At 67.0% G+C, this 114,230-nt stretch carries 103 protein-coding genes and 1 tRNA gene (2 of these 104 cut by a window edge); 69 read left to right on the top strand and 35 right to left on the bottom strand.

The annotated features are described in order from the left end of the window. Window positions 1-1,301 carry the 3' portion of a phosphoglucosamine mutase gene (glmM, locus tag ABRP34_RS07180; RefSeq protein WP_353712717.1) on the top strand. Its footprint begins 58 nt before the window's first position, so 1,301 of the gene's 1,359 nt are visible here — the last part of the coding sequence; its start codon lies beyond the left edge, outside the window; its stop codon occupies window positions 1,299-1,301. A 130-nt stretch (window positions 1,302-1,431) separates the two neighbouring features. Here the strand turns inward: glmM and mscL are convergent, their stop codons facing one another. From mscL to coaA, 3 genes are all read right to left on the bottom strand, one after another. Beyond that, window positions 1,432-1,833, bottom strand: a complete 402-nt coding sequence (mscL, locus tag ABRP34_RS07175; protein WP_353712716.1) for a large conductance mechanosensitive channel protein MscL — start codon at window positions 1,831-1,833, stop codon at window positions 1,432-1,434. An 85-nt stretch (window positions 1,834-1,918) separates the two neighbouring features. Then, entirely contained in the window at window positions 1,919-2,905 is a 987-nt protein-coding gene (locus tag ABRP34_RS07170; protein ID WP_353712715.1) for a M15 family metallopeptidase, read from the bottom strand. Between the two features lie 5 nt (window positions 2,906-2,910). Continuing rightward, on the bottom strand, window positions 2,911-3,876 hold the full coding sequence (coaA, locus tag ABRP34_RS07165; protein ID WP_003805342.1) for a type I pantothenate kinase: 966 nt from the start codon (window positions 3,874-3,876) through the stop codon (window positions 2,911-2,913). 139 nt (window positions 3,877-4,015) lie between these two features. Between coaA and ABRP34_RS07160 the strand changes: the two genes are divergently transcribed. From ABRP34_RS07160 to ABRP34_RS07120, 9 genes are all read left to right on the top strand, one after another. After that, window positions 4,016-4,639 (top strand): signal peptidase I, encoded by a 624-nt coding sequence (locus ABRP34_RS07160; RefSeq protein WP_353712714.1) that lies wholly within the window; start codon window positions 4,016-4,018, stop codon window positions 4,637-4,639. Window positions 4,640-4,732: 93 nt separating this feature from the next. Further along, window positions 4,733-6,625, top strand: a complete 1,893-nt coding sequence (gene glmS, locus ABRP34_RS07155) for a glutamine--fructose-6-phosphate transaminase (isomerizing) (RefSeq protein WP_353712713.1) — start codon at window positions 4,733-4,735, stop codon at window positions 6,623-6,625. A gap of 4 nt (window positions 6,626-6,629) precedes the next feature. Beyond that, window positions 6,630-6,977, top strand: coding sequence for a holo-ACP synthase (locus ABRP34_RS07150; protein WP_003805338.1), 348 nt, complete (start codon window positions 6,630-6,632; stop codon window positions 6,975-6,977). A 20-nt stretch (window positions 6,978-6,997) separates the two neighbouring features. Beyond that, window positions 6,998-8,527: an NAD(P)H-hydrate epimerase gene (locus ABRP34_RS07145; protein ID WP_353712712.1), complete on the top strand. Its 1,530-nt coding sequence runs from the start codon at window positions 6,998-7,000 to the stop codon at window positions 8,525-8,527. Window positions 8,528-8,636: 109 nt separating this feature from the next. Further along, window positions 8,637-11,045, top strand: a complete 2,409-nt coding sequence (glgX, locus tag ABRP34_RS07140) for a glycogen debranching protein GlgX (protein WP_353712711.1) — start codon at window positions 8,637-8,639, stop codon at window positions 11,043-11,045. Beyond that, window positions 11,042-13,369 (top strand): malto-oligosyltrehalose synthase, encoded by a 2,328-nt coding sequence (treY, locus tag ABRP34_RS07135; protein ID WP_353712710.1) that lies wholly within the window; start codon window positions 11,042-11,044, stop codon window positions 13,367-13,369. Before glgX ends, treY begins: the two co-directional genes overlap by 4 nt. Next, entirely contained in the window at window positions 13,366-15,171 is a 1,806-nt protein-coding gene (gene treZ, locus ABRP34_RS07130) for a malto-oligosyltrehalose trehalohydrolase (RefSeq protein ID WP_353712709.1), read from the top strand. The genes treY and treZ overlap by 4 nt, the downstream gene beginning before the upstream one ends. 87 nt (window positions 15,172-15,258) lie before the next feature. Further along, window positions 15,259-16,299: an L-glyceraldehyde 3-phosphate reductase gene (mgrA, locus tag ABRP34_RS07125; RefSeq protein ID WP_353712708.1), complete on the top strand. Its 1,041-nt coding sequence runs from the start codon at window positions 15,259-15,261 to the stop codon at window positions 16,297-16,299. A 178-nt stretch (window positions 16,300-16,477) separates the two neighbouring features. Continuing rightward, window positions 16,478-17,563, top strand: a complete 1,086-nt coding sequence (locus ABRP34_RS07120; protein ID WP_003805329.1) for an inositol-3-phosphate synthase — start codon at window positions 16,478-16,480, stop codon at window positions 17,561-17,563. Between the two features lie 103 nt (window positions 17,564-17,666). Here the strand turns inward: ABRP34_RS07120 and ABRP34_RS07115 are convergent, their stop codons facing one another. Next, window positions 17,667-18,290 (bottom strand): MerR family transcriptional regulator, encoded by a 624-nt coding sequence (locus tag ABRP34_RS07115; RefSeq protein WP_353712707.1) that lies wholly within the window; start codon window positions 18,288-18,290, stop codon window positions 17,667-17,669. A gap of 99 nt (window positions 18,291-18,389) precedes the next feature. Here ABRP34_RS07115 and ABRP34_RS07110 point away from each other — a divergent pair, with 99 nt between their 5' ends. Both ABRP34_RS07110 and ABRP34_RS07105 read left to right on the top strand, forming a co-directional pair. Next, on the top strand, window positions 18,390-18,926 hold the full coding sequence (locus tag ABRP34_RS07110) for a DUF2306 domain-containing protein (RefSeq protein WP_353712706.1): 537 nt from the start codon (window positions 18,390-18,392) through the stop codon (window positions 18,924-18,926). A 161-nt stretch (window positions 18,927-19,087) separates the two neighbouring features. Continuing rightward, window positions 19,088-20,038, top strand: coding sequence for a hypothetical protein (locus tag ABRP34_RS07105; RefSeq protein WP_353712705.1), 951 nt, complete (start codon window positions 19,088-19,090; stop codon window positions 20,036-20,038). A gap of 327 nt (window positions 20,039-20,365) precedes the next feature. Here the strand turns inward: ABRP34_RS07105 and ABRP34_RS07100 are convergent, their stop codons facing one another. The 3 genes from ABRP34_RS07100 to ABRP34_RS07090 all read right to left on the bottom strand — a co-directional run bounded on the left by ABRP34_RS07100 (window position 20,366) and on the right by ABRP34_RS07090 (window position 25,137). Then, window positions 20,366-22,078: a formate--tetrahydrofolate ligase gene (locus ABRP34_RS07100; protein WP_353713326.1), complete on the bottom strand. Its 1,713-nt coding sequence runs from the start codon at window positions 22,076-22,078 to the stop codon at window positions 20,366-20,368. Between the two features lie 22 nt (window positions 22,079-22,100). Beyond that, entirely contained in the window at window positions 22,101-23,378 is a 1,278-nt protein-coding gene (gene mshA / locus ABRP34_RS07095; RefSeq protein ID WP_003805317.1) for a D-inositol-3-phosphate glycosyltransferase, read from the bottom strand. 187 nt (window positions 23,379-23,565) lie between these two features. Next, entirely contained in the window at window positions 23,566-25,137 is a 1,572-nt protein-coding gene (locus ABRP34_RS07090) for a 6-phospho-beta-glucosidase (protein ID WP_353712704.1), read from the bottom strand. A 126-nt stretch (window positions 25,138-25,263) separates the two neighbouring features. Between ABRP34_RS07090 and ABRP34_RS07085 the strand changes: the two genes are divergently transcribed. From ABRP34_RS07085 to tsaD, 6 genes are all read left to right on the top strand, one after another. Further along, a complete protein-coding gene (locus ABRP34_RS07085; RefSeq protein WP_003805313.1) occupies window positions 25,264-26,355 on the top strand; it encodes a carbohydrate kinase family protein in 1,092 nt (363 codons plus the stop codon). Window positions 26,356-26,458: 103 nt separating this feature from the next. Continuing rightward, window positions 26,459-27,703, top strand: a complete 1,245-nt coding sequence (alr, locus tag ABRP34_RS07080; protein ID WP_353713325.1) for an alanine racemase — start codon at window positions 26,459-26,461, stop codon at window positions 27,701-27,703. Further along, window positions 27,700-28,344 carry a tRNA (adenosine(37)-N6)-threonylcarbamoyltransferase complex ATPase subunit type 1 TsaE gene (tsaE, locus tag ABRP34_RS07075; RefSeq protein ID WP_353712703.1) on the top strand — a complete coding sequence of 215 codons (645 nt, stop codon included), beginning with the start codon at window positions 27,700-27,702 and terminating at the stop codon, window positions 28,342-28,344. The genes alr and tsaE overlap by 4 nt, the downstream gene beginning before the upstream one ends. Then, window positions 28,344-29,015, top strand: a complete 672-nt coding sequence (gene tsaB, locus ABRP34_RS07070) for a tRNA (adenosine(37)-N6)-threonylcarbamoyltransferase complex dimerization subunit type 1 TsaB (RefSeq protein WP_003805307.1) — start codon at window positions 28,344-28,346, stop codon at window positions 29,013-29,015. The genes tsaE and tsaB overlap by 1 nt, the downstream gene beginning before the upstream one ends. A gap of 119 nt (window positions 29,016-29,134) precedes the next feature. Further along, entirely contained in the window at window positions 29,135-29,686 is a 552-nt protein-coding gene (gene rimI, locus ABRP34_RS07065; protein ID WP_353713324.1) for a ribosomal protein S18-alanine N-acetyltransferase, read from the top strand. Beyond that, window positions 29,683-30,858, top strand: a complete 1,176-nt coding sequence (gene tsaD / locus ABRP34_RS07060) for a tRNA (adenosine(37)-N6)-threonylcarbamoyltransferase complex transferase subunit TsaD (protein WP_353712702.1) — start codon at window positions 29,683-29,685, stop codon at window positions 30,856-30,858. Before rimI ends, tsaD begins: the two co-directional genes overlap by 4 nt. A 27-nt stretch (window positions 30,859-30,885) precedes the next feature. On the opposite strand, the gene ABRP34_RS07055 is transcribed toward tsaD, so the two are convergent. Then, the gene (locus tag ABRP34_RS07055; RefSeq protein WP_353712701.1) at window positions 30,886-32,037 is read right to left on the bottom strand and encodes a glutamate--cysteine ligase; all 1,152 of its coding nucleotides are present in this window, start codon (window positions 32,035-32,037) and stop codon (window positions 30,886-30,888) included. 463 nt (window positions 32,038-32,500) lie between these two features. Here ABRP34_RS07055 and ABRP34_RS07050 point away from each other — a divergent pair, with 463 nt between their 5' ends. Next, a complete protein-coding gene (locus ABRP34_RS07050) occupies window positions 32,501-33,955 on the top strand; it encodes a glycoside hydrolase family 3 N-terminal domain-containing protein (protein ID WP_353713323.1) in 1,455 nt (484 codons plus the stop codon). A gap of 84 nt (window positions 33,956-34,039) precedes the next feature. Continuing rightward, window positions 34,040-34,846 carry a shikimate 5-dehydrogenase gene (locus ABRP34_RS07045; protein WP_353712700.1) on the top strand — a complete coding sequence of 269 codons (807 nt, stop codon included), beginning with the start codon at window positions 34,040-34,042 and terminating at the stop codon, window positions 34,844-34,846. Between the two features lie 27 nt (window positions 34,847-34,873). Here the strand turns inward: ABRP34_RS07045 and ABRP34_RS07040 are convergent, their stop codons facing one another. Further along, window positions 34,874-36,115, bottom strand: coding sequence for a class I SAM-dependent methyltransferase (locus ABRP34_RS07040; protein ID WP_003805293.1), 1,242 nt, complete (start codon window positions 36,113-36,115; stop codon window positions 34,874-34,876). A 55-nt stretch (window positions 36,116-36,170) separates the two neighbouring features. Here ABRP34_RS07040 and ABRP34_RS07035 point away from each other — a divergent pair, with 55 nt between their 5' ends. From ABRP34_RS07035 to groL, 3 genes are all read left to right on the top strand, one after another. Further along, window positions 36,171-36,572, top strand: coding sequence for a hypothetical protein (locus ABRP34_RS07035; protein ID WP_353712699.1), 402 nt, complete (start codon window positions 36,171-36,173; stop codon window positions 36,570-36,572). A 217-nt stretch (window positions 36,573-36,789) separates the two neighbouring features. Further along, on the top strand, window positions 36,790-37,083 hold the full coding sequence (groES, locus tag ABRP34_RS07030; RefSeq protein WP_003805290.1) for a co-chaperone GroES: 294 nt from the start codon (window positions 36,790-36,792) through the stop codon (window positions 37,081-37,083). An 85-nt stretch (window positions 37,084-37,168) separates the two neighbouring features. Then, window positions 37,169-38,779 carry a chaperonin GroEL gene (groL, locus tag ABRP34_RS07025; RefSeq protein WP_003805287.1) on the top strand — a complete coding sequence of 537 codons (1,611 nt, stop codon included), beginning with the start codon at window positions 37,169-37,171 and terminating at the stop codon, window positions 38,777-38,779. 96 nt (window positions 38,780-38,875) lie between these two features. Here the strand turns inward: groL and ABRP34_RS07020 are convergent, their stop codons facing one another. Next, the gene (locus ABRP34_RS07020; RefSeq protein ID WP_353712698.1) at window positions 38,876-39,901 is read right to left on the bottom strand and encodes a DUF389 domain-containing protein; all 1,026 of its coding nucleotides are present in this window, start codon (window positions 39,899-39,901) and stop codon (window positions 38,876-38,878) included. Between the two features lie 149 nt (window positions 39,902-40,050). On the opposite strand from ABRP34_RS07020, the gene ABRP34_RS07015 reads away from it, so the two are divergent. The 4 genes from ABRP34_RS07015 (at window position 40,051) to ABRP34_RS07000 (ending at window position 46,458) form a co-directional block, all read left to right on the top strand. Continuing rightward, window positions 40,051-42,120 carry an acyltransferase family protein gene (locus tag ABRP34_RS07015; protein ID WP_353712697.1) on the top strand — a complete coding sequence of 690 codons (2,070 nt, stop codon included), beginning with the start codon at window positions 40,051-40,053 and terminating at the stop codon, window positions 42,118-42,120. A gap of 201 nt (window positions 42,121-42,321) precedes the next feature. Next, window positions 42,322-43,833 (top strand): IMP dehydrogenase, encoded by a 1,512-nt coding sequence (guaB, locus tag ABRP34_RS07010; protein WP_353712696.1) that lies wholly within the window; start codon window positions 42,322-42,324, stop codon window positions 43,831-43,833. 245 nt (window positions 43,834-44,078) lie between these two features. Beyond that, a complete protein-coding gene (locus ABRP34_RS07005) occupies window positions 44,079-44,453 on the top strand; it encodes a hypothetical protein (RefSeq protein ID WP_245531560.1) in 375 nt (124 codons plus the stop codon). Between the two features lie 37 nt (window positions 44,454-44,490). Beyond that, window positions 44,491-46,458 (top strand): ABC transporter ATP-binding protein, encoded by a 1,968-nt coding sequence (locus ABRP34_RS07000; protein ID WP_353712695.1) that lies wholly within the window; start codon window positions 44,491-44,493, stop codon window positions 46,456-46,458. Here the strand turns inward: ABRP34_RS07000 and ABRP34_RS06995 are convergent. Further along, window positions 46,455-47,063 carry a hypothetical protein gene (locus ABRP34_RS06995; protein WP_353712694.1) on the bottom strand — a complete coding sequence of 203 codons (609 nt, stop codon included), beginning with the start codon at window positions 47,061-47,063 and terminating at the stop codon, window positions 46,455-46,457. The genes ABRP34_RS07000 and ABRP34_RS06995 overlap by 4 nt on opposite strands. A 91-nt stretch (window positions 47,064-47,154) precedes the next feature. Between ABRP34_RS06995 and ABRP34_RS06990 the strand changes: the two genes are divergently transcribed. From ABRP34_RS06990 to ABRP34_RS06955, 8 genes are all read left to right on the top strand, one after another. Next, entirely contained in the window at window positions 47,155-48,291 is a 1,137-nt protein-coding gene (locus tag ABRP34_RS06990) for a GuaB3 family IMP dehydrogenase-related protein (RefSeq protein ID WP_003805272.1), read from the top strand. 89 nt (window positions 48,292-48,380) lie between these two features. Further along, a complete protein-coding gene (locus ABRP34_RS06985; RefSeq protein WP_353712693.1) occupies window positions 48,381-50,132 on the top strand; it encodes a glycerol-3-phosphate dehydrogenase/oxidase in 1,752 nt (583 codons plus the stop codon). Window positions 50,133-50,182: 50 nt separating this feature from the next. Then, window positions 50,183-50,671, top strand: coding sequence for a PTS sugar transporter subunit IIA (locus ABRP34_RS06980; protein ID WP_003805268.1), 489 nt, complete (start codon window positions 50,183-50,185; stop codon window positions 50,669-50,671). Window positions 50,672-50,797: 126 nt separating this feature from the next. Further along, a complete protein-coding gene (locus tag ABRP34_RS06975) occupies window positions 50,798-51,652 on the top strand; it encodes an SURF1 family protein (protein ID WP_353712692.1) in 855 nt (284 codons plus the stop codon). Then, the gene (locus ABRP34_RS06970; protein WP_003805264.1) at window positions 51,649-52,149 is read left to right on the top strand and encodes a DUF3817 domain-containing protein; all 501 of its coding nucleotides are present in this window, start codon (window positions 51,649-51,651) and stop codon (window positions 52,147-52,149) included. The genes ABRP34_RS06975 and ABRP34_RS06970 overlap by 4 nt, the downstream gene beginning before the upstream one ends. Before the next feature lie 87 nt (window positions 52,150-52,236). Continuing rightward, the gene (guaA, locus tag ABRP34_RS06965) at window positions 52,237-53,826 is read left to right on the top strand and encodes a glutamine-hydrolyzing GMP synthase (RefSeq protein ID WP_307104190.1); all 1,590 of its coding nucleotides are present in this window, start codon (window positions 52,237-52,239) and stop codon (window positions 53,824-53,826) included. 159 nt (window positions 53,827-53,985) lie between these two features. Further along, window positions 53,986-58,272 (top strand): AAA family ATPase, encoded by a 4,287-nt coding sequence (locus tag ABRP34_RS06960; protein ID WP_353712691.1) that lies wholly within the window; start codon window positions 53,986-53,988, stop codon window positions 58,270-58,272. Then, on the top strand, window positions 58,269-58,520 hold the full coding sequence (locus ABRP34_RS06955) for a hypothetical protein (protein ID WP_353712690.1): 252 nt from the start codon (window positions 58,269-58,271) through the stop codon (window positions 58,518-58,520). Before ABRP34_RS06960 ends, ABRP34_RS06955 begins: the two co-directional genes overlap by 4 nt. Before the next feature lie 93 nt (window positions 58,521-58,613). On the opposite strand, the gene cpaB is transcribed toward ABRP34_RS06955, so the two are convergent. The 3 genes from cpaB to ABRP34_RS06940 form a co-directional block, all read right to left on the bottom strand. Beyond that, window positions 58,614-59,213: a Flp pilus assembly protein CpaB gene (gene cpaB, locus ABRP34_RS06950; RefSeq protein ID WP_353712689.1), complete on the bottom strand. Its 600-nt coding sequence runs from the start codon at window positions 59,211-59,213 to the stop codon at window positions 58,614-58,616. 347 nt (window positions 59,214-59,560) lie between these two features. Beyond that, the gene (locus ABRP34_RS06945; RefSeq protein WP_307104183.1) at window positions 59,561-59,848 is read right to left on the bottom strand and encodes an FmdB family zinc ribbon protein; all 288 of its coding nucleotides are present in this window, start codon (window positions 59,846-59,848) and stop codon (window positions 59,561-59,563) included. Window positions 59,849-59,995: 147 nt separating this feature from the next. Then, entirely contained in the window at window positions 59,996-60,607 is a 612-nt protein-coding gene (locus tag ABRP34_RS06940) for a 5-formyltetrahydrofolate cyclo-ligase (protein ID WP_003805250.1), read from the bottom strand. 88 nt (window positions 60,608-60,695) lie between these two features. On the opposite strand from ABRP34_RS06940, the gene galU reads away from it, so the two are divergent. The 5 genes from galU (at window position 60,696) to ABRP34_RS06915 (ending at window position 64,280) form a co-directional block, all read left to right on the top strand. Continuing rightward, entirely contained in the window at window positions 60,696-61,601 is a 906-nt protein-coding gene (galU, locus tag ABRP34_RS06935; protein WP_003805248.1) for a UTP--glucose-1-phosphate uridylyltransferase GalU, read from the top strand. A 6-nt stretch (window positions 61,602-61,607) separates the two neighbouring features. Beyond that, on the top strand, window positions 61,608-62,228 hold the full coding sequence (locus ABRP34_RS06930; RefSeq protein WP_353712688.1) for a GNAT family protein: 621 nt from the start codon (window positions 61,608-61,610) through the stop codon (window positions 62,226-62,228). Between the two features lie 126 nt (window positions 62,229-62,354). After that, window positions 62,355-63,329 (top strand): hypothetical protein, encoded by a 975-nt coding sequence (locus ABRP34_RS06925; protein WP_353712687.1) that lies wholly within the window; start codon window positions 62,355-62,357, stop codon window positions 63,327-63,329. A 33-nt stretch (window positions 63,330-63,362) separates the two neighbouring features. Further along, window positions 63,363-64,163 (top strand): NAD(P)H-binding protein, encoded by an 801-nt coding sequence (locus ABRP34_RS06920; protein ID WP_353712686.1) that lies wholly within the window; start codon window positions 63,363-63,365, stop codon window positions 64,161-64,163. Window positions 64,164-64,207: 44 nt separating this feature from the next. After that, a tRNA-Ala gene (locus ABRP34_RS06915) sits at window positions 64,208-64,280 on the top strand. A gap of 685 nt (window positions 64,281-64,965) precedes the next feature. On the opposite strand, the gene ABRP34_RS06910 is transcribed toward ABRP34_RS06915, so the two are convergent. The 6 genes from ABRP34_RS06910 to ABRP34_RS06885 all read right to left on the bottom strand — a co-directional run bounded on the left by ABRP34_RS06910 (window position 64,966) and on the right by ABRP34_RS06885 (window position 68,758). Beyond that, the gene (locus ABRP34_RS06910; protein WP_353712685.1) at window positions 64,966-65,370 is read right to left on the bottom strand and encodes a hypothetical protein; all 405 of its coding nucleotides are present in this window, start codon (window positions 65,368-65,370) and stop codon (window positions 64,966-64,968) included. Between the two features lie 476 nt (window positions 65,371-65,846). Continuing rightward, a complete protein-coding gene (locus ABRP34_RS06905) occupies window positions 65,847-66,188 on the bottom strand; it encodes a hypothetical protein (RefSeq protein ID WP_003805240.1) in 342 nt (113 codons plus the stop codon). A gap of 75 nt (window positions 66,189-66,263) precedes the next feature. Next, window positions 66,264-66,770 carry an AFG1/ZapE family ATPase gene (gene zapE, locus ABRP34_RS06900; RefSeq protein ID WP_353712684.1) on the bottom strand — a complete coding sequence of 169 codons (507 nt, stop codon included), beginning with the start codon at window positions 66,768-66,770 and terminating at the stop codon, window positions 66,264-66,266. Then, complete coding sequence (gene corA, locus ABRP34_RS06895; RefSeq protein WP_003805236.1) at window positions 66,770-67,765, bottom strand: magnesium/cobalt transporter CorA; 996 nt, start codon at window positions 67,763-67,765, stop codon at window positions 66,770-66,772. The genes zapE and corA overlap by 1 nt, the downstream gene beginning before the upstream one ends. A gap of 39 nt (window positions 67,766-67,804) precedes the next feature. Beyond that, window positions 67,805-68,230, bottom strand: coding sequence for a DUF1761 domain-containing protein (locus ABRP34_RS06890; protein WP_003805235.1), 426 nt, complete (start codon window positions 68,228-68,230; stop codon window positions 67,805-67,807). A 9-nt stretch (window positions 68,231-68,239) separates the two neighbouring features. After that, window positions 68,240-68,758, bottom strand: a complete 519-nt coding sequence (locus tag ABRP34_RS06885; protein ID WP_353712683.1) for an Lrp/AsnC family transcriptional regulator — start codon at window positions 68,756-68,758, stop codon at window positions 68,240-68,242. Window positions 68,759-68,913: 155 nt separating this feature from the next. On the opposite strand from ABRP34_RS06885, the gene ABRP34_RS06880 reads away from it, so the two are divergent. The 3 genes from ABRP34_RS06880 (at window position 68,914) to ABRP34_RS06870 (ending at window position 71,243) form a co-directional block, all read left to right on the top strand. After that, on the top strand, window positions 68,914-70,149 hold the full coding sequence (locus ABRP34_RS06880) for an MFS transporter (protein ID WP_353712682.1): 1,236 nt from the start codon (window positions 68,914-68,916) through the stop codon (window positions 70,147-70,149). Between the two features lie 141 nt (window positions 70,150-70,290). After that, window positions 70,291-71,010 carry a helix-turn-helix domain-containing protein gene (locus ABRP34_RS06875; protein WP_353712681.1) on the top strand — a complete coding sequence of 240 codons (720 nt, stop codon included), beginning with the start codon at window positions 70,291-70,293 and terminating at the stop codon, window positions 71,008-71,010. Then, window positions 71,007-71,243 (top strand): hypothetical protein, encoded by a 237-nt coding sequence (locus tag ABRP34_RS06870; protein WP_003805228.1) that lies wholly within the window; start codon window positions 71,007-71,009, stop codon window positions 71,241-71,243. Before ABRP34_RS06875 ends, ABRP34_RS06870 begins: the two co-directional genes overlap by 4 nt. A gap of 37 nt (window positions 71,244-71,280) precedes the next feature. Here ABRP34_RS06870 and ABRP34_RS06865 read toward each other — a convergent pair whose 3' ends face one another. Then, the gene (locus ABRP34_RS06865; protein WP_003805226.1) at window positions 71,281-71,790 is read right to left on the bottom strand and encodes an Lrp/AsnC family transcriptional regulator; all 510 of its coding nucleotides are present in this window, start codon (window positions 71,788-71,790) and stop codon (window positions 71,281-71,283) included. A 118-nt stretch (window positions 71,791-71,908) separates the two neighbouring features. Next, the gene (locus ABRP34_RS06860) at window positions 71,909-73,162 is read right to left on the bottom strand and encodes an MFS transporter (RefSeq protein ID WP_353713322.1); all 1,254 of its coding nucleotides are present in this window, start codon (window positions 73,160-73,162) and stop codon (window positions 71,909-71,911) included. A 161-nt stretch (window positions 73,163-73,323) separates the two neighbouring features. Between ABRP34_RS06860 and ABRP34_RS06855 the strand changes: the two genes are divergently transcribed. Continuing rightward, a complete protein-coding gene (locus tag ABRP34_RS06855; protein ID WP_353712680.1) occupies window positions 73,324-74,310 on the top strand; it encodes a LysR substrate-binding domain-containing protein in 987 nt (328 codons plus the stop codon). 33 nt (window positions 74,311-74,343) lie between these two features. On the opposite strand, the gene ABRP34_RS06850 is transcribed toward ABRP34_RS06855, so the two are convergent. Then, window positions 74,344-75,375, bottom strand: coding sequence for a nitronate monooxygenase (locus ABRP34_RS06850; RefSeq protein ID WP_353712679.1), 1,032 nt, complete (start codon window positions 75,373-75,375; stop codon window positions 74,344-74,346). Window positions 75,376-75,411: 36 nt separating this feature from the next. Between ABRP34_RS06850 and ABRP34_RS06845 the strand changes: the two genes are divergently transcribed. The 9 genes from ABRP34_RS06845 to ABRP34_RS06805 all read left to right on the top strand — a co-directional run bounded on the left by ABRP34_RS06845 (window position 75,412) and on the right by ABRP34_RS06805 (window position 84,333). Beyond that, a complete protein-coding gene (locus tag ABRP34_RS06845; protein ID WP_353712678.1) occupies window positions 75,412-76,383 on the top strand; it encodes a BadF/BadG/BcrA/BcrD ATPase family protein in 972 nt (323 codons plus the stop codon). A 55-nt stretch (window positions 76,384-76,438) separates the two neighbouring features. Then, window positions 76,439-76,891, top strand: a complete 453-nt coding sequence (locus ABRP34_RS06840; protein ID WP_353712677.1) for an NUDIX hydrolase — start codon at window positions 76,439-76,441, stop codon at window positions 76,889-76,891. A 364-nt stretch (window positions 76,892-77,255) separates the two neighbouring features. Beyond that, entirely contained in the window at window positions 77,256-78,317 is a 1,062-nt protein-coding gene (gene rsgA / locus ABRP34_RS06835) for a ribosome small subunit-dependent GTPase A (protein WP_353712676.1), read from the top strand. A 268-nt stretch (window positions 78,318-78,585) separates the two neighbouring features. Further along, a complete protein-coding gene (locus ABRP34_RS06830) occupies window positions 78,586-79,674 on the top strand; it encodes an ABC transporter ATP-binding protein (protein ID WP_353712675.1) in 1,089 nt (362 codons plus the stop codon). After that, window positions 79,674-80,387 (top strand): ABC transporter permease, encoded by a 714-nt coding sequence (locus ABRP34_RS06825; protein ID WP_353712674.1) that lies wholly within the window; start codon window positions 79,674-79,676, stop codon window positions 80,385-80,387. Before ABRP34_RS06830 ends, ABRP34_RS06825 begins: the two co-directional genes overlap by 1 nt. Next, window positions 80,384-81,127, top strand: a complete 744-nt coding sequence (locus tag ABRP34_RS06820) for an ABC transporter permease (RefSeq protein WP_353712673.1) — start codon at window positions 80,384-80,386, stop codon at window positions 81,125-81,127. Before ABRP34_RS06825 ends, ABRP34_RS06820 begins: the two co-directional genes overlap by 4 nt. After that, window positions 81,124-82,083, top strand: coding sequence for an ABC transporter substrate-binding protein (locus tag ABRP34_RS06815; protein WP_353712672.1), 960 nt, complete (start codon window positions 81,124-81,126; stop codon window positions 82,081-82,083). The genes ABRP34_RS06820 and ABRP34_RS06815 overlap by 4 nt, the downstream gene beginning before the upstream one ends. A gap of 139 nt (window positions 82,084-82,222) precedes the next feature. Then, on the top strand, window positions 82,223-83,443 hold the full coding sequence (locus ABRP34_RS06810) for a pyridoxal phosphate-dependent aminotransferase (RefSeq protein WP_003805210.1): 1,221 nt from the start codon (window positions 82,223-82,225) through the stop codon (window positions 83,441-83,443). Window positions 83,444-83,478: 35 nt separating this feature from the next. Continuing rightward, window positions 83,479-84,333 (top strand): polyphosphate kinase 2 family protein, encoded by an 855-nt coding sequence (locus ABRP34_RS06805; protein ID WP_353712671.1) that lies wholly within the window; start codon window positions 83,479-83,481, stop codon window positions 84,331-84,333. Window positions 84,334-84,368: 35 nt separating this feature from the next. Here the strand turns inward: ABRP34_RS06805 and ABRP34_RS06800 are convergent, their stop codons facing one another. Together ABRP34_RS06800 and xseA are read right to left on the bottom strand one after the other, a co-directional pair. After that, window positions 84,369-84,557: an exodeoxyribonuclease VII small subunit gene (locus tag ABRP34_RS06800; RefSeq protein ID WP_043419692.1), complete on the bottom strand. Its 189-nt coding sequence runs from the start codon at window positions 84,555-84,557 to the stop codon at window positions 84,369-84,371. A gap of 164 nt (window positions 84,558-84,721) precedes the next feature. After that, complete coding sequence (gene xseA / locus ABRP34_RS06795) at window positions 84,722-86,005, bottom strand: exodeoxyribonuclease VII large subunit (protein WP_003805205.1); 1,284 nt, start codon at window positions 86,003-86,005, stop codon at window positions 84,722-84,724. 298 nt (window positions 86,006-86,303) lie between these two features. On the opposite strand from xseA, the gene ABRP34_RS06790 reads away from it, so the two are divergent. Together ABRP34_RS06790 and ABRP34_RS06785 are read left to right on the top strand one after the other, a co-directional pair. Further along, entirely contained in the window at window positions 86,304-87,152 is an 849-nt protein-coding gene (locus tag ABRP34_RS06790; RefSeq protein WP_353712670.1) for a hypothetical protein, read from the top strand. Between the two features lie 40 nt (window positions 87,153-87,192). After that, window positions 87,193-88,269 (top strand): 4-hydroxy-3-methylbut-2-enyl diphosphate reductase, encoded by a 1,077-nt coding sequence (locus ABRP34_RS06785; protein ID WP_003805200.1) that lies wholly within the window; start codon window positions 87,193-87,195, stop codon window positions 88,267-88,269. Window positions 88,270-88,306: 37 nt separating this feature from the next. Here the strand turns inward: ABRP34_RS06785 and ABRP34_RS06780 are convergent, their stop codons facing one another. Then, window positions 88,307-89,617: a DNA recombination protein RmuC gene (locus ABRP34_RS06780; protein ID WP_353712669.1), complete on the bottom strand. Its 1,311-nt coding sequence runs from the start codon at window positions 89,615-89,617 to the stop codon at window positions 88,307-88,309. Between the two features lie 91 nt (window positions 89,618-89,708). Here ABRP34_RS06780 and ychF point away from each other — a divergent pair, with 91 nt between their 5' ends. The 4 genes from ychF to ABRP34_RS06760 all read left to right on the top strand — a co-directional run bounded on the left by ychF (window position 89,709) and on the right by ABRP34_RS06760 (window position 95,748). Continuing rightward, on the top strand, window positions 89,709-90,794 hold the full coding sequence (gene ychF, locus ABRP34_RS06775; RefSeq protein WP_111905334.1) for a redox-regulated ATPase YchF: 1,086 nt from the start codon (window positions 89,709-89,711) through the stop codon (window positions 90,792-90,794). A 326-nt stretch (window positions 90,795-91,120) separates the two neighbouring features. After that, window positions 91,121-92,899, top strand: a complete 1,779-nt coding sequence (locus tag ABRP34_RS06770; protein WP_353712668.1) for an ABC transporter family substrate-binding protein — start codon at window positions 91,121-91,123, stop codon at window positions 92,897-92,899. A 177-nt stretch (window positions 92,900-93,076) separates the two neighbouring features. Then, complete coding sequence (locus ABRP34_RS06765) at window positions 93,077-94,618, top strand: ABC transporter permease (RefSeq protein ID WP_353712667.1); 1,542 nt, start codon at window positions 93,077-93,079, stop codon at window positions 94,616-94,618. A 26-nt stretch (window positions 94,619-94,644) separates the two neighbouring features. Then, entirely contained in the window at window positions 94,645-95,748 is a 1,104-nt protein-coding gene (locus ABRP34_RS06760; RefSeq protein ID WP_353713321.1) for an ABC transporter permease, read from the top strand. Window positions 95,749-95,791: 43 nt separating this feature from the next. Here the strand turns inward: ABRP34_RS06760 and ABRP34_RS06755 are convergent, their stop codons facing one another. After that, window positions 95,792-96,421, bottom strand: a complete 630-nt coding sequence (locus ABRP34_RS06755) for a PH domain-containing protein (protein WP_353712666.1) — start codon at window positions 96,419-96,421, stop codon at window positions 95,792-95,794. Between the two features lie 79 nt (window positions 96,422-96,500). Between ABRP34_RS06755 and ABRP34_RS06750 the strand changes: the two genes are divergently transcribed. Then, window positions 96,501-98,375 carry an ABC transporter ATP-binding protein gene (locus tag ABRP34_RS06750; RefSeq protein ID WP_353712665.1) on the top strand — a complete coding sequence of 625 codons (1,875 nt, stop codon included), beginning with the start codon at window positions 96,501-96,503 and terminating at the stop codon, window positions 98,373-98,375. Window positions 98,376-98,445: 70 nt separating this feature from the next. On the opposite strand, the gene ABRP34_RS06745 is transcribed toward ABRP34_RS06750, so the two are convergent. Further along, window positions 98,446-99,288, bottom strand: coding sequence for an SGNH/GDSL hydrolase family protein (locus tag ABRP34_RS06745; RefSeq protein WP_353712664.1), 843 nt, complete (start codon window positions 99,286-99,288; stop codon window positions 98,446-98,448). Between the two features lie 272 nt (window positions 99,289-99,560). Between ABRP34_RS06745 and typA the strand changes: the two genes are divergently transcribed. Then, a complete protein-coding gene (gene typA / locus ABRP34_RS06740; RefSeq protein ID WP_003805173.1) occupies window positions 99,561-101,489 on the top strand; it encodes a translational GTPase TypA in 1,929 nt (642 codons plus the stop codon). Window positions 101,490-101,517: 28 nt separating this feature from the next. Further along, a complete protein-coding gene (locus ABRP34_RS06735) occupies window positions 101,518-101,928 on the top strand; it encodes a hypothetical protein (RefSeq protein ID WP_353712663.1) in 411 nt (136 codons plus the stop codon). On the opposite strand, the gene ABRP34_RS06730 is transcribed toward ABRP34_RS06735, so the two are convergent. After that, window positions 101,925-102,434, bottom strand: coding sequence for a helix-turn-helix domain-containing protein (locus ABRP34_RS06730; RefSeq protein WP_003805169.1), 510 nt, complete (start codon window positions 102,432-102,434; stop codon window positions 101,925-101,927). The two genes, ABRP34_RS06735 and ABRP34_RS06730, sit on opposite strands and share 4 nt — an antisense overlap. Window positions 102,435-102,497: 63 nt before the next feature. Between ABRP34_RS06730 and ABRP34_RS06725 the strand changes: the two genes are divergently transcribed. After that, a complete protein-coding gene (locus ABRP34_RS06725) occupies window positions 102,498-103,796 on the top strand; it encodes an MFS transporter (protein ID WP_353712662.1) in 1,299 nt (432 codons plus the stop codon). 12 nt (window positions 103,797-103,808) lie between these two features. Here ABRP34_RS06725 and ABRP34_RS06720 read toward each other — a convergent pair whose 3' ends face one another. Then, complete coding sequence (locus tag ABRP34_RS06720) at window positions 103,809-104,066, bottom strand: hypothetical protein (protein WP_175305022.1); 258 nt, start codon at window positions 104,064-104,066, stop codon at window positions 103,809-103,811. A gap of 153 nt (window positions 104,067-104,219) precedes the next feature. Between ABRP34_RS06720 and fdxA the strand changes: the two genes are divergently transcribed. From fdxA to ABRP34_RS06695, 5 genes are all read left to right on the top strand, one after another. Further along, window positions 104,220-104,546: a ferredoxin gene (gene fdxA / locus ABRP34_RS06715; protein ID WP_026265673.1), complete on the top strand. Its 327-nt coding sequence runs from the start codon at window positions 104,220-104,222 to the stop codon at window positions 104,544-104,546. Between the two features lie 13 nt (window positions 104,547-104,559). Beyond that, window positions 104,560-105,699, top strand: a complete 1,140-nt coding sequence (dapC, locus tag ABRP34_RS06710) for a succinyldiaminopimelate transaminase (protein WP_353712661.1) — start codon at window positions 104,560-104,562, stop codon at window positions 105,697-105,699. Window positions 105,700-106,004: 305 nt separating this feature from the next. Next, window positions 106,005-107,288: a citrate synthase gene (locus ABRP34_RS06705; RefSeq protein ID WP_003805162.1), complete on the top strand. Its 1,284-nt coding sequence runs from the start codon at window positions 106,005-106,007 to the stop codon at window positions 107,286-107,288. A gap of 133 nt (window positions 107,289-107,421) precedes the next feature. After that, window positions 107,422-108,066 carry a TetR family transcriptional regulator C-terminal domain-containing protein gene (locus tag ABRP34_RS06700; protein ID WP_353712660.1) on the top strand — a complete coding sequence of 215 codons (645 nt, stop codon included), beginning with the start codon at window positions 107,422-107,424 and terminating at the stop codon, window positions 108,064-108,066. Window positions 108,067-108,155: 89 nt separating this feature from the next. Continuing rightward, entirely contained in the window at window positions 108,156-108,767 is a 612-nt protein-coding gene (locus ABRP34_RS06695; RefSeq protein WP_353712659.1) for a hypothetical protein, read from the top strand. Window positions 108,768-108,807: 40 nt separating this feature from the next. On the opposite strand, the gene ABRP34_RS06690 is transcribed toward ABRP34_RS06695, so the two are convergent. Both ABRP34_RS06690 and dapD read right to left on the bottom strand, forming a co-directional pair. Continuing rightward, window positions 108,808-109,659 carry a hypothetical protein gene (locus ABRP34_RS06690; RefSeq protein ID WP_003805155.1) on the bottom strand — a complete coding sequence of 284 codons (852 nt, stop codon included), beginning with the start codon at window positions 109,657-109,659 and terminating at the stop codon, window positions 108,808-108,810. A gap of 63 nt (window positions 109,660-109,722) precedes the next feature. Next, complete coding sequence (dapD, locus tag ABRP34_RS06685) at window positions 109,723-110,751, bottom strand: 2,3,4,5-tetrahydropyridine-2,6-dicarboxylate N-succinyltransferase (RefSeq protein WP_353712658.1); 1,029 nt, start codon at window positions 110,749-110,751, stop codon at window positions 109,723-109,725. 159 nt (window positions 110,752-110,910) lie between these two features. Between dapD and dapE the strand changes: the two genes are divergently transcribed. Further along, window positions 110,911-112,035 (top strand): succinyl-diaminopimelate desuccinylase, encoded by a 1,125-nt coding sequence (dapE, locus tag ABRP34_RS06680; RefSeq protein WP_353712657.1) that lies wholly within the window; start codon window positions 110,911-110,913, stop codon window positions 112,033-112,035. An 84-nt stretch (window positions 112,036-112,119) separates the two neighbouring features. On the opposite strand, the gene ABRP34_RS06675 is transcribed toward dapE, so the two are convergent. The 3 genes from ABRP34_RS06675 to ABRP34_RS06665 all read right to left on the bottom strand — a co-directional run. Further along, on the bottom strand, window positions 112,120-112,959 hold the full coding sequence (locus ABRP34_RS06675) for an amino acid ABC transporter permease (protein ID WP_003805148.1): 840 nt from the start codon (window positions 112,957-112,959) through the stop codon (window positions 112,120-112,122). Next, a complete protein-coding gene (locus ABRP34_RS06670; RefSeq protein WP_003805145.1) occupies window positions 112,956-113,606 on the bottom strand; it encodes an amino acid ABC transporter permease in 651 nt (216 codons plus the stop codon). The genes ABRP34_RS06675 and ABRP34_RS06670 overlap by 4 nt, the downstream gene beginning before the upstream one ends. Before the next feature lie 93 nt (window positions 113,607-113,699). After that, on the bottom strand, window positions 113,700-114,230 hold the 3' portion of the coding sequence (locus ABRP34_RS06665) for a glutamate ABC transporter substrate-binding protein (protein ID WP_003805144.1). It continues 357 nt past the right edge of the window; the window shows 531 of its 888 coding nt (coding positions 358-888); the start codon falls outside the window, past its right edge; the stop codon is at window positions 113,700-113,702.

Here is a 114,230-nt window from a genome sequence, read left to right as displayed (position 1 = left end):
CCGAGCTCGCAATGCAGCTGGCCCAGGCCGCCGCCGTCGTGCTTGGCCATGAACGCACCAGCGAAGGTGCGCGCCCGCGTGCCGTCGTGGCGAGGGATCCCCGCGCAAGCGGTGAGTTCATCGCCGCAGCCGTGGAAGCCGGGCTCTCCAGCTCCGGCATCGACGTCTACGACGCCGGCGTCCTGCCCACTCCGGCCGCCGCCTACCTCGTGGCAGACCTGAACGCTGACTTCGGCGTCATGATCTCCGCCTCGCACAACCCGGCTCCCGACAACGGGATCAAATTCTTCGCCCGGGGCGGCCAGAAGCTCCCCGACGAGGTGGAGGACGCCATCGAGGCCCAGATGGGCAAGGAACCCTTCCGCCCGGTGGGCGGCGAGGTGGGCCGCATCCAGCGATTCTCCGACGCCGAGGACCGCTACATCGTCCACCTCCTGGGAACCCTCCCGCACAACCTCAACGGCCTCAAGGTGGTCCTCGACTGCGCGCACGGTGCCGCCAGCGGCTGTTCCCCCCAGGTCTTCAAGGACGCCGGCGCTGACGTCGTCGTCATTGGCGCCGAACCGGACGGCCTGAACATCAACGAGGGCGTGGGCTCCACGCACCTCGGCCCGCTCAAGGCGGCCGTGGTGGAGCACGGCGCCGACCTCGGCATTGCCCACGACGGCGACGCCGACCGCTGCCTGGCCGTGGACCACGAAGGCAACGAGGTGGACGGCGACCAGATCATGGCCATCCTGGCCGTTGCCCTGAAGAAGGCCGACAAGCTCACGGACAACGTCCTTGTGGCCACCGTGATGAGCAACCTCGGCCTCAAGATCGCGCTCCGCGACGCGGGCATCGCCATCCGCGAGACGGGCGTGGGGGACCGCTACGTGCTGGAGCAAATGCGCGACGGCGGCTACAACCTGGGCGGCGAACAGTCCGGGCACGTGATCCTCGCCGACTACGCCACCACCGGCGACGGCGTGCTGACCGGCCTGCAGCTGGCTGCACAGGTGGCCCTGACGGGCCGCCCGCTCAAGGAGCTCGCCACGATCATGACCAAGCTGCCCCAGGTCCTCATCAACGTGAAGGACGTGGACCGGAGCCGGGTCAAGGGCGACGAGACGCTGGCTGCAGCCGTCAAGGCAGCCGAAGCCGAACTGGGTGAGACCGGCCGCGTGCTCCTGCGCCCCTCCGGCACCGAGCCCGTTGTGCGCGTCATGGTGGAGGCCGGCGACCAGCAGACCGCCCAGGTCATCGCCGAACGCCTCGCCCAGGTCGTGAAGACCCAGCTGGCGCTGCAACTCGTCGACTGAGTTTCGCACCGTACTGCAAAAGCAGCCCGCCTCCGTGACGGAGGCGGGCTGCTTTTTTGCTGGCCCTGGGGGGCCGTTCGCTGGCCGCTGTGGTTCCCTGGCCTTCAGGGCCGGGCGTCTCCGGCCGGCGCTATTTGGCCGCCTGGTTCTGGTCCTGCAGGGCGTCGCGGATTTCCTTCAGCAGGGCTATCTGCGGATCCTCGGCCGCTTCCTTCTTGGTGTCCTGCCCGATGCCCAGCTTGCGGTTACGGTGCTCGATCAGCCGGTTCATCGGGGCGACGATGACGAAGTAGAGCGCGGAGGCAACCAGCAGGAAGTTGACCACGGCGGTAAGCAGCACACCGAACCGGACGTCGCCGAACGCCAGGAAATCATCAAAGTTCGGCTCTCCGACCAGCAGCGAGATCAGCGGCATCAGGACACTCTTGACCAGCGCATCCACCACGGCGCTGAACGCTGAACCGATGACCACCGCCACGGCCAGGTCAATGACGTTTCCCTTGAGAACGAACTTTTTGAATCCACTAAGCATGCCAACCAAACTACCGCACCCTGTTTACGGGACGGTTCACCGGACGTTGACCGGCCAGCGGCGCGCAGGCAACAGCGCCCCAGCGTCAGCGGTAGCCGGGAGCGGCCGCCAGGCCGAAATACTGCTCCAGGGTGGCGATGCCGCGCTTCCGCATGTCCGTGGCCGCCGCCACACCGATGTATCGCAGATGCCACGATTCGTGAAAGTATCCGGTGATGGCGTGCTGCATCCACGGATACCGCACCACGAAGCCGAAACGGTGCGCGTTCGCCTTGGCCCAGACGGCTGCGGGCTGCTCGGCGAAGCAGGGCTGGAAGCTGCAGGCGCCGCCGCCGTCGCCGATGTCGAACGACCATCCTGTCTGGTGTTCGGAAAAGCCCGGCCGGGCCGAGGCGGTGTCCGCTGCGGCACGTCCCTGGGAGCTCACCCAGCCGTTGTACGTGACGGTCTGGGTCGCGTAGGACCGGTAGCCGCTCGCCAGAGTCATGGTGACGCCATCCGCCGCTGCCGCGGCGAACATCCGTTCTGCGGCAGCCGCCGTCGTGCGGTTCAGCTGGGCCGCCTCGCCGGAGACGGCGAGGGCCACTCGAGGCTGGACCAGATCGGCCGGAACGTAGTTGGCCGGCTTGAGCGGGCGGTGCTTGTTGACGATCACCCAGGGGCTGGCGGGGGCGGTCAGCGAGTACTGCTTGGCCAGGCGTGAAGCGGCCGACGGCGGGGCTGCCGCCGTCGTCGTCGTCGCCGTCGCGGACGGCGACTTTGCGGACGCGCTGGCCGACGACGAAGCGGAGGGCGCCGGGGAAGCCGTGACGGATGACTTGGCAGAGCTGCCGGCGGACGCGGAGCCGGACCCCGGGGTGGACGCGGCCGGCGAGGCCGTGCCGGAAGTACTCGAGGTTGTGCCCGAGGCGGTCGAACCGGTTCCCGGAGCGTCCGGTGCAGGGCCGGGGGTGCAGGCCGCGAGGGCCGACATGCCGGCGCCGGTCATGAGCAGCCGCGCCACTGCGCGGCGCGTGGGGCGTGGTCCGGGCTGGGCATCGGCGGAAGGCTCCGGAGGGCAGTTGCAGCACATGCGTGCTAGACCTTCCTCAGCAGCATTCTGCGGACGGAGTGGTCCGCTTCCTTGGTGAGTACAAGCTGCGCCCGTCCCCGGGTGGGCAGCACGTTCTCTTCCAGGTTGGGCTCGTTGATGCGCTTCCAGATGTCGCGGGCCGTCGCTTCGGCTTCGGAGTCGGACAGCGTGGCGTAGCGGTGGAAGTACGATTCCGGCTGCGCGAAGGCGGTGGAACGGAGTTTGCGGAACCGGTCCACGTACCATTCCTCGATATATGACGTCTTGGCGTCAACATAGATGGAGAAGTCGAAGAAGTCGCTCAGCGCCAGCCCCTGGCGGCCGTCGTGCCGCGGCCGCGCGGGAGCGAGCACGTTCAGGCCCTCGACAATGAGGACGTCCGGACGCCGGACCACCACTTCCTTGCCGGGGACGATGTCATAAGTGACGTGCGAGTACCAGGGTGCCCGGACCTCCTCGGCGCCGCCCTTGATCTCGCTCACGAAACGCAGCAGCGCGCGGCGGTCGTACGACTCCGGGAAACCCTTGCGGTCCAGCAGCTGCCGCCGCTTGAGTTCGGCCAGGGGATACAGGAAACCGTCGGTGGTGATGAGCTCGACGTTCGGCGTGCCCGGCCAGCGCCGCAGCATCTCTCGGAGGACACGCGCGATGGTGGACTTGCCCACGGCCACGGAGCCGGCAACGCCGATCACGAACGGTGTGCGCTGAGTCTGCTCGCCAAGGAATGTTGTGGTGGCCGCATGCAGCTGGCCGGCAGCCTCCACGTACAGATGCAGCAGCCGTGACAGGGGGAGGTAGACCTCGCGCACCTCGCTGATGTCCAAGGGGTCACCAAGGCCCCGAAGGCGCAGCACATCCTCTTCATTAAGGGGCTGCTCCATCTGGGCCGAAAGGCGGGACCAGGTCTGCCGGTCCAGCTCCACGAACGGGGAAACACCCTCTCCGTTCGCTTCGTTGCGTTGCAAAGTCACCCTAGAGATTCTGCCCCTCCCGGCGCCGAGAGCGAAATGCGGCCTGTCTTGAGTGATTCTTGACCCTTTGCATTACTGATTCCTGAGCCTGCTGCGGGACTGTTCAGTGAATAAGGCAGAACTCTTGAAGGGTCTCAACATGGGAAAGGCAGTCACACCGGAGGCGCCGCAGCGGACTGGCCGCGACTTTGGCGGCAGACGGGGCGGGGGAGCAGCCACCCGGATCCTCGAAATACGGCGCCGGAAACGGTTTGCCGCGGCCGGGCGCTGGGCCAACTTTGCGGTCCTCATGATCCTCCTCTTCGCTGCCCTGGGCCTCGTCATCATCCCCCAGGCCACCGGATCCCGGACCTACACCGTGCACACAAACTCCATGGCGCCGACATATTCCGCCGGCACGTTCCTCGTGGTGAGGCCCACCACCTTGAGCCAGCTGAAATACGGCGACATCGTCACCTACCAGCCCGCCCCGGGCAGCCGCGAGGTCCGCACTCACCGGATTGTGGGCTTCGGCGCCATGCAGGACGGTGAGAGAACCCTGATCACCAGGGGCGACAACACCAACGCCAACGACCCCGCGCCCGTCCGCGCCCGCCAGATTAAAGGGATGCCCCTCTATGCAATCCCGCTGGTTGGCTACCTCACCAGTGCACTCGGCGACGCGGACCGCGACCTCTGGATGACGCTGGCGGCGGCGGGCCTCGTTGGCCCGTGCGTGCTGCTCATCGTCCTGGGCGTTCGCAGGCGGCGGCGGGCAGGATGACGCGACTGGCGGGCTGACGAAGCACATCGGACTGAGACGCCGGTGGAGGTCATCCGACGTCGGTTCTCCGCAAAGCCGGTTAGGCTTATACCCATGTGTGGAATCGTGGGTTATGTTGGCCGTTCGTCGGGTCGGGCTGATGCCGGGCACGGCGCGTTGGATGTTGTTCTTGAGGGTTTGCGCCGCCTGGAGTACCGGGGTTATGACTCGGCCGGTGTTGCGGTGGTGGCTAACGGGGAAATTTCCTCGCGGAAGAAGTCCGGAAAGCTGAGCAACCTGCTCGCCGAGCTGGAGGAGCGGCCGTTGCCGGAGTCGCTGACCGGTATCGGGCACACGCGGTGGGCCACGCATGGTGGCCCGACGGATCAGAACGCTCACCCGCATCTGTCTGATGGCGGGAAGCTTGCGGTGATCCACAACGGCATTATTGAAAACTTTGCTGAGCTGAAGCAGGAGCTGCTGGCCAAGGGTGTTGTCTTCGCGTCTGAGACGGACACCGAGGTGGCCGCGGCGCTGCTGGGTGACATTTTCCGGAACAAGCTGGGCGGGGACGTCTCGGACGGCGGCCTGACCCGGGCGATGGAGCTGGCCTGCCAGCGGCTGGAGGGTGCGTTCACGCTGCTCGCGGTGCACGCTGACCAGCCTGACGTGGTGGTCGCGGCGCGCCGGAACTCCCCGCTGGTTGTCGGCCTGGGTGAGGGTGAGAACTTCCTGGGTTCGGACGTGTCCGGGTTCATCGATTACACCCGCCGTGCGGTGGAGCTGGGCCAGGACCAGATCGTGACGATCACCGCTGACACGGTGGAGATCACGGACTTCTTCGGCGCCCCGGCACAGGGCAAGGAGTACCACGTGGACTGGGACCCGGCCTCCGCGGAGAAGGGCGGCTTCTCCTCGTTCATGGAGAAGGAAATCCATGACCAGCCCGACGCCGTGGCGCAGACCCTGCTGGGCCGTTCGGACCTGAACGGCAAGCTGACCCTGGATGAGCTGCGGATCGATCCGGCGCTGCTGAAGCAGGTGGACAAGATCATCGTCCTGGCCTGCGGCACGGCCGCGTACGCGGGCATGGTGGCGAAGTACGCGATCGAGAACTGGTGCCGGATCCCCACCGAGGTGGAGCTCGCGCACGAGTTCCGGTACCGGGACCCGATCGTGGATGCGAACACCCTGGTGGTCTCGATCAGCCAGTCCGGCGAGACGATGGATACGCTGATGGCCGTCCGGTACGCCCGTGAACAGGGCGCCAAGACCATCTCGATCTGCAACACCAACGGTTCGACGATTCCGCGTGAGTCCGACGCCGTGCTGTACACGCACGCCGGCCCGGAAATCGCCGTCGCGTCCACCAAGGCGTTCCTGGCCCAGATCACCGCCGCGTACCTGCTGGGCCTGTACCTGGCGCAGCTGCGCGGGAACATCTTCTCCGGCCAGATCAAGGACGTCCTCGCGGACCTGGGCAAGATCCCGGCCAAGATCCAGAAGATCCTGGACAACGCGGGCCCCTTGCGTGAGCTGGCGCGGAGCATGAAGGACGAGAAGTCCGTGCTGTTCCTGGGCCGCCACGTGGGCTTCCCGGTGGCCCTTGAGGGTGCGTTGAAGCTGAAGGAAATCGCGTACATCCACGCGGAGGGCTTCGCTGCCGGTGAGCTCAAGCACGGCCCGATCGCGCTGATCGACGAGGGCCAGCCGGTGTTCGTGGTGGTCCCGTCCCCGCGCGGCCGGGACTCGCTGCACTCCAAGGTGGTCTCCAACATCCAGGAAGTCCGGGCCCGCGGTGCCCGAACCCTGGTCATCGCCGAGGAAGGCGACGAGTCGGTCCGGGATTACGCAGAGCACGTGTTCTACGTCCCGGAGACCCCGACGCTGCTGATGCCGCTGCTCACCACGGTTCCGCTGCAGATTTTTGCTGCCGAACTGGCCGGCGCCAAGGGCTACGACGTGGACCAGCCGCGCAACCTCGCCAAGAGCGTCACAGTAGAGTAAGCCCATGATTGTTGGCATCGGCGTAGACGTAGTGGACATCGAGCGCTTCGGACGGCAGTTGGAGCGCACCCCCGGGCTTCGGGACCGGCTCTTTGTGCCGGCCGAACGGGACCTGAACACCCGATCCCTGGCGGCGCGGTTTGCCGCCAAGGAGGCCGTGGCCAAGGTCCTCGGCGCGCCGGCCGGCATGAACTGGCAGGACTGCTGGATCGGGCTTGACCAGAACGGGCCCACCGTCCAGGTCAAGGGAACGGTGCTCGCTGTGGCCGAAGCCAAGGGCGTCAAACGGTGGCACCTCTCCATGAGCCACGACGGCGGCATTGCCACGGCCACCGTCCTGGCAGAAGGCTGACCCCCGGACGGACCGACCACATGATCAGCGCCTATACCGGAACCCAGATCAGAGAGGCTGAAAAGCCCCTGTTGGATTCAGGTATGGGCGCTGTTCTCATGCAGCGGGCGGCCCGCGGCATGGCTGGCGCCGCAATCGCGGAGCTGCGCAGCCGCGGACACCGCCTGTACGGCTCCAGCGTTGCCGTCCTGGCTGGCAAGGGCAACAACGGCGGCGACGGCCTCTTCGCCGCCGCGCACCTAGCCGGACGGGGAATGCGGACGACGGCGGTCCTCGCCTCTGACACGGCCCACCCGGACGGTCTGGCCGCCTTTCGGCGCGCCGGCGGCCGGGTGGTCACGCTGACTGACGCGAACGCCAGCGAGCTGGCAGCGCTGGCCGGCAGGGCCGACGTCGTTATTGACGCGCTGCTCGGAACCGGTGCCCAGGGCGGACTCCGGGGAGCTACTGCGGACCTCGTGTCCCGGCTGGCGGCAGGGTCCCATGGCATCGTGGTGGCGTGCGACGTGCCCAGCGGCGTTGATGCGGACACCGGCGAGGCCGGCGGCCCCGTGCTGCCCGCCGACGTCACCGTCACGTTCGGCGGGGCCAAGGCCGGTCTGCTGGCGGACCCGGGAGCGGATTTCGCCGGCCGGGTGGTGGTGGTCCCGATCGGCATTGAGGACGCACTCCCGTGGCCCGCCCTGCGCCGCCTGGAGGCCGCCGACCTGGCCGCCCTCCTCCCGCGCCCTGCACGGCGCGCCCACAAGTATTCGCGGGGCGTCCTCGGAGTGGTGGCCGGATCCCCGGCCTACCCCGGCGCCGCCGTGCTCGCCTGCCGCGGGGCGCTTGCCGCGGGCGTCGGCATGGTCCGCTACGTCGGGCCACCGGAGGTCGCCGACCTTATCCGCCACAGCTGCCCCGAGGTGGTCTGCAGCACCGGCACCGTGGCAGAAACCCACGTCCAGGCCTGGCTGGTCGGTTCCGGGATGGACGGCAAGGACGAAGACGAGATGCAGCGCGTCCGCGACGCCGTCGACTCCGGCCTGCCCATCGTGGCCGACGCCGGCGCCCTGCCCGTGCTGCCCGACGTGCTGGCCCCGCAGGTGGTGCTGACGCCGCACGCCGGCGAGCTGGCCACCCTGCTGCAGCGCCTCGGCGCCGACCTGGACCGGAAAGCCGTTGAGGCCGCCACCCTCGCTGCCGTGCGCCGCGCCGCCGGCCTGACCGAGGCCACCGTGCTGCTGAAGGGCGCCAGCACGCTGGTGGCGTCGCCGTACCAGGATTTCTACAGCCAGGCCGAGGGAACGCCCTGGCTGGCCAGCGCCGGAAGCGGCGATGTGCTGGCCGGAATCATCGGTGCGCTGCTCGCCCAGGTGGGCTCCGACGTCGGCCGCTTCCGGGCGAAGGGCATCGATCCGGACGAACGCTGGGCGGCCATTGCCGCCATGGGGGCGAGCCTGCACGGCCTCGCCGGAGCGGCAGCTTCAGCTGGCGGCCCGCTGACGGCGGGGCGAATTTGCGAGGCCCTACCCGAAATATGGGGTAAAGTCAGCACGCTTAGTAATTAATGGTGGGTCGGTAATAGTCCGGCCCACCCGTTACGGTAAGACCAAGTTCCGTGCAGGTGGTGCGTGATGACCTGCCGGACGCAGTGTTGGACGAGGTATAGGAGCAGGAATGGAAGTCTGGCCCGGATCGGCTTACCCGCTGGGAGCCACGTTTGACGGCACCGGAACCAATTTCGCATTGTTCAGCGAGCACGCCGACAAGGTGGAACTTTGCCTCTTCGACGACGAGGGGACCGAAACCCGGGTAACCCTCCGCGAGGTGGACGGTTATGTGTGGCACTGCTACCTGCCGCAGATCCAGCCCGGACAGAAGTACGGGTACCGGGTCCACGGACCCTATGACCCCGCCAAAGGTCAGCGCTTCAACGCCAACAAGCTGCTCCTTGACCCCTACGCCAAGGCAGTCTCCGGCCAGATCGACTGGGATCCGGCCCTGTTCTCGTACAACATGGGCGATCCCTCATCCAAGAACGACGCCGACTCTGCGCCGCACATGATGATGGGCGTGGTCATCAACCCGTTCTTCGACTGGGACAACGACCAGAACCTGCGCATCCCGTACCACAAGTCGGTCATCTACGAGGCGCACGTCAAGGGGCTCACCGAGCTGCACCCGGAGATTCCCGAGGAGCAGCGCGGCACATACGCCGGCGTGGCGCACCCTGCCGTGATCTCGCACCTGCAAAAGCTGGGCGTCACCGCTATCGAGCTCATGCCCGTGCACCAGTTCGTCAACGACGGCACCTTGCAGGAGAAGGGCCTGAGCAACTACTGGGGCTACAACACCATCGGGTTCTTCGCGCCGCAGAACACCTACAGCTCCACCGGCGACACCGGCCAGCAGGTCCAGGACTTCAAGGCGATGGTCCGCTCGCTGCACCGGGCAGGCATTGAGGTCATCCTCGACGTCGTCTACAACCACACCGCCGAAGGCAACCACCTCGGCCCCACCCTGAGTTTCAAGGGCATCGACAACGAGGCCTACTACCGCCTGGTGGAGGACGACAAGCAGTACTACATGGACTACACGGGCACCGGCAACACCCTGAACGTCCGCCAGCCGCACTCCCTGCAGCTGCTCATGGACTCGCTGCGATACTGGGTTACCGAGATGCACGTGGACGGGTTCCGCTTCGACCTCGCCGCCGCGCTGGCCCGGGAATTTTACGACGTCGACCGGCTCTCCACGTTCTTCGAACTCATCCAGCAGGACCCGGTGGTGTCCCAGGTCAAGCTCATCGCCGAGCCGTGGGACGTCGGGCCCGGCGGGTACCAGGTGGGCAACTTCCCGCCGCAGTGGACCGAATGGAACGGCAAGTACCGCGACACCGTGCGCGACTTTTGGCGCGGCGAACCTGCCACGCTGGGCGAGTTCGCCTCCCGCATCACCGGCTCGGCGGATCTCTACGAGCACTCCGGCCGCCGCCCGGTGGCATCCATTAACTTCGTCACCGCACACGACGGCTTCACGCTGCGGGACCTGGTGTCCTACAACGAGAAGCACAACGACGCCAACGGCGAGGACAACAAGGACGGCGAATCGCACAACCGGTCCTGGAACTGCGGGGCAGAGGGCCCCTCGGATGATCCCAAGGTCCTGGGGCTCCGGGCCCGGCAGCAGCGCAACTTCATCGCCACCATGCTGCTCTCCCAAGGCGTGCCCATGATCCTGCACGGCGACGAGCTCGGCCGGACCCAGCAGGGCAACAACAACGGGTACTGTCAGGACTCCGAACTGACCTGGGTCAACTGGGACAGCGTGGACCAGCCGCTCATCGAATTCACCGCAGCGGTCAACTCGCTGCGCGCCAAGCACCCCACTTTCCGGCGGAGCCGCTTCTTCGACGGCCGGCCCGTGCGGCGCGGCGAAGGCGAACGGCTGCCGGACATCGTCTGGCTCGACCCCGACGGCAACCTCATGCAGCCGGAGGACTGGGACAGCGGCTTCGGCCGTTCCGTGGGCATGTTCCTCAACGGCGACGGGATCCAGGGCCACGACAGCCGTGGCCGCCGGATCACCGACGTGAACTTCCTGCTGTACTTCAACGCACACGACGGCGACGTTGAGTTCACGCTGCCGCCGGACGAATACGCACCGGCCTGGGACGTCATCATCGACACCGCGGGAGAAGGGGCTGACTCCCAGCCGGCGAACGCGGGCAGCATGCTGTCTGTCGCAGCCAAGTCCCTGGTGGTGCTGCGCGCCCACAGCGCACCTGAAGAGGAGCCGGACCATTCCGTGGCCGCCTCGCTCGCGGCGCTGACCCAGACCGCTACCACTGAGACCGCGGCCCTTACCGCCCCCGCCGTTCCGGAGCCGGCCAGGACGAAAAAGCCCGCTGACCCGGTTGCGGAGCCGGCAGATGCACCCGAGGCTGAGCCTGCCGCGGACCCGGCCCCGGATGCAGCGCCTGCGAAGGCCGCGGCGGAGCAGCCGGCCAAAAAGCCGGCCACCAAGCCTGCTGGAAAGCGCGGCGGCCACTTGAAGGCAGTTAAACCCGTAGGGGAGGACGCATGAAAACCCCCGTCTCCACGTACCGGCTGCAGATCCGGCAGGGGTTCACTCTGTTCGACGCCGCCGAAACCGTGCCGTACCTGCACTCGCTCGGCGTCGACTGGATTTACCTGTCACCGGTCCTGACCGCGGAGCAGGGCTCTGATCACGGGTACGACGTCACCGACCCCTCCGCCGTCGACCCCGAACGCGGCGGCCCGGAGGGCCTGGCCGCCGTCTCCAAGGCGGCCCGCGCCGCCGGCATGGGCGTGCTGATCGACATCGTGCCCAACCACGTCGGCGTAGCCACGCCGGCGCAGAATCCCTGGTGGTGGTCGCTGCTCAAGGAAGGGCGCAAGTCCCGCTACGCGGAGGCGTTCGACGTCGACTGGGAACTCGCCGGAGGACGCATCCGGCTCCCGATCCTCGGCAGCGACGACGATCTGGACCAGCTCGAAATCAAGGACGGGGAGCTGCGGTATTACGACCACCGCTTCCCGCTGGCCGACGGCAGCTACACGGAGGGCGATTCCCCGCGTGACGTCCACGCCCGGCAGCACTACGAACTCATGGGCTGGCGGCGCGCGGACAACGAGCTGAACTACCGCCGCTTCTTCGCGGTGAACACGCTGGCCGGTGTCCGCGTGGAGATCCCCGCCGTCTTCGACGAAGCCCATGAGGAAGTGGTGCGCTGGTTCCGTGAGGGGCTCGCGGACGGGCTGCGGATTGACCACCCGGACGGCCTGGCGGACCCCGAGGGGTACCTGAAGCGGCTCCGGGAAGCCACGGGCGGCGCCTACCTGCTGATCGAAAAGATCCTTGAGCCGGGGGAGCAGCTGCCGGCCAGCTTCGAGTGCGAGGGCACCACAGGCTACGACGCCCTGGCGGACGTAGACCGGGTTCTCGTGGATCCGCGCGGCCAGGAACCGCTGGACCGGCTGGACGCCTCGCTGCGCGGCGGGGAGCCTGCCGACTACGAGGACATGATCCGGGGGACCAAGCGCCGGATCACCGACGGCATCCTCCACTCGGAGATCCTGCGGCTGGCCCGGCTGGTTCCGGCCGACGCCGGACTCCCCGCCGATGCCACGGCGGACGCCATCGCGGAGATCATCGCCGCCTTCCCGGTCTACCGCACGTACCTGCCGGAGGGCGCGGAGGTCCTGAAGGAGGCCTGCGAGCTTGCCGCGCGCAGGCGGCCGGAACTCGACCAGGCCATCCAGGCCTTGCAGCCGCTGCTGCTGGACACGGATCTGGAGGTTGCCCGGCGTTTCCAGCAGACCTCGGGAATGGTCATGGCCAAAGGCGTGGAGGACACCGCGTTCTTCCGTTACAACCGGCTCGGCACCCTCACGGAGGTGGGCGCCGACCCCACCGAGTTCTCCGTGGAGCCGGATGAGTTCCATGCCCGGATGGCCCGCCGGCAGGCAGAGCTTCCGCTGTCCATGACGACGCTCAGCACGCACGACACCAAACGCAGCGAGGACACCCGGGCACGGATCTCGGTCATCTCCGAGGTTGCCGGCGAATGGGAGAGGGCCTTGAACCGGCTGCGCGAACTGGCGCCGTTGCCGGACGGCCCGCTGTCCGCTCTGCTGTGGCAGGCCATCGCCGGCGCCTGGCCCGCCAGCCGGGAGCGCCTGCAGTACTACGCGCTGAAGGCCGCACGCGAAGCCGGGAACTCGACCAACTGGACCGATCCCGATCCGGCGTTCGAGGAGAAGCTGGCCGCCGCCGTCGACGCCGCGTTCGACAACCCCGCGGTGCGGGCTGAAGTCGAGTCGCTCGTGGAACTCCTGGAGCCGCACGGCGCCTCCAACTCCCTGGCGGCCAAGCTCGTGCAGCTGACCATGCCCGGCGTCCCGGACGTGTACCAGGGCACGGAGTTCTGGGACAGGTCGCTGACGGACCCGGACAACCGGCGCCCGTTCAGCTTCGATGACCGGCGCGCGGCGCTGGAACAGCTCGATGCCGGCGACCTGCCCCCGTCATTTACGGATGAGCGGACTAAGCTGCTTGTGACCTCGCGCGCCCTGCGGTTGCGCCGGAACCGGCCCCAGCTGTTCACTGGTTACCGGCCGGTCAATGCCACTGGCCCCGCCGCCAGGCACCTGCTCGCCTTCGACCGCGGCACCCCGGCAGCGCCGGGTGCGCTGACCCTGGCCACCCGGCTGCCCTACGGACTGGAACAGTCAGGCGGGTGGCGGGACACCGCCGTCGATCTTGTTACCGCCATGAAGGATGAACTGACCGGTGCCGGCTTCGGACCGGGGACCGTGAAGATCGCCGACATCTTCCGGACCTTCCCCGTCGCGCTGCTGGTGCCGCAGACAGAAGGAAAATCATGACGCACGCAGGCCAGGCTTATCCCCCTGAGGCAGCGAAACCCGTACAGGGCGCGGAGCGCTTCGACGTCTGGGCGCCGCTGGCTAAGTCCGTGACGCTGCTGGCCGGCGGGGAGCGCTATGCCATGCAGCGCCGGCCCGGCACCGGACCGGAAGATGACGGCTGGTGGAGCGCCCCCGACGCACCCGCAGCGGGCGAGGTTGACTACGGGTACCTCCTGGACGGCGACGAAACTCCGCTTCCGGATCCGCGGACCCGGCGCCAGCCCGACGGCGTCCACTCGCTGTCCCGAACGTTCGACCCCGGCGCGCACACCTGGCAGGAGGACGGCTGGCAGGGCAGGGAACTGCAGGGGGCGGTCATCTATGAGCTCCACCTGGGCACCTTCACACCCGAAGGGACGCTGGACGCGGCCGCCGGCAAGCTGGACTACCTGGCCGGCCTGGGCGTGGACTTCATCGAGCTGCTGCCCGTGAACGCATTCAACGGCACGCACAACTGGGGCTACGACGGCGTGCAGTGGTTCGCCGTCCACGAGGCGTACGGCGGCCCGGAGGCATACCAGCGGTTCGTGGACGCCGCCCACGCGGCCGGTCTCGGCGTGATCCAGGATGTGGTCTACAACCACCTCGGCCCCAGCGGGAACTACCTGCCGCGGTTCGGGCCTTACCTCAAGCAGGGCGAGGGCAACACGTGGGGCGACTCTGTGAACCTGGACGGGCCGGGCTCCGACCATGTGCGCCGGTTCATCCTGGACAATGTGGCCATGTGGCTGCGCGACTACCGCGTGGACGGCCTCCGGCTGGACGCCGTCCACGCACTGAAGGACGAGCGGGCTGTCCACATCCTGGAGGACTTCGGGGCGCTGGCCAACCAGATCTCTGCCGAAGTGGGACGGCCCCTGACGCTCATTGCCGAATCCGACCTCAACAACCCGCGGCTGCTGTATCCGCGGGACGTCAACGGTTACGGGCTGGAGGGGCAGTGGAGCGACGACTTCCACCACGCCGTCCACGTCAACATCACCGGCGAAACCACAGGCTACTACGGTGACTTCGACTCGCTCGCGGCCCTGGCCAAGGTGCTCCGGGACGGCTTCTTCCATGACGGCAGCTACTCCAGCTTCCGGGAACGCCATCACGGCAGGCCGATCAACTCCGGCACCGTGCATCCGTCCGCCCTGGTGGTCTGCTCACAGAACCATGACCAGATCGGCAACCGCGCCACGGGGGACCGGCTTTCGCAGACGCTGCCTTACGGGAGCCTGGCGCTCGCCGCGGTGCTGACCCTGACCGGACCCTTCACTCCCATGCTGTTCATGGGCGAGGAATACGGCGCCACCACGCCGTGGCAGTTCTTCACCTCCCACCCTGAGCCGGAACTCGGCAAGGCCACCGCCGAAGGCCGGATCAAGGAGTTCGAGCGCATGGGGTGGGACCCCGCCGTCGTGCCCGATCCCCAGGATCCCGAGACGTTCCGACGGTCCAAGCTGGACTGGGCGGAAACCTCCTCCGGTCACCATGCGCGGCTGCTCGAACTGTACCGTTCGCTCACCGCCCTGCGCCGCTCCACGCCGGACCTCACCAAGCTGGGCTTTGAGGAAACGCAGGTGGAGTTCGACGAGGACGCCCGCTGGCTGCGGTTCCGGCGCGGCGGCGTGCAGGTGCTGCTCAACTTCTCGGAGCAGCCGGTGAGCCTCGGGGGCGCGGGGACGGCCCTGCTGCTGGCCACCGACGACGCCATCCGGTTGGATGGTGAGCGTGCGGAGCTCGGGCCGCTGAGCGCCGCCGTCGTCAGTGACTGAGTGAACTGGCAGGGGCGGCGTCCACCCCAGTGACCGGATGGTGGACGCCGGCCCCGCAGCCTTGGCGCGGCTGGCAGGATGGAACATATGACTTATGTGGCCTCGGACACCCGCTATGACACCATGCCGTACCGCCGCGTCGGACGCAGCGGCCTGAAACTGCCGGCCATCTCGCTGGGCCTGTGGCACAACTTCGGCGACGACAAGCGATTCGATGAACAGCGCGCCATATTGCGCCGCGCCTTCGACCTCGGCGTCAACCACTTCGACCTCGCCAACAACTACGGGCCGCCGGACGGCTCCGCGGAGACCAACTTCGGCCGGCACCTGCAGGACGACTTCAAGCCATACCGCGACGAGCTGGTCATCTCCACCAAGGCCGGCTACTACATGTGGCCCGGTCCGTACGGCGAGTGGGGCTCCCGGAAGTATTTGATTTCCAGCCTGGACCAGTCGCTGCAGCGGATGGGCCTGGACTACGTGGACATCTTCTACAGCCACCGCCCGGACCCGGAGACGCCGCTGGAGGAGACCATGGGCGCGCTGGACTACGCGGTCCGCTCGGGCAAGGCCCTCTACGCGGGCATCTCCTCCTACACCCCGGAACAGACGCTCGAGGCCGCCCGCATCCTGAAGGAACTCGGCACGCCGCTGCTCATCCACCAGCCCAGCTACTCCATGCTGAACCGCTGGACCGAGAACGGGACCCCCAACCTTTACGAGGCGCTGGACCAGGTGGGCGCCGGCTCCATCGCGTTCTCGCCGCTGGCCCAGGGCATGCTGACTGACCGCTACCTCAACGGCGTCCCGGCCGACTCGCGTGCGGCCAAGGCGAGGTTCCTCTCCGAATCGGCCCTTACCGACGAGAAACTGGACAGGGTCCGGGGACTGAACGCCATTGCCGGCGGCCGTGGGCAGTCGCTGGCGCAGATGGCCATCGCCTGGATCCTGCGCGACCAGCCCAAGGGCTCCCCGGTGACTTCCGCGCTCGTCGGGGCGTCCAGCGTCAGGCAACTCGAGGACACCCTTGCCGCCATCAACAACCTTGAGTTCAGCGGCGAGGAACTGACGGCGATCGACGAGTTCGCCGTCGAATCCGACATTAACCTCTGGGCGCAGCGGGTCTGAACCACCGCTTCACAACTGACACGTAATCAAGCGGCCGGGGACGGCGGGAACAAAGCCGGCCCCGGCGGCGTTTGGTTAGACTGATAAGCGCGCCGTGTGGCGCGGTGCCCGTCAGACGCCGTCGTACAGCAAGGTACAGACGCGCAGGGCACATGAAGTTTGTTCTCAAAGGAGTTCCGTGTCTTCAAATCCGATTCGTGTAGCAATCGTCGGCGTCGGTAACTGTGCCGCTTCGCTGGTTCAGGGTGTCCATTACTACCGGGATGCCGACCCCCAGGCCACGATTCCGGGTCTGATGCACGTTGAGTTCGGCAAGTACCACGTCAACGACGTCCAGTTCGTGGCCGCGTTCGACGTGGACGGCAAGAAGGTCGGCATCGACCTGGCCGATGCGATACTGGCCAGCGAAAACAACACGATCAAGCTTGCCGAGGTCCCGCCAACCGGCGTGACCGTCCAGCGCGGCCACACCCTGGACGGCCTGGGCCGGTACTACCTGGAGACCATCGAACAGTCCACCGAGGAGCCGGTCGACGTCGTCCAGGCCCTGAAGGACGCCAAGGTCGATGTCATGGTCTGCTACCTGCCGGTCGGATCGCAGGAAGCTGCGGAGTTCTACGCCCAGGCCGCGATCGACGCCGGGGTGGCGTTCGTGAACGCGCTGCCGGTGTTCATCGCGGGCACGAAGGAATGGGCGGACAAGTTCACCGCCGCCGGCGTGCCGATCGTGGGCGATGACATCAAGAGCCAGATCGGCGCCACCATCACGCACCGCGTCATGGCGAAGCTCTTCGAGGACCGCGGCGTCACGCTGGACCGCACGTACCAGCTGAACGTGGGCGGCAACATGGACTTCAAGAACATGCTGGAGCGCGACCGCCTCGAGTCGAAGAAGATCTCCAAGACCCAGGCCGTGACTTCCAATGTCGAGGCCGAGCTGGCTGCGAAGGACGTTCACATCGGCCCGTCCGACTACGTGCAGTGGCTGGATGACCGCAAGTGGGCTTTCGTGCGCCTGGAAGGCCGCAACTTCGGCGACGCCCCGGTGTCCCTGGAATACAAGCTCGAGGTGTGGGACTCGCCCAACTCGGCCGGTGTGATCATCGACGCGATCCGTGCGGCGAAGATCGGCCTGGACCGCGGCATCGGCGGCCCGCTGCTCTCCGCATCGAGCTACTTCATGAAGTCCCCGCCGGAGCAGTTCAACGACGACCTCGCCCGCGACAAGGTCGAGGCCTTCATCCGCGGCGACCTCGACCGCTAACCCGGACCCTTCCTCACGTCCTGCAGGTTCTGACGGGACCCTTCCTCAGTTTTTGCGGGTTTGACGCGACGCTTCCTCACCTTTGGGTGGGGAAGCTCGTTGTTTAAATACCCTTTTCGTAGCGCCGGATGGCGTGGCTCGCATGCGCGAGGGCGAGCAGCTTCAGGACAAGTTGGCCATGCAGATGCATCCCGACGGCCGCCGTCATGATCAGCTGGTTGACGTCGTCCGGCGCGGTTGTGGCCGAAATATTCATTGCCGCAATGGCATCCACCGCCTGGCTGTAGGCGTCGAGCAGCTCGGCTGTGACAGGTACGCCGAGGCTTTCCATCCGGGCCAGTTGGGCATTGAGGGCGTTCCTGGCGTCGCTCGGGACGTCCGGCCAGTTCCGGAAACGCACGACGGCGTCACCCGCCGGAGTGCGCAGCTCGCCGTGCTCCGTGCCCACCTCGTCAAGGCCCAGCACCGTGCGCTGGATCGCGGCCAAAAGCTCAAGGCGGGGTGCGCCGCCGTCGGCCATTTTGAGCAGGGAGCCGATCTGGGCGATGTTCAGCCCGACCACACGGCGCAGCGCCTGGATCAGTTCCAGCCGGCTCGCGTGATGCTCTGAATACTCCGCCCGGGTGGCGTGAACGGTACGGCCCGCGGGCAGCAGGCCTTCGCGGAGGTAGAACTTGATGCTGGCGGGGGAGACTCCCGTCCGCTCGCTAAGCTCCTTTAGCTGCATGCCCGCTCCGTTCCTCGGCGGATGGCAGCTCTTTGGATAGCTGCTGCCGCGCTGGCTATCTTGGTGTACACCACAGGATAGTGCTCCTATCCTAGGTGCATGGAGCCTTGGAATGTACTGCTTGCCAGCCACGTCATTGCCGCCCTCTTTGTCCTTGCCATCGGACCGGTCCAGATCCTTCGGCGCCGCCGCGACCGCATCCACCGCAGCATGGGACACCTGTGGGTCGCGGCCATGTACTACGTCTGTTTCAGCAGCTTCTGGATCGTAGGTGACGGGCACTTCAGCTGGCTTCACGGGCTCTCGGCGTTCACGATCGTGACCGTCACTCTGGGGCTCATCAGCGCGGTGCGCCGGAACATCCCAGCGCACCGGGGGAACATGATCGGCAGCTACATCGGCATCGCTGTGGCGTTCGGCTTCGCCATCTCGGTGCCGGGCCGTGCCATTCCCAGCCTCTTGGCCGAGGACCTGCCGACCGCCCTGTTCGTTGCCGCTCTGGTGGCGGTCAGCGTCGCCGTCGTCTTCATTTCCCTGCGGCGCGGCGAGGGCCGGCGAATCCAGCCCGCGGGGCGGCGCGTGGACCAGGCTGCGGCAGCCGCATCTGCAGCAGGGGCCGTGGCGGGCCCAAAATAAGCCCGCACCGCCAAACGCTTCCTCACCTTTGGTCGCTTGAACCGGAACGCTTCCTCATCTTTCGTCGCTTGAACTAAAACGCTTCCTCAGGTGTTGTTCGGCGCAAGCCCCGCCTGTGGATAACTTCTGCGAGTCTGGTCGGTTTCGAGTAACAATGCCGTATGCAAAAACGTACCGATCTTCCTGTCAGCCTGGTATCTGCTCCCTTCACGCTGGGATCTGCCAAAGCGTCCGGAGTTCCACCCAACAGACTCCGACGGGCCGACGTCGCGCATGTCAGTCGTGAACTGTACCGCCCGACCGGCTGGAGCTTCGAGCTTAAGGCCGCGGCACGAGCACTGTCTGCGGCCTCACCCGGCGCCTGGATATCGCATGTCACGGCGGCACGGATTCGAAGCCAAATCCTGCCGGCATGGTTGGCAGATTCGACCGAACTGCATTTGAGCAAACCCCGTTCCCTGCCGGAGGTGCGGCGAAGAGGCGTAATCGGGCACTCGGTGTTGGCCTCCGAGGACGAGATCGAATTCGTCGACGGCATTCGAATAAGCAGCAGGTCCCGCACCTGGCTCGATATGGCGACAAAGCTGTCGGAGAGCGAACTGGTCTGCATGGGCGATGAACTGATTCGCATTCCCAGGGCGGAATTCGAAGACCGCACCAAGCCATTCGACACGCTTGACGGACTGCGTTCACTCGTCGCCCGCCATCCGAATCTTCAAGGTGTGATTCGGGCGCGCGCCGCGCTCGAACGGATGCGCGTCGGAGCGGATTCCGCCCCCGAGTCCCTACTCCGCCTCGCCATGGGGGATGCCGGTCTTCCGGAGCCTGAGCTGCAGGTGCCACTGCGAGAGGACAAGACAACCGGGCCGACTGCCGATCTCGGCTACAGGCATCGGCGACTGGCCATACAGTACGACGGCGGCCATCACCTTCTCGAGCCCCAGATTTTCAGTGACAGGCGGCGTGACAAAGCATTCGAGGCTGCTGGGTGGACCGTTGTTGTGTTTGGCAAAAAGGATTTGGCTGACGGCTTCGATCGGGCCATCCGCCTGATCAAGCGAGCGTTACGAACCAGCCGGCTGGACCATCCTCAGGCGTCCGGATTTGCCTAGGAAGCGTCGCGGTTGAAGCGACGTGAGGTGTGGAAGGGTTTTGGTTGAAGCGGCGGGAGGTGAGGAAGGGTTTTGGTTGAAGCGGCGGGAGGTGAGGAAGGGTTTTGGTTGAAGCGGCGGGAGGTGAGGAAGGGTTTTGGTTGAAGCGGCGGGAGGTGAGGAAGGGTTTTGGTTGAAGCGGCGGGAGGTGAGGAAGGGTTTTGGTTGAAGCGGCGGGAGGTGTGGAAGGGTTTTGGTTGAAGCGGCGGGAGGTGAGGAAGGGTTTTGGTTGAAGCGGCGGGAGGTGAGGAAGGGTTGGGATTCAAGCGGCGGGAGGTGAGGAAGGGTCTAGAAGAGGCCGACAGGGTTGCCGGCGTCGTCCACGTCCATTCGCATTGCGGCGGGAACGGCCGGAAGGCCGGGCATGGTCATCACCGCTCCGGTCAGGGCCACGATGAAGCCCGCGCCGGTCTTGGGGATGAGGTCGCGCACATGGATGGTGAAGCCCTTGGGTGCCCCCAGCCGCGAGGCGTCATCCGTAAACGAGTACTGGGTTTTCGCCATGCAGACAGGTAGTCCGGACCAGCCGTTCTTCTCGATCTCCGCAAGCCGGCGCAGTGCAGGGACTGAAAAGTCCACGCCGTCGGCGCCGTAGATTTCCTGGACGATGGTGCGGATCTTGTCCTCCACGGACATGTCCAGCGGGTAGAGATGCCGGAACGACGACGGCCCGTTCACCGCGGCGGCGACCTTGGCAGCCAGCTCATCGCCGCCGTCGCCGCCCCCGCCCCGACCCCAGATGTCCGCCACCGATGCCTGGATGCCCTCACCCGAGCACCAGCCGAGCAGCCAGTCGAGCTCCTCCTGGGTATCGGCGGGGAACCTGTTGATCGCCACCACCGGCGTCACGCCGAACCGCTCCACATTCCGGACATGGCGGCGGAGGTTCGCCACACCCGCCGCCACAGCCTCCACGTTCGGCTCGTTCAGCCGGTCCCTGGGAACGCCGCCTTGCATCTTGAGTGCGCGGACGGTCGCCACCACCACGACGGCGGACGGTGCCACATCAGCGATCCGCGCCTTGATGTCCATGAACTTTTCCGCGCCGAGGTCGGCCCCGAATCCCGCCTCCGTCACCACGATGTCGGCCAGCCGCCGGGCGGTCTGCGTGGCGATCAGCGAGTTGCAGCCGTGGGCAATGTTCGCGAACGGCCCGCCATGAACCAGTGCCGGCGTCCCGGCGATGGTCTGGACGAGGTTGGGCTTGATCGCTTCCTTGAGCAGCAGCGTCAGGGCACCCTGCACGCCGAGGTCCGCCACCGTCACCGGCGCCCGGTCGTAGGTGTAGCCGAATGTGATGCGGCCCAGCCTGTCCCGCAGGTCGGCCAGGTCGGTGGCAAGGCAAAAGACCGCCATGATCTCTGATGCGACGGTGATGTCGAAGCCGTCCTGGCGCGGTACGCCCTGCGCAGGCCCGCCGAGTCCAATGACCACCTCGCGAAGGGAGCGGTCGTTCATGTCCAGGACCCGCTTGAACGTCATGCGGCGCGGGTCGATGCTCAGTTCGTTGCCCTGGTAGATGTGGTTGTCCACGAGGGCCATGAGGGCATTGTTGGCGGACGTGACGGCATGGAAGTCGCCGGTGAAATGCAGATTGATCTCGTCCATCGGCAGAACCTGGGACAGCCCGCCGCCCGTGGCCCCGCCCTTCATACCGAGGATGGGGCCCAGCGAGGGCTCCCGCAGCGCGACCATCACCTTGTGGCCCGCACGTGCCAGCGAATCCGCCAGTCCCACAGTCGTGGTTGATTTTCCTTCACCGGCCGGCGTGGGCGACATCGCCGAAACCAGAACCACCTTTCCTGCCGGCGCGGGGGCTGACAGCTTCGAGGGGTCGATCTTGGCTTTGTAGCGGCCATAGTGCTCCACTGCCCCGGCATCGATGCCCGCCGATGCGGCGATTTCCTCGATCGGCCGCAGCACTGCCCTGCGGGCAATATCCAGGTCGCTCAGGGGAGTGCTGCTCTGGCCGGTACCGCTCAGGGGAGTGCTGTCAGACATCATTGTCCTTTCCGGAAGGGTTTTAGCCGGTGAGCCGTGACCCGTAGACGGCGGCCATGGGGTGGCTGGAGGCAAATTCGTCGACGGCGGCGTGGTAGCTGTCGAGGGTGATGGCGGCGGTGCGCTGCCAGCCGGAGTTTGCGGCGTGGATGGCGGCAGCGGTGCCCATGTTGTGGCGGGTGGTGGGGTCGTCGTGGAGGGCCTCGAGGGCATCGGCCCAGTCGGCGGCGTGGTGGCCGTCCACGAGCAGGCCGGTGCGGCCGTGGCTGACTGCGCGGGTGAGTCCGCCGACGCGGGTGGCGACGACGGGGGTGCCGCAGGCCTGGGCCTCAAGCGCGACCAGGCCGAAGGATTCGCTGTACGAGGGCATGACGACGACGTCGGCGGCCCGGAACCAGCCGGCAAGTTCGGGTGCGCTGACGGGCGGGTGGTGGGTGACGACGTCGTCCAGTCCGGCGGCGCTGACGAGGGTTTTGAGGTTGAAGTCCTTGGCGCCGCTGAGCGCGCCGAGGATGGTGAGTTTGAGGTCGATGTCGGGGCGGCGGCGGCGCAGCAAGGCGGCGGCCTTGAGCAGGATCTGCGGGCCTTTGAGCCGTTGGATCCGGCCGGCGAAGAGCAGGTGGAAAGTTGCGGCGTCGATGCCGTGGTCGGTCCGGGACTGGGCACGGAACGCGGGGGTGAACACGGAGAGGTCCACGCCGGGGGGTGCGACGTCGATGTGGTCGAAGTCGGCGCCGTAGTGGGAAACGAGTTCGGCGGCTTCGGCGGTGGTGTTGGCGATCAGGCGGGTGGCGCCGTCGACAATGCGGTGTTCGCCGTCCTCGCGGCGCCGGGGTTCGGGCTGTTCGCCGGAGTGCAGGAGGAGGTTTTTGACCTTCGCCATGGTGTGCATGGTGTGCACCAGGGGGACGTTCCACAGTTGGGAGAGTTCCAGGCCGGCGACGCCGGAGACCCAGTAGTGGGAGTGGATGAGGTCGTAGCGGCCGTGGGGCTGTTGGCCGCGGATGCGTTCGATTTCGGCGACCATGCTGTGCAGCAGCTCGGGGAGTTCCTCTTTGGGCAGCTTGCGGGGCGGGCCGGCAAGGACGTTGTGGACGCAGACGCCGGGGTCGGGGTGTTCGACGGCGGGCTGCCCGGCGGCGGTGGATCGGGTGAAGATCTCCACTTCGATGCCGGTTTCGGCCAGGGCGGAGGCGAGGCCGCGGATGTAGACGTTCATGCCGCCGGCGTCCCCGGAACCGGGCTGTTCCATGGGGGAGGTGTGCAGCGACAGGAAAGCCACACGCTTGATCACGGACATGGGCCTCCCTCCTCTCCGGACTGCTGGAACTGCATCGGATAAAACACTACTCCTGAACCGTCAGCGCAACGGTGGCGTTGCCAGTGCTGCCAACGTGGCGTTTCACACGCCAACCACGCCGGCCAGCGGTTGTAGCACGGCCCTGCTAAATCAGCCCGCGTGCCTCAATGAGCCCTGCGGAGCCCCGTCACCGGCGCCACAACCCGGCCAACTCCGGAAACGCGCCTTCGTAGCCGGTGAGCAGCGCGGTGGCGAGCTCAGCCGAGCCGACCAGCGGGTGCTCGGCGAAGGCTTCCAGCGCCGCGTCGCGGTCGCCGGCAGAGGCCGCACGGACGGTGAGCAGTTCCACTTTCTTGACCTGTTGCAGAAGGCCGAGTTGCGGTTCGGCGGGCCCGTCCTGCTGTATCGGCACCGCCCCTTCCGGCGTGACCGAGCAGGGAACTTCGACGACGGCGTCCGGCGGCAGCCCGGGAACAGCGGGCCGGGCGCCGCCCGCCCCGGCGAAGGACTGTCCCCCGGCGGAGAACTGAACCGCATCGGAGGACTGTCCCTCGTCGGAGGACTGTCCAGGGGAGTTCGGAATATTGAGGATCAGCTCGGTGGCAGCGCCACGGCCGCCCCCAACGTCGGCGCCCCCAAGGTCCCCGGTGCCATCGTCGGCCACGCCATCGGCGGCGGCACCTCCAGCCAGCGCCAGCATCACGGCCAGGGCCACCTGCTCATACCCGCCGCCGGCAAGATCCTCGGGGTTCCGTGCCTCGCCGCCGGTCCTGGACTCGGCCAGATATCCCTCCTCGCGCGACCGCCGAGCCGCTTCCCACAAGCCGTACGCTTCGTCCCCGGCGGCGGCCAGCCGCGGATAGAGCTCCGCCTGCTGACCGTGGATCGACTCACCCCGCGTCCTGGCCATGGCACGGATGCCCGCCATCGCGCGCGCCGCTTCGTAGTAATAGAACAGGTACTCGTTCGGCAGCAGCCCCAGATCGCGCAGGAAAGACTGCGGAAACAGCCGGCCCTCCTCGAAGCTGGCCAGGGCTTCCCGGTCGGCCAGCAGGCCTGGAAGGAGGTCCCGGCCGCCGCTCTCCAGCCGGTACAGCCAGCCAAGATGGTTCAGCCCGTAGTAGCCCACGCCGTCGAGCTTTCCGGCCGGCAGCGGCACCCCGGCCGCCCGGGCCGCGCGGTGCACCACGGCACTCGCGGAATCACAGATGCCGATCACCTTCCGGCCCAGCACGGGAACCAGCGCCTGGGTGACCATCCCTGCCGGATTGGTGAAGTTGATCAGCCAGGCGTCCGGGCAGTGCGTCCGCATGTTCGCGGCCAGCTCCAGCATCGCCGGGATGGACCGCAGGGCGTAGGAGATGCCGCCTGCGCCGGTGGTTTCCTGGCCCAGCAGCCCGAGGTCCTGGGCCACCCGCTCGTCGGCAACCCGGCCGGCCGTTCCGCCCGGGCGGATGGCGGCGAACACGATGTCCGTCCCGTTGAGGGCGCGGGGGAGGGACGTCGTGGACGTCACCGCGGGCGGGCGGCGGGAGGAACGTCCGACGCCGGAACTTCCGTCCGCCGCGCGGCTCACCTCCGAAGACCGGCTGAACTCCAAAGACATGGACCGTAGGACAGCCTCGATGGCGGCCAGGCGGCCGCCGTCGACGTCGAACAGCACCACCTCGCTGACCAGGCCGGCATAGCGCCCGGAACACAGGGCACGGTAAACGAGGGGAACCCGGAATCCGCCGCCGCCGGCGATCATGAGCCGCATGGCAGGAGTCTATGCGCAGCAGCCAGCAACGCGGCCGGGCCCGCAGCGCCGGAGGCCACCCAGACGCGTCCCCACCCCCACATCGCGGGGTTTCAACGCCAAGGTACACAGCGTAATGTGCCGAACATGGAGGCGAATCCCACGCGCCGTTTCGACCCGCTCGCGGCCGTCCGTACCCAGGCGGCCGGAGAGTTCGACCTGCTGCTGGCCGGGACCGTTTTTCAGGACATCATCTTCACCGGGCTGCCGCACGCGCCCGAGCCCGGCACCGAAATCTGGAGCGAGGGGATGGGCAGCTGCCCGGGTGGCGTGGCCAACCAGGCCATCGCCGCCGCGCGCCTCGGCCTGCGCACCGGGCTGGCTGCGGCCTTCGGCGACGACGGCTACGGCGACTACAACTGGAAAGTCCTGGACCGGCAGGAGCACGTGGACCTGTCCCTGTCCCGCCGGGTCCCGGGCTGGCACTCGCCGGTGACCGTGTCACTCAGCGTGGACCACGACCGCTCGATGGTCACGCACGGGCACCCGGCACCGGTGACCTCCTCCGAGCTGATCGGCAAGCCGCCCCGCGCGCTGGCTGCTGTGGCGGACCTCGGCCATGAACTGGAGCCGTGGGCGCTCGCGGCGCACAAGGAGGGCGTGAAACTGTTCGGCGACGTCGGCTGGGATCCTACCGGTGAATGGGCCCACGCTCGGCTTGCCAACCTGCAGTACTTCCATGCCTTCATGCCCAACCAGCGCGAGGCCATGGCCTTCACCGGCAAAAACGATCCCTGGGCGGCGCTGTACTCCCTGGCGGACCGGGTGCCGGTGGCCGTGGTGACCCTGGGGGCGCAGGGGGCCGTGGCGGTGGACTCGGAAACCGGCGAGGAGGAGTGGGTGCCCTCACTGCCGGTGGCCGCCTACGATCCGACCGGTGCCGGGGACTGCTTCGGGGCCGCGTTCATCGTCGGGAGCCTGGCGGGGTGGCCCCTCAGCGACCGGCTTCGGTTCGCCAATCTCTGCGCCGCACTCGCAGTCCAGGAAGTGGGCGGTTCCCTCGCGGCGCCCGGCTGGGGAGACATCGCCGACTGGTGGAAGCGCGCCAACGCCCGGCCGGAACGCCGTGGCAGCCAGTGGCTGCGCCGCTACTCCTTCCTCGCCGACATCGTCCGGGACGTTCCGCAGGAGGCCCAGCGGCGGGCGGCCGCCACCATCGCGCACCTCTCGGACGCCTGAGCAGGCACCGGCACGCCCCTTCCCCGGCAATTATTCGGCCCGAAGCGCCAGCACTAGAATCAATAGCGTGATTTATCCAGCAGCAACAGGAGACCGCCCGGCAGTGGCGGGCCCGGCCGGGACATCCCACGGCTACGCCCGGCCGGCCCACGAACGTTCCGCAGTGATCGACCTTGAGGCCATCCGGCACAACGTCCGCCGGCTCGCCGCGGCCGCCGAACCGGCCAAGGTCATGGCGGTCGTCAAGGCCGACGCCTACGGGCACGGCGCCGTGCCGGTGGCCCGCGCGGCCCTCGAGGCAGGCGCAAGCTGGCTGGGTGTCGCGCACATCTCCGAAGCCCTGGCGCTGCGCGCCGCGGGGATCGAAGCGCCCCTGCTCGCCTGGCTGCACACCCCGGAAAGCAACTTCGGCGCGGCAGTGGCCGCCGGCGTCGACATCGGGTGCTCCGGCTGGGAGCTGGAACAGATTGTGGCCGCCGCCCGGGAACAGGAACGGCCGGCACGCGTCCACCTCAAAGTCGACACCGGACTTGGCCGCAACGGCGCCACCGTCGAGGTGTGGGACCGGCTGGTGGGCGAAGCCGTGGAGTACCAGGACCAGGGGCTGCTGCGCGTGGTGGGCATCTTCTCCCACCTAGCCGTGGCCGACGAACCCGAGCGCCCGGAAACCGATGACCAGCTCGCAGCGTTCCGCGAGGTCCTGGCCATCGCCGAAGACGCCGGCGTGGACCCCGAAGTCCGCCACCTGGCCAACACCCCGGCCACCCTGTCCCGGCCGGACACGCACTTCGACCTGGTCCGCGCGGGCCTGGGAATCTACGGCCTCTCGCCCTTCGAAGGGCAGACCTCCGCGGAACTGGGCCTCCGCCCCGCGATGACCTTGCGCACCGTCGTGTCCCACTGCAAGGACGTGCACTCGGGCCAGGGCGTCTCCTATGGCTTCAACTACCACACCGCCGGCGAGAGCACGCTGGGGCTCATCCCGCTCGGCTATGCCGACGGCGTTCCCCGCGTCGCCACCGGCGGGCCCGTCCGTGTGGAAGGCATCACCTACCCCGTGGTGGGACGGATAGCGATGGACCAGATGGTAATCGACCTCGGCCCCCTCGACGTTTCCCGGGGCGGGCACAGCGTCCTCGGAGCAGAGGCGGTCCTCTTCGGAGACGGCGCCGACGGCGGGCCCACGGCCGATGACTGGGCCCGCGCCGCCGGCACCAACAACTACGAGATCGTCACCCGCATCAGCCCCCGCGTGCCCCGCACGTACATCAACGAGTCGCCCCTCAGCGGTGCGCCCGGCGAAATGCCCGCCACCGGAGCGACCGCGACTGAAACGCCGGCGCCGTGAACATTCCCGAAACCGGCAACGCTCCGCTGTGGGTGCAGACCCTGACGGTCACGACGGCGGACCAGACCCACGTGCTCGGCGCGGCTCTGGCGGAGGTGCTCCGGGCGGGGGACCTCCTGGTGCTCACAGGCGAACTGGGCGCCGGCAAGACCACCTTCACGCAGGGCCTCGGTGAGGGCCTGGGCGTCCGCGAGGGCATCATTTCCCCGACCTTCGTGCTGGTACGCATCCACCCGAACCTCCCCGACGGACCGCGCCCGGGCGGGCCGGACCTGGTGCACGTGGACGCCTACCGGCTGGGATCGGCGTCGGAAATCGACGACATTGACCTGGAGAACACACTGGACTCTGCCGTGACCGTGGTGGAGTGGGGCCGGGACCGCGTGGAGCACCTGACCGAGAGCCGGCTCGAGGTGGAACTGCACCGCCAGCTGGGCGGCGCCGCTCCCGCACACCTTCACGCCGCTGGGGAATCAACCGGACCCGGCACTGCGGCGCCAGGCCCTGGCGCGCCCAGTCCCGACGTGCCTGTCCTGGACTTCGAGTCGGAGGACGACGACGAGCCCCGCACCATCATCATCCGCGGCTTCGGGCCGCGCTGGGCAGAACAGCCCGTTCTGGCCGCGGAAGGAATTTCCTGATGCTCATTCTCGCCATTGACACCTCGGCCGTGGCCAGCGCCGCGCTGGTGTCCGACGACGCCCTCGAAGGCGTGGTGGGCAACTTCTCCACCGAGGACACCAAGAGCCACGCCGAGGTCCTCGCGCCCGGAATCGAGCGGCTGCTGGCAGACGCCGGAGTAACCGGCGCAGACATTGACGCGATCGTTGTGGGCGTCGGTCCCGGTCCGTTCACCGGGCTCCGGTCCGGCATCGCGACGGCGCGCACCCTGGCCTTCGTCTGGAACACGCCGCTGCACGGCATGATGAGCCTCGACGCCGTCGCCCTCGAAGTGGCCGAATCCACCGAGGCGCCGGCCGAGTTCCTTGTGGCCACCGACGCCCGGCGCAAAGAGGTCTACTGGGCGCGCTACACCCTGGCCGCGGGCCAGCTGCCAAAGCTCACCGACGGGCCGCACGTAGGGTTCGCCGCAGACCTTCCCGACCTGCCGGCGTACGGCGCGGGCGCAGGGCTCTACCCCGACGACGTGCGCGCGGATCCGGACTTCAGCACCGAACAGCCGGACGCGCTCTACCTGGGCCAGTTCGCGCTGGCAAGGCTGGCAGCGGGCGGGCAGCTGCTGGACTCCACGCCCCTCTACCTGCGGGAATCCGACGCCCAGGTCCCCGGCCCCCGGAAGCGTGCCCTGTGAACCTGCTGCCCGAACCATCCGGTAACCCGGCCCCCGGGATTCCCACGCCCGGCGATCCGGAACCCGGCACCGCGCCCGTCCTGCCGCGCCGGCTGGCCTCGGGCGTGACCATCCGCGACATGCTTCCCGCCGACATCCCTGCCGTCCACGAACTGGAGGTCCGGCTGTTCCCGGTGGACGCGTGGCCGCTGCAGATGTTCACGGACGAACTGATGCAGCCGGAGACCCGCAGGTACCTTGTGGCAGAAGGGCCGGAGGGCATCGTTGGCTATGCGGGACTCATGTGCGTCGAACCGATCGCCGACGTCCAGACGATCGCCGTCGTCCCCGAATATGAGGGCAGGGGCATCGGTACCGCACTCCTCACCGACCTGATCGCCGAGGGGCGGCGCCGCGGTGCAGCCGACATCCTGCTCGAGGTCCGCGCCGACAATCCGCGCGCCCAGCAGCTGTACATCCGCTTTGGCTTCGAGCAGATCCACGTGCGGAAAAGGTACTACCGCGACGGCGTGGACGCCCTGATCATGCGGCTTCAGCTGGAGGACGTGCTCGCCCTCCACAGCGGGATCCTGCACCAGGACACCATCCCCGGCGCCGGACCCCGGCCCGTGCAGACTGACGAAGCCGGCCGCGCCGGCGAGACCGCTCCGACGGAGGCAGACCAGAAATGAACCGCTCGCAGCCGCTAGTACTGGGCATTGAGTCATCGTGCGACGAAACGGGCGTAGGCATCGTCCGCGGCACGGATCTCCTGACCAACACCGTGTCCTCGTCCATGGAGGAGCACGTCCGGTTTGGCGGGGTCATCCCGGAAATCGCCTCGCGCGCCCACCTGGACGCTTTCGTTCCTGCCCTGCAGGCCGCCCTGGCCGAGGCGGACGTGACACTGGACGAGGTCGACGCCATCGCCGTGACATCCGGACCCGGGCTGGCTGGAGCACTGATGGTCGGCGTGTGCGCTGCAAAGGCGCTGGCCGTCGCCACGGGCAAGCCGCTCTACGCCATCAACCATCTGGTGGCCCACGTGGGGGTCGGCCTGCTGAACCCCCGCGGCGGCACCGGCAGTACCGGCAGTACCGGCGGTAACGGCGCGGACAAGCCAATACTGCCCGACAACCTCGGCGCCCTCCTGGTGTCCGGCGGCCACACCGAGATCCTGCGGATCCGCAGCATCACGGACGACGTCGAGCTGCTCGGTTCCACCATCGACGACGCAGCGGGAGAAGCCTACGACAAGGTCGCCAGGATCCTGGGCCTGGGCTACCCCGGCGGTCCGGCCATTGACCGGCTGGCGCGCGAAGGCAACGCCAAGGCCATCCGGTTCCCGCGGGGACTGACGCAGCCCAAATACATGGGCACCGCGGAGGAGCCCGGCCGCCACCGGTATGACTGGTCCTTCAGCGGATTGAAGACCGCGGTGGCCCGGTGCGTGGAGCAATTCGAAGCCGCCGGCGAGCCCGTGCCGGTGGCGGACATCGCCGCAGCGTTCCAGGAAGCCGTGGTTGATGTCATCACATCCAAAGCGGTCCTGGCTTGCCGCGAGCGTGGCATCACGGACGTGCTGCTGGGCGGGGGAGTGGCCGCCAATTTGCGGCTGCGGCAGCTGACCGAACAGCGCTGCTCCGCCGCCGGCATCACCCTGCACGTTCCGCCGCTGGACCTGTGCACGGACAACGGCGCGATGGTGGCCGCACTCGGCGCGCAGCTGGTCATGGCCGGCATCGAACCCAGCGGCATACATTTTGCGCCGGACTCGTCCATGCCGGTCACCACGGTATCCGCGCCAAGTAGGTCGCAGGACAGGGCGTTCTCGGCGCTGGGAACGCCCTCAACTGCTACCTAGTTGGGTCCGGCGGCACAGAAGGCGCCCTTACGCGGTGGGGCCGTTCCGCATCTGCTTCACGAGGTCCAGGACCACGGCCTGGAGGTTTCCGCCGCTTTCGGCCGCCACCCGCCGCTGGCGCTGGTAGCCCGCGCCGCGGCTGATGATCTTTTCGACGTCGGCCAGCTCGTCCGGGCAGCCCAGCTTCGCGGCGATGGGTTCGAGCCGGTTCACGGTCTCCAGCAGGTGATCCGTGACGAGTTGTTCGTGGCCCTCGGCGTCGAGGATGATGATCGCGTCCAGGCCGTAGCGGGCGGCCCGCCACTTGTTTTCCTGGACGTGCCATGGCGGCATGGTGGGAATGCTGCCGCCGGCGTCGAGCGTGTCGGAGAATTCGTGGACCAGGCACTGCGTCAGGGCCGCCACGGCGCCCACTTCCTCCAGCGTGGCCAGGCCGTCGCAGATGCGCATCTCAATGGTGCCCAGCGCCGGCACCGGGCGGATGTCCCAGCGGATCTCCGAGATGGTGTCGATCACGCCGGTGGTGAACATGTCCTGGACGTAGGACTCGTACTCTTCCCAGCTGGGGAACTGGAACGGCAGTCCCGCCGTCGGCAGCTGCTGGAACATGAGGGCCCGCTGCGAGGCGTAGCCGGTGTCCTCGCCGCCCCAGAACGGGCTGGACGCGGACAGTGCCTGGAAATGCGGGAAGTAGTTGACCAGGCCGTCGAGCACGGGGAGGACCTTGCTGCGCCGGTCCAGGCCGACGTGGACGTGGACCCCGTAGATGACCATCTGCCGGCCCCACCACTGTGTGCGGTCGATCAGCTTGGCGTAGCGTTCCTTATCCGTGACCGGCTGCAGCTGCGGAGGGCTGAACGGGTGGCTTCCGGCGCAGAACACTTCCACGCCCATCGGGTCCGTGACTTCACGAACGGCGGCCAGGGAGCGCGCCAGGTCTTCCTTCGCTTCGGCGGCGGTCTCGCAGATGCCGGTGACCAGCTCCACGGTGTTAAGCAGCAGCTCCTGCTTGATGTGCGGGTGCTCGTCATCCTCGTTGAGCTCGGGATGCCGTGCCACCACCCCGCGCAGGACCTCGTTGGCCACGGACGCCAATTCGCCGGTCTGCGCATCCACCAGCGCGAGTTCCCATTCCACACCAAGAGTTGATTGCCTGGATGAAGCGAAATCAATCTTCATGTGTTCCTCGCTGTGTGCTGGCCTAATGACGTCTGGTCCGGGTGCCGTCCGTTCCTGGCGAACGGCTGGCAGGGGAACGGTCATCCAAGTCTAGTGCAGGGGTAGCATCGAAGAGATGGCTTGGCTACACAGGGCGCGTGAGACTGTTCACACAACCAGCCGCCCGAAATCCCCCCAAAAACGTTCCGGCATTGCATCCGCCGGGACAGCGGCAGCGCTCACGGCGCTGTTCGCCGTCGCGTCATGCACTGCGCCGCCAGCACCTGAACCAGAACAACGTACGACGACGGCGCCCGGGGCTTCCGCCTCCGGCTCACCTGGGACGCCGCAGACCGCTTCGCCGCAGACAGGCACGCACAGCGCGGCCCCGTCCGCGGCGCAGCCTGCAACGAAGGAAACTGCGGCGCTGGGCTGGGGCCCGCAGCAGCGGGATGCCGAGGCTGCCGCCGGGGCGGTGGCGAAAATGACCCTGGAGGAGAAGGCAGGGCAGGTGCTCCTGCCCTTCTACACCGGCCTCAACCATGAAGCCCAAGCTGCCATGGTGGAACGCCTCCACCTTGCCGGGTCCATGATCATGGCCGACAACGTGCCCGGAACGGCCACTGGCCTGGTGGATGTCACGGCGCTCGCCGGGGTGACGCGCCGGCTGGACAAGGCCTCCCGCTCCGGCGGCCGCACCTGGCCTGGCCTGATCGGCGTTGACCAGGAAGGCGGAGCCGTGAGCCGCGTCGGCGCGCCGCTGACCCGCTGGCCCACCCCCATGAGCTACGGCGCGGCCGGCAGCGTGCCCCTGGCCGCGGAAGCGGGCACCGGGCTCGCGGCAGAACTCGCGCCGCTGGGCTTTACCGTAGACTTCGCGCCCGCAGCCGATGTCACGATGGGCCCCGCCGATCCCACCATCGGCGCGCGGTCCATGTCCGCCGACGCCCGTGCCGCGGCGTCATTGAGTGCCGGCTTCGCCAAAGGCATGCTGGCCGGCGGAGTGCTGCCCGCTGTCAAGCACTTTCCCGGACACGGCTCGGTGACCACCGATTCGCATAAGGGTCTCCCCGTCCAGAACGCCACCCTCGCGCAGCTGAAGGCGCGGGACTGGCAGCCGTTCCAGGCCGCCGTCAAGGCAGGAACCCCCATGATCATGACCGGACACATCGCGGCACGGGCCCTGGACCCGGGGGTGCCCGCGTCCATCTCGAAGGCAACCTACAAGGCGCTCCGCGGCCTGGGCTTCAAGGGCGTGGCGGTCACGGACGGGCTCAACATGGGCGCGGTGGCCGGCCGTTATCCCCGCGGCTCAGCAGCCCCGGCCGCGCTGGAGGCCGGGGCGGACCTGCTGCTGATGCCGGCTGATGCCCCCGCCGCGCATGCCGCCGTCGTCCGGGCTGTCACCGAGGGGAAGCTCCCGCTCTCGCGACTCGAGGAAGCGGCCCGCCGGGTGGTCACCATGATGATCTGGCGGGGACGGACGGCACAGCCGAAGCCTCCGGCGGCGCCGGGGAGCGGCGAGGCGCTTTCCGCGAAAATTTCGGCACGGGCCATCACGGTGGTCTCCGGCCGGTGCAAGGGCGCTACCGTGCGCGGCCACGTGCGCGTGGCAGGGGGCACGCCAGTGGACCGGGCCCGGTTTGCCGCTGCCGCCAAGGACGCGGGGATCACCCTGGGGACGGGTCCGCTGGTCACCCTGATCGGCTACGGCGGCAGCCCTGCCAGGGGCGATGTTGCGGTGGCCCTGGACGCGCCGTGGCCCTTGGCGCAGTCCGCCGCGCCCACGAAGATCGCCCTCTACGGCCGGACACCCGGAGCGTACAAGGCGCTGCTGGCCGTCCTGGCAGGCAAGGCCACCGCCCCCGGAAAGCTGCCGGCCGCCGTCGGACCCCACCGACCCGGAACCGGCTGCAAACAGCAACCGGCTGCAAAATAACAACAGTCTGCCGATAACACCGGGCTGCAGGTAACAAAGGCAGTGCCGCCGTTTAATGGAGGAGTGCCGATACTGAACAAAGACATGACCCTGTGCATCTCCCTCTCGGCCCGGCCGAGCAACAACGGGACCCGCTTCCACAACTACCTGTACGACCAGCTGGGCCTGAACTGGATCTACAAGGCCTTCGCGCCCACCGACCTGGCCCAGGCGATCGCGGGCGTCCGCGGCCTGGGGATCCGGGGCTGCGCCGTCTCCATGCCCTACAAGGAGGACGTGATCGCCCTGGTGGACGCCATGGACCCGTCCGCCAAGGCCATCGATTCCGTCAACACCATCGTCAATGACGGCGGGCGGCTGACGGCGTACAACACGGACTACACGGCGATCGAGCAGCTGCTGCAGCGCAACGCCGTGCCGGCGGAGTCCTCGGTGCTGCTCAAGGGCGCCGGCGGCATGGCCAAGGCAACAGCCGCGGCCTTGCGCGACGCGGGGTTCAAGGACGTGACCATCATCGCCCGCAACGAGGCAGCCGGCCGTGCGCTCGCCGACCTCTACGGCTTTGCCTGGCGGGCGGACCTGGGCGCCGGCCCGGATGCCACCGCCGACATGGTCATCAACGTCACGCCCGTGGGAATGGCCGGGGGGCCGGAGGCCGACGCACTGTCCTTCCCCGCCGAAACGATAGAGGCAGCCAAAGTGGTCTTCGACGTCGTGGCCCTGCCGGCGGAAACGCCGCTCATCAAGGCGGCCCGGGGGACCGGCAAGCAGGTCATCACCGGGGCCGAGGTGGCCACCATCCAGGCGCTGGAGCAGTTTGTGCTGTACACGGGAATCCGCCCCACCGAGGAGCAGGTCCGGGATGCCGAGGCGTTCGTCCGCGCCCAGTAACTGAGGGGCCCAGTGATGAGCCAGTGATTAAACGGGCTCCACGGAGACAGCCACTCGCTCTTCCCCGATCCGGGTGAGGACCAGGGTGGCTGTCTTTTTGCCCGCGGCCTTGCCGCCGGCTTTACCGCCGCCCTTGCTCCCGGGCAGCAGCTGCTTGCGCAGCTCCTCAGGTGTCACCGACGTGCCGCGCTTCTTGATGTCCAGCACGCCGACGCCGTTCTCCCGGACCCAGGCCTTGAGCGCCCTGACGTTGTACGGCATGACCTCCAGGACCCGGTAGGCCCGGGCATACGGCGTGTCCACAAGCTCCGGGGCGCAGATGTAGGCGATGTGCTCGTCCACGAGGTGGCCGCCCAGGTCGAGGGCCAGGTCGGCCACGAGCCCGGCACGGATGACGGCGCCGTCCGGCTCGTACAGGAAGCCCTCCACCGGCCCCACGGGGGCCACGGGTCCGGCGTCGAAACCGTCCCCGCTGGTGAGCTCCGCGGCCCCCCCTGCGCCGATCACCAGGGCGGCCCGCCGAATTCCGGGACGGGCCACAGCGTTGAACCACAGCGTGACTTCCGTGACGTCGCCGCCCACCGAGACCCACTGCGCCTCGCAGCCGCCAGGCACCGACTCGTGCGGCATGCCGGGCCCCATTTTGACGCCGACGGCGCGCCCCGCGGCCGCCAGCGACTCCACGAAGGACAGCGGCGGAGAGAAAGCCTCGGGGTCCCAGATCCGCTTGGTGCCGGACGTGGTGGTGGTGCGCCGGGCGGGGTCCAGCCAGACGCCCGCCCCGTCCTCCAGCGCCACGGAAGTCGCGTCCGAATGGACCACCGTGGCGTGCGGAAACGGAATGAGGTTAATCGTGGCGCACGCGGCGGTGGTCTCGTCGACCTCCACAGCGGTCACGGCGATGTCCAGGGACGCCAGCGCCATGGCGTCCGCGCCGAGGCCGCAGCCCAGGTCGGCCACGTGGCGGATGCCCGCCTGGGCAAAGCGCTGGGCGTGCCGGGCCGCGACGTTGAGGCGCGTGGCCTGCTCCAGGCCGGCCTGGGTGAACAGCATCTGCCGGGCGAACTCGCCGAACTTGGCCTCCGCCCTGGTCCGGAGCCGTGACTGCGTCAGGACCGCGGACACGAGTTCGGGGGAGTGGCCGGCCTTGCGGAGGCTCGAGTTGAGGGCGAAGGAGCGGTCCTCCCGGTAGGGTCCGAGCGAGGCCAGCAGCTCCCATCCTTCTTCCGTGAGGAGCGGGGCGATCTGGTCCTGCGGTGCTTCAGACATGGGATCAAGCCTAGTGGAGCGGCCGCCCCAAGCTCTTCCCGCTAGGGTGGTCTGAATGGAATCCAGCGAAACGCCCACCCCCGATCAGCCCGAAAGCACCAACTCCGGCCCGGCGCAGCATAGCCGCCTGGTCCGGTATGCACGCCCCGCGCTGATCGCCGGAGCAGTGGTGGCCGTCGTCTGTCTTGTCCTGCTGGTGATCATCTTCCTGCTGGACTCCTTCAATGCCACCGTCTACTCCGTTGGCGGCAAGAACATCAGCGACGCCACCGAGGAAGCCCGGCAGATCCGGGACCTGTACCTGGGCGCGCGTGTGGGCGGCATCGTGGTGCTCATCGTGTCGGTCGTGGCTGCGGCGGCGGCCGCCGTCGTGCTTGTCCGCGCACAGCGGAAAGCGGGGGACGACGACGCTGACGGCGGCGAGGACCTGGGCTTCGACGACCTGGCCGGGCGCTGATCCAAGGCGTCCCGCGGGTTACGACGGATGAATTTCTGGCACTCGCCTTGACCGAGTGCTAACCCCTTACATAGAGTCATCATTAGCACTCTCCCTAGGAGGGTGCTAACACACGAAGAGCTGCCAGCCTGGCTGCTGCCGGCACCGCGACGACGGTCTGCCGCCATGGCGCAACAGTTTTAATGTCCATGAATTTTGACGAAAAGGAGAGGTCCGAGTGTCGGTCTCTATTAAGCCTCTTGAGGATCGTATTGTTGTCCGCCCGCTCGAAGCCGAGCAGACCACGGCTTCCGGCCTGGTCATCCCGGACTCCGCCCAGGAGAAGCCGCAGGAAGGCGAAGTTGTTGCAGTAGGCCCCGGCCGCTTCGAAGACGGCAACCGCGTACCGGTCGACGTAGCCGTTGGCGACGTTGTCATCTACTCCAAGTACGGCGGAACTGAAGTCAAGACCGGCGGCACCGAGTACCTCGTGCTCTCCGCCCGCGACGTTCTGGCGATCGTCGTTAAGTAACTCTTTGGATCCCCGTGCCGCCGTCCGCGTCTGATTTCTGTCTGACCGGGCGGCTGCGCGGGGTTCTGTCTTGAAAGGACAAACCATGGCAAAGCAGCTTGCGTTTAACGACGCTGCCCGCCGGTCGCTTGAAGCCGGCATCGACAAGCTCGCCAACACGGTTAAGGTGACGCTTGGTCCCCGCGGCCGCAACGTCGTGCTGGACAAGAAGTGGGGCGCCCCCACCATCACGAACGACGGCGTAACCATCGCCCGGGAAATCGAGCTGGACGACCCGTACGAGAACCTTGGCGCCCAGCTGGCCAAGGAAGTCGCCACCAAGACGAACGACGTCGCCGGTGACGGCACCACCACAGCTACCGTGCTCGCCCAGGCACTGGTCAAGGAAGGCCTGCGCAACGTTGCTGCCGGCGCCGCTCCGGGCCAGATCAAGCGCGGCATCGAGGTCTCCGTCGAGGCCGTCGCAGCACGCCTGCTGGAGAACGCCCGTCCCGTCGAGGGCACCCAGGTGGCCAACGTTGCCGCCATCTCCGCCCAGAGCGACGAGGTGGGCGAGCTGCTCGCCGAGGCATTCGGCAAGGTGGGCAAGGATGGTGTGATCACCATCGAGGAATCCTCCACCACGCAGACCGAACTGGTTCTCACCGAAGGCATGCAGTTCGACAAGGGCTACCTGTCCCCGTACTTCATCACCGACACCGAGCGCCAGGAAGCCGTCCTCGAGGACGCCCTCATCCTGATCAACCAGGGCAAGATCTCCTCGGTGCAGGAATTCCTGCCGCTGCTGGAGAAGGCGCTGCAGAGCTCCAAGCCGCTGTTCATCATCGCCGAGGACGTCGACGGCGAGGCTCTGTCCACGCTGATCGTCAACCGCATCCGCGGCACCCTGAACGTGGTTGCCGTCAAGGCTCCGGGCTTCGGCGACCGCCGCAAGGCCATGCTGCAGGACATCGCCACGCTGACCGGCGCCCAGGTGGTGTCCCCTGAGCTGGGCCTGAGCCTGGACTCCGTGGGCCTCGAGGTGCTGGGTACCGCCCGGCGCATCACGGTGACCAAGGACAACACCACCATCGTTGACGGCGCTGGTTCGGCCGAGGACGTCGCAGCACGCGTTGCCCAGCTGCGCGCCGAGCTGACCCGCACCGACTCCGACTGGGACCGGGAAAAGCTGCAGGAACGCCTGGCCAAGCTGGCCGGCGGCATCGGCGTGATCAAGGTCGGCGCAGCCACCGAGGTTGAGCTGAAGGAAAAGAAGCACCGTATCGAAGATGCAGTGTCCTCCACCCGCGCCGCCCTCGAAGAAGGCATCGTGGCCGGTGGCGGTTCCGCCCTGATCCACGCACTGAAGGCACTCGACGAGGACCCGGCTGTCACGGCACTCGAGGGTGACGCGGCTGCTGCCGTCGGCATCGTCCGCCGTGCACTGGTCCAGCCGCTGCGCTGGATCGCCCAGAACGCAGGCTTTGACGGCTATGTCGTCGCTGCCAAGGTTGCGGAATCCGCCGTCCACCACGGCTTCAACGCCAAGTCCGGCGAGTACGAGGACCTGATCGCGGCCGGCGTCATCGACCCCGTCAAGGTCACCCGCGCCGCCCTGCGCAACGCAGCCTCCATCGCTGCGCTGGTGCTCACCACCGAGACCCTCGTGGCCGAGAAGCCCGCCGAGGAAAACGAGCACGCAGGCCACAGCCACTAGGCTGCTGCCCGCTCCCGCGGTTTCACAAGGAGGCCCGGTCCAGCTGTTGCTGGCCGGGCCTCCTTTGCGCTTCCTGCGTCCGGCGTTAAGCGCCCTCTACCTCCGGGCGCGAATGGCCTGGCCGCGCAGCCGCAGCGCGACGCCGTCGGGAAGCCGTTTGGTGACCAGCCGGTAAAAGTACAGGACCGCGACGGCGGCGGCCACGATGCCGCCGAGGTTCACCAGCAGCTGCAGGGCAGAGCCGGCCGCCTTGCTGAACTCGCCTAGGACCAGCGCCACGGCAACAAAGCCGGCCGCGGGCACGGTGGTCACCGAAATAAAGACGCCGATCAGGGCGGCCGAGCGCCCGCTGATCACGGAAAGCATCCCGGCGGCGCCGGCGAGGACAGCCACGATCAGCGAAAACGGTCCCGGGTGGTAGATGAACTCGGCCGCCGGGGCACGGTCCAGCACGTCACGCGGAAAGAGGTCCGCGGGCAGCGCAAGCCACGTAATCAGCGCGGTGCTGAGCATCGCGATAGGGAAGCCCACACCGAGGGCAAGCGCCGCGCGCCCGCCGAGACTCCAGTTTCCCCGCACCACAGCCACAGCCAGCGCCGCCAGGGGCCCGAACTCCGGCCCCACGGCCATGGCACCGACGATGGCGATGGTGGAGTCGGTGACTATGCCGATGGCCGCGAGCAGGGTGGCAAGCACAAGGAACGACAGGAAAGTCCAGCTGAGCCGGGACTCTTCACCGGTCTGCCGCGACACCTCGTCCCAGATCACCGTGTCGGCGCCTTCCCCGGGCGCCGTTTCCTCAGCCTTGTCGGCCCTGTCGGAGAGAACCAGGTCCGGAGCTGTAAGGGCAACCGAACCGAGACTCTCAATCTTCAGGGCGCGGAGCTTCTCCATCAGCTCCTCCACCGATTCCCGGGCAACGTGCACCACAAACACGTCGCCTTTGGGAAGGATCGAGGCGCCCGTATGCAGGGCAACCTCGGCCGTGCCGGCCTGCTGCTGGCACAGGTCAGCCACGAGAGTTGTCAGTTCGGCCGGAACGCAAATGCGCATCTGCACAATCACCGGGTTCTCCAATCCCACGCCGCTAAATCCCCTAGGGGCCGACTCTATAGTGCCCATGAAACAGGTATCCGCCCTGCTGAGACGCGGATCACACCCCGGGCGTTTGATTCGTCTCGAATGTCACGAATCGGTAACATGGGTACTTTGTGCTGCCGTTTGAGGGGTTATCTGTGCCAGAAGCGAGATCGACTGACCCGATGAGAAGCATGCCGCGCGAGGAGCCGGCAGGGGGACAAAACCATGAACCGCGGGCTGCCCGCCTGAAGGGCAAGCCGGGCTACCGGCCTGAGGTCCAGGGCCTTCGCGCCCTCGCGGTGCTCATGGTCGTCACCTACCACGTGTGGCTCGGCCGGGTTTCCGGCGGCGTCGACATCTTCCTCCTCATCTCCGCATTCCTGCTGACCCTGTCGTTCGTCCGCAAGGTGGAGAAGGGCACGCCGCTGCGGCTCGTGAGCCACTGGCTGCACCTCTTCAAGCGGCTGATCCCAGCCGCCGTCGTGGTGATTTTGGGCGTGCTCGCCGGAACCTGGCTGGTCCTGCCGCAGAGCCGCTGGCCCGACGTCCTCAATGAGGCGTGGGCGTCCCTCCTCTACGGGCAGAACTGGCTGCTGGCCAACAGCGCGGTGGACTACTATGCGCAGAACCACTCCGGAGCCAGCCCGCTTCAGCACTTCTGGTCCCTGTCCATCCAGGGCCAGGTGTTCATCCTCTGGCCCCTCATCTTCGCCGGCTCCGCCCTGGTGTGGCGGCTGCTGCAGCGACGCCGGGAAGTCAGCTACCGGACCGTTCTGATGGTGGCGTTCAGCGGCATCTTCGTCGCCTCCCTGGTGTTCTCCATCGACCAGACCGCCGGCAACCAGGCGTACGCCTACTTCGACACACGGACCCGGCTGTGGGAGTTCGCGCTGGGATCGCTGCTGGCCTTGGCGCTGCCCTACCTGAAACCGGGGAAGGCGCTGCGCGTGGTGCTGGGCTGGGCAGGGCTCGCCGCCATGATCTCCTGCGGCCTGCTCCTCACCGTGGACCGGTCCTTCCCGGGCTTCATTGCGCTGTGGCCCACGCTGGCCGCGGCTGCGATCATCGCCGCCGGGCAAAGCGGCAGCCGGTTCGGCGTGGACCGGATCCTGTGCTCCAGGCCGCTGGTGGCCCTGGGGGACAACTCCTACGCCCTGTACCTGTGGCACTGGCCGGTCCTGGTGCTGGCATTGGCGGGCACCGGCATCGCGGCGCCCAACCTGGTTCAGGGCCTCGCCATTGTGGCTGGTTCCGTGGTCCTGGCCGTGCTGACCACCCGCTTCGTGGAAAAGCCGCTGCGCGAGTGGCACTGGCCGCAACTGCGGGCCTGGCGCACCGCCGTCGTTATTGTTGCCTGCGGCGCCCTGCTGGCCGGGCCGGTCGCGCTGTGGCAAACCAAGCTGAACGCCGAGGAAGCGGCAGCAGCGGCGCAGCCGCGGGAGCTGACTCCGGGCGCCGCCGCACTGGCGCCGGAGAACGCCGGCAAGCCTACGCCGGAGGCCACCGTGATTCCGGCACCGGCCGCCATGAAAAACGAGTGGGCGGACATCGACGGGCTGTGCACCGACGAAAACGTCCCCAGCGACCCGCTGCTCAACGGCTGCCTGCAGAACAGCAAGCCGGACAAGGTCACCAAGCGGATCGTGGTGCTGGGCGACTCCCACGCGCAGCAGTACATGGCCGCGCTCGGCCCCATCGCCAGGGACCACGGCTGGGAGGTGGTCACCCTCCTGAAGGGGAACTGCCGGTTCGGCGCCGAATCCCCGGAGCGCGACGCCGAGTGCAACGCCTTCAACAAGGCCAGCGCCGCATACGTCATGGAGCACAAGCCGGACGCGGTGTTCACCGTGGCATCCCTCACGCACAAGGAAGCCCCGTTCGAAACCGAAGTGCCCGGCTACCTGGAGGGCATCAAGCCGTTCACTGACGCCGGAATGGACGTAGTCGGGGTCCGGGACAACCCCCGCTTCGCCATCAACATGCCCGAATGCGTCCAGAAGTACGGCACCGACGCGCCGGAGTGCAACCCGCCCCTGGGTGAATCACTGGCCGCCGAGTCGCCGCTGGACGCGTACCGGGGCAAGGTGGACGGGCTGCACCTGATGGACATGAGCGACTTCATCTGCGCCGACGGCATCTGCCCGGCCGTGGTGGGCAACGTCTACGTCTACAAGGACGACAACCACCTCACCAAGACGTACGTCCAGTCCATGATTCCGATGTTCGAAAAGCGGCTCCTGGCCGCCACGGGGTGGAAATAGCCGGCATGCGGTAGTGCCCTTGCTCACAATGCCAGCGCGGAATATGGGGATCGCCGCCAAGGTTCTAGTATTAATTCAATTCCTCCAGAACCACCTCCTGGCCCCAAGCCAACCCTGCACAGGCCAGTCCCGTAATGACGGGCTGGTCATCGGCTGCAACCCCTACCCGTGAACCTGTAAACCAAGGTAAGAGGCGCACTCATGACCCAGCCCGAGCACGACCCCTTCGGCTTCATCGGCCTGACGTACGACGACGTCCTGCTGCTTCCCGGCCACACCGACGTGATCCCCTCCGACGCCGACACGTCGTCCCGGATCTCCAAGCGCATCACCGTCCAGACGCCGCTGCTTTCCGCGGCCATGGACACTGTCACCGAGTCCCGGATGGCCATCGCCATGGCCCGCCAGGGCGGCCTCGGCGTCGTCCACCGCAACCTGGCGATCGACGACCAGGCCGACCAGGTGGACCGCGTCAAGCGCAGCGAGTCGGGCATGATCACCAACCCGCTCACCGTCGGCCCCGAGGCCACGCTGCAGGAACTTGACGAACTGTGCGCCCGCTACCGCGTCTCCGGCCTTCCCGTGGTCGACGACGGCAACCGGCTCCTCGGCATCGTCACCAACCGCGATACCCGCTTCGTGCCGGAATCCGACTTCCCGATCCGGCTGGTCAGCGACGTCATGACCAAGATGCCGCTCGTCACCGGCCACGTCGGCATCAGCCGCGAAGAGGCCTCCCACAAGCTGGCCACGAACAAGATCGAGAAGCTCCCGCTGGTGGACGAGCAGGGGCGCCTGAAAGGCCTCATCACCACCAAGGACTTCACCAAGGCCGAGCAGTACCCGCTGGCCACCAAGGACGACGAGGGCCGGCTGCGTGTCGGTGCCGCCATCGGCTTCTTTGGTGACGGCTGGGAGCGGGCCATGAAGCTGGTGGACGCCGGCGTTGACGCCCTCTTTGTGGATACCGCGAACGGCCACTCGCAGGGTGTGCTGGACATGATCCGCCGCCTCAAGTCAGATCCGGTTGCTGCGCACGTGGACATCATCGGCGGCCAGGCTGCCACCCGCGAAGGCGCCCAGGCGCTGATCGACGCCGGAGCCGACGGCATCAAGGTGGGCGTAGGCCCGGGCTCCATCTGCACCACCCGCGTCGTGGCTGGCGTGGGTGTTCCGCAGATCACCGCCATCTACGAATCGGCGAAAGCTGCCATTCCGGCCGGCGTTCCGCTGATCGCCGACGGCGGACTCCAGTACTCCGGCGACATCGGCAAGGCGCTGGTCGCCGGTGCTGACACCGTGATGCTCGGCTCCCTGCTGGCCGGCTGTGACGAGTCTCCGGGCGAGCTCATCTTCGTCAACGGCAAGCAGTTCAAGAGCTACCGCGGCATGGGCTCCCTGGGTGCCATGCAGTCGCGCGGCAAGAACACGTCCTACTCGAAGGACCGCTACTTCCAGGCGGACGTCTCCGGCGATGACAAGCTCATCCCGGAGGGCATCGAAGGCCGGGTGGCCTACCGCGGCCCGCTGGCGTCGGTGGCGTACCAGCTGGTGGGCGGCCTCCGCCAGACCATGTTCTACGTGGGTTCCCCGACCATTCCCGAGCTCAAGGCCCGCGGCAAGTTTGTCCGGATCACCCCGGCCGGTCTGAAGGAATCGCACCCGCACGACATCCAGATGACCGTCGAGGCGCCGAACTACGGTTCACGCTAGGCCGACGTCGAAAAGGAGGTGGGGAGTTCTCCCCACCTCCTTTTGCGTCCCCGCCTTGTATATTCGGTCACGGAACACCTGGCTGAAAATTGGGGGAGCGAGTGTCCGTGAACGGTAGGTCCAGACCCGCGCCGGCGTGGCGTCTGGCCGGAGCAGCAGCACTTCTGGCAATGGTGGTTTCCTGCAGCCAGCCTGGAACCGGACAGAATACGGACGTCAGCCTCGAATCAGCTAAATCCAAAGTCATGTCCTTGGAGCAGGAAATCCTGGGGCTGCTGCCTGAGAATGCGGTCTTGTCCACGTTCGCCCACGATACTTCCAGCCTGATGCCCTGCGCTGGCGGGGACCGGCGCAAGTGGACCGGGGACGCTGTAGCCGAAGTTGGGGCCGGTGTGGACCGCGGTGCCATCCTGGATGAGGTCGTGGAGTTGATGGCGGCCAGGGACGGCTGGAAGGTGGAAGACGGTGCGACCCCGCACGGGGCGCGGCGCATCGACCTCCTGCACAGCGACGGCACGCACCTGTTCGTGTCTTTTGAGGACGGCCCGGAATCGCTGAGGGTCGCAGGCTACAGTGCCTGCTTCGACTTCCCGGAGTACGAATACGGCGAGGAGTACTAACCGACACCGTCCCGGGGCGCGGCACTAGGCTGGAGCCATGTCCCAACCACGCCATCCCGCCGAACTGAACCCGAAAAGGGAACCCCAGCGGCGGTTGGCACTGAAGCCCTATGCGCGGGCCGTGGCCCAGGTCCTCCGCGTCAGTTTCCGCGCATCGCCAGGTGCCGTGCTCATGAAAGTGGCCGGATCGCTGATCTCGGCGGTCCTGCCCCTGGTCACGACGTACTTCGCCGGCCTGACCACCACTGCGCTGGCCGCCGCCTATAACGGGGACGCCGGCGCCGGGCAGCAGGCCATCGTCTACGTCATCATCACCGCCGCGCTGGGCCTGTTCTGGGGAGCCTTCAGCAGCGTGGACCGCTACATCCAGCAGCTCATGAGCTTCAGGGTGGGGGCCATCGTGGGCGACCTGATGTACGAGCGGTTCCTGGCGCTGGACTTCTGGCGTTATGACGACAAGGAAACGGTGGACCTTTACGACCGCGCCAAGCGGTTCTCCGATTCCTATGCCAGGGTCCTGGACCGGATCGCGGCCATCTTCACCCAGCTGGTGTCTGTGATCCTGGCCATCGGTGCACTGCTGCTGGTGAGCTGGTGGATCGCGGTGATCGTGCTGGTGGCGATCGTGCCCAGCGTGTACCTGCAGTTCAAGCTGTCCCGCGAGCAGATCGCGCACTGGAACACCCAGGTGGATTCGCGGCGGCAGCGGCGGATGATCGAAACCAACCTGCTCCGCCCGCAGCACATTGCCGAGATGCGCCTGTACGGGATCGTCGGGTACCTGATGGGCCTGCGCTCCCGGCTCCGGGACGCCGACGAGAAGCGCCGGCTGGACTTCCAGAAGCGGTACATCCCCAAGCAGTTGGCGGCCGACGCCCTGCAATACGCCGCGGAGGTTGTCTCGCTCATCTGGGTGGTGGGCCAGATCATCGCCCGGGCCCAGCCGGTGGGCCAGTTCCTCTACGTCCAGCAGATCGTCAGCCGGGCCCTGTCCACCGCGAACAACCTGGTGTCCTCGCTCAGCTCCATCGACGAGGACCTCGCCAACCTCAAGGACTATGAGCTGTTCATGGCGCTGCCCGTGCATTCCAGCCACGCGCCGCCGCTGCTGCAGGCTCCCAAGACAGTCGAGCTTCGGGACATCCGCTTCACCTACACCGGCAGTGACATCGAAGTGATCCGCGGCATCAGCATGACCATCAGCGAAGGCCAGCACATCGCCATCGTGGGGGAGAACGGCGCCGGCAAGTCAACGCTGATCCGCATCCTGGCCGGGCTTTACCGCCCGGATTCCGGCCAGGTGATGCTCGACGGCGTGGACCTCGCCGCCGTCGACGTCACCTCCTGGCACCGCCACCTGGCGGTGCTCAGCCAGGAGTTCCTTAAGTACGAGTTCGCCACCGCAGCCGAAAACATCCTGTTCGGCGACGTCGACTCGCCCCGGAACGACGAGCGGATCAGCCGCGCGGCCGCCGATGCCGAGGCCCTGGATTTCATCAACAAGCTGCCCAACGGACTGGACAACCACGTCAGCAACTGGATGGAGGATCCGCGCGGCCGCAAGGGCAGCGGACTGAGCGGAGGGCAGTGGCAGCGGCTGGCCATGGCGCGGAACTTCTACCGGAACGCCTCGTTCATGGTCATGGACGAGCCCACCTCCGCCATCGACGCGCTGGCCGAGCACAGGATCTTCACCCGGCTGTTCGCCGAGCGCAGCAGCACCATCATCGCCATCAGCCACCGGCTCGCCACGATCGAGAAAGCGGACATTGTGTACATGCTGGAGGACGGCCGGATCGTGGAGCAGGGCACGCACCGGGAACTGGTGGCACTCCGCGGCCGCTATTTCCGGATGTTCGAGTCCCAGCTCAGTGTCCCCACCAGCCCCCTGACCTCGCAAGTCCAATCCGGCTCCCTGCCCTCGCAAGCTCGGCCCGGGGCCCTCGCCGAATCGGCTCCCCAGCCAGGGAGCCCTGCTGGTGTGGGCCCAGAAGCCGGCGGCTAGGATTCCTCCACCACGGTGGTCCGGACCCGGGCCAGGCTGGGCCGCGGCGGAACGCTGCTGAACCCGAATGTCACCGGAGGGTTGATGGGGGACAGCGTTCCCGCGTCCGTGCCTTCCCAGCGGACGGCGGCGGAGCCGATGTGGTGCAGGTCGCTCACGCCGTAAAACTCGAGCCTGCCGTTGCCCGCCGTGCCGAACGTCCGGGCTCCCGGGCTGGCCACGGCCGCCAGCGGGCTGACAGCGGTCAGCCAGCGGGTGTGCGCGGCAAGCGGCCTGGGCACCGTCCGCAGAAGCGCACCCAGGAGGGCCCGTCTCCCGATCCCGGCCCGGATTACCAGGGGACCGGCGTCGACCCTTAACGTCTGCCCGGCCAGCACGGCAGCGGCGTCGACGACGCGGACCTCCTCGAAGCTGTAGGTGGCGGCAATGAACTCAGCCACGTCCCCGGTTGGAGCCAGCAGTATCCGACGCCCCGACGGCAGCTGGACCATCGCATCCGCGAACGGCCCAAAGGGCGACTCCTGCCAGATCCCGACCACCGCGCGCAGGCCGGAGGCGGTTCCGATGCCGGCGATGTGTCCGTCGAAGATCCAGCGTCTGCCCATCCGGCCACTGTAGCCAACGCCCGCGTCGTCGGGGCGTGCCTCCCGGTGTCCCGGTCCTCAGACAGGCGTTCAGCTGGGATAACCTAGAGCAGTGACTTACGAGATTGAGATTGGCCGTGGCAAGCGTGGGCGTCGTGCCTACTCCCTGGACGACATTGCGATCGTCCCCAACCGTCGCACCCGTGACCCCAAGGATGTCTCCGTCTCGTGGCAGATCGATGCCTACAAGTTCGACATGCCCGTCATCGCGGCACCCATGGACTCCGCCATGTCCCCCGCGACGGCCATCACACTCGGCAAGCTCGGCGGCCTGGGCGTGCTGGACCTTGAGGGCCTCTGGACCCGGTACGAGGATCCACAGTCCGTGCTGGACGAGATCGGGGCGCTGGCCGACGAAACCAACAGCCCGGCCGTCACCCGCCGGATGCAGGAGCTCTACCAGGCACCGATCCAGCCCGAGCTGATCACCTCGCGCCTTGCCGAAATCCGCGCCGCGGGCATCACCGTGGCCGGGTCGCTGACGCCGCAGCGGACCCAGGAACACTACAAGACCGTGGTGGCCGCCGGCGTCGACATCTTTGTGATCCGCGGGACCACGGTTTCCGCCGAGCACGTCTCGAAGGACCACGAGCCGCTGAACCTCAAGCAGTTCATCTACGAACTCGACGTCCCCGTCATCGTGGGCGGTGCCGCCGGCTACACGCCCGCCCTGCACCTCATGCGCACCGGTGCGGCCGGCGTCCTGGTCGGATTCGGCGGCGGCGCCACCACCACCACGCGCCGCGCCCTCGGCATCCACTCGCCGATGGCCTCCGCGATCTCCGACGTCGCCGCCGCCCGCCGCGACTACATGGATGAGTCCGGCGGGCGCTACGTCCACGTCATTGCCGACGGCGGCATGGGCACCTCCGGCGACATCGTCAAGGCCATCGCCATGGGCGCCGATGCCGTCATGCTCGGCACCGCCCTCGCCCGGGCGGAGGAGGCCCCCGGAAAGGGCTGGCACTGGGGCCAGGAAGCCCACCACCTGGAACTGCCTCGCGGCGACAGGGTCAACATCGGAACCGTCGGTCCGCTCGAAGAGGTGCTCTTCGGTCCGGGCCACCACACCAACGGAACCTCCAACCTGATCGGTGCACTCCGCCGCTCCATGGCCACCACCGGCTATTCGGACCTCAAGGAGTTCCAGCGGGTCGACGTCGTGGTTTCGCCCTACGCCGGAAACTGATCCACAGCCCTCCACCCGCACCCTGCCCATCGGCAGACGTACGAAGTACTCTGGTGAACTACAGCGTTCGATGAGGATGGAGGCCCGTCATGACCGGTTTCGGTGAACGTCCGGCGGCGAACAGGGGAGCGTTGGGCCCCGAGGCGCGGGAGGCCGCGCTTGCCGCGCTGAAGGCTTCGGCGGAGCCGGGCAAGGAACTGGACATCCTTATCGTCGGCGGCGGCATCGTCGGCACCGGGGTGGCCCTTGACGCCGTGACCCGCGGGCTGAACGTCGGCATCGTGGAAGCCAGCGACTGGGCCGCCGGGACGTCGTCCCGGTCCTCCAAGCTCATCCACGGCGGCCTCCGTTACCTGGAAATGCTCGACTTCGCCCTCGTGAAGGAGGCGCTCCAGGAACGGGGGCTGCTGCTTTCCGAGCTCGCCCCGCACCTTGCCCGGCCGGTGCCGTTCCTGTACCCGCTGACCAAACACGTCGTCGAACGGCCGTACATCGGCGCCGGCATAGCGCTGTACGACATCATGTCGATTTCCGGCGGGCACAAGCGCGGCGTTCCGTTCCACAAGCATCTCTCGCGCCGGGGCACACTGCGGGCCGCCCCGAGCCTGAAGGACGACGCCTTCATCGGATCGATCCGCTACTACGACGGCCAGGTGGACGACGCCAAGTACGTGGCAAACCTGGTGCGGACCGCCGCCTACTACGGGGCGCACGCGGTCAACCAGACCGCCGTCGTCGACTTCCTGCGCGAGGGCGAGCGTGTGGTGGGCGCCAAGGTGGTCAACCGCGAAGACGGATCCCACTTCAACATCCGCGCCAAGCAGGTCATCAACGCCACCGGGGTCTGGACCGACGAAACCCAGGCCATGGTCACCGAGCGGGGCCAGCTGAAGGTGCGCGCCTCCAAGGGCATCCATCTGGTGGTGCCGAGGGACCGTTTCCAGTCGACGGTCGGGCTGATCCTGCGGACCGAGAAGTCCGTGCTGTTCGTCATCCCGTGGGGGCGGCACTGGATCATCGGCACCACCGACACCGACTGGCGGCTGGACAAGGCCCACCCGGCGGCGTCCAGCAAGGACATCGACTACCTGCTGGAACACGTCAACAAGGTCCTCAAACGCCCCCTCACCCGGGAAGACGTGGAGGGTGTCTACGCCGGGCTGCGGCCGCTGCTGGCCGGGGAAAGCGACTCCACGGCCAAACTCTCCCGCGAGCACATCGTGGCCCATCCCGTGCCCGGCCTGGTGGTGGTGGCCGGCGGCAAGTGGACCACGTACCGAGTCATGGCCAAGGATGCCGTGGACGAAGCCGCCCGCAGCATGGACGAGCGCGTGCCCCCGAGCTGCACCGAAACCATCCCGCTGCTGGGGGCCAGCGGGTTCAAGGCTGCCTGGAACCGCCGCAACCGGACTGCCGAGGAATCCGGGGTGCACGTGGCACGCGTTGAGCACCTGCTGAACCGGTACGGATCCATGGCATCGGAGGTGCTTGCGCTCATCCAGGACCGGCCCGAACTGGCGGAACCGCTGCCCGGCGCGGACGACTACCTGCAGGCCGAGGCTGTCTACGCGGCAACCCACGAGGGCGCCCGGCACGTGCACGACGTCCTGACCCGGCGCACCCGGATTTCCATCGAGGCGTGGGACCGCGGTGTGTCTGCCGTCCCGGTAGTCGCTAAGCTTATGGGAGAAATTCTTGGCTGGAGCGATGCGCAGCGGGAAAGCGAAATCAAGCATTACCTTGCGCGGGTGGAAGCCGAACGGCTCAGTCAGCAGCAGCCCGATGACGAATCGGCCGATGCTGCCCGGCTGGGCGCGGAGGACATCGTCCCGCTCCGCTGAGCTCGCAAACCGCCGCCGGACAGGCCCCGGCCTCACTGAAGGGACACCACTTGGCGGAACCACTGGACCGTTACGACGCGGAACTCACCACACCGGACATGGTGATCCTCGAAATGGATGCCGAGGACAAAGTGGATGCGGCCGGCCAGCTGGCCCGGAAACTCTACGATGCCGGCCGCGTCTCAGACCTCGAGGGCTTCCTGGCGCACGTCAACGCCCGTGAGCACCAGCTGGCCACCGGCCTGCCCGGGGGAGTTGGCCTGCCGCACGCCCGCAGCGAATTCGTTTCCGAGACCTCGATCGCCGTCGGAATCACCAAGTACGGCAAGGCCCTGGACTTTGGCGCCTCTGACGGCCCGGCCACCGTGGTCCTGCTCATTGCCACGCCGGCGAGCTCGTTCTCCGACCACCTTGAGGTGCTCGCCACCCTGGCCAGGTCGCTGTCCAAGGAATCGTTCCGCGAATCGCTGCGCCGGGCCTACGACGCCGAGGTCATCGCTGAGCTCATCAACTCAAGCCTGGTCTTCTTCGACCACTAGAGATTGGGGCAGGCCCTTTCGTGTCGACTTCGTCGCCACGCAGGGACCCCGCTGCCCCACTCTAGGGGCAGGCCCTTTCGCATTCTCGTTTCGTTGTTCTACACAAGGACGAAGTAACGTTAAGGGGTGTGGAAAACAGCCCTCCAGCCCCGGTGGATCGCAGGCCTGGTCTTTGCGATCGCCGTTTCGGGTGTCTTTGTGCTCCTGAGTCAGTGGCAGTTCGGCCGTTCCACGCAGCCCGAAGTACCTGTCAACCCCGCCACGGAGCAGGTCCAGGCCTTAACGAAAACCCTGCAGCCCGGTGACTTCTTCCGTGGTTCGGTGGCGGACCAGATGGTCGAGGCGTCCGGCACCTACGACCCGGCGAAGCAGGTCCTGGTTGCGGGCCGGCTGAAGGATGGCAAGACCGGATACTGGGTGGTCACGGCCTTCGCCGTGACGGACGCCCCGGTGCTCAAGGGCGCGGCAGCCTCACCTAAAACCTACATACCGGTGGCCCGCGGCTGGATCGCTGACCCCGCTGACGCCAGCGCTCCGCCGTCGGGCGTTATCAGGCTGACCGGACGGCTTCTGCCGTCCGAAGCTCCGGTGCCCAACGCGGCCCCTGAACCCGGCCACGCGTCGGCAGTCTCCGTGGCTGAACTCATCAACGCCTGGAACGTCAGCAGTTACCCCGCGTTCGTTTCCGCCACGGCGGAAAAGTCAGGAACGGCCGACGTCGGTGCTGCCGCCGGCAGCGGCCTGGAGCCGCTCAGCATCCCTGCCCAGCCGCCGGCCGAGAAGGTCAACTGGCTGAACCTGTTCTACTCCGTGGAGTGGATCGTTTTCGCCGGATTTGCCCTGTTCATCTGGTGGCGGCTGGTCAAGGACGATTACCGCAGAAGCCTCGAGGACGCCGAGGACCACGACGCCGGTGGCCACAGCCACGACGGGCCAGAAAATACCCAACCCAACGAGATCCAACAAAAGGTACAGCCATGATCGAACCCAAGCCGGCCATCCAGCCCTCGAACCCCACCGGGGCGGCGAAGAAGCGACGCTTCGGCGGCACGGAGGCACAGATCCGCTCCGCCCTGAAGTTCTACAAGGTCATGGCCTACCTCACGGGTGCCATGCTGCTGCTGCTGTGCGCGGAGCTGGTGGCCCGCTACGGCTTCGGCCAGTACCTCTTCGCCGGCGGAACGGACGCCCTGACCGGCCAGCCGTTCGGCTTCGGCTTCGCGCAGGCGGAACCGAAGGGCGTCCTTGGCGGGTTCAACGTGTCCGTGACCGTTCTCATCGTCCACGGCTGGATGTACGTCGTGTACCTCATGTCCAACTTCCGGCTTTGGACGCTGATGCGCTGGCCGTTCGCCAAAATGATCCTGCTGGCACTCGGCGGCGTGGTCCCGTTCCTGTCCTTCATCGTGGAGAAGAAGTTCCACGCCGAAGTGGAGGCCGAACTCGCCGCCAACCCGCAGGCCGCCAGCCGCTACTGATCCCAACCGCTGCTGATCAGCGTTCCGTGCGTCACAGCGGGCCCGCTCAAGATGCGTCGGGGCAATCACGCAAAGTAGGCTAGTACGGTGACTACTCCCACTGCATCCCAAACTTCCCAGAAGCCGGTGCTGGTTGTTGACTACGGTGCCCAGTACGCGCAGCTGATTGCCCGCCGCGTCCGGGAAGCGAATGTGTATTCGGAAGTGGTTCCGCATACCTACAGCACTGAGCAGCTCCTGGCCAAGAACCCCGCCGCCATCATCCTCTCCGGCGGACCCGCCAGCGTCTATGCCGATGGTGCCCCGAGCGTCGGCGCCGACCTTTTCGAGGCCGGTGTTCCGGTCTTCGGTATCTGCTACGGCTTCCAGGCCATGGCCAACGCCCTCGGCGGCAAGGTGGACAAGACCGGCCTGCGGGAGTACGGCTCCACCCAGACCACCATCCTCGGCGAAGGCCGTTCCGTCCTCGAAGGAATGCCGCAGCACCAGAACACCTGGATGAGCCACGGTGACTCCGTACACGAGGCTCCCGAGGGCTTTGAGGTGCTGGCCACTACAGCGGGCGCTGAAGTTGCCGCCTTCGCCAACGAGGAGAAGTGCCTGTACGGCGTGCAGTGGCACCCCGAGGTAAAGCACTCGGCCTACGGCCAGCAGGTCCTGGAGAACTTCCTGTTCAAGGGCGCCAAGCTGGAACCGAACTGGACCACGGGCAACATCCTCGAGGAGCAGGTGGAGCGCATCCGCAAGCAGATCGGCGATGCCCGTGTCATCTGCGGCCTCTCCGGCGGTGTGGACTCCGCTGTTGCCGCAGCCCTTGTCCAGCGCGCCGTCGGCGACCAGCTCACCTGTGTCTTCGTGGACCACGGGCTGCTTCGCGAAGGCGAGGCCGAGCAGGTGGAGCGCGACTTCGTTGCCGCCACCGGTGTGAAGCTCTACGTGGCCAACGAGCAGGAGCGCTTCCAGGCCGCACTGGCCGGCGTCAGCGACCCCGAGACCAAACGCAAGATCATCGGCCGCGAGTTTATCCGTGCGTTCGAAGAAGCCGAACTGGCCATCATCGCCGAGGCAGCTGCACACGGTGAAAAGATCAAGTTCCTCGTGCAGGGCACCCTGTACCCGGACGTCGTCGAATCCGGCGGCGGCGAGGGCGCAGCGAACATCAAGAGCCACCACAACGTGGGCGGACTGCCCGAGGACCTGCAGTTCGAGCTCGTTGAGCCGCTGCGCGCCCTGTTCAAGGACGAGGTGCGCGCCGTGGGCGCCCAGCTCGGCCTGCCCCAGGAGATCGTTGGCCGCCAGCCGTTCCCCGGCCCCGGCCTGGGAATCCGCATCGTCGGCGAGGTCACCAAGGAACGCCTGGACCTGCTGCGCAAGGCAGACGCCATCGCCCGCGCAGAACTGACCGCTGCCGGACTCGACAACGACGTCTGGCAGATGCCCGTGGTTCTCCTCGCGGATGTCCGGAGCGTGGGTGTCCAGGGCGACGGCCGTACCTACGGCCACCCGATCGTGCTGCGCCCCGTCTCGTCCGAGGACGCCATGACGGCCGACTGGTCGCGGCTTCCCTACGACCTGCTGGCCCGGATCTCCAACCGAATCACCAACGAGGTCGACGGCGTCAACCGCGTGGTGCTCGACGTCACCAGCAAGCCGCCGGGAACCATCGAGTGGGAATAGCGTTGTGAAAATGGCCGGCCTCCGCAGGGAGGCCGGCCATTTTGCATTCCCGGGTATCGGATCCGGGATGGCGGGCAACGGTGCGAAATGCGCCGCAACTTGGGCCGACCCAGTGTTGCGGTCTCTCAACCGCGGCGGTTTCCGGCTACGCTCGAAACTATGCCCGTATGGTCCAAGGCGTCACGCGCAAGCTCAGAAAAGAAGGCAGTAGTGTCAGTAGGTCAGGTCGACTCCGAGGGTTCGGAGGAGCTCAGGAAGTGGCTGTCCGGGCTCAAGCCCGTTACGGGGGCAGACACCATGCTGCGCTTCACCAAAACGCCCGAGGGTTCCATCGACCTCACCCACGCGCACCCTTCGGGCCTGGCGCAGCTCATGGCCGGTCGCCGGACGCGGCTCTCCACGCTGATCCGCGACCAGCAGCAGTACGTCGTGGCCGCCCGGGCCTGCCGGAACCTGCGCTCGAAGATCTTCGAACTGGCCAATGACCGCGGCATCGAGGCCGGGTACTTCTCGGCTGGCACCGTGGTGTGGACCTCCGCCGTGGGCGGGAAACCGCAGCGCGTCTCGGCGCCGGTGATGCTGACGGCCATGTCGCTCACCATCCGCCCCGGGGAAGACGACTACGAACTTCAGCTCACGGAGCAGGCCCGCATTAATCCGGCCCTGGTCCGGCACCTGAAAACCATCCACGGGATCGTGTTCGACGTCAACGCCGTGACACGGATGGCGTACAGCACAGCCCGGTTCGACCCCCTGCCCGTGCTGGACCGGATCAGCACCCTGGTCAAGCCGATCCACGGTGCTGACGTGGAGCACAACCTGCTCGTCTCGACCTTCGCGGACCTTTCCGGCAACCTTGACGATCCGTGGATCAACGGGCAGAACGCGCTGGTGGCCTCGCTGGCCAAGGCCGCGTCCGGCGAAATCGCCGATGTGCCTGCGCTCCAGCCCGGGCGCTTTCCCAGCGTGGACGAGCGGGACCCGGCCGAGGAGCTGCTTCTCCTGGACGCCGACGCCGACCAGCAGTATGTGATCGACGCCGTCAGGGCAGGGGATTCGCTGGTGGTGAGCAGCCCGCCCGGCACCGGCCAGACGCAGACGGCGATCAACACCATCGGTGCGCTCGTGGACGAAGGCAAAACCGTCTTGGTGGTGGGGGACCGGCGTGCCAGTCTCAACGAAGTGGCCGGACGCCTCGAAAACCTGGGCTTGGACTCCATCCTTTTCCAGCTGTCCGGAAACGCAACACCGCAGCAGCTCAAGGGCCAGCTGGTGCGTGCCATTGTGCGCAATGAGAAGGCCCAGCAGCCGCAGCTCGGGAGCCTGCACAAGACGCTGACCGAGCACCGCCATGCGCTGGTGGACCACGTCGCGTCGCTGCACAACGTGCGGCAGCGGTGGGGCTGCTCGCCGTACCAGGCCATGCAGTCGCTCGCGGAGCTGACATCCATCCAGCCCGCCCCCGCCACCACCGTCCGCCTCAAGCGCAGCGTCCTGGACAGCATCCTGGACCGCGAGGAGCTGGCCGGCCGGCTGAAGCGCGCCGCCGAACTCGGTGCGTTCAGCAGGGCATCGACCACCAGCCCCTGGCACGGTGCACGGCTGGTGACCCGCAAGGAAACCGAGGAAGCGCAGGAGCTGGCGCGTGCGGTGGCGAACAAGCTGCCGCTGCTGCAGGAACGGATGAAGGACGTGGCCAGCCACGCCGAAATCCGCCTGGGCACCACCTTCGCCGAATGGGGCTCCCAGCTCAAACTCCTGGTGGCCGTCCGCGAAAGCCTGGACAAATTCACCCCGGACATTTTTGACCGCCCCGTGACCGACCTGATTTCCGCGACGGCGTCCTCGTCCTGGCGCAGGGAACGCGGCATCGACATGGCCTCCATGCAGCGGTCCCGCCTGCGCCGGGTGGCCAAGGAATACGTCCGCCCGGGCGTGCACATTGCCGATCTTCACAGTTCGCTGGTGCTGGTCCAGGAACAGCGCGCCCAGTGGGCCGGATACGCCACCACACAGCGGCATCCGGCGGTGCCGTCCGGCCTCGCGGAAATCAGCATCATGCACCGCGGACTGACCCGCGAGATGAAGATGCTGGGTGATGCCCTGCGGCACACGGCTGCGGGCGGTTCGCTCGAAAACATTCCGTACCCGGAGCTCATGGAGCGTCTGGAACGGCTGGTCGCGGACACACAGACGCTGCAGACCCTGCCCGAGCGCACCCTGCTCATCGAAAACATGCGCGAGCACGGGCTGGGGGAGCTGTTGGCAGACCTCTCGGAGCGCGAGGTCGGCGCCGAATCCGTCGCTGCCGAACTTGACCTGGCCTGGTGGCAGTCGGCGCTCGAGGCGATGATCAGCGGTGACGACTACCTGGCCATGTCCGACGGCGATGCGCTGCGCCAGCTGGAGGCCGAGTACCGGCTCGCGGACAACGCACACATCGCCAGCGGTGCCGGGCGGCTGCGGTGGAAGCTGGCTGAGCGCTGGCGCGCGGGCATCGAGGAGCATGCCCGCCAGGCGGACCTGCTCCGGAGCCTGCTCAAGGACGGGCGGGTCACGCTGGCCGCGCTGACGGCGCAGGCACCGGGCCTGGTCCCCATGCTGGTGCCAGTCTGGTCGGTCAGCCCCTACCTCATGACCGGCCTCCTGCCTGCCGAGCAGAAGTTTGACGCTGTGGTGATCCTCGACGCCGAAGCAACCTCGCTGCAGGCGGTCCTCCCGGCCGTCGCCCGCGCCAAGCAGGTGATCGCCTTTGGCGACGACAGGATCGCCAGCCCCCGCACCTTTACCGTTGCCGTGGAGCGGCTTGCCGCCGGCGAACAGTCGCACCAGAGTGTCGAAAGCGCGTTCACCGCACTTTCGGCAGTGCTGCCGACGGCGCCGCTGCGCTCTGTCTACCGCGCGGTGGACGAGGACCTGGTGCTGCAGCTGAGCAAGAACTTTTACGACGGACGGCTCCGCCGGCTCCCCGAAGGGCAGTCGGCCACGGGACTGGACCGTGCCCTGACGGTGGAGTACCTGCCCGACGGCACGGGACTGCCCAGCGCCGACCACGAGGGCGTCGAATCGGTGGTGGCCGAGGTGAACCGGGTGGTGGAGCTCGTGTTCGAGCACGCGCGGCTCCGTCCCCGGACATCGCTGGCGGTGGTGACCGCCAGCCTCCGGCACGCGGCACGGATTGGCGAGTCCATCCGGCTGCAGCTGCCCAACCATCCGTCGCTGTCCGGATTCTTCACGGCAGGTGATGAATCCTTCCGGGTTGTGGACCTGGAGCGTGCCCAGGGGCTGGTCCGCGACCGCGTGATCTTCTCGCCGGGCTACGGGCGGACACCGCACGGCCGCGCCCTGCACAGCTTCGGTCCGCTGTCCACCGAGGGCGGCCGGGCCAAGTTCGCCCTGGCCATGACCCGGGCACGGCAGTCGCTCCACGTCCTGACGTGCTTCAAACCGGAGGACCTTGACCGGACACGGCTGGCCCACGGCGCCGTCGATCTCTTCGAACTTCTGGACCGGGAGATCTCCGGCAACACGGACCTGGGGACGCCTGCGTCCAGGGCAGCGGCAAGTGAACAGGCGTTGGGCGCTGATCCGCTGGTTGCTGATCTCGGCGACCGGCTGCGTGCCCGCGGTGCCCGCGTATGGCACCAGTACGACGGCGCAATCGACGTAGTGGCCGCGGCCGACCCGCTCAGCACCATGGGCCAGGACGAAGCCGACATTCCACGCCCGGTAGCCATCGAATCGGACGGCACCGAGCAGTACCGGCAGATGACAGTCCGGGAACGCAGCCGGCTGCGCCCCCAGCTGCTGGAGCGGCTCGGCTGGCGGTACATGCCGCTGTGGACCATCGAGGTCTTCACAGATCCTTCGGCCTGCGCCGACAGGATCGGCGGGTACCTCGGGCTTGAGAAGCCTGCCCCTGCGCTGCGTTCCGTGGGGGCGCCGGGATTCTTCCTGGATGACGACGTCAGTACCCTTGCGGTGGGCGACTTGGAGCCCGAACAGGGGGAGGAGGGCCCGTACCAAGACACAGACGGCAGATTCGGTGACGACCCGAACGGTCACGATGCGGACCAGAGCGGCCGGGAAGCACCCGACCAGGGCGCCGCCGAGGCGGTCCTGGCGGACGCGCACTCCTCGGATGCGGACCAGACTCACGCTGATCCGACAGGCGCTGACCAGAGCGACTTTGATCTGGCGGGCGCCGGTCAGAGCGACGCTGACCAGAGGGACACTGACCAGAGGGACGGTGTCCAGAGGGACGGTGACCAGAGGGACGGTGTCCAGAGGGACGGTGACCAGAGGGATACGGATCATGCTGGCGCCGGCCAGGCGGACGGCGACAGGGACGATTCCGATTCCGACGCAGCCCGCGCCGGAGTAGGCTTCGGCTCTGGGCCCGGCTTGGAACGGCCAGGCACGGAACGGAAGGAGGGCCCGCTGTGACATCCGACGGCGGGGCCGAGCGCAACAACGGGACCGGGCGCAAGGATGAGACCGAGCGCAAGAATGCGCAGTCCGTAAGCCAGGAGACGCCCGCAACGTCTCGCCGCGCCAAGACGGGCGGGCAGCCGAGGACCGGCGTGGTCCCCAAGAGGGCAGCCGAGGACGATCCCCGGACCTGGGGCGACGCAGAATCCGGCAACGACCACGACGCTTGGCTGAAGGAGCAGAAGCCCCCGCACTGGGGCTGAGCAACCGGGCAAACACGCTGCGGAATCCCGCGAGCGGGAGGATGCCTGCCAGCGACAGGATTCCCACCAGCCAGGGGAATCGCACGGGCCGGCTCACCGGGCACCGGATCCCACCAGTACGAAAAACAGCTTTCCCTGGGTTGACGCCCCCGCCAAGGCACTGGCCTGCGCAGGGGTGGCGGCCACCACCAGCAGCCCGTCCGAATCCCCGGCAGCAAGCCACTGGCTGGCCTGGCCTTCCTGGCCGGAGGTCCACAGGACGGGAACTGACGTGGCGAGCACCTTCGAGGCTGATGCCTGCTCATAACCGTTGCCGCTTGTCAGGACGACGTTCACGAGTTGTCCGGGAGACACCAGCTGGATGGATGACGGGTCCGCCATCCGCAGCGGCACCGCAGCGGACCCGGGCGGCGCCCCCGTCAGCAGGCCTGGCCCCACCAGCTGCGCATCAGTAAGGAGCTGCCCCTCGCGAAGCGGCACTGCCAGCTGCCTGCCGTCCACTCCGGAGCTGTCCGCGAAAGTCCCGTCCGGCACCATGGCCGGCGGAACGCTGACGGTCCTGACATCAGTTCCGGCCAGGTTCGCTCCGGCTGGAAGGTCACGGGTAGCGGCCAGGACACTCACGGTCTGGGCAGGGGCAGGAGTGAGCTGGTGGACGGCGATCCCCGCGGCCGCGCAGAGGAGGAGTGCCACGGCAAGACGGCGGTTACGGTTCAGCCATCCCGCGAAGCGCCGTCCGCGCGGGCGCGGGCGGGCGGCAGAACCGGGCAATGTGCTGCCGCGGCCGGGACGAACGGCCGGGCGGGATGCCCTTGCAGGGAAAATTCCGGTAGCTGGCATGCCGCCACGCTAGTGGCCATCCCTCGCCTCACGACAGGTGCAGGCAGGCGTATGTGGAAAAGGCGCTCCGAGGCGCGTCGGAAGGCTGCCCGCACCGACGCTTGAGGCCGGCGGAAACCCGGCCGAAGCAATAGAGTCCGGCCGGGTAATCCCGGCCGGACTCTATTAGCTTGAAGGCGGCCGGTGCCGCAGAAATCCGTCTAGCTCGCGGCCGCAGCTGCCGGGGCAGCGGATGATGCAGATGACGAGGAGGCTGCCGGGGCGGCCGGCGCTGACGCAGCGGGGGAGGGCGAGACGGTGCTTCCCTTGGAGTCGCGCGAATCAGTCCGGTAGAAGCCGGAGCCCTTGAAGACCACGCCGACGCTGTTGAACTTCTTGCGCAGCGTGCCCTGGCATTCGGGGCAGGACGTCAGAGTGCTGTCGGTGAAAGACTGCACGATGTCGAAAGCATGGCTGCAATCCTTGCAGGCATAGGCATACGTGGGCACTGTAGATCCTCCTCTTGGACAAACGACAGGTCCCGTGCTGCCTGGCTTCATTTCCCGGATTCTCCTTGACGGATCACCGCGGCGGAAATGCCTCCATTAGCAGTCGCAGGGCCTGAGTGCCAATTCTATCACCCCGCCCGGGCGAGGTCACGCGAAGGCTACCAGCCCTGAGGGCATGAGGACTGCCTCGACGGGACGGTCAAAGTCCTCAGCCGGGATGGACTGAGCGGGCAGGAGTTCGGAGTCATAGATGATGGCGGCCTTCGGAAGGTGCAGGCCGCCGGCGTTGGCTGCAGCCAGGAACTTGTCGTAATAGCCGCCGCCCTGTCCAATCCGGTTGCCGCTGCGGTCCACCGCCGTTGCCGGCATGAACATTCCGGCCGCAGTCCGCACCGTATCCAGGCCGTGGCGCTCACCGGCAGGTTCCTGGATGGGCGCATACCTGCTGCGGATGAACTCGCTGTCCGGCGTCCAGAAGACCCAGCTGAGTTCCCGGTCCGGTTCGCAGACCGGGAGCAGGATGCTGTGGCCGGCCTCATGCAGTGCGTGCAGCAGCGGAAGGGTTGGCGGTTCGAAATCGACGCCGAGGTAGGCGGTGAACGTGGCAGGCTTGCCCGCGGCGATGGCTTCGGCCCACGGCAGCCCATGGGTGGCGATGCCGTCGCCGGCGATTGAGAGGTCTGTTGCTGTCATCGTGGCCCGGATCTGCCGGTGCCGTGAACGGATCCCGTCCTTCGACGGCATGGTCCCTGTTGGCATGGATGTCATCCTTTGTCGCAGCGGCAGGCGGCCGGGCCGATGCCGGATGCATTTACCGTATGAATGTTCCCTCGGATAGATTAGACCAGTGACTTCCACTAATTGTTCAGTCCGCAAGGCCGTAATCCCCGCTGCTGGGCTCGGCACCAGGTTCCTGCCTGCCACCAAGGCCATGCCCAAGGAGATGCTGCCGGTGGTTGACAAGCCGGCCATCCAGTACGTCGTCGAGGAGGCTGTCAAGGTTGGCCTGAGCGACGTCCTGATGATCACCGGACGCAACAAGCGCGCGCTCGAGGACCACTTCGACCGCGTCCCGGCCCTGGAAGCGACGCTGGAGGCCAAGGGCGACACGGCCAAGCTGGAGTCGATCCAGGCCGCGAGCAACCTGGGCGACATCCACTATGTCCGCCAGGGTGACCCCAAGGGCCTGGGCCACGCGGTGCTGCGTGCGCGCCAGCACGTGGGCTACGAGCCGTTCGCCGTTCTCCTCGGTGACGACCTCATCGACGCCCGCGACGATCTCCTCAGCATCATGATCGATGTGCAGGCTAAGACCGGCGGTTCAGTGGTAGCCCTCATCGAGGTGGAGCCTTCCCAGATCAGCGCCTATGGCTGCGCGGACATCTCCGCAATTGATGGCGAAAGCTTTGTCCGGATTAACAAGCTCGTGGAGAAGCCGGACGTCGACGAGGCCCCCTCCAACCTGGCTGTCATAGGCCGCTATGTGCTCCACCCTGATGTCTTCGATGTGCTGGAAAAGACCGAACCTGGCCGCGGTGGCGAGATCCAGCTGACGGATGCCCTGCAGGAACTGGCCAGCCGGGACGGTGAAGGCGGCGGTGTGTACGGCGTGGTCTTCCGCGGCCGCCGCTACGACACCGGGGACAAGCTTAGCTACCTCAAGGCCTGCGTGGAGCTCGCCATCGACAGCGACGACCTCGGACCCGGTCTGCGTGCCTGGCTTCCGGAAGTTGCCGCCCGGCTGTCCAAGTAACCCTTCATGAGGGTCAGCCACATCTGGCCGGTCACGCTGGAGTGCGGGGACCTTGTCCTGCGGCCGATCAGGTACCGGGACCGGAAGGAGTGGACAGAGGTCCGTTCCCGCAACAGCGACTGGCTGGCGCCCTGGGAGGCCTCCAATCCGATCCCGGGCGGCTCGCTGCCCGATTACCGCCAGATGGTCAGGTCACTTAACACCCAGGCGGCCCAGGCCACGGCGCTGCCCTTTGTAATCGCGGAGTGGACACCCGGACACCGTGACCCCGTCATCGTGGGACAGCTGACGGTCTCCTCCATTGTGTGGGGATCAGCCCTGATGGCGACGCTTGGCTACTGGGTGGATCAAGCGCGGGCCGGGCACGGGATCGCTCCCACGGCGGTGGCGATGGCGACCGATCACTGCTTCCGGACACTTGGCCTGCACCGGATGGAGATCAACATCCGGCCCGAAAACGGACCCAGCCTGCGGGTCGTGGAAAAGCTCGGCTTCCGGGACGAGGGCTACCGTCCGCGGTACCTGCACATCAATGGGGAATGGGCAGACCACCGCTCTTTCGCCCTGACTTCAGAGGAAGTTCCGGAAGGCCTCCTCAGCCGCTGGCTGCGGGTCAGGCCCGCCTGACCGCTCACCGGCGGAGCCGCTGGTCAGGGCCGGGTTCTGTGCATAAGTCCAATGATTTGAAGCTCGGCCGCGACACACCGAGACGAATGCCACAACAGCCCCAACATTCCTCATACGGTTTTGTGTGTGGACTTCCCCCTTAGCAGCTCAGTCATCCTTGTGGCTGCTGTTGCGCTCTGGATCGTTTGGGTTGCCCCTTACGTGCTCCGCAACGGCCGGCATCAGTTCCAGGCTGCCGGAGACCTGACGTTGGAAAACGCCGACGCCGAAACTGCAAACCCGCAAGCCGGGACGATCGTGTATATGGCCGCCCAGCAGGAGAAACGCATGGACACCAGGAAGAGCAGCGAACCAGCAACAGGCCTCACCCCGGGTCCGTCCGGCAATAGGCCTGCCGCCATGGAGGCCGGTGCTTTTCGGATCCGCTACGGGCGGACGGCGATCGCCTTCGTCGGCTTGCTGTCCTTCCTGACGGCGATTGTCGCCGGAGTCCTGCGGCTGTTCGGGCTCGGCAACCCCTGGGTTCCGGCCGTGGCGTTCCTGACCGGTGTTGCCGCCGTCGTGGTTTTGCGGCGGCTTGCCGTCCGTGACCGGCGCAGGAAAGTCAGCGCCGCCTTTAAGGCGGCCATGGGCTCGCCCGTCAGCCGGGAGTCGTCCGTCGTGCCCCCCGCGGAGACGGAACCCGCCCCGGAGCCCGTGAAACCTCGGGAAAGCGCCCTCTTCGACGCCGAGGCAGAGGCGCCCAAGCCCAAGCCCCTCACCGCAGTGGAACTGCGCGAGGCTGCACTGGCAGTTGCCCTCGCGGCCGGCGACGAAAGCGCCGCCGCGCCTGTGCAGGGCCCGGTGGCTCCTGAAGCAAGCTGGGATCCGGTGGAGGTTCCCAGACCGACATATGTTGAAGCGGCCAAGGCCGAGCGTCCGGCGCCCGAGCCGCTGGCGTTGCCCGAGGCGCCGAAGTCCGTGGGCAAGCCTTCACTCAAGCAGGGTACGGCCGCCGCACCTCCTGCAGCTTCCCCGAATGCCGCGCCCGCCAAGCCGCTGACCAAGGCCCAGAGTGCGCTGAGCAACCTTGATGACGTCCTGCAGCGCCGCCGCGCGTAGCCTGACATCCATGCCGGCCCAGGCGGCGCCGGGATGAGCCGAATCTGCGTGGCCGGCGGCACTGGTGAGGCTGGCCGTGAAGTGGTGCGCCAGGCGCTTGGACTGGGGCACTCCGTCGCCGTTCTGACTCGGAACCCGCCGCTCCTGGACGCACGGGAGTATTACGACGGCGCCGCGTACTTCCGCGCGGATGTCACCACCGGAGAAGGGGTGCCGGAAGCGCTGGCGGGGGCCGACGTCGTCATCGACTGCCTGGAAGCGCGGACCGGCAAAGCACTCAGGCACTACGCGGCCGGCGGCGCGCTGCTGCTGGGCGAAGCCGCGGCGGCTGGCGTGGCCCGGGCCGTACAGCTTTCCATCGCTAACTGTGACCGCAGCGCCCTCACGTATTACCGATCAAAAGCGGACAAAGAGGGCGTGTACGCCCGGTCGCCGCTCGACACGCGCACTGTGCGGGCAACGCAGTTCCACAGCCTGGTGGCGGGGATTTTCGGTGCGGGTATCCGCATTGGCCTCGTGCCGGTGATCAAAGGCGCCCGGTTCCAGCCGATCGCCCCGTCCGACGTTGCGTCGGCGCTGCTGAAAGCCGCGCTGGAACCGCCGACCAGTGACGCCCACGCGTTGCGGACAATCGGCGGGCCGGAGGTGCTGAGCATGGGATCGCTGGCAGGCGCCTGGAAGCGCGTAACCGGTGCCAGGGGCCTCGTGACCGAACTGCCGCTGCCCGGACAGATGGGCAGATTTCTGCGTGACGGAAAGAACCTGGTGCCCGAACAGCGTTACGGACACACGACATTTGAGGCCTGGTTGGCAAACCGGCAAGAAAATTTGTAGCCTAGGGAAACCGGCGTTGAAGTTCCTCTGGAAAACGGCGCCACGGGGTTATAGCTCAGTTGGTAGAGCGCTTCGTTCGCATCGAAGAGGTCAGGGGTTCGAATCCCCTTAGCTCCACAGTTACACCCCGGTCTTCGGGCCGGGGTGTTTTTGCATCCTGGCTGGCGACCCATGGACGTGCCGACAGCCTCGCCTGCGGAGCCGGGTGGTGGAAAGGGGCCGGATTCGGGTACCGGCTACTCGGGTGCGAGCCGGCTTTCCAAGAGAAACTGTATTTGGCCGGTGGCGACGAGTACCTCCGAGAGTAGGCAACTCCCCCCCAGTCGCCGCCGGCCCCACACCGCGTCAGGACGCATGGTTAGACGAATGGGTATACGGGGAAGACCTCAGGGAGGGCCAGCTTCCGCTGCTTGGAAGCGGGAGTTGGCTCCGGGATGCCGGTCGATGGAGCTGGGCTATCCGGCATGAACGCAGTCGCGGGCTTGTCTTCGGAGACCTCGTTGGTGCTGTTCGTCGCTGGCCGGACTGTCATTGCTGGACTCCCTTTCTCCCGCCGGAATTCATTCCGGTCCTGTCTGGTAGCGCTCCTGCTGAGAACAATCTCCTCCACGTGACTCAAGGGCATAGCGGCAACTGATCAATACTGGATCAAGAAAATTGACCTGGCTTGGTACTCCCTCATCCACGTTGCGCCCACGTAGACGTTTGTTCTTCCGCAGCATCTCTGCCAGGGCCCCGTCGGCTGACTCCTGCGGCAATGCCGGGGCCGGGCACGCCTGGCAGGGGAAAGTGTGGCTGCAGCTCAAGGACCCGACGTTCCGTGGGATTTAGGCGGCAGATGGCCACGTCTGGATGCTTCCCGGACTACCTGCCGGATGTTGGCGAACAGTACTGCCTTCACTGCCGTCATGTCCGGGTTGTGCCCGTGCTTCAGCGCGCTCTCAAGGCTGCGGCAGTAGGCCTCGAGCCGCTGCGCACCGGCCATCCCTGAGCTGGCCCTCAGGCTGATGATGGCCTCAAGGGTCGTGTCTGTATCGCCGCGGGTGAGACCTTTGAAGATCTTGGCGGCCCGTACGGGGAGCATCACCAAATACTCCTCCATGAACTTCTGCGCTACCTCCTCACCGGCTTCCTCCGTGAGGTCCTGCAGCGCGCCGTCGTCCAGTACCGGAAGGTCCTGGCCCGCGTTCGGGTCCTCCTCCGTCATGCAGCCACCTCATCCAGTTGTCCACGCCGTCCTGCGATTCTCAATGAAATGGTCCGGGACACAGCTCAAGAACCTGACACCGTCGTCGCAGGTTCGGATCAAGAGTTCGTGAGGTAATTGTCCGCCGGGTCCGGAGTACATGGGGGGAATGCGTTCCCGGACCCGGCAGTTCTGAAGCGGCGGTTCGCGGCTACCTTCTGCTTCAGGGACAGGAACAGTCTGCAGCCTGCACGCTATGAAACGCAGGAGCAACCTGAGAGTCAGGCTTCGTTTTTACCCCTCGGGTGCGGGGTCGGACGCTGCACGCCCAAGGTTTTCCCAAGCTTGGGGCCTGTAGCTGCCTTACCAGGAAAAACGGGGCAGAGCCGGATTCGTCCGCATCTATGCAGGGGCGGACTTGTTTTTCCAACACAAAAGGCGGCCACGGGTCGGGAGGAGTACCCCGCCCGTGGCCGCCAGACGTGTAGGAGTGCGGGCTACTGGCCGCCGCAGAACCTGCTGTAGGTGCTGCCGGCCTGCTCGTAGCCGGTCTTCAGCTCGGTGAGCTTCGCCTCGTCCGGGGTTTCCTTGGCGGACTCGTCCGTGTATTCCAGGATGGCCTGCAGCGCCGGGCGCAGCTCGTCCGAGGACACGGCCTCGATGGGACGGATCTGATTGGCCAGGCGGGTCATGCCGGTCTTGCCCACGGAGTTCGTGGGGTTCGAGACAACCGTCCTGATCCGGTCGCAGGTCTGTGCGGTGGTGAGCTGCGGTGCAGCGCAGGCGGAAGCGGAGAGGACGAACCCGGCGGCAAGCAGGGCGGTAGTGAGTTTCTTCATGATTCCCTCAGTAGTTGATGTCAATCGATTGTAAGCAGACACCACCGGCTCGGGACGGCAGGGTTACGGCTGTTGTTAGCAGCCGCCGGACTGCTCATCCGCCAACTGTTCGTCCGACTCGATCCTTCTCAGCACCGAGAGCCGTGCTCCGATGCGTGACAGGACGGCGGCCAGTTCCCCAGGAGCACCGGCGTCGGGCGCGCCGGAGAAGCTGCCAAACAGGACCGGCGTAATGAGGAACGGAGTGATGTCCCGGTCGTGGAGGACGTCCAGCAACGCCAGGAACCGCTGCCAGCCAGCCGGACTGGCAGCGGACTCTGCAGAAGGTGAAGGTATGCCGTCCACCACCCAGGCCGGGAACGTCTCCGCCAGCAGGAGATAGTCCGCCGTCGACCGATCCCCGCCGCACAGCTCGGCAAAGCCGGCCCACAGCATGTCCGGGCCGGCGCCTTTCACCGGCAGCGGACCGGCGGGGAGGGACAGCACGTCCCGCTGGGAAGGGGAAGGCCTGAACAGCCCGCAGGCGCCCAATTGCCGCTCCGTGCCGGGTGTGATGAGCAGGCCCCGGTGAAACCCTGCCATCAGAGCCAGCCCTTCCGCTTGAAGATGAGGTACATCAGGGCTGCCGTGGCAGCCATCAGCAGCACCGCCATGGGATAGCCGTAGGCCCAATGCAGCTCCGGCATATGGTCAAAGTTCATGCCGTATACGCCGGCCACGAACGACGGGGCGAAGAAGATGGCCGCCCAGGACGAGATCTTTTTTACCTGTTCGTTCTGCTGCGCGCTCGCCTCGTTCTGCCGGTTGGCGGTGAGAGTGCCGTCCAGGGTCAGCGCGTTCTGCAGGAGGTCACGGAATGAATCAGCCCGCGAGATCACCCGCTCCACGTGGTCCTCGACGTCCCGGAGGTTGTGCTGGAGCTCGGCGTCGGCAGCAAAGTCGTCAAATCCCTCGTTGAGCTGCTGCATCATGGCCGGCAGCGGATGGATGGCCCGCTGGAACTGGATGACCTCGCGGGCGAGTTCATAGATGCGGCGGGACACCGCGGAATCCCCGGAAAACAGCTGGTCTTCGATTTCGTCGATGTCGTTTTCCAGCCCGGCAACCACCGGGGCGTAGTCGTCCACCACCTGGTCCAGCAGTGCGTACAGCACCGCAGGCGGTCCGTGGCGGAGGAGATCCGGCCTGGACTCCAGGCGGCGGCGTACCTGTCCGACGCCGGACATCTCGGCATGCCGGACGGTCACTACGAAGTTCGTGCCAACGAATATGTGGAGCTCGCCGAATTCCACGGTTTCGGTGTCATCGCGGTACCTGGCGGGCCTTAGAACAGTGAAAAGGCTGTCGCCGTAGCGCTCCAGCTTTGGCCGTTGGTGGGCCGATACAGCGTCCTCGACGGCCAGCTCGTGGAGGCCAAACTCCTCGGCGACGGCGGCCATTTCGGCCTGTGAGGGACGGTACAGTCCGATCCAGGCCATTCCGCCGTGGCTGTCCAGGGTTTCAAACGTCTGTTCCAGGTTTCCGGGTTCCGCGGTGCGGACCCCGTCGACGTAGACGGCGTTGTCGATAATGGTCACAGTCTGCAGGTCTCCGTCTGTTTGGGTCAGGACTTTGGGTCAGGACATCGCGCCGATGATGACTCCGGCAGCTGTCACGGCGAGGACATCGTGGCCGGAGTCGATGAGCGTCACCGCGGCAGGGCGTCCGGCGAACCCGTTGTGGATTACGTGGCCGCCTACGCGGAAAACCACTGCCAGCACAAAGGCGAACGATCCGCCGGCCAGCGCGTTGTCGAGTCCGAGCTTGCTGATCAGAACTGCGAGCAGGATGGCTGTCAGGGCTGCAGCTGCCATCATGGGAACCCAGATTCCGGCGCCGCCGTCAGTGTTCCTGAGGTCCTCCTCTGTCTTGCCCACAGCCTCCATCCACCGCCTGCCGAGCACGGCGGGCAGGTACCAGACGAAGCCGATGGCCATGCTCGCGGCGAAGGCAAGAAGCACCGCAAGCCAGTTGACCTGAAAGAAGTAAGAGAGCCAGTCCATGCTCGAATCCTATTCCGGCCGGAGGGCCGCGGGCCCCGGAGGCGATTGAACGAGGCGGCTGATCAGCGGCTCGGTCCGGTACGGGATGTGCGTATGGAGGGCCAGCACCGTTTCGGTGCGGATCACGCCCTTGATGCGCAGGATCGAACGCAGCGCGCCCTGGAGATTCTGCGTGTCCGTGGCCACCACCCGGCACCAGACGTCGCCCCGGCCGGAGATCTCGTGCACTTCGAGGACCTGGGGAATCAGCCGCAAAGCGGCGATCACGCCGTCGAGCTCCCGGTGCGTCACTTCAATCGTCACAAAGGCGACGACGTCGTATCCCACCGCTTCGAGGTCGATCTCGCGGCCGCCGTCGTGCAGTATGCCGGAGCGCAGCATCCGGCGCACGCGTGACTGGGCGGTGTTCCGCGCGATGCCGAGTTTTTCGCTCAGCTCGCCGATCTGGACGCGGGGGTCGCGGATCAGCTCGAGCAGGATCTTCAGATCCGTGGGGTCCAAGGTGTTCAAATCGTCACTCCGGTTCATGAATCCGGCCAAAGATTGATGGTTTTGCTCAATATTCCCACAGAAGGACGCTCGGGTACGCACTCCTGCCGCATTCTTTAGATACCAAGATTCCATCCGTGCGAGCAGCCCCCACAAGGGGCGCGTTCCGCGGACACACAGGCAAGGGCACGGGCATGACCGTCTTTAGCGAACTTCGAATGCGTCCGGCTACGGCCACCCGCTGGGGCTGGAATGCGTCCACCACCGCACGGCTGGCCATGGCCGGCGTCGTCATTTTCACGCTCCTGGTGGGAGCAAACCTGGCGACCCCGCTGTATCCGCTGCTGCAGGTACGGCTGGGCATTGGTTCCCTGGGCATCACCGTCGCGTTCGCCGCCTACGTCCTGGCGCTCGTGGCCACGCTCATGCTCGCAGGGCACTGGTCCGACCACATCGGGCGCCGTGCGGCCCTCGTTCTTGCCGTGCTGACGGGGCTTGCCGGTGGCCTGGTCTTTGCGGCCGCGGACACTCTTGCCGGACTGTGCGGCGGGCGGGCGCTCCAGGGCGTCGCCGTCGCCCTGGCCACCGGGGCCAGTTCGGCGGCACTGCGCGAACTGCTGCCGGAGCGCCCGGAGTGGGCCTCCCGCTTCACCCTGCTGGCCTCGGCCGGGGGAGTGGCGGCGGGACCCGCCATGGGCGGGATCCTCTCCCTCCTGCCCGGCTCCACCACCACGCCCTACCTCATCCATTCACTCGTCCTGGCCGCCCTGCTCGTCCCGCTGTACCTGCTGCGGGCCCGTCCCGCCATCAAGCCTGCCGCCGGCCCCCGCCCGCTGAAGGCGCTGGCACCGCGCCGGCCCACAGTGTCCCGCGAGGCCCGTGGCGCATTCTGGCTGGCGGCGGCCGTCGGCTTCCTGAGCTTTGCCGTCTTCGGCTTCTGCCTGTCCCTCGCGCCCGGTTATTTCGCCAAGATCCTCGGCACCGATTCTCGGCCGCTGATCGGCCTGCTCGCCGGGCTGACCCTGGGATCGTCCGCCCTGAGCCAGCTGGTCGCCGTCCGGAGCAGGTTCGCGGTGCCGGCGGGGCTGGCGGTGCTGGGCGGCGCGGTGGCGCTCCTCGCGGCCGCGGCTGCCGCCGGAAACCCGTGGCTGCTGGTTGCCGCGAGCGTGACCGCAGGCGCCGGCCAGGGCGTCGCCTTCCGGACTGCTTTCAACGACGTGGCGGGCAAGGTGGAGGCATCCCGGCACGCACAGATCATCAGTACCGTTTATGTGATCACTTACCTCGGAAGTGCTGTTCCCGTGGTGGGGCTGGGGATGGCGACGGTGGCCTTCGGGCTCGACGCGGCCGTCGCCGGATTCGTGACAGCCTGCGCCTGCGCGGCGGGGCTGCTCGCAGCGATCACGTGGCGCCGCAGCCTTCGCCAGTAGGAGCGGGCCCGAACCAGCAGGCGGTAGCAGCGCGCGCGGCGGTATCGCCGTCATAAGAAGTATCTTGCAAAGAAACGATTGCAAAGGATTGATTGCAAAATAACCATTGCAAAGAAATCTTTGCAAGAGTAGCCTTGCGATATGGCAGCTAAGCCGAACTCTGAAGCCCCCGACGTGCAGGATCTGCCGTTCCCCGTCCGGAAGATGGATCCGGCCTCCCTCAAAGCCCTCGCGCACCCGCTGCGGGTCCAGATCCTGGAGATGCTGTCCCGCTACGGTGCCCAGACGGCGTGCAGCCTCGGCGAGCTGCTGGGGGAGTCCAGCGGCTCCACGAGCTATCACCTGCGCCAGCTGGCCAAGCACGACTTCGTCCGGGAGGTGGAGGGTAAAGGCACTGCGCGGGAGCGGTGGTGGGAGCGGCCGCGCGGCGCCATTGAGGTTTCGTCGCCTGAGCTCGCCAGTTCCCCCGCCACCCAGGAAGCGTCGCGGCTGGTGAACCGGGAATTCGAGCTCCGCCGCCAGGCCGCGCTCGCCGACTTTATGGTGCACGGCGCGGACACCCTGGAGCGCGACTGGCTGGAGGCCGCCACCGTAAGCACCGCCAATGTGCGGATGAACGAGGAGCAGCTGGGCGCCTACACGCAGGCCATGGAGGCCTTCTCCTACCGGCTGCTGGAGGAGATCCGCGGCGAGGGGGACCAGGAGGGTGCCCGGCCGGTCCAGATCCACTTCAATGCTTTCCCCATCCTCGGTGTCCCCGCGTCCGCAGGCACCCGCGGCCAGCGCAAGACCCAGTACCCCGCCGAAGCGGAGTCACACAACAAAGAACAGTCAGAGAGTCCCGAAAGGAAAGAGCCATGAGCGCTCTATCGGTCAACCAGTCCGTCCCCGGCTACCGCCGTGCCTCCATGCTGGAAGCCGTTGCCGTCCGCATCGGCGCCGGCCTGGTGGAATGGGCGGAACGGCGCCGGGTTGTTCCGGAGGAAGCCGTCCGGCAGCAGCGGGACGCGGCGCGGCGCCGCGACGAATTGAGCCTGTTGCGTGGAGATGTCCTGGGGGCAGCCCACTCGGGGCTGCTCCTTCCCCGCCGCTAGGCAGCGCCGGTTGGCCCGTCGGTTGACCCCGCCGGGGTCAGTCCTGTTCCGGCAGCGGCCCGTGGTTGCCCTGCATGTGGTCGAACACCAGTGTGGTTTCGGTGTGGCCCACCACGGGGTCGGTGGCAAGGTTGTCCAGAACCCAGTCCCGCAGGTCCTCGGTAGTGGCGACGGCGATGTGCAGCAGATAGTCGACCGAGCCGGACGTGTGGAAGGTCGACAGTACTGCGGGTAGCTTGGGGACGCGGGAGGTAAACCGGTCTATCTGCTCCCGGTCGTGGGCGCGGAGCCGGACGGCGATCAGGGCCTGCACCGACCGGCCAATCGCGGAAAGGCTCAGTTTCGCTTCAAATCCCTGGATGATGCCCCGGTCCGAAAGAGCGCGGGTGCGCATGAGGGCGGTGGAGGGGGCGATGCCGACGAGCTCGGCCAGCTGCTTGTTGGATATCCGGGCATCGTCCACCAGCGCCGCCAGCAGCCGCTCATCGATGGCGTCAAGCGGCTCGTGCCCCGCCGGCGGCCGAATATTCTTCGGGTTGCTGCTCACGGATCCTCCTGAAGTGTTCTCCGTTCATCTTAGCGGCGGCAATGTTGCCAAGACATTCACAGGCAGGCGGCACTTCCGAACATCTGCCGGTTTTCTGCCCGGTTCGGCGGCGAATTATTCAGGGATGCTGCAGGGTTGCCTGGTCCGGCTGGCGCTGCCGCCGCCGGCGCCCGGAAGTGGGGTGTGCGACGGCGGTGATCACCGCCGTCGCACACCCCAGGATGATGACGGCGGCCGCCAGCGCCGGCCAGCCCAGGGACTGGAACACCAGTCCTCCGGCCCAGCCCAGGATGCTGGAGCCGAGGTAGTACGCGAGGTTGTACAGCGATGCTGCCTGTGCCCGGCCCGACTGGGCGATGGCTCCCGTCCAGCCAGCACCGATGCTGTGGGCCGCGAAGAAGCCGCCGGTGAAGATGATGAGGCCGGCCAGTATCAGCACCAGCACCTGGGTGAGGGTGAGGGCCAGGCCCGCCGCCATCACCCCGATGCCTGCCAGCAGCACCGTGCGCCGGCCGAAGCGCTGCGTCAGGGTTCCGGCCCAGCGTGAGGTCACGGTGCCTGACAGATAGGCCAGGAAAATGAGGCTGATGAGCGTGGCCGGCAGGCTGAACGGTTCGCCGGAGAGCCGGAACCCGAGATAGTTGTAGACGGCCACGAAGCCGCCCATCAGCAGGAAGGCCTGCACGTATAGTGCCAGCAGCCGGGGGTTGGCCAGGTGCCCCGACAGGGTCCTGGCCGCTCCGCGGAGGCCAATGCCCCGGGCCGGGCTGAAGCCGCGGGCCTTGGGAATCAGGACCAGGAAGAGCACCGCGGCCGCGGTGGCCAGGACGGAGACGGCGAGCGCGGCGGCGCGCCACCCCCACAGTTCCCCCGCCGGACCGGCCACAAGCCTGCCGGCCAGGCCGCCCAGGGTGGTGCCCGCGACGTAGCTTCCGGCCGCTACGGCACCGTGCGCCCGGTCGATCTCCTCGTTGAGGTAGGCGATGGCAATGGCAGGGATACCGCCCAGGGCCATGCCCTCCAGCATGCGGAGGCCCAGCAGGACGGGGAAGGACGTGGCCAGAGGCACCAGCAGTCCCAGCGCCGTGGCCAGGCAGATCCCCCAGGTCATGGCCTTCACCCTCCCGATCCGGTCCGCAAGGAACGACCAGGGGATGACGGTGACGGCGAGACCCACGGTGGCCAGTGAAATGGTCAGCGCGGCTTCCGCGGCGCTCACCCGAAGCTCGGCGGCCATGACGGGGAGCACGGCCTGGGTGGAATAGAGCTGGGCGAAGGTGGCCACCCCGGCAAACGCCAAGCCAGCGAGGATCCTGCCGTAGGCCTGTGACCCCTTGGGATGACCGTTCCACTCGATGACTGTCCCTGCCACCGGTTCTGCCCGCGCTGCCGGCGCGGGCCGGGAGTCGCTCGGCTGGGTTCCGGGGGTGCGGGGCGTTGGCATGCCTTCAGCGTAGATCTACGCTGACCTAGCATCCAATGCATGATTCATCGATAATTCATGCTGCAACGGATTGATTGACGGAGGAAACCGTGGACATCGAGCACAGGCAGCTCGTGCAGCTGCTGCCGGTTCTGCCGCTGCTGGCGGAGATTGGGCGGACACAGCACATCACCGAAACCGCCGAGCTGCTTGGCGTTCCGCAGTCGACGGTCAGCCGCGCACTGGCGCGCGCCAGTGCCGTGGTGGGAACCGACCTGCTGGTGAGGGACGGCAGGGGAGTAAGGCTGACGCCTGCTGCCGCGACGCTGCTGCCCTATGTGGAATCGGCGCTCGCCGAGTTCCGCGCCGGCCTTGACCTCGTCCGGCACGAGTCGGAGGTGGTGCGCGGCCGAATCGCCGTAACCTTCCAGCACACATTCGGCGAGGCGACGTTGCCGCTGCTCATCAGTGCGTTCCGGAGCCGCTACCCGCAGACGGAGTTCGACCTCAGCCAGGGCTCCCGCGACAGCTGCCTGGCGGAACTTTCCTCCGGCGCCGCCGATCTCGCCCTGACCGCACCCGTGGCACCCGCCGCCAGGACCATCGGCTCGGCCGCCCTGTACCGTGAACCGCTTCGGCTTGTGGTGCACCACCGGCACCCGCTGGCAGGCCGGACGTCGGTGGCTATGGCGGAGATCCGGAAAGACCCGTTCGTTGCGCTCGGATCCGGCTACGGGCTGCGCTCGTTGACGGATGCCCTGTTCAGGGAGGCCGGCTTCAGGCCGCGGATTGCCTTTGAAAGCCAGGATTCACACACCGCACGTGGCCTGGTGTCCGCAGGGCTGGGAGTCAGCATCCTTCCCCCGGAGGGCGGCAGCGGCCCGGGCCGCGGCGTCACGGCAGCCACCGGCGACCTGGGCTGGGTCGAAATTGCGCTGAAATCGGACCTGGCATACCGCGAGATCGGTCTGGCCTGGCGCGAGCGCCGCGGTGCGCGAGAGAGTGAACCAGACGCGCTGCGCCTCTTCCGGGGGCTGGTGCTGGAGGAGGGGCCGGCGCTGCTGGCTGAGCTGGTCCGGGCCCGGTCGGGTGCCTGACCGGCCGCTGGCGCCGGGCTCCTCACCGGGCGCTTAACTGTCCAGCAGCGCGCCCACCGCCTCGGCCACGGGGCCGGTCCTGGCCGAGCGCCAGCCCTTTCCTGCCCAGAGGTTCAGCCGCTCCCGGTCACCCGCGGCCGCTGCTGCCGCGCGGATGGGGGATGTCAGGTGGTGGATGGCGGGGTAACCTTCAGGGGCGTCGCCGTGGTCGCGGACAAAGTCATTGACGAGTGCCCGTGCGTAGCGGCCGGTGAACGCTCGGGTGGGTGTTGTTTCGGTGAAGCGGTCATCGCCAAGGGCGTCCTTGTGCAGTTGGCGCGCGCCGCTTTCGTCCGTCCGCAGCAGCGCCGTTCCCACCTGCGCGGCAACCGCCCCGGCGGCAATGACCGACCTGACGGCGGCGGCGTCCGACACCGCGCCGGCCGCGATCAGCGGAAGGTCGACGGCGGCCCCCACCTCCCGGATCAGGTCAGCCGTCGACGGCGGCATGCCGCCGGGTTTCGTCCCGGGCAGGAAAGCACCGGAATGGGCGCCGGCGCTGGTGTGCTGGACGACGAGGGCATCGGCTCCGCGGTCCGCTGCCAGCTCAGCCTCGGCGCGGCTGGTGACGGTCGCGAGGATGGCCGACCCCGCTTTCCGGAGCGCCTCGACAACCGCGGAATCGGGCAGCCCGAACGCGAAGCTGACCAGTTCAACGGGGTTCTGCAGCAGGAGGTCGATCTTCTCCTGCCAGGCGTCGTCGTCGTCCAGCACCAGGGGCGGCACGGCCACGCCGTAGCGCCCGGCGTCACGGCCAAGGCTGCTCCGGTACTCCTCCAGCCTTGCCACGGCGTCGGAGGAAGGGTTCAGCTGTGCATGGTCCGGCACGAAAACGTTCACGCCGAACCGGACGCCGGCGTCCCGGCAGGCGCGGATTTCAGCGCTGACCGCGTCCGCGGTCTTATACCCTGCGGCGAGAAAGCCCAGTCCTCCGGCGCGGTGGACCGCCGAGACGAAGCCCGGCGTGGACGTCCCGCCTGCCATGGGCGCTGCGATAATACGGGTATCAAACTGGGCGTGGGGCATGGCCGGCTCCTTGGGGCTAATCAGTAGTCTGTTCAGGTGACTAATTCTGACAACCTATCCGGTGCGGCCCCCGTCCCGTCCAGCACAGTTCCGTCCAGCACAGCCCCGTCCAGCGCCGCCCAGCCCAGCGACGTCGTGATCGGCCTCGACATCGGCGGCACCAAGACGCGGGGCGTCCGCTTCGAGCACGGGGAACCGGTAGCCGATGAGAGCGTGGGGAGCGCCAACGTCCAGAACGTCAGCCGTGAGGACGCCGCGGCGCATCTCGCGGAGCTCTTCGCCAAAATCGGCCGGGGCGCGGTAGCGCAGGTCTACGCCGGCGCCGGCGGGATCGACACCGATGAGGATGCCGCTGCCCTGGCCGCACTCATCGAGCCGCACGTCCCGGGGGCCCGGATTACGGTGGTCCACGACTCCCGGCTCCTGCTCGCGGCAGGCGGCGCCAGCACCGGCGTCGCAGTCATTGCAGGCACCGGCTCGGCGGCCTGGGGCGCGAACGGCGCCGGCGACGAGGCGCGGGCCGGCGGCTGGGGCTACCTCCTGGGCGACGAAGGCAGCGGCTACTGGCTGGGCAGGGAAGCCGTCCGGCACAGTCTGCGGCGGATGAACCAGGGGCAGGAACCGGACGACCTGACCAGGGCGCTGCTGGACTCCTGCAACACCGATGACCCGAACAAGCTGATCGCGCTCTTCCACTCCCCGGACACCGGACGCCGATTCTGGGCGCAGCAGGCCCGGCTCGTGGTGGAGGCGGCCGACGCCGGCCACAGGGTGAGCCGGGACCTGATCGACCAGGCGGGCAAGGACCTGGCGGACATGGCTGCCCAGGTCCTCCGGCAGCTAGGGCTGGACGGACCGGTCATTCTGGGCAGCGGCCTGGGCATGAACGTTGTCCGGCTCCAGGAATCGTTCCGGCAGCATCTGGCCGTGGCAGGAGTTCACGACGTGCGGATCCTGGAGCAGGACCCCGTCTTCGGAGTCCCGCTGCTCGTCCGCGACCAGGCCTAGGACCGGGTCCGCGGCCGGCCGCCTGCACGCGGATAGCGCGGGCTACGCTGGAGCCATGACCGTTCTCTTTGACACCCGGCCCGCCGCTTACGCGGTGATCATCCGCGACGACGCCATCCTCCTGGCGTACTGGAAGCAGGACGGCAAGGAAGGCTGGACGCTGCCCGGCGGCGGGCTGGACCTGGCCGAGCACCCGGTGGACGGCTGTATCCGTGAGGTCTTCGAGGAGACCGGCTACCACGCCGAAATCGGTGCGATGCTCGGGATCGACGTCGGGCACTGGCCGGCGGATTCTCGGCTGGATGGGGCGGACCGCGACTTCCAGGCGCTCCGCCTGGTGTATGAGGCGAGGGTGACGGGCGGGGAGCTCACCCACGAAGAGAACGGCACCACCACGCACGCCGCGTGGATACCGCTGCCCGACGTCGGCTCGCTCAACCGGGTGTCCCTGGTGGACGCTGCGCTGCGGCTGTTCCGGGAGCGGCCGGTCAACGGGAAGCTGGACTGAATTTCGGCCACCGCATGGTTTCCCTAGCCAGCCGGCGCCCCGCTGGCTATTCTGGGGGAGTCCCCGGATGTTCTGTCCGGCGGCGGCCAGCCTGGCATGAACTTCGCACCGGGGAGGTGGACCTGATGACTGCAGAATTCGTGCGCGCTCCGCGCCCTGTCGAAAGCACTCTCCTTACTCCTGCCCCCGCTGCTGCCCACTCGTAACCAGTCCAGCGCACTCGGTGCACAGAGCACTGCGCTCAGCGCACCGGCTGGACGGCTGGCGGCGCTTCGGGGCCAACCCGAGGTTCACAGTGAAAAATCCTTCCGGCATTCGTGCCAACCAGCTACAAAACCAGACCCCTTCAATAAAACCTGACCCCATGCCCGGCCCGGTCCCGTATGGTTTCACGGCAGCGGTGGCCCAGCACTTTGCGGACCATCCGGCGGCCCGCGGCGAGGCGGCCGCCCGCGTCGTCCGGGTGGACCGAAACCGGATTGTCGCGGCCACGGCCGACGGTCTCGTGCACCTGCCGTACCCGGCCCACGCCGTACCGGCCACCGGTGACTGGATCTGGCTCGGCCGCAACCGGGCTGCGGAACCGGCCGCCGTCGGCGTTCTCCCGCGCACGTCCGAGTTGAGCCGCAAGCGTGCCTTTGACCCGTCCACGGAAGCACAGGTCCTCGCCGCGAACATCGACACGGTGGGCGTGGTTGTTCCCGTGGACCGTCCGCTGAGCCATAACCGGCTTGAACGGACACTCGTGGCCGTCTGGGATTCCGGCGCCACACCCCTGGTGATCATCACGAAGGCGGACCTGTCGGACATCGCCGATGACGTCGTCGGGAAAGTGATCCTGCAGGCAGCCGGCGTGGACGTGGTGACCACCTCGGCCGAGCAGGGGGACGGCATCGACGAACTGCTCTCGCGGGTGCAGCCGGGGTGGACGCTCGCCCTGCTGGGCCCCTCCGGCGCCGGAAAATCCACGCTCATCAATGCGCTCGTGGGGCACCAGGTCCAGTCAACCGGCGACGTGCGGGCCGCCGATGGCAGGGGCCGGCACACCACGACGTCGCGCGAGCTGGTGCCGCTGCCCAACGGCGCGGTGCTGATGGACACTCCCGGTGTCCGCGGCTTCGGGCTGTTCGACGCCGAGGACGGCATGGAGGAGATGTTCGGCGACCTGCAGGCGCTCTTCGAACAGTGCCGCTTCTCCGACTGCGCCCATGACACCGAACCCGGGTGCGCCGTCCGGGCCGCGCTCGACGACGGGTCCCTCGAGGAGAGGCGGTGGGCCAGTTACCGCAAGCTCCAGCGCGAGCTTGCTGCCCTTGAGCGGCGCCACGACGCTGCGGCGAGAAGGGCGTACCAGCGGGAATGGCACCAGAAGGTGGTGGTGGCCGGCCGGAGCCAGCGGGCCGCCGAACGCTACCGCCACTCCTGAGGCTGGAGTTTTTGTCCAGCCAATGGCCGCTCCGGGGGCATTTGGACCCATTATCCGGACAAAAACTCCTCCACCCATCCGGACGGGGGAGGGCGCCGAATCACCAGTGTTTGTCTCCGAATGATCACGGTGTCCGCGGCTTTGGCGGTTTTGCTTCGGGCACTGGTTACGCTGTGTCAAGACGCGCTTTACAGCCAAAAAACAGCGTGCTTATGATCAGTTCGCTTTACCGTCCGATGTTGCCGCCCAACAGTTAGGTAAGCCGGGTATGGCCGAAGCCATGATTGAGTTCCAAAGCGTCACCAAGCAGTACCAGGGCGGGCAACCGGCGGTGGACCAGCTGAGCATGTCCATTGACCGGGGCTCCATCACGGTGTTCGTGGGACCGTCAGGCTGCGGCAAGACCACCTCCCTGCGCATGATCAATCGGATGGTGGAACCCACGTCCGGGACCATCACCGTGGGCGGGCGGGACGTCACCTCCGTACCGGCGGCCGAGCTCAGGCGCTCCATGGGCTACGTGATGCAGTCGTCCGGGCTGATGCCGCACCGCTCCGTGGTGGACAACATCGCCACCGTGCCCCGCCTGAACGGCGTCTCGAAAGCCGACGCCCGCAAGCGCGCGGAAGAACTGCTCGACGTCGTGGGGCTGGACCCGTCGCTGGGCAAGCGGTACCCGTCGCAGCTCTCGGGCGGCCAGCAGCAGCGCGTCGGCGTGGCCCGGGCGCTCGCCGCCGATCCGCCGGTCCTGCTGATGGATGAGCCCTTCAGTGCCGTGGATCCCGTGGTCCGCGACGAACTGCAGCAGGAACTCCTCCGACTGCAGCGCGACCTGGCCAAGACCATCGTCTTTGTCACCCACGACATCGACGAGGCCACCGTGCTGGGGGACAAGGTGGCGGTCTTCGCCGTCGGCGGCAAGCTGGCGCAGTACGCCACGCCGGAGGAGATCCTCCGGGCACCGGCGAGCGAGTTCGTCGCTTCCTTCGTCGGCCGGGACCGCGGTTTCCGGCACCTTGGGTTCACCACGGCCGACGGCGTTGCGGTCCACCCCGTTGAAACGGTCACCCGGGGCGGGGACGCCGGTGCACATCCGGACAGTTGGCGACTGGTGGTGGATGAACAGCAGCGCCCGCTGGGCTGGGAAGGCCCCGGCCTCGACTCCCAGCTCATTCCCGGCGGCTCACTGTTCCGGCCGGGCGACACCCTCCGGCGCGCCCTGGACGCCGCGCTGTCTTCGCCGTCGGGGCTCGGCGTCGCGGTCGACGGCGACGGCAAGGTTGCCGGCGTCGTCAAGGGCGCGGAGGTGCTCAGCGTCATCGAGTCCGCACGCCGGACCCGGCAGGGCGCACTCTGATGGAGTGGTTCCTGGCGAACAGCCCCATGGTCTTTGAACGGGCCGGCCAGCACCTGGTCCTGGCCCTGGTGCCGATGATCCTGGGCCTGCTGATCTCCATCCCGCTGGCACAGTTCTCGCGGCGGCACAGCGCACTCCGGCAGCTCGTGGCCACCGTGAGTTCCCTGCTCTACACCATCCCCTCGCTGGCCTTGTTCATCATCCTGCCGCCGCTGCTGGGAACCCGGATCCTTGACCCGCTGAACGTTATTGTCGCCCTGACCATTTACGCGGTGGCGCTGCTGGTACGGGCCGCCATGGACGCCTTCGATTCCGTGGATGATGACCTCCGGCAGGCGGCCGTGGCCATGGGGTACAAGCCCGCCGCGCGGTTCCTGCAGATCGACCTGCCGCTGTCCCTGCCCGTGATGTTCGCTGGCCTGCGCGTCGTGTCGGTGAGCAACATTTCGCTGGTGAGCGTCGCCGCCCTGCTGGGGGTCGGGAACCTCGGAATGCTGTTCACGGACGGGCTGCAGCGGAACTTCGTCACCGAGGTGGTGGTGGGGATTATCGCCATCCTGCTGCTGGCCCTGGTGATGGACGCCCTGCTCGTGATCCTGGAACGGGTCCTCACGCCCTGGACCAGGGCAGGCTCCATAAGGACCGGCGCGAAGGCTCAATCCGGCGCCGAATTCCTCGCCGACGCCAAGGTGCACGCGGGGGCCGGCTCATGAACATCTTCACCGAAACTTTCGCGTGGCTCGCCGACCCTTCGCACTGGTCCGGCCCGGGCGGGATACCCGTCCGTCTCCTCGAACACCTGCAGTACAGCGGCCTGGTCCTTCTTATCGCCGCGGCCATTGCCGTCCCGGTGGGGCTCTACATCGGCCATACGGGCAGGGGCCGCGTGGTGGCCGTGGGCGTGGCCGGAGCCCTCCGGGCGCTGCCCACACTCGGACTGCTGGTGCTGTTCGCCCTCGTTGCCGGAAGCGGCCTCATGCCGCCGGTGTGGGCGCTGGTCATCCTCACGGTCCCGCCGCTGCTGGCCGGCACGTACGCCGGCATTTCCAGCGTGGACGCCAGCGTGGTGGACGCCGCCCGCGCCATGGGCATGAAAGAGCTGCAGGTCCTGTTCGGCGTGGAGGTTCCCAACGGGCTCCTCGTGATGTTCGGCGGCATCCGCACCGCCGTGCTGCAGGTGATCGCCACAGTGTCGGTGGTGGCCTACCTTCCGCTCGGCGGCCTGGGACGCTACCTGTTCGACGGGCTGGTGCTCCAGGACTTCCCCCGGATGCTGGCAGGTTCGCTGCTTATCGCGGCGCTGGCGATCGTCGTCGACCTCGTCCTGGCGGCCGTGCAGCGGCTGGTCGTCTCACCGGGACTTTCCGCACGTTCCAAGGGCGGCCGCAAGGCCGCCACCGATCTCTCGGCTGCCGCGCCCGCGGCGGCCGCTGTTCAAGGAGGCACCGCATGAAGCACCCCGTCCGCACGACTCTTACCCGCCGTGGCCTGGGCGGCCTCGCCGCCGGTGTCGGCGTCGTCCTTGCCCTGTCCGCCTGCAGCAGCGGCAACCCGCTGTCTTCCCCCTCCACGAGTGCAACCGGCGGCGCCACCTCCGGCGGTTCCCTCGTCGTGGGCTCCGCGGACTTCCCGGAAAGCCAGATCATCGCCGAGATCTATGCCGGCGCTTTGAACGCGGCCGGAGTTACCGCCACCACCAAGCCGAACATCGGCTCCCGCGAGATCTACTTCAAGGCCGTCCAGGACGGATCCGTGGATGTGGTTCCCGACTACTCCGGCAACCTTCTGTCCCACGTCGACGCGCAGGCTGCTGAGGTCACGCCGGAGGACGTCTACAAGGCCCTTCCGGGCAAACTTCCGCAGGGTCTCGCCGTGCTTGAGCCGTCCAAGGCCGAGGACAAGGACGCCATGGTGGTCACCAAGGCCACCGCCGAAAAGTACCAGCTGAAGTCCATCGAGGACCTGGCCAAGGTCTGCAAGGACCTGACCATGGCCGCGCCTGCCACCTTCGAAACCCGGTCCTACGGGTTCCCGGGGCTCAAGAAGAACTACAACTGCGAGCTCAAGGCGCTCAAGCCGTTCAGCGACGGCGGCGGCAACCTCACGCTGCAGGCGCTCCTGAGCGACGAGGTGCAGGTGGCCGACATCTTCACCACCACGCCGTCCATCGCGGACAACGACCTCGTTGTGCTGGAGGACCCGAAGAACAACTTCAAGGCCCAGCAGGTGCTCCCGCTCTACAACGACGCGAAGGTGACGGACAAGGCCAAGGAGGCGCTGAACAACGTCTCCAAGACCCTCACTACGGACGACCTGATCAACCTCAACCGTGCCGTGAGCGGAAGCCAAAAGCAGAACGCCAAGGATGCGGCTGCCGCGTGGCTCAAGGACAAGGGCATCGTCAAGTAGGCGGTGCTGCATACTCAGTGAGTACGACGGCGGCTGCCGGTTCCGCGCGGACCGGCAGCCGCCGTCGTCGTTAAGCGCGCGACGGGAGTGTGAGGCACGTCTCCCCGGAAGTACATCCCGCTTGTGGCATATTTGATGAATGGCAGAATTCAAGCAGTCCACCAAGCTTCATAATGTCCTTTACGACATCCGTGGACCGATTCTTCAGGCCGCCCAGCAGATGGAGGCAGAGGGGCACCGCATCCTCAAACTGAACATCGGCAACCCAGCACCCTTCGGTTTTGAAGCGCCGGACGCGATTTTGGTGGACATGATCCGCCACCTGCCCCACGCCCAGGGATACAGCGATTCCCGCGGAATCTTCTCGGCCCGCACCGCCGTCTCGCAGTACTACCAGACCCGCGGCATCCAAAGCATCCACGTGGACGACATCTACCTGGGCAACGGTGTCAGCGAGCTGATCACCATGTCGCTGATGGCACTGCTCGACGACGGCGACGAAATCCTGATCCCCACCCCGGACTATCCGCTGTGGACCGCCTCCGTGGCGCTGGCCGGCGGCCGTCCCGTGCACTATCTCTGCGACGAGGAGTCCGGCTGGCAGCCCGACCTGGAAGACCTCGAGGCCAAGATCACGCCCAGCACCAAGGGGATCGTGGTCATCAACCCGAACAACCCCACCGGCGCCGTGTACCCGGAAAGCACCCTGCGCAAGATCGTTGCCCTGGCGGAAAAGCACGGGCTGGTGATCTTCGCCGACGAAATTTACGAGAAGATCCTCTACGAGGACGCCGTGCACGTGAACCTGGCCGGGCTTACCGGCGACGACGTGCTGTGCCTGACCTTCAGCGGGCTGTCCAAGGCCTACCGCGTCTGCGGCTACCGCGCAGGATGGATGGCGATCTCCGGACCCAAGAAGGAGGCCGCGGACTATCTCGAAGGCATCAACCTGCTGGCCAACATGCGGCTGTGCGCCAACGTCCCGGCCCAGCACGCTATCCAGACTGCCCTGGGCGGGTACCAGAGCATCAGCGACCTCATCCTGCCCGGCGGCCGGCTGCTGGAACAGCGCAACAAGGCGTACGAGATGCTCAACGCCATCCCTGGCGTCAGCACCCAGCAGGCACGGGGAGCCCTCTACCTGTTCCCCAAGCTGGACCCGGAGGTCTACAACATCCGGGACGACGAAAAGTTTGTCCTGGACCTGCTCAAGGAACAGAAGATCCTGGTCTCGCATGGCCGGGCGTTCAACTGGGTCCGGCCCGACCACTTCCGGATGGTGACCCTGCCGAACGTTAAGGACATCGAGGAAGCAATTGGCCGCATGGGAGACTTCCTCAGCAGGTATCAGGGGAATTAGCCTTTACCCACAGACAACAGTGGAAAGAGGTCCCCATGGCCGGCGTTGCGGAATTCACGAAGTTCCCTTCCGAATCCTTGAAAGTCGGCAAGGGGTTCAAGCTGGCGGATGTTGATCCGGACACCACCCCGGGTTATCCCGGGAACAAGGCCGACGGCGAGGCCCTCCTTGAGGAGTTGGATGACAAGCTCGCCGAGCTGCAGGAAAAGCTGTTTGCCGAATCCAAGTTTGGCGGCACCAAGCGCGTCCTGCTGATCCTGCAGGGAATGGACACCGCCGGCAAGGGCGGAATCGTGAAGCACGTGCTGGGCGCCATGGATCCGCAGGGCGTACAGTTCAAATCCTTCAAGGCCCCCACCCCAGAGGAACGCGCCTACGACTTTCTCTGGCGTATCGAAAAGGAAGTCCCGGGCGCCGGCATGCTGGGGGTCTTTGACCGGTCACACTACGAGGATGTCCTGATTCACCGGGTCCACCGCTGGGTGGACCCGAAGGAAATCGAACGCCGCTACAAGGCGATCAATGAGTTCGAAGCCCGGCAGGTTGCCGTAGGCACGAAGGTCATCAAGGTCATGCTGCATATCAGCAACGACGAGCAGAAAGAGCGGCTCCTGGCCCGGCTGGACAACCCGGCCAAGCACTGGAAGTACAACACCGAGGACCTGAAACAGCGCGCCTTCTGGGATGACTACATGGCCGCCTACCAGGCAGCCTTCGATGCCACCAACACGGACCACGCGCCCTGGTACGTCGTGCCGGCCAGCAAGAAATGGTATGCGCGCATTGCGGTTCAGCAACTGCTGCTGGAGGGGCTCGGCGAGTTCGATCTGGAGTGGCCCAAGGCCGAGTTCGACGTCGAAGCCGAGCGCCGCCTCGTCGAGCGGTCCTGAACCGGGCTCAATCTGCGGCCAAATCCCCGCCGGCGCTAGCTGTCCTTGCGGGCAGCCGCGAGCCTCTTCCTGGCGCCCTCCAGCCATTCTTCACAGCGCCGCGCCAGTGCCTCGCCCCGTTCCCACAGGGCCAGGGAGTCCTCGAGGCTGGTCCCGCCGGCCTCGAGCTTGGAGACCACGGCCACCAGCTGTTCCCGTGCTTCCTCGTAGCTGAGGGCATCAATGTCCGGAGGAAGCGCCGTGCCCGGCTGTGCTGTGCTGTTCGCAGGCTCCGTGCTGTTCTCTGGCTCTGTGCTGATGGTCGGGTCTGTCATGTTTTCTGGCCTGTCGTGTCGGTGGTGATGTCATGAGGTGCTGGCGCCATGGCCGGCTTAGGGTGCGCCCCGGTTCATGGTGCGCCTGTGGATTCCGCGCCGAACCGCCCGCCGGCCACCCGGACCGAGAGCGCGGCTCCGGCCGGGGCCTGGGCGGGCTGGCGGACCACTGCGCCGCCGGACCCGGAAAGCTGTACCACGGCGTAACCGCGGTCAAGAGTCTGCTGCGGTGACAAGGCCCGGACCTGCGCCTGAAGGTGGACCAGCTGGTCGGAAGCCCTCGTGACGGCGGCGCTGATGGCCGCCGTCGACCGTTGGGCCAGCCGTTCCACATCGTCCGCGCGCGCCGTGATCATACTCTCAGGAGACGCGAGGACAGGACGGGACCGGACTGCCGCCAGACGGTCCGTTTCCCGGGCCACCAGCAGCGTGACGGAGCGGCGCAGCTGGGCCTCAGCCTGCCGGACCCGGGCAAGTTCCTCCGAGACTTCCGGCACGATCCGCTTGGCTGCGTCAGTGGGCGTGGAAGCCCGGAGATCGGCGACGTCGTCCAGGATGGGCCGGTCCGCCTCGTGTCCGATCGCGCTGACCACCGGAGTCACCGCGGCGGCGACCGCGCGGATGAGTTCCTCGCTGCTGAACGGCAGCAGGTCCTCCAGCGCTCCGCCACCGCGGGCGATCACGATGACGTCGACCTCGGGACGGGCATCGAGTTCGCGCAACGCCCTGACCATCTGGGATACGGCAGTGTTGCCCTGCACTGCAACTTCGCGGATCTCGAACTCAACTGCCGGCCAGCGCAGGGCCGCGTTGCGCAGCACGTCCTTCTTGGCATCGGAGTCGCGGCCGGTGATGAGACCGATCCGGTGGGGGAGCAGCGGAAGGCGCTTTTTCCGCGACTCGGCAAACAGCCCTTCCGCGGCCAGGGCGTGGCGCAGCCGTTCTATCCGTGCGAGGAGATCACCCAGTCCAACGGGGCGGATGTCCTTCACGGACATGTTCAGGCGCCCGGTCTTCATCCAGAACTCAGCCTTCAGCAGGGCAACCACCCGGCTTCCGCGTTCAAGCGGTGCCTCCTGGCGGTCGAGCAGCTTGGACCAGATGGAAGCCGGCAGGGAGATCTCGGCGTCAACATCCCGGAGGGTGAGGAAGGCACTGCCGCCGCGCCGGTTCAGTTCGATGACCTGCCCTTCTACCCAGGCTGCCGGTGCCCGATCGATGTGGGTCTTGAGCTTCTGGGAGAGCAACTGCAGCGGCCAGGGGTTGTCCGGGCTCGTGTCGGCGGCAGTGGCCGGCACCGTGCTGGGGCCGGCTGCCGGGGCCGTGCCGGGTACAGGGACGGTGGCGTTTTCAGCCATGTGCAGCCCCGGTGGCGGCGAATGCCAGTTGCATGGTCGCGGTCCTTTGCCTGTGGATGGTGCGTGCGCGGTGGGTTAATCCACTCTATCCAAAGCTGTATCACCCGGCTCCGACATTGTTGACAGCGTGGCATAGCTGACAAGCCGGAATTGCCGGTGGCCCGACGATTTGGATCGTCCTGCTTTTTCGATCGGCTGCCTACTTTTTCGATCATGCGACGGCGCACCTAGGATGGCAGTGTCCTGCTGACCAGCCGGGCATCCGACCAGCCGAGAAACCCCACCAGCTAGGAATCCCTTGCGCTCATTTCTTGCGGCCTTGGCCGTCATCCTTGGTCTTCTCCTCTCCGCCGCCGCGGTTCCGGCCATCTGGGTGGACCGCAACATCGTGCAGGAGGATGGCTTCGTTGCCTTGGCTGCACCACTGGGCAAGGATCCGGATTTCCAGAAGCGCCTGGCAACGGCCGCCGTGAGCAGCATTGATACCGGCGGCACCCTCCCGCCGCAGGTGGCCGCACTGGTCCGGCCGGTGCTGGAAAAGGCGGCAACCTCCCTCACTGGCCTGCCCGAATACCCGGCTGCCTGGGAAGAAACACTGCGGAAGAGCCACCGCCTCAACTTCGCCGACCCGGCGTCCCTTCCGCCTGAAGCGGATTCCGGCACCTCGTTGACCCTGGATGTGGCCCCGCTCGTCGCCCTTGCGGCCAAGCAGATTTCCAGCCAGGTGGGTGTGCCGCTGGAGGCCCCGGGCCAGACGCTGGTGAACATCGGACAGACGAACCAGCGGCAGCTCATTGACCGGGTTTCCGCATACTCTCCGCTGGGATACAGCCTGGCCGTCGGTGCCGGCGTGGCGTTTCTCCTGGCGCTCGTGACGGCCCGCCGGCGGTGGAAAGTCCTGGCCGGCATTGGAGCGGGCGCACTCGCGCTGTCCGGACTGTGGACGCTGGCATCCCGCTCGGCCGCCGACGCCGTCATGGGAACCGCGAGCGGAAACGAAATGGCAGACCTGTTCAAGCGCGAGTTCGTGGCGGCTTCAGCTGCCGGGTTTGCGTCGTGGACGCTGGCGGCGGCGATCGTCGGTGCGGCCCTGGTGGCTGCAGGCGTGCTGGCCAGGGTGGTCGGCGGTCCTGCCCGCAGGCGATGAGCCGCCCAGGGGCCTGCCGCCCAGCCGGTAGCATGGAGCAATGACTTCCTCTGCAGTTTCCCTTTCGATGCCAACCGTCCCGCGCCGGCGGCGTTCGCCGGAGGAAGTGCTCGCGGCGGCACCGGTCCCCGGCCCCAAGAAGGTTTTGCTGGCAGCCCCGCGCGGATATTGCGCCGGCGTGGACCGCGCGGTCATCGCGGTCGAAAAGGCACTGCAGCACTACGGACCGCCCGTCTATGTCCGGAAGCAGATCGTCCACAACGTGCACGTGGTCAGCTCCCTGGAGGAACAGGGCGCCATCTTCGTGGACGAAACGGACGAAGTGCCCGAGGGCGCCCTGGTCATATTCTCGGCCCACGGCGTTTCGCCGGCGGTGGTCCAGTCCGCGGAGGACCGCGGGCTGCGGACGATCGATGCGACCTGCCCCCTCGTGACCAAGGTGCACAAGGAGGCCGTCCGCTTCGCCAAGGACGACTTCGACATCCTCCTGATCGGCCATGACGGCCACGAAGAGGTTGAAGGAACGTCCGGCGAGGCCCCCGAGCACATCCAGATCATCAATGGCCCCCATGAGGTGGACAAGGTGACGGTACGGGACCCCGAAAAGGTCATCTGGCTTTCCCAGACCACGCTCAGCGTGGACGAGACCATGGAGACTGTGCGGCTGCTCAAGGATCGCTTCCCCACGCTCCAGGATCCGCCCAGCGACGACATCTGCTACGCCACGACCAACCGCCAGGTGGCCATCAAGAAGATCGCGCCCCAGGCTGATCTGGTGATCGTGGTTGGCTCGGCAAACTCCTCCAACTCCGTGCGCCTCGTCGAAGTGGCACTCGAATACGGCGCCAAGGCGTCGTACCGTGTTGACTTCGCCAACGAGGTGGACGAGTCCTGGTTCGAGGGTGTTGCCACCGTGGGCGTCACCTCAGGCGCGTCCGTCCCGGAGGTCTTGGTCAAGGACGTGCTCCGCCTCCTGGCCGACTACGGATACGACGCCGTCGAGGAGATTGTGACTGCGGAGGAGGACCTCCTCTTCTCCCTGCCCAAGGAGCTCCGCGCCACGCTCAAGGAAGCCGGGGACGTGTCCCGCGCCCTTGGCGGACGCCGTTCGCGCTAGCAGCAGAGCGCGAAACGGCGTCCATCCGGCGGCTCCTTTAGGCGGCGTCCTCTTCCTCCGCGGCCGACCGCGGTTCGCCGGCTGCCAGTTCGACGGCGTCCAGTTCGGCCGCGGCCAGCTCCGCGGCGTGCAGGTCAGCGTACTGCCGTGATTCGCCCTGCAGTTCCGGGGCCGCGGGCGAACGCGGCGTGACCTGCACAGCCGGAGGCGTCACCAGTCCGCTGGCGTCCAGGGCATTCAGTTTCCGCGCCGTGGGAAGCACCCGTGCCTCCAGCGTGCCGACCATCGCGTTGTAGCGGTCCACCGAGGTTTTCAGCGAGGACCCGAGCTTGCCCACGTTGTCCCCGAGCGTGCCCATCCGCTCGTACAGCTGCCGGGCAAGCTCGAAGAGCTCCCGTGCACTGTCCGTCAGAACGTCCTGGCGCCACGTGAACGCCACGGACTTGAGCACCGCGAGCAGCGTGCCGGGGGAAGCCAGCACCACATTCTTGGACAGCGCGTGATCCAGGAGCGCAGGGTCGGCGGACAACGCGGCGGCGAGGATGGACTCGGCCGGGACAAAGCAGACCACCAGTTCGGGCGAGTTCCCTGAAATGTCCCAGTACTTCTTGGTGCTGAGGGCGTCCACATGCGTCTTCAGTGCCTTGGCATGCGCCGCCAGGAGGTTTTGCCGCGCTGCCTGGCTGAGTCCGGGCTTGTCACTGGCCGACTGCCCCAGCTCCTGCGCCTCAAGGTAGGCGGACAGGGGGACCTTGGCGTCGACCACGAGCTGCTTGTCGCCCGGCAGCTGGACCACAAGGTCCGGGCGGACGGCGGCCTCGGCGCCTGATGTGCCGTGGTGCTGCTCATGGAAGTCGACGTGCCTCATCATGCCGGCTGCCTCCACGACCCGGCGCAGCTGCACTTCGCCCCATTGCCCGCGCGCGCTGTTCGACCGGAGCGCCGACTCAAGCGCATGCGTGGACCGCATCAGCTGCTCGTCCGTCAGGCGGGCCTCCTGCAGCTGCTGAGCCAGCTGACCGTACTGTTCCAGCCGGTCACGTTCCAGCAGGGATACCTGCTGCTGCACCGCCGTGAGCTTCTCAGCCACCGGCGCCAGTGCGCGCAGGACGCTGGCGTCCTGCTCACGCGACGTGCCCAACTCCCGGTTCTGGGCGGACAGAAGTTTCCGTTCGGCGTCCGCGGCAGCAAACTGGGCGCTCACCTCCGAAAGGCGGGCCGAAACGCCGTCGAAATCGGCCTCCAGGGCGGTGCTTCGGCGGCGCAGCACCACGTACACCGCGCCCGCGCCGGACACGGCGCCCAGCAACAGCATTAAAAGGGCCAGAATGACTGCAAGAGGTTCCATGCCTTCACTGTGGCACGGGGCTGTGACATTTATTGTGAAGGCAGCACCCGGCGGCACGGGATGCGAGGGCCACCGGGTAGAATCAATGTCCGTGGCTCTTACTATTGGCATCGTCGGACTGCCCAACGTCGGCAAATCAACACTTTTCAACGCACTGACCCGCAACCAGGTCCTGGCCGCGAACTATCCGTTCGCCACCATCGAACCCAATGTCGGCGTCGTGAACCTGCCCGACCCCAGGCTCCAGCAGCTCGCCGGGATCTTCGGCTCGCAGCGCGTACTGCCCGCTGCTGTCTCCTTCGTTGACATCGCAGGCATCGTCAAGGGCGCCTCCGAAGGGGAAGGCCTGGGAAACCAGTTCCTCGCCAACATCCGTGAAGCGGAGGCCATCGCCGAAGTGGTGCGCGTCTTCGATGACCCTGACGTCATCCACGTCGACGGCAAGGTCGACCCCCGCTCGGACATGGAAACCATCAACACCGAGCTGATCCTCGCCGATCTGCAGACCATCGAGAAGGCCATTCCCCGGATCGAAAAAGAGGTCAAGATCAAGAAGCGGGAGGCCGCGGAGCTCGCTGCCATCAAGGCCGCACAGGCGGTGCTGGAGCGCGGCGACACCATCTACTCGTCCGTCACGAGCGACAAGCTGGAGATGGAGCACCTCAAGGAGCTCAGCCTCCTGACGGCCAAGCCCTTCATCTACGTCTTCAACGCGGACGAGGGGATCCTCGGCAGCGAGGAGAAGCAGGCCGAGCTGCGCGCCATGGTTGCGCCGGCCGACTGCATCTTCCTTGACGCCAAGCTCGAGTCCGACCTGGTGGAGCTGGACGAGGCCGAGGCGCGCGAAATGCTCGAAATGAACGGGCAGGACGAATCCGGGCTGGACCAGCTGGCCCGCGTCGGATTCCACACGCTGGGGCTGCAGACCTACCTCACAGCCGGGCCCAAGGAGGCACGCGCGTGGACCATCCACCAGGGCGACACCGCCCCGCAGGCAGCCGGCGTCATCCACTCGGACTTCCAGCGCGGCTTCATTAAGGCTGAGGTTGTCTCCTTCGAGGACCTCATCGACGCCGGCTCCATGGCGGAGGCCAAGTCGCGCGGCAAGGTCCGCATCGAAGGCAAGGAATACGTCATGTCCGACGGCGATGTGGTGGAGTTCCGCTTCAACGTGTGAGTTTCCGCTGAGGTACTCAGTGATTGAGTATTAACGGCGAAAAAGCCCCGGTCCTTTGGACCGGGGCTTTTTCTGTGATTGGCCCCCTACCCTCCGTGCAACACGGCGTCAAGGAAAAAGAGCGCTGGCTTTTCGTCCGGCAACAGGTTGGTTGCATCTCGATAACAACCTTTACTGAGGGACAACTTTCGGACCGCAGGCGCCGCGTTCGGGTCTAGGCTACTTGTCATGTGAGACTCGCCACATCTCACTGGGGGGATGTAGCGGGTCTGGCCGGCGCCCACAGCGAAGGTCTTTTCCACACTCACAGAAACATAGGAGGCGGAATGCGATTCAGTCGTATTTCCAAAGCAGTAGGCGTTGCAGCCGCGGCTGCACTGGCGCTCAGCGCCTGCGCGAGCACCAATGGCGGGACAACCCCGTCCAGCAATGCGGCCGGCAAACAGGGGGGAACAGCCACTGTAGTTGAGGTCAACGCGTTCAACACCTTCAACCCGAACACGGCCGACGGCAACACTGACATCAACTCAAAGGTCAGCTACGCCACACACTCCGGGTTTTATTACATCGACAACCAGCTGAACATCGTCCACAACGACAAGTTCGGCAAGATGGAAAAGACGTCTGACGATCCGCTGACCGTCAAGTACACCATCAACGAAGGTGTGAAGTGGTCGGACGGCACGCCCGTCACCGCAGCGGACCTGCTCCTGCAGTGGGCAGCCTTCTCCGGGTACTACAACGACGCCGACGCCGAGGGCAAGGCGGGAACATCCTACTTCTCCTACGCCGGCGACCCCACTGGTCTCGCGCTCACCGACTTCCCCGAAATCGGCGACAACAACCGCTCCATGACCATTAAGTACTCCAAGCCGTTCGCCGACTGGGAGATCGCGCTGGGCGGCCCGGGCATTGATATCCCGGCGCACGTCCTGGCCAAGAAGGCCGGCCTGGCCGACACGCAGGCGTTCATCGACCACCTCAAGAGCCTGCCCCGCGGCGACTCCAAGGCGCCCAAGGCCGCCGATGCCAAGCTCAAGGCCATGTCCGACATGTGGAACACCGGCTTCGACTCCAAGACCCTGCCGAGCGATCCGAGCCTGTTCCTGTCCAACGGCCCGTTCGTTGTCCAGAGCATCAACCAGGACCAGTCCTTGACCATGGTCCGCAACAAGGACTACAACTGGGGCCCCGAGGCCAAGCTGGACGAGATCACGGTCCGCTACATCGGTTCCTCCCCGGCACAGGTCCAGGCGCTGAAGAACGGCGAAGCGGACATCATCGCTCCGCAGGCGTCGGCTGACACGCTCGAACAGCTCAAGGCACTCGAGAGCCAGGGCGTCACGGTGGAACAGGGCAACCAGCTCTCCTACGACCACATCGACCTGAACTACTCGGGACCCTTCGCCGACAAGAATGTCCGCGAGGCATTCCTAAAGACGGTTCCGCGCAAGGACATCGTGGACAAGATCATCAAGAAGCTCGATCCGGAGGCAAAGCCCCTGGACTCGCAGCTGTTCGTTCCCGCGCAGCCGGCCTACGAAGCCTCCGCGCAGGACAACGGCTCCTCGGCCTACCAGGACGCCGATGTTGATGGCGCCAAGAAGCTCCTCAACGGTGCGACCCCCGAGGTCCGCATCATGTACAACAAGGACAACCCGAACCGTGTGGACGCGTTCTCGCTCATCCGCGAGTCCGCAACCAAGGCCGGCTTCAAGATCGTCGACGGCGGACTTGGCGCCTCTGACTGGGGCAAGGCCCTCGGCAAGGGCGGCTACGATGCCACGATCTTCGGCTGGATCAACCCGGGCGTCGGAGTTTCCGGCGTGCCGCAGATCTTCCGCTCCGGCAACGGTTCCAACTTCAACAAGTTCAGCGATCCTGAAGCCGACAAGCTCATGGACGAACTTATTGTGACGACTGACCGCAGCAAGCAGGATGAACTGACCAAGCAGATCGACAAGAAGATCTGGGACTCGGCATACGGCCTCCCGCTGTTCCAGTCCGTTGGTGTTGACGCCTACAGCGACCGCATCACCGGCGTGAAGTTCATGCCGAACCAGACGGGCGTCTGGTGGAACTTCTGGGAGTGGGCCGAGAAGTAAGCCCATGCCGCGAAGTGCAACTAGCTAGGTGAGGCGCCGGGACCAGCACCACGGTCCCGGCGCCTTGCAGCGCCATCTCCCGGCAGTGCCTGTGTTGGCAGCACAAGCAGTAAGGCGCCGCCAAACCTGCGACCGGTCCGGGCAATCCCCGGGCCCGAATCCTGAGGTTCTATCACAATGGTGACCTACATAGTCCGGCGGCTCGTCACCGCCGCACTCATCCTTTTGGGCGCATCCTTCCTGGTGTATCTGCTGACTGCAGCATCAGGCGATCCGCTCGCGGAGTTCCGCGCCAGCAGCGCGCCGAACAAGCAGCAGCTCATGGACTCGAGATCCGCACTGCTGGACCTCGATACGCCTGCGCCCGTGCGGTATTTCAAATGGCTCGGCGGCGCCGCCCAGTGCCTGGTGCCCTTCACCGGCTCCTGCAATCTCGGCAAGAACATCGCCGGCCAGCCCATCACGGACGCCCTCGGCCATGCACTCATTCAGACGCTGACACTCGTCACCGGGGCAACCGTTCTTGCCATTCTCGTGGGCATCACGCTGGGCATCATCACCGCCCTGCGCCAGTACAGCACACTGGATTACGGCGTGACCTTCATGGCTTTCCTCTTCTTCTCCCTGCCGATCTTCTGGGTCGCTGTCCTGCTCAAGGAATTCGGCGCCATCGGCTTCAACAACTTCCTCCGCAACCCGGAGATACCCCTGCCGGTCTCACTCGGCGTCGGTGCCGTCTTCGGCGCCGTGGCGGTGATCGTGGCCGGTGGCGACGCCAGGCGCAGGGCACTTATCGGCGGCATCGTCTTCGCCGCAGTCGCCGCGATCCTCATCTACTTCTCCGTTACCCAGTGGTTCAAGACACCCGGCCTGGGCCCGGTGGTCATCGCCATAGCCGGGGTGGGCATCGCCTTTGCCGTGACCCTGCTGACCGCAGGGCTGCGGAACCGCAAAGCGCTGCAGTCCGCCCTGATCGCCGTGGGCGCGGGAGTGGTTCTCTACTTCGTGCTCCAGCCGCTGCTGAACCAGGCGACGTTCCTGATGATCGTGCTGCTGGCTGTCGCAGCGGTCCTGGTTGGCATGGCCATCGGCTACTTCATGGGCGGTTACGACCGCGGGCAGTCCATGCGCGCGGCGGCCATCACGTCCTTCCTCCTGGGCTTCCTCATCCTGCTGGACCGTTTCATGCAGGCCTGGCCCGCGTACTTCAACAACAGCAGGGTCCGGGGACGGCCGATCGCCACCATCGGCGCTGGCACGCCGAACATCGAGGGCGACTTCTGGATCCTGGGCATCGACTCGTTCACTCACCTGATCCTGCCCACCACCGCGCTCATCCTCATCTCCCTCGCCGGATACACAAGGTTCACCCGTGCGTCCATGCTGGAAATCATGAACATGGACTACATCCGTACGGCGCGGGCCAAGGGTCTTTCCGAGCGGACTGTCGTCATGCGCCATGCCTTCCGGAACGCCCTGATACCGGTGGCTACCATCGTCGCGTTCGATATCGGCGGCCTGATCGGCGGCGCGGTCATCACCGAGACTGTCTTTTCGGTCCGGGGCATGGGGTTCCTGTTCCTGGACGGCATCCAGCACGTTGACCCGAACCCCGTCATGGGCGTCTTCATTTGCGTCGCCATCACGGCCATGGTGTTCAACCTCATCGCGGACCTCGCCTACTCCGCACTGGATCCACGAGTAAGGGTGAAAGCATGAGCCAGCCCAGTCAGCAGGATGAAATCATGGCGGAGGAGGCCGGCCTGCGGCAGGAAGCTGCAGGCATCGAACCTGTCTCCGAAGCCAGGGGCCTGAGCCAGGGCCAGATTGTCCGCAAGCGGTTCCTTGGCCACTCCGGTGCCATCGTCGGCCTTGCCGTCTTCGCCATCATCTTCGTCATGGCCTTCACGTCCGTGGGCTACGCCGGGATCCCCGGCTGGTGGAAGTACACCCATGAGGCCGTCTCACCGCTGGTCAACGACGGCACTCCCACGGCTTCACTGTGGCCCCTGGCCTGGGGGGAGCATCCCTTCGGCCAGGACCGGATCGGACGAGACCTGTTCGCCATGACCATGCGCGGCGCCCAGCAGTCCATCACCATCATGGTGGTCATCGGCCTCATCGCCGGCCTCATTGGTGTGGTCGTCGGGGCACTGTCAGGCTATTTCCGGGGCTGGATGGAAGCCGTTCTGATGAGGCTCACCGACGTCATCATCATCGTTCCGGCATTGCTCCTCGCCGCCGTCATGGCCCAGCTGGCAGGACGCCGGGATGAAGGCAGCTGGTTTGCGTCCTTCGCCAGCAGCAACGGTGTCCTCGCCCTTGGCATCTTCCTGGGGCTCATCAGCTGGGTGGGCCTGGCGCGGCTCATGCGCGGCGAGTTCCTCACCCTGAGGGAGCGCGAGTTTGTTGATGCGGCGCGGATTTCCGGGGCCAGCAACGCCCGGATCATCTTCAAGCACATCCTGCCCAATGCGGTGGGCGTCCTGATCGTCAACGTCACCCTGACCATGTCGGCGGCGATCCTTACCGAAACGGCCCTCAGCTACCTCGGCGTCGGCGTCAAGTCCCCGGACACCTCCCTGGGCCTGCTCATCTCCCAGAACCAGGAAGCCTTCGCTACCCGCCCCTGGCTGTTCTGGTTCCCCGGCCTGTTCATCGTCCTCATCTGCCTCAGCATCAACTTCATCGGCGACGGCCTGCGGGACGCCTTTGACCCGCGGCAAAAGAAGTTCAACGCCAAGAAGGCCAGGGACGCCGGGCCAACACTGCCGGAGGCGACGCCGGTGGCGGCGCTGGACAGCAGGGCAGATGATGGCCGGACCGCCGGCGGGGACAGGGGAGCCTGAGGTGCTGCTGCGACGCCGCGGGCGGGCGCAGCGTGCTTCCTGCCTACAGGACGGCCACGCTCCAGTAGCTGAGCCCGAGAAGGACCAGGGCGGCGGCGGCCTCGCGCCAGCGGAACTTCACGCTCACCGGAGTGGTCTCGGCTGCTCCGGCATCAAGGAGTCCCGATTCGACCAGCTGCTGCCAGCGTCCACGGACCAGCTGCGCGGCCTGTCCCGAGTCGGTGCTCTTGAGGTCGCCGGGGCGGACGGAGTTCCCCGGCCCGTACGTGCTGTCCGGCAGTCCCCGGAGGTCCTCGGGGCGGGCGTTGCGTCCGCCCCAGATGCCGGGGGCGGGGGCTGCCCAGGCCCCGTAGCTTCGGCCGGGCGTGACGAGGGTCAGCGCGTACCGGGTGTCCACCTGCACGAGCGCCGCCCACGGGACCGTGACGGCGCGGAACGGGTTCTCGATGGTGACCCCGGCGTCGTGGACCACCACCGCCGGACGCCAGAACAGCAGCCAGCCCAGATAGGCGATAAGCAGCAGCGGCCCGGCACCGGCCAGGGCGGGGACTCCGCCCGCCACAACGAGGCCGGCCAGCCCGGCGGCAGCCACGAACCACGAGAATCCGGCAAACCATTTGTTGGTGCGCGCTTTGAAGATTGCGGCGTTCCCGGCATGCGGCACAGTGCTCATGCCCCCAATAATTCAGTATTCCCGGCCGCAGCACTAATCTCAGCTGCTCCGCTGGCCCGGGTGGAAGGAAAACCCCAACATGTCTGACTACATCAGTCCTGACCGTCCGGCGTCGGACCCGCTGGAGCCGGGCTCCATGGAGCCCGGCTCCGGGAGGCGAAGGGCAGACGGGAAGGGCTCCGTCGTCCTGGAAGTGCGCGACCTCAGCGTCGACTTTGGCGTGGAAAAGAAGTGGGTGCCGGCCGCCGTCGGCCTCAATTATGAGGTCCGCGCCGGCGAGGTCCTGGCCATCGTGGGCGAGTCCGGTTCGGGCAAAAGCGCCAGTTCCATGGCGCTCCTGGGCCTGTTGCCCGGCAACAGCCGGGTGTCCGGCAGCGTAAGGCTCTCCGGCAAGGAACTGCTGGGCGAGGATGCCGCCAACATCCGCAGCGTCCGGGGCAAGGACGTGGCCGTCATCTTCCAGGAGCCCATGACGGCGCTGAACCCGGTGTACACAGTGGGCGCGCAGATCGTCGAGACGGTGCGCCTGCACAACGAAGTGTCACCGGACCAGGCCAAGGAGCGCGCCCTGCGGATGCTGGAGCTCGTGGAGCTGCCGGACCCGGTGAAGGCATTCAAGTCCTATCCGCACCAGCTCTCCGGCGGCCAGCGGCAGCGTGCCATGATCGCCCAGTCGCTGTCCTGCGATCCCAAGCTGCTGATCGCTGACGAGCCCACCACTGCCCTGGACGTCACGGTGCAGGCGGAGATCCTGGACCTGATGCGGAACCTTCGCAACAAGCTGGACAGTGCCATCGTCCTGATCACCCACGACATGGGCGTCGTGGCGGACCTCGCCGACCGGATCGCCGTCATGCGCAAGGGCTTGATCGTGGAGACCGGCACCGCAGAGCAGATCTTCCACAATCCCCAGCACCCGTACACGCAGGCGCTGCTCGCGGCCGTGCCGCACCTCGGTCAGGGCGGAACGGACGCCGCACCGGACGTGGACGTGACTGCAGCGCTGGCCGCTGCCACCCACGCAGAGCTCGACTCCGTGGACCACGCGGAACTGGTCCGCCGCGAGCGGGAGAACGCGGCGGCCCTGGCAGCCGCCGAATCCAGGGGGCCCGTGGGCGAACCGGTCCTGGAGCTGACCGACGTCGCCATTGAGTACCCGAAGCAGGGCCGCGTACCGGCCTTCCGCGCCGTCGAGGGAGCCAACCTGACCATCCATCCCGGGCAGGTGGTGGGCCTCGTGGGGGAGTCGGGGTCGGGCAAGACCACCATCGGGCGCGCCGCCGTCGGACTGCTGCCGGTGGCGGCCGGAACGATGCGCGTGGTGGGCGAGGACATTTCCGCCGCGAAGAAGAACGGCAAGCAGCTGCACCAGGTGCGGCGCCACATCGGCATGGTCTTCCAGGACCCGTCCTCGTCCCTGAACCCGAGACTGCCCATCGGCGAAAGCATCGGCGAGCCCATGTACCTTGCCGGCGTGGCGAAGGGCGCCGACCTGCAGAAGCGCATCGAGGCACTGCTGGACCAGGTGGAGCTGCCGCGGAACTACCGGAACCGGTACCCGCACGAGCTGTCCGGCGGCCAGAAACAGCGTGTCGGCATTGCCCGGGCACTCTCGCTCAAGCCGAAGCTGATGGTGGCAGACGAGCCGACGTCTGCGCTCGACGTGTCGGTGCAGGCCAAGGTCCTGGAGCTGTTCCAGAACCTCCAGCGCGAGCTCGGGTTCGCCTGCCTTTTCGTCACCCACGACCTCGCCGTCGTGGACGTGCTGGCGGACCACATCTGCGTCATGCAGCGCGGCCGGATCGTGGAGCAGGGCACCCGCGACCAGATCCTGCGCAACCCGCAGGAGGCCTACACGCAGCGGCTGCTCGCCGCCGTGCCGCTGCCGGATCCGGAAAAGCAGCGCGAGCGCCGGGAATTGCGCGCCCAGCTGCTGGCTACCGGAACGGAGTAAGCGGGCAATAGCAAGGGAGCCGGTGGCCGCCTGATGGCGGCCACCGGCTCCCTTGCTTGCTGAAAGACCCCTAGGAAAGCCGCAGCCCCAGCTTCGCGAGCCTGTCACCCAGCAGCTCACCCAGGGCGCGGTGCCCCTCGCCGTTCATGTGGACGCTGTCCTTCAGCTGCGACTCCAGCCCGTAACGGGTGAGCCAGTCCCCGACACTGACAAACGGGATGCCGTGGTCCGCGGCGACAGTCCCCAGCAGGGCGTCAACCTCGGCCCGCCGGGCGCCGCCGTGGTCCGCTCCCTTGCCCAGGGTTCCCACCAAGGCCAGCTTCGCGCCCGGGTACCGCTGCTTGATCGTCGTGATAAGCCGGTCGGCGTTTTCCGAGATCTGCTCGTTGCTCGCCCCTTGCTTCGCGTCGTTTCCGCCGCCCTCGATGAGCACCAGCGGGGGGAAGCCGTAGGGCAGGTGCCAGTCGCCGCGCTGCAGCGCATCCACGTAGTTGCCCGTGGTGCCGTTGGAGGCCACGAAGCCGGTGCCGCCCTTGCCGCAGAAGAAAACGTCGTAGCCCAGCCCCGTGAGGGCCCGGCGCGGCCAGCTGGCCTGAGGTTCGGACTGCGAGTCGCCGATCAGCAGCGCGGTGTGGGCGATGTTGCCCACGATGACCTCGTCCCGCCCGTTGGCCGGATTGCGGTACAGCGCTCCGGCCGGAAGGCTGGCGGGGTCGACGGCGGCGCCCAGATCGCTCACGACCGCCGAACCGGCGGCCACGGCCTCACCGGGGGCGGCCACCGGGGCGGCGGCACGAGGCGCCGCCGATCCGGCACCGGACGCCGGCTCCGTTGCTGCGCCGCAGCCCGCCAAAAACACGCTGGCGGCGATGACCGGACCAATCAGGAGGGCCCGCGTCGAGGCTTGTAACATCCGTGGACTCCTGGCCTGTTCGTAAGTGGTCTAGCAATAGTGGTGGATCACTTTCGGAAAAGCCAGTGATTTTGCTCACATGACGTGGGGCTGGATTCACGATTTGGTAACGGGCGCGGGGAAGGGCGGAAGTACCCGTTTTAGGCCAATAAATGGCTCAGCGTTTAGACTGGCAGTAGGTGCCCTGTGTTAAGGGTCTGATCCGTCGTGCGTTCCGGTTGGAAATGTCGCGATACAACAGCTGACTTCACCACTGAATCGAGCAATAACGCATGTCTGAAACCACCACCAACACCGCGGTAGCAACTGCAGTTCGCAGTGACCTGCGCAACGTCGCGATTGTGGCCCACGTTGACCACGGCAAGACCACCCTCGTGGACGCCATGCTCAAGCAGACCAACTCCTTTGCCGAGCACAACCACCTCGAAGACCGCGTCATGGACTCCGGTGACCTGGAGCGCGAAAAGGGCATCACCATCCTGGCCAAGAACACCACGGTGGCCTACAACGGACCGTCCTCCAACGGCGAGACCATCACCATCAACGTCATCGACACCCCCGGCCACGCCGACTTCGGCGGCGAAGTGGAGCGCGGGCTGTCCATGGTGGACGGCGTCGTTCTCCTCGTGGATGCGTCTGAGGGCCCGCTGCCCCAGACCCGCTTCGTCCTCCGCAAGGCCCTCGCCGCGCACCTGCCGGTGATCCTCCTGGTCAACAAGACCGACCGCCCCGATGCCCGCATCGAAGAGGTCGTCCACGAGTCCATGGACCTGCTCCTGGGCCTGGCCTCCGACCTTGCCGATGAGGTTCCGGACCTTGACCTGGACAAGATTCTCAACGTCCCCGTGGTCTACGCCGCCGCAAAGGTAGGCCGCGCTTCCCTCGAACAGCCCGCCGACGGCACTGCCCCGGAGAACGAGGACCTCGAGCCGCTCTTCAGCGCCATCATCGAGCACATCCCCGCGCCGACCTACAACCCCGAAGGCGTCCTGCAGGCACACGTCACCAACCTGGACGCCTCCCCGTTCCTGGGCCGCCTCGCACTGCTGCGCATCTACAACGGCACTCTTCGCAAGGGCCAGCAGGTTGCCTGGGCCCGCGCCAACGGCGAGCTCAAGACCGTCAAGATCACCGAACTCCTCGCCACCAAGGCGCTTGAGCGCGTTCCGGCCGAGTCCGCCGGCCCGGGCGAAATCGTCGCCGTTGCCGGCATCGAGGAGATCACCATCGGTGAGACCCTGACCGACGTCGAGAACCCCCAGCCGCTGCCCCTGATCACCGTTGACGATCCCGCGATCTCAATGACCATCGGTATCAACACGTCCCCGCTGGCCGGCAAGGTCAAGGGCGCCAAGGTCACGGCCCGCCAGGTCAAGGACCGCCTGGACAAGGAACTCATCGGTAACGTCTCCATCAAGGTTCTCCCCACCGAGCGTCCGGATGCCTGGGAAGTCCAGGGCCGCGGCGAGCTCGCGCTGGCCATCCTCGTGGAGCAGATGCGGCGTGAAGGCTTCGAGCTAACCGTCGGCAAGCCCCAGGTGGTCACCAAGACCATCGACGGCAAGGTCCACGAGCCGATGGAGCACATGACCATCGACGTGCCCGAAGAGTACCTCGGTGCCGTCACCCAGCTCATGGCAGCACGCAAGGGCCGCATGACCAACATGGCCAACCACGGCACCGGCTGGTGCCGCATGGAGTTCATCGTTCCCGCCCGTGGCCTGATCGGCTTCCGCACCAAGTTCCTCACGGACACCCGCGGCGCCGGCATCGCCGCGTCCATCGCCGAGGGCTACGAGCCCTGGGCCGGCCCCATCGAATACCGCACCAACGGTTCCATGGTGGCCGACCGCGCCGGCGTGGTGACCCCGTTCGCCATGATCAACCTGCAGGAACGCGGTTCCTTCTTCGTCAAGCCGACCTCCGAGGTCTACGAAGGCATGATCGTGGGCGAAAACTCCCGCGCAGACGACATGGACGTCAACATCACGAAGGAAAAGAAGCTCACCAACATGCGTGCGGCTTCCTCCGACAGCTTCGAGAACCTCACGCCCCCGCGCGAGCTCACCCTCGAAGAGTCCCTCGAATTCGCCCGCGAAGACGAGTGCGTCGAGGTCACGCCGGAGGACATCCGCATCCGCAAGGTCATCCTCGACTCCAACGAGCGTGCCAAGGCCAACCGCGCCCGCGCCAAGGCATAACGTCACCCTCCCGCAGGGGACTGCCAGCGTGAACAGAAGAGCTGCCGGCATGGCAGGCGGCCTGGCCGCCGCCGTGCCGGCAGCTCTTTTTGCTGCCTTCGCCGGAACCGCGCTCCACCGCCAGGAATTCGCGGCCGGTGCTGCGCTGCCGCTGGGGGCCGTCGCGGCCCTGCTGCTCCTGGCGTCGCTTCAGCTGTTCCTCGGGGCGGCGTTCCGGACACTGATTCCGACGGCGGTGTGCGGCGGTCTCTGTTACGCCCTGGCCGGCTGGTGGTCAGGGATGGAGTCCGGCAAGCGGCTGATCGCCGGGGACCTGGCGGGAAGCATCTGGGTCTACGGGACCGTGCTGGTCACCGTCGGAATGCTGGCCTGGTGCCGGCGGTACAGCCGCCCGTCCTCCGGCGGTACAGCCACGGAGGTCCGGCGGCACGGCCGCTAGTCAGCCGTCGGGTCCCGGTGGTGGGCAATCATGAGTGAGGTGGCCTCGCCGTCGTCGTCGGCGGGAAGTGCCATGTACTCTTCGACGATGGCGCGGAGCTTGCCCAGCATTTCCTCCCGCCGGGCGGCGTTGAACTTCACGCCCAGCCGCCACACCTCGATGTCCTCAGGCGGCAGATCCCTGGTCTCCTGCACGAACGTCTCGATGAGGATCGGCGCCACGTTGTCCACCGGCGTGCTCCACGACTTGCGGCTGGCGATGTAGGGAACCTCCGTAGCGCCGCGCCGGCCCTTCCGGCGTTCCTCTGCCAGCAGGAACCCGGTCCGCACCAGGGTCCGGACATGGTGGAGGCTGGAGGCGGGATTGAGGCCGAGCAACTCCGCGATTTCCTTGTTGGTCCGCGACTGGTGCAGGCACAGCCGGAGAATCCTCAGCCGCAGCGGCGAACTCAGCGCGCGGCCCTTGGCCACCAGGTCCGCGTCGTCGCCCTCCGGCGGGTGGTTCATAGACGCAAGTGTAACGAGCAATAACTGATTGACATATGCCAATCGTCAGCCGAAACTGAAGCCGTGACTGCCGAACCCACTGCCGCGGAGCCAACGGCAGGGCCGCTGTGGCGGGACCGCAACTTCTCCACCTTCTGGGCCGGGCAGGCCCTGGGACAGTTCGGCGCGCAGCTGGGCCAGCTCGCGTTGCCGGTGTTGGCCGTCGTCATGCTCCACGCCTCGGAATTCGAGGTGGGCGTGTTGAACGCCGCAGGCCTGGCGGCGTTCCTGGCGGTCGGGCTGCCGGCCGGGGCCTGGGTGGACCGGTGGCTGAAGCGCAGGACCATGATCACTGCCGATCTGCTGCGGATGGCCGCCATGGCTGCGGTGCCGGTCCTGTGGTGGAGCGGCGGCCTGGAAATCTGGCATCTCTATCTGGTCGCGGGGAGCGTGGGAACGGCAACGGTGTTCTTCGACGTCGCCTACCAGAGCTATGTGCCGGTCCTGGTGGCGTCCCCGCAGGTGAGGGAGGCCAACTCGAAGCTTGAGGCGACGGCGCAGATAGCACGAATCGGCGGACCCGCTGCGGGCGGTGCGCTGCTGGCGGTCGTGTCGGCTCCCGTGCTTTTCGTGGGTGAGGCCGCAGGTTACCTGCTCTCCGCGGTGTTCCTTGCCCGTACCCGTGACTCAGAAGTGCGTGCGCCGGCCGCCGCACGGCGCCCCCTTCCGGTCGAAATACGGGAAGGGCTCTCGTTTGTTGTCCGGCATCCGCTCATCAGCCGGATCGCGGCCTGCACCGGCGGCATGAACTTTTCCGGCATGCTGATGTACACGATGATGCCGCTGCTGGTGCTCCGCAACCTCGGCCTGGGGCCGCAGGGCATGGGCCTGATCATGACCGTGGGCGCCGCAGGCGGGCTGCTGGGCGCAGTGGCGGCGCCGCGGCTTGCCGCCCGGATCGGCGAAGGCACCGTGATTCCCGTGTGCGCCCTGGTCAGTTCGGTCTTTCTGCTGCTGGTGCCGTTTGCGGGCATTGTTCCCGAGCCGGGCGTCGCACTGGCCCTGCTGCTCATCTCGGAGTTCGGGTTTGGCTTCAGCGTCCTGGTGTACAACATCATGCAGCTCACCATGCGCCAGCGGGTTTGCCCGCCACGGCTGCTCGGCCGCATGAACGCGTCCATCCGGTTTGCGGTGTGGGGCGTGATGCCGCTGGCAGCCTTGGCATCGGGGTACCTGGGCGAACACCTTGGCCTGGTGCCCACCATGCTGATCGGAGCGGCCGGCAGCTTCCTGGCCACCGCCCCGGTCCTGTTCTCGCCGTTGCGAAGGATGCGCACTCTTCCGGACGAGGTGCTGGAGTACGGTGCCGCGGACAGGGCCTAGGCCGGGCCGTCGTCAGTCCGCGGCCGGCGGCGTCCGCCGTGAACCACGGCGCGGAGGTGCCGGCGGCACCTGTTTGGCGGCCACCACCCGGTCAAGGGGGATGCCGACGTCGGAAGTCCGGGTTCGCACGGTGCACTCACTTTCGCCGCACCCCAGGAGGTCTCCCAGTGCGTCCGTGAAGCCGCCGTCGATCCTGTAGCGCACCACCACGCGCGTTCCGGCCGGGGCCGTGGCCAGGAACTGCCGGGGTGCTGATGGTGTCGGACTCACCTGTCCATCGTAAGACGCGTCCGGAGTGTGACGCGCCCGCTTCGTTCGCGGGACGGGCCTGGGAGATAATAGGCTCTGAAGTGGACAGCCCGGCATGCAGGCCGGATGCAGCAACCGGCCAGCCGCCGGAATCAACGTGGAGAGGCAAGGGACGTGACGTACGTAATCGCGCAGCCGTGTGTAGATGTTAAGGACAAGGCATGCATTGAGGAGTGCCCCGTCGATTGCATCTACGAAGGCGAACGCTCCCTCTATATCCATCCCGATGAGTGCGTCGACTGTGGCGCCTGCGAGCCCGTCTGCCCGGTGGAAGCCATCTACTACGAGGATGACACCCCTGAGGAATGGGCCGACTACTACAAGGCGAACGTCGAGTTCTTTGACGACCTCGGTTCCCCGGGCGGCGCCGCCAAGGTGGGCAACACCGGCAAGGACCACCCGATGATTGCAGCGCTCCCGCCGCAGAACCAGGACCACTGAGGCGGACCCCTTCGTGACTACAGCTGTGCGCAGTTTCGGCCTTAGCCTGCCCGACTACCCGTGGGAAGCGATGGCGCCGTACCTCGCCAAAGCGGCTGAACACCCCGGTGGTGCGGTGAACCTGTCCATCGGCACGCCCGTTGACCCGACGCCGCCGGTCATCCAGGACGCCCTTAAGGCCGCCGCGGATGCGCCCGGTTACCCCACCGTCCATGGCACTCCCGCGCTCCGGGAGGCCATCGCCGGGTGGTTCGCACGCCGCCGCGGCGTGGAAGGGCTCGATCCCCGCGCCGTCATGCCGACCGTGGGTTCCAAGGAACTCGTGGCCTGGCTGCCGTTCCTGCTGGGCCTCAAGCCGGGCGACGTCGTCGTCCGGCCTACCGTCGCCTATCCGACCTACGACATCGGGGCCACATTCGCCGGGGCAACGGCGGTGGCGGCTGATGACCTCGACGAACTGGACGCGGCCACCCGGTCCAGGGTCCGCCTGGTCTGGGTCAACTCCCCGGGCAACCCCACCGGCAGCGTCCGGGACGCAGCATCCCTGAAGAAGATTGTGGACCAGGCCCGCGAAATCGGCGCGCTGGTGGCGTCCGACGAGTGCTATGCCGAGCTTGGCTGGGGGGAGTGGGACCTGCAGCGTGGCGGGCAGGCGGTTCCGAGCATCCTCGATCCGCGCGTCGCCGGTGCTTCCCACGACGGGCTCCTCGCCGTGTACTCGCTGAGCAAGCAGTCCAACCTGGCCGGTTACCGTGCGGCCTTCGTCGCCGGGGATGCGGCCCTGATGGCCAACCTCGTCAACAGCCGCAAGCACGCCGGCATGATCGTGCCGTACCCGGTGCAGGAAGCCATGCGGGTGGCACTCGGAGACGACACGCACGTCCTGGCGCAGAAGGACCTGTACCGCGGACGGCGGGAGCGGCTCCTGCCGGCGCTCGAATCCTTCGGTCTGACCCTGCACGAGTCGGCTGCCGGCCTGTATCTGTGGTGCACCGCGGGCGAAGCCACCTGGGACACCGTGGCACGCCTCGCGGAGCGGGGGATCGTGGTGGGTCCGGGGGTGTTTTACGGCGACGCCGGGCACGGCTATGTGCGCGTGGCGCTCACCGGAAGCGACGAACGGATCGACGCTGCGGTGGCCCGCCTGGCCTAGGCCGGGTCCCCGGGCGTCCCACCGGCGTTGTCATGACGCCTCCGCGGGCCGACTTTTAACCCTCCGGGCGCCGTAACAATGGTGTGACTCGCACCACAACTGGCCTGTTTTGGGGATAATTTGGCGCTCCCGGATTAGTGGCAACCTGCAAGTGGCGGTAGTTTTTTAACTGACTATCAATGGTGGCTTTCTACAAGAAGGCGGCAAGGCCGTTGGAATTCCCGTCTGGGGCGGGACCCCGCGCGGCCCACCTGATGTTGGATCAAGCTTTCTAGAGAGGCCAGACGCCTCATGAAGGGGACTCCATGACTGAGACCACCAGCGCAACCCTGCGCCACGCAGGCGGCGAGCTCGAGCTCCCGCGCATCAAGGTTGTTGAGGGAAACGAAGGCTACGACGTTTCCAAGCTACTGAAGCAGACCGGCGCCGTTGCCTTTGACCCCGGCTTCATGAACACTGCCGCCACGACGTCGGCCATCACCTACATCGACGGCGACGCAGGCATCCTGCGGTACCGCGGCTACCCGATCGAACAGCTGGCCCAGCATTCCAGCTTCCTCGAAGTCTCGTACCTGCTGATCTACGGCAACCTCCCGACGCCGACCGAGCTGGAGGACTTCGACCAGAAGATCCGCCGCCACACCCTGCTGCACGAGGAGCTCAAAGGCTTCTTCGGCGGCTTCCCCCGCGACGCGCACCCGATGCCCGTGCTGTCCTCGGCTGTGTCCGCGCTGTCCACCTTCTACCAGGACTCACTGGACCCGTTCAATGACGAGCAGGTGGAGGTTTCCACCATCCGCCTCATGGCGAAGCTGCCGGTCATTGCCGCCTACGCGCACAAGAAGTCGATCGGGCAGCCGATGCTGTACCCGGACAACTCCATGAACCTTGTGGAGAACTTCCTGCGGCTGAGCTTCGGCCTGCCGGCCGAGCAGTACGAGCTGGACCCGGTAGTGGTCAAGGCCCTGGACCTGCTCCTCATCCTGCACGCGGACCACGAGCAGAACTGCTCCACCTCCACGGTGCGTCTGGTGGGCTCCTCCAACGCCAACCTGTTCGCGTCCGTGTCTGCAGGCATCAACGCCCTGTTCGGCCCCGCCCACGGCGGCGCCAACGAGGCTGTGCTGAAGATGCTCCGCCAGATCCAGGCCGACGGCGTCAAGCCCGAGGACTACATGGAGAAGGTCAAGAACAAGGAGGACGGCGTCCGCCTCATGGGCTTCGGCCACCGGGTCTACAAGAACTACGATCCCCGTGCCAAGATCATCAAGGCCACTGCACACGAAGTGCTCAGCAAGCTCGGCGGCCACGACGAGCTCCTGGACATCGCCATGCGGCTGGAGGAGAAGGCCCTCGGCGACGACTACTTCATCCAGCGCAAGCTGTACCCGAACGTGGACTTCTACACCGGCCTGATCTACAAGGCCATGGGCTTCCCGGAGAAGATGTTCACCGTGCTGTTCGCCATCGGCCGCCTGCCGGGCTGGATTGCCCAGTGGCGCGAAATGATCAACGATCCCAACACCAAGATCGGCCGTCCGCGGCAGCTCTACACAGGAGAGCCCGAGCGGCAGTACCCGGCCCGCTAATCCCCACCGGCTCCCAAACCTCGACGGCGGCCGTCCACCTTCCCGGTGGGCGGCCGCCGTCGGCGTTAACGGCTACGCACGGGACGGCAGCGCGCCGCCGCGGTTTCGGAGCACACCCGTGCTAAAAACAAGAGTGCCGAAAATCGTGGACGCCGCGCAGCGCCGTCAGGAGATCGTTGGCGCCGTGTGCAGGATCATCGCCACGGACGGCCTGGAACGCGCGTCCCTGCGGGAAGTGGCGGACGAGGCCGGGCTTGCGGTGGGCTCCGTGCGGCACTACTTCGACAGCAGTGATGACCTGCTGGCCTACTCGTTTGCGGCGGTTTCGGACAGGCTGCTGTCCCGCCTCAACAAGGCCCTTACCGGGCTCGGGCTCGGGCCCGCAGCGGCTGACCCGGACATGAGCCGGGCGGTATTAACACTCCTGGGCGAATTCCTGCCCCTGGACGAAGAACGTGCCCTGGACGCGTGCGCCTGGCTGGCGTTCAGGAACGCGGCGAGGATCCGGCCCTTCCTGGCCGCCGAGGCGGACCGGAGCCACCGGGCCGTGGCCGCCGTCGTCGGCCAGGTGATCACCCGGCTCGTGCACGAGGACGATCCCGCCGGGACCGGTGCCGGGCCGCAGCTGGTGACGGCCGCCGAACACCTGCTGGCAACCCTGGACGGGCTGGCCATGCACGCCCTGCTGCAGCCGGGCTGGATGTCCCCGGAAATGTGCCGTGACGTGCTCGAATCCCACATCGAGGGGCTTCGCAGGAGGGTCGGTGCCAGCCATTAACCTCCCCGGGCTGGGGGAATAGACTGAAAGCCGGAGAACGGGTGGCCGGCACAACGGGGTGGAAAACAAGATGCCAAGGAGGCATACGCATGCAGCACACAGGCGGTCCAGGCTGGCGAATCACTATGGACACGTCGGGGCCCATGCTCATTGCCCTTTACATACGTGATGTTGCTGGGCTCGATGGCGCGGGCTTTCCGGCGCTTTCGCATGCCGCACCGAAGGTCCGCCATGTTGACCATCACCACCTCACCGCCGAAGTGGGCGGCATCAGCGCCCTGAAAACGGAGTGGGAAGCCTGGTGGGAGCAGCTCCTCAAGGCACACCCGCAGATGTCCCCCGAACTCTCGCCCCCGGGGTTCCGGTCCTTCGCCAACTCACCGGCGCTGCGCAAGGTCCTGCAGGCGCACTTCGGGGCCGCCCTGACCTGGGCCAGGGAGCGGCGCGCGGAGTACGCCGAACTGGAGGCCGAACGCGTGGCCGGGGGCTCCGCGCACCTGCTCGAGGACATCGTGGAGGACCGGCTCCTGGAGGTGGGCCGGGACTCACGGGACTTTGCGCTGACCATCATCGAGCTGCCGCTGGACGAGCAGCGGGCGTGGTACCTGGAGCCGGACAAGATCATCATGAGCCACGAGCTGCTGTCCCAGCCCGAGGTGTTCCGCAGCTACGTGCAGCCGGTCGTGGAGATCCTCGTTTAGAGCTTGAGGGCCATGCCGTCAAATTCAGGACCCGTCGGCTTCAGGACCCGTCGGCAGCCAGCGTGATGGCCACCCGGCCGCCGGTGTCGGGTGCATCCTGCCACCCGTTGCGGGCCTTCCTGTCCCAACGCTTTCCGTCCACGTCAACGCGTTCCACCGAGAACTCTTTGGCGTTTGCCACTGCCCAGTGGGCCACGGACCAGGCAAAGCTGTCGGTGACATCGACCTCCAGCGTCTGGCCGGTCACCGTCGTCGGGATGCTTCCGTAGGAGGCTTCCAGCTCATTGAGCAGGGCGGCGGGGTCGCCGGCAGTGTCCGGTGAGCGGAGCGTGCAGTCCAGGGCAGCCGGGGACTCGCCCGTCAGCGCTGAGGCGAAAGACCGTCCCATCGCCTCGTGCTCGGCGTAGGCCGTCGGGTAGGCGGAGCGCTGGACCCGCTGGGCGGCGTCGGTGATCTCCAGCGTGGCATAGCCGGGCACCTTCACGAGGGCATCGTAAAAGGCGTTCGTGGCATAGATCGGGTCCATTACCTGGTCCTGGGTGCCCCAGCCCTGGGACGGGCGCTGCTGGAAGAGCCCCCTGGAGTCAGGCCCGGCCAGGTCGCCGTGGCCGATGTTCCGGAGCTTGGATTCCTGCATGGCGGTGGCCAGGGCGATGCTGGCTGCCCGCGGCGGCAGCCCGCGCCGCACCGAGACAGCCGTGATCAGCGCCGCGTTCGCAGCCTGGTCGGTGGCCAGGTCGGCCCGCTGTGCGCCGACGGCGGCCGTGCACTCCTCCGTGATCAGCTGTTCGGAGCGCTGCACCAAGGTGGCCACGGTGTAGATGCCGCCCGCGACCAGGACCAGGCAGAGCCCGGTGATGGCAGCCCCGCGCAGCCTGCGTCTGCGTGTCACGTGGTTACTCCAGCAATCTGCCGGCACGCCCTTTTGGGTGGCGTGCCGGCTGTGTCCTCACGGTCAGTTGGCGTGCAGGGCGTCGTTCAGTTCCACGGTCTGGCCCTGGCGGGGCAGGACTTCAACTTCACCGGTGGTGGAGTTGCGGCGGAAGAGCAGGTTCGGCACGCCGGACAGCTCCACGGCCTTGACGATCTTGCTGGTGTCCTCGCCGTCGGCATCCTTGGGCCCGGCAACGCGGACGCGGGTGCCGGCCGTGACGTACAGCCCTGCCTCCACCACGGAGTCGTCCCCGATGCTGATGCCGACGCCGGAGTTGGCGCCCAGCAGGACACGCTGGCCCAGGGATACCTTCTCCTTGCCGCCGCCGGAGAGGGTGCCCATGATCGAGGCGCCGCCGCCGACGTCCGTACCGTCGCCGGCCACCACGCCGGCGGAAATGCGGCCCTCAACCATGGAGGTCCCCAGCGTGCCGGCGTTGAAGTTCACGAAGCCCTCGTGCATGACGGTGGTGCCCTCGGCGAGGTGGGCGCCCAGGCGCACGCGGTCGGCGTCGGCAATGCGGACGCCCGCCGGGACGACGTAGTCCACCATGCGCGGGAACTTGTCCACGCCGTAGACGGTGACGGCGCCGCGCTTGCGCAGCTTGGCGCGGGTCAGTTCGAACCCGTCCACGGCGCACGGGCCGAAGTTGGTCCAGACGACGTTGGGGAGCTTGCCGAAGATACCGTCCAGGTTGAGGCTGTTGGGCTGGACCAGGCGGTGCGAGATGAGGTGCAGGCGCAGGTAGGCGTCGGCGGTGTCGGCCGGGGCCTCGTCCAGGTTGATCTGGACGAACACCACCTTCTGCTCGGTGCCGCGGTCGGCGTCGGTGCCGGCGGCCGCGATGTCCGTCAGGGTTTCGTCGGCGTTTTCCACGGCGCGCAGGTTTTCGGCGGCCACACCAAGGGCGGGGGCGGGGAACCAGGCATCCAGCACGGTGGCTTCGCCGTTCCGCGTGGCGATGGTGGCTACGCCGAATCCATAGGCCGAACGGGATTCGTCGGACAGTGTCTGGGCAGCGGGCACGGCGGAAGAAGCGGTTTCAGTCATGCGCCAAGTCTATCGAGACGAGGCTCGCGCACTGAAACCGGTCCGCGCGTATCTGAGTCGCATTTCGGGGCGTTCCCGGCGCCGGGAACGCCCTGAGCTGCTACCCAGTCGGGACGGAGTGCCACCGGGTTGGGGCGGGCGGGTGCGGGATACAGTGGGATGGTGATTGCCGAAACAGCCCCCGTAACCCTTGACCTGCGCCAGGATGTGGCACTGCTGACCTCCGCGCTGATCGACATCAACAGCGTCTCCGGGAATGAGCGCGAGCTGGCCGATGCCGTCGAGTCCGCCCTCCGCCAGCTGCCAGGCCTTGAACTGGTACGTGACGGCGACTCCATCATCGCCAGGACCAACCTCGGCCGGAGCGAGCGGGTCATTTTGGCGGGCCACCTGGACACGGTGCCGCTGCCGGTCACGGAAGGCTCACTGGGAACGGTGCCGTCCACCTGGCCGTCCGGCGTCCCCGGCGACGGCGTCCTGTACGGCCGCGGGGCCACGGACATGAAGGGCGGCGTTGCGGTCCAGCTTGCACTGGCGGCTTCCATGTTCGACGGCGGGGCGGAACCGGGCAAGGACGTCACCTTTGTGTTTTACGACCATGAGGAGGTGGAAGCGGTCAAGAGCGGGCTGGGCCGGCTGGTGCGGAACCACGGCGGGCTCCTCGGCGGCGACTTTGCCATCCTCCTCGAACCGACCGACGGCACCGTGGAGGGCGGCTGCAACGGCACCATGCGGTTCCACGCCACCACCTCCGGCGAGGCGGCCCACTCGGCCCGGGCCTGGATGGGCCGCAACGCGATCCACGCCGCCGCACCCATCCTCGAACGGCTCGCGGCGTACAGCCCGCAGACCGTGACCGTGGACGGCCTGGACTACCGCGAGAGCCTGAACGCGGTGAAGATCCACGGCGGCACCGCGGGCAACGTCATCCCGGACCGCTGCGTCGTGGAGATCAACTACCGCTTCGCCCCGGACAAGACCCCCGATCAGGCCGAAGAGCACGTGCGCGCGCTGCTGGACGGCTTCGACGTGGTCCGCACGGACAGCGCCGCCGGCGCACGGCCCGGACTGAACCACCCCGCCGCCGCGTCCTTCGTTGCCGCCGTGGGCGGCGAGCCCAAACCCAAATACGGCTGGACCGACGTCGCCCGCTTTAGCGAACTGGGCATCCCGGCCGTGAACTTCGGGCCCGGGGACGCGCTCCTGGCGCACAAGGACAACGAGCATGTGGAGGCCGAAGCCATCCGCACCTGCCTGCGGGCACTGCAGACGTGGCTGTCCTGAGCCAGCTGTCCTGAGCACTGGCAGCTAAACACGAAGGGTCCACAGCCGGATGGCTGTGGACCCTTCGCCGTCAAGAGCTGCCGTTTATTTCACTATGGTGGAGACACCGGCTGTGGGGGCCTTCGCCACTCCGCCGGCGGCCTTCTTGGACCCGCGCCGCTCGATCCAGATGGCCAGCCGGGACACTGCCAGGTTGATGGCGATGTAGATGGCCGCGGCCACGAAGAACACCGGGAACAGGAATTGCGGGCCCAGGAAGTCGGCCATCACCTGCACCGCACGCAGCAGCTCGCCGTAGGCCACGATGTAGCCCAGCGACGTGTCCTTCAGCAGGACCACCAGCTGCGCCACGAGGGACGGCAGCATGCGGCGGACCGCCTGTGGCAGTTCGATGCTCAGCCGGGACTGGAAGCTGGTCAGGCCGATCGCCAAACCTGCTTCGCGCTGCCCGCGGGGGAGCGACTGGATGCCTGCCCGGATGATCTCCGCGAAGATCGCGGCGTTGTAGAGGACCAGGCCGGCCACCACGGCGATGAACGAGCTGGTGGCAAAGACCAGCAGCACGAACAGCATCATCAGGACCACAGGCATGCCGCGCAGGAACTCGAGCACGATCCTGGTGGGGACCCGGATCCAGGCAACATCGGAGATGCGCATCAGGCACAGCAGAAGTCCCAGCGGAAAGGCGATGACAGCTGCTATCGCCGCCGCGCTCAGCGTCGCGGTGATGCCGTTGGCGAGGAGTGTCCAGACGTCAGCCTGGCCGAAGATCGCCCAGCGCTGCGCCTGGAAGATCCCCTGCTGGGCGAGGGTCATGATGGCCCAGGCCAGCAGGGCCGCGATCAGCACGATGCCGATCACGGAGCCGATCAGCGAGACACGGCGGGCCTTGGGCCCCGGAACGTCGTAGAGAACCGAAGTCATCGGGCGATCGCCACCTTTCGTTCGACCTGGTGGGCAAGGTAACCCAGCGGCACGGTGATCAGGAGATAGAAGAAGGCAACCCCCACCAGGACCCACATGACGGCATCACCATGATCGTTGGCCAGCTGCTTGCCGTAGCCGAACAGCTCCAGCACGAAGAAGGCGCCGGCCACTGAGGAGTTCTTGACGAGCGCGATGAGGATGTTGATCAGGGGCGGAACCACGGTGCGGAGGGCCTGCGGGAGGATGATCAGCGACAGGACCTGGCCAAATTTCATGCCGATGCTGCGGGCTGCTTCGGCCTGGCCGATGGGAACGCTGTTGACGCCGGAGCGGACCGCCTCAGCGATAAAGGCGGACGTGTAGGCGCTGAGGGCGATGATCGCCGCGATTTCGAACTGCTGGAAGGTCACACCGAGCCGGGGCAGGACCACCGCCGCGAAAAAGAAGGCGATGGTCAGCGGGGTGTTACGCACCACCTCCACGTAGGCCATGCTGAAGCCGCGGAGGGCGGCAACGGGGGAGACCCGGGCGGCGGCCAGCAGGGTGCCCACAACCAGTGCGATGATGCCGGAAACGGCGGCCAGGAACAGGGTTCTGAGAAAGCCGTCCCAGTATTGGGGGAGGCTTTCAATGATGACGTCCATAGGATCCTTTAGCTGCGTTATGTGCGGAAAACGGAAGCGGCGGTTACCGGCAGGCTATGGCATGCACAGCCGCCGGTAACCGCCACGATCGTTCTAGTAGCGGTCGATGGCCGGAAGTTCCGGTGCCGTCTTGATGACCGCGCCTGCCGTGTCCTCCCAGGCCTTCTTGTAGGAGCCGTCCTTGGCGAAGGCCTCAAGCTGGTCGTTGATCCAGTTGCGGAACTCGGTGTCGTCCTTCTTCACGCCGATGCCGTAAGGCTCCTTGGTGAAGGTTTCGTCGGAAGCCAGCTTGAACGCATCCGGCTCCTTGTTGACGAAGCCAGCCAGGATGACGTTGTCGGTGGTCACCGCTTCAACCTGCTTGTTGCGGAGCGGTTCGAGGCAGGCCGAGTAGGTGGCGGCCGGCACCAGGACTGCGCCGTACTTTTCCACGATCGTGGAGGCCGGGGTGGATCCCGTCACCGAGCAGACATTCTTGCCCTTGACGTCCTCGGGCTTGGTGATGGACGTATTGTCCTTGTTCACCATCAGCGCCTGGCCGGCTTCGTAGTACGGGCCGGCGAAGGCGACCTCGGTCTTGCGCTTGTCATTGATGGTGTAGGTGGCCACGATCAGGTCCACCTT

It is taken from the genome of Arthrobacter sp. K5 (assembly GCF_040448525.1).
GTDB classification, from domain to species: domain Bacteria; phylum Actinomycetota; class Actinomycetes; order Actinomycetales; family Micrococcaceae; genus Arthrobacter; species Arthrobacter globiformis.
The sequence above is the reverse complement of the archived record's forward strand: the minus strand, read 5'-3'. Positions and strand labels throughout refer to the sequence as shown.

What these genes read in the sequence shown, in the direction of transcription:
- ABRP34_RS06995 (WP_353712694.1), bottom strand. Translation starts at nt 47,063, where the DNA reads ATGGGCAGACGCTGGATCTTCGACGGACACATCGCCGGCATCGGAACC.
- xseA (WP_003805205.1), bottom strand. Translation starts at nt 86,005, where the DNA reads ATGGCTGAAAACGCCACCGTCCCTGTACCCGGCACGGCCCCGGCAGCC.
- ABRP34_RS07105 (WP_353712705.1), top strand. Translation starts at nt 19,088, where the DNA reads ATGCAAAAACGTACCGATCTTCCTGTCAGCCTGGTATCTGCTCCCTTC.
- ABRP34_RS06755 (WP_353712666.1), bottom strand. Translation starts at nt 96,421, where the DNA reads ATGAGCACTGTGCCGCATGCCGGGAACGCCGCAATCTTCAAAGCGCGC.
- ABRP34_RS06970 (WP_003805264.1), top strand. Translation starts at nt 51,649, where the DNA reads ATGATCGAACCCAAGCCGGCCATCCAGCCCTCGAACCCCACCGGGGCG.
- ABRP34_RS06830 (WP_353712675.1), top strand. Translation starts at nt 78,586, where the DNA reads ATGGCCGAAGCCATGATTGAGTTCCAAAGCGTCACCAAGCAGTACCAG.
- ABRP34_RS06815 (WP_353712672.1), top strand. Translation starts at nt 81,124, where the DNA reads ATGAAGCACCCCGTCCGCACGACTCTTACCCGCCGTGGCCTGGGCGGC.
- ABRP34_RS07005 (WP_245531560.1), top strand. Translation starts at nt 44,079, where the DNA reads ATGTCCTTGGAGCAGGAAATCCTGGGGCTGCTGCCTGAGAATGCGGTC.
- rsgA (WP_353712676.1), top strand. Translation starts at nt 77,256, where the DNA reads ATGCCCGGCCCGGTCCCGTATGGTTTCACGGCAGCGGTGGCCCAGCAC.
- ABRP34_RS07015 (WP_353712697.1), top strand. Translation starts at nt 40,051, where the DNA reads ATGCCGCGCGAGGAGCCGGCAGGGGGACAAAACCATGAACCGCGGGCT.
- ABRP34_RS06930 (WP_353712688.1), top strand. Translation starts at nt 61,608, where the DNA reads ATGAGGGTCAGCCACATCTGGCCGGTCACGCTGGAGTGCGGGGACCTT.
- ABRP34_RS07145 (WP_353712712.1), top strand. Translation starts at nt 6,998, where the DNA reads ATGATCAGCGCCTATACCGGAACCCAGATCAGAGAGGCTGAAAAGCCC.
- ABRP34_RS07000 (WP_353712695.1), top strand. Translation starts at nt 44,491, where the DNA reads ATGTCCCAACCACGCCATCCCGCCGAACTGAACCCGAAAAGGGAACCC.
- tsaB (WP_003805307.1), top strand. Translation starts at nt 28,344, where the DNA reads ATGCTCATTCTCGCCATTGACACCTCGGCCGTGGCCAGCGCCGCGCTG.
- ABRP34_RS06770 (WP_353712668.1), top strand. Translation starts at nt 91,121, where the DNA reads ATGCGATTCAGTCGTATTTCCAAAGCAGTAGGCGTTGCAGCCGCGGCT.
- guaB (WP_353712696.1), top strand. Translation starts at nt 42,322, where the DNA reads ATGACCCAGCCCGAGCACGACCCCTTCGGCTTCATCGGCCTGACGTAC.
- ABRP34_RS06825 (WP_353712674.1), top strand. Translation starts at nt 79,674, where the DNA reads ATGGAGTGGTTCCTGGCGAACAGCCCCATGGTCTTTGAACGGGCCGGC.
- ABRP34_RS06820 (WP_353712673.1), top strand. Translation starts at nt 80,384, where the DNA reads ATGAACATCTTCACCGAAACTTTCGCGTGGCTCGCCGACCCTTCGCAC.
- ABRP34_RS07085 (WP_003805313.1), top strand. Translation starts at nt 25,264, where the DNA reads ATGGAGGCGAATCCCACGCGCCGTTTCGACCCGCTCGCGGCCGTCCGT.
- ABRP34_RS07020 (WP_353712698.1), bottom strand. Translation starts at nt 39,901, where the DNA reads ATGGGCACTATAGAGTCGGCCCCTAGGGGATTTAGCGGCGTGGGATTG.
- dapE (WP_353712657.1), top strand. Translation starts at nt 110,911, where the DNA reads ATGGTGATTGCCGAAACAGCCCCCGTAACCCTTGACCTGCGCCAGGAT.
- ABRP34_RS06730 (WP_003805169.1), bottom strand. Translation starts at nt 102,434, where the DNA reads ATGAACCACCCGCCGGAGGGCGACGACGCGGACCTGGTGGCCAAGGGC.
- ABRP34_RS06780 (WP_353712669.1), bottom strand. Translation starts at nt 89,617, where the DNA reads ATGGAACCTCTTGCAGTCATTCTGGCCCTTTTAATGCTGTTGCTGGGC.
- typA (WP_003805173.1), top strand. Translation starts at nt 99,561, where the DNA reads ATGTCTGAAACCACCACCAACACCGCGGTAGCAACTGCAGTTCGCAGT.
- dapD (WP_353712658.1), bottom strand. Translation starts at nt 110,751, where the DNA reads ATGACTGAAACCGCTTCTTCCGCCGTGCCCGCTGCCCAGACACTGTCC.
- ABRP34_RS06670 (WP_003805145.1), bottom strand. Translation starts at nt 113,606, where the DNA reads ATGGACGTCATCATTGAAAGCCTCCCCCAATACTGGGACGGCTTTCTC.
- ABRP34_RS06750 (WP_353712665.1), top strand. Translation starts at nt 96,501, where the DNA reads ATGTCTGACTACATCAGTCCTGACCGTCCGGCGTCGGACCCGCTGGAG.
- ABRP34_RS06905 (WP_003805240.1), bottom strand. Translation starts at nt 66,188, where the DNA reads ATGAAGAAACTCACTACCGCCCTGCTTGCCGCCGGGTTCGTCCTCTCC.
- ABRP34_RS06695 (WP_353712659.1), top strand. Translation starts at nt 108,156, where the DNA reads ATGCAGCACACAGGCGGTCCAGGCTGGCGAATCACTATGGACACGTCG.
- ABRP34_RS07115 (WP_353712707.1), bottom strand. Translation starts at nt 18,290, where the DNA reads ATGCAGCTAAAGGAGCTTAGCGAGCGGACGGGAGTCTCCCCCGCCAGC.
- ABRP34_RS06880 (WP_353712682.1), top strand. Translation starts at nt 68,914, where the DNA reads ATGACCGTCTTTAGCGAACTTCGAATGCGTCCGGCTACGGCCACCCGC.
- ABRP34_RS06985 (WP_353712693.1), top strand. Translation starts at nt 48,381, where the DNA reads ATGACCGGTTTCGGTGAACGTCCGGCGGCGAACAGGGGAGCGTTGGGC.
- ABRP34_RS07090 (WP_353712704.1), bottom strand. Translation starts at nt 25,137, where the DNA reads ATGCGGCTCATGATCGCCGGCGGCGGCGGATTCCGGGTTCCCCTCGTT.
- ABRP34_RS06875 (WP_353712681.1), top strand. Translation starts at nt 70,291, where the DNA reads ATGGCAGCTAAGCCGAACTCTGAAGCCCCCGACGTGCAGGATCTGCCG.
- glmS (WP_353712713.1), top strand. Translation starts at nt 4,733, where the DNA reads ATGTGTGGAATCGTGGGTTATGTTGGCCGTTCGTCGGGTCGGGCTGAT.
- zapE (WP_353712684.1), bottom strand. Translation starts at nt 66,770, where the DNA reads ATGGCAGGGTTTCACCGGGGCCTGCTCATCACACCCGGCACGGAGCGG.
- ABRP34_RS06705 (WP_003805162.1), top strand. Translation starts at nt 106,005, where the DNA reads ATGACTGAGACCACCAGCGCAACCCTGCGCCACGCAGGCGGCGAGCTC.
- ABRP34_RS06890 (WP_003805235.1), bottom strand. Translation starts at nt 68,230, where the DNA reads ATGGACTGGCTCTCTTACTTCTTTCAGGTCAACTGGCTTGCGGTGCTT.
- ABRP34_RS06805 (WP_353712671.1), top strand. Translation starts at nt 83,479, where the DNA reads ATGGCCGGCGTTGCGGAATTCACGAAGTTCCCTTCCGAATCCTTGAAA.
- ABRP34_RS06785 (WP_003805200.1), top strand. Translation starts at nt 87,193, where the DNA reads ATGACTTCCTCTGCAGTTTCCCTTTCGATGCCAACCGTCCCGCGCCGG.
- ABRP34_RS06850 (WP_353712679.1), bottom strand. Translation starts at nt 75,375, where the DNA reads ATGCCCCACGCCCAGTTTGATACCCGTATTATCGCAGCGCCCATGGCA.
- rimI (WP_353713324.1), top strand. Translation starts at nt 29,135, where the DNA reads ATGCTTCCCGCCGACATCCCTGCCGTCCACGAACTGGAGGTCCGGCTG.
- ABRP34_RS06910 (WP_353712685.1), bottom strand. Translation starts at nt 65,370, where the DNA reads ATGACGGAGGAGGACCCGAACGCGGGCCAGGACCTTCCGGTACTGGAC.
- treZ (WP_353712709.1), top strand. Translation starts at nt 13,366, where the DNA reads ATGACGCACGCAGGCCAGGCTTATCCCCCTGAGGCAGCGAAACCCGTA.
- ABRP34_RS07050 (WP_353713323.1), top strand. Translation starts at nt 32,501, where the DNA reads ATGACCCTGGAGGAGAAGGCAGGGCAGGTGCTCCTGCCCTTCTACACC.
- groL (WP_003805287.1), top strand. Translation starts at nt 37,169, where the DNA reads ATGGCAAAGCAGCTTGCGTTTAACGACGCTGCCCGCCGGTCGCTTGAA.
- mscL (WP_353712716.1), bottom strand. Translation starts at nt 1,833, where the DNA reads ATGCTTAGTGGATTCAAAAAGTTCGTTCTCAAGGGAAACGTCATTGAC.
- ABRP34_RS07150 (WP_003805338.1), top strand. Translation starts at nt 6,630, where the DNA reads ATGATTGTTGGCATCGGCGTAGACGTAGTGGACATCGAGCGCTTCGGA.
- ABRP34_RS06675 (WP_003805148.1), bottom strand. Translation starts at nt 112,959, where the DNA reads ATGACTTCGGTTCTCTACGACGTTCCGGGGCCCAAGGCCCGCCGTGTC.
- ABRP34_RS07100 (WP_353713326.1), bottom strand. Translation starts at nt 22,078, where the DNA reads ATGTCTGACAGCACTCCCCTGAGCGGTACCGGCCAGAGCAGCACTCCC.
- ABRP34_RS07160 (WP_353712714.1), top strand. Translation starts at nt 4,016, where the DNA reads ATGGGAAAGGCAGTCACACCGGAGGCGCCGCAGCGGACTGGCCGCGAC.
- ABRP34_RS06840 (WP_353712677.1), top strand. Translation starts at nt 76,439, where the DNA reads ATGACCGTTCTCTTTGACACCCGGCCCGCCGCTTACGCGGTGATCATC.
- ABRP34_RS06810 (WP_003805210.1), top strand. Translation starts at nt 82,223, where the DNA reads ATGGCAGAATTCAAGCAGTCCACCAAGCTTCATAATGTCCTTTACGAC.
- ABRP34_RS06940 (WP_003805250.1), bottom strand. Translation starts at nt 60,607, where the DNA reads ATGCCAACAGGGACCATGCCGTCGAAGGACGGGATCCGTTCACGGCAC.
- ABRP34_RS07170 (WP_353712715.1), bottom strand. Translation starts at nt 2,905, where the DNA reads ATGTGCTGCAACTGCCCTCCGGAGCCTTCCGCCGATGCCCAGCCCGGA.
- ABRP34_RS07035 (WP_353712699.1), top strand. Translation starts at nt 36,171, where the DNA reads ATGGAATCCAGCGAAACGCCCACCCCCGATCAGCCCGAAAGCACCAAC.
- mgrA (WP_353712708.1), top strand. Translation starts at nt 15,259, where the DNA reads ATGACTTATGTGGCCTCGGACACCCGCTATGACACCATGCCGTACCGC.
- ABRP34_RS07055 (WP_353712701.1), bottom strand. Translation starts at nt 32,037, where the DNA reads ATGAAGATTGATTTCGCTTCATCCAGGCAATCAACTCTTGGTGTGGAA.
- ABRP34_RS06885 (WP_353712683.1), bottom strand. Translation starts at nt 68,758, where the DNA reads ATGAACCGGAGTGACGATTTGAACACCTTGGACCCCACGGATCTGAAG.
- ABRP34_RS06765 (WP_353712667.1), top strand. Translation starts at nt 93,077, where the DNA reads ATGGTGACCTACATAGTCCGGCGGCTCGTCACCGCCGCACTCATCCTT.
- ABRP34_RS06870 (WP_003805228.1), top strand. Translation starts at nt 71,007, where the DNA reads ATGAGCGCTCTATCGGTCAACCAGTCCGTCCCCGGCTACCGCCGTGCC.
- mshA (WP_003805317.1), bottom strand. Translation starts at nt 23,378, where the DNA reads ATGTCCGTGATCAAGCGTGTGGCTTTCCTGTCGCTGCACACCTCCCCC.
- ABRP34_RS06760 (WP_353713321.1), top strand. Translation starts at nt 94,645, where the DNA reads ATGGCGGAGGAGGCCGGCCTGCGGCAGGAAGCTGCAGGCATCGAACCT.
- ABRP34_RS06745 (WP_353712664.1), bottom strand. Translation starts at nt 99,288, where the DNA reads ATGTTACAAGCCTCGACGCGGGCCCTCCTGATTGGTCCGGTCATCGCC.
- treY (WP_353712710.1), top strand. Translation starts at nt 11,042, where the DNA reads ATGAAAACCCCCGTCTCCACGTACCGGCTGCAGATCCGGCAGGGGTTC.
- ABRP34_RS07045 (WP_353712700.1), top strand. Translation starts at nt 34,040, where the DNA reads ATGACCCTGTGCATCTCCCTCTCGGCCCGGCCGAGCAACAACGGGACC.
- ABRP34_RS07040 (WP_003805293.1), bottom strand. Translation starts at nt 36,115, where the DNA reads ATGTCTGAAGCACCGCAGGACCAGATCGCCCCGCTCCTCACGGAAGAA.
- ABRP34_RS06920 (WP_353712686.1), top strand. Translation starts at nt 63,363, where the DNA reads ATGAGCCGAATCTGCGTGGCCGGCGGCACTGGTGAGGCTGGCCGTGAA.
- ABRP34_RS07110 (WP_353712706.1), top strand. Translation starts at nt 18,390, where the DNA reads ATGGAGCCTTGGAATGTACTGCTTGCCAGCCACGTCATTGCCGCCCTC.
- glgX (WP_353712711.1), top strand. Translation starts at nt 8,637, where the DNA reads ATGGAAGTCTGGCCCGGATCGGCTTACCCGCTGGGAGCCACGTTTGAC.
- tsaD (WP_353712702.1), top strand. Translation starts at nt 29,683, where the DNA reads ATGAACCGCTCGCAGCCGCTAGTACTGGGCATTGAGTCATCGTGCGAC.
- ABRP34_RS06960 (WP_353712691.1), top strand. Translation starts at nt 53,986, where the DNA reads ATGCCCGTATGGTCCAAGGCGTCACGCGCAAGCTCAGAAAAGAAGGCA.